General features: G+C 65.5%; 104 protein-coding genes, 1 tRNA gene and 3 pseudogenes (1 of these 108 only partly in view). 35 read left to right on the forward strand and 73 right to left on the reverse strand.

The features are described from left to right. Nucleotides 1-330: 330 nt before the first annotated feature. From AC6IW9_RS18720 to AC6IW9_RS18735, 4 genes are all read right to left on the reverse strand, one after another. Nucleotides 331-1,278 (reverse strand): type I-G CRISPR-associated protein, Cas3-extension family, encoded by a 948-nt coding sequence (locus AC6IW9_RS18720; protein ID WP_497766034.1) that lies wholly within the window; start codon nt 1,276-1,278, stop codon nt 331-333. Continuing rightward, complete coding sequence (locus tag AC6IW9_RS18725; protein WP_497772556.1) at nt 1,275-2,003, reverse strand: CRISPR-associated endonuclease Cas3''; 729 nt, start codon at nt 2,001-2,003, stop codon at nt 1,275-1,277. Before AC6IW9_RS18725 ends, AC6IW9_RS18720 begins: the two co-directional genes overlap by 4 nt. 33 nt (nt 2,004-2,036) lie before the next feature. Next, a complete protein-coding gene (locus AC6IW9_RS18730; RefSeq protein ID WP_497766037.1) occupies nt 2,037-2,537 on the reverse strand; it encodes a hypothetical protein in 501 nt (166 codons plus the stop codon). Between the two features lie 77 nt (nt 2,538-2,614). Beyond that, nucleotides 2,615-4,150 carry a hypothetical protein gene (locus tag AC6IW9_RS18735; RefSeq protein ID WP_497766040.1) on the reverse strand — a complete coding sequence of 512 codons (1,536 nt, stop codon included), beginning with the start codon at nt 4,148-4,150 and terminating at the stop codon, nt 2,615-2,617. Here AC6IW9_RS18735 and AC6IW9_RS18740 point away from each other — a divergent pair. From AC6IW9_RS18740 to AC6IW9_RS18755, 4 genes and pseudogenes are all read left to right on the forward strand, one after another. Continuing rightward, nucleotides 4,037-4,510, forward strand: a pseudogene (locus tag AC6IW9_RS18740) (IS21 family transposase); the annotation flags it as partial. The gene AC6IW9_RS18735 and the pseudogene AC6IW9_RS18740 overlap by 114 nt on opposite strands. A 2-nt stretch (nt 4,511-4,512) precedes the next feature. Beyond that, nucleotides 4,513-5,240 (forward strand): annotated as a pseudogene (istB, locus tag AC6IW9_RS18745) (IS21-like element helper ATPase IstB). Nucleotides 5,241-5,631: 391 nt separating this feature from the next. Next, nucleotides 5,632-6,216 carry a CRISPR-associated protein Cas4 gene (locus AC6IW9_RS18750; RefSeq protein WP_497766043.1) on the forward strand — a complete coding sequence of 195 codons (585 nt, stop codon included), beginning with the start codon at nt 5,632-5,634 and terminating at the stop codon, nt 6,214-6,216. After that, nucleotides 6,213-6,371 carry a CRISPR-associated endonuclease Cas1 gene (locus AC6IW9_RS18755; protein WP_497766046.1) on the forward strand — a complete coding sequence of 53 codons (159 nt, stop codon included), beginning with the start codon at nt 6,213-6,215 and terminating at the stop codon, nt 6,369-6,371. Before AC6IW9_RS18750 ends, AC6IW9_RS18755 begins: the two co-directional genes overlap by 4 nt. 180 nt (nt 6,372-6,551) lie before the next feature. Here AC6IW9_RS18755 and AC6IW9_RS18760 read toward each other — a convergent pair whose 3' ends face one another. Next, a complete protein-coding gene (locus AC6IW9_RS18760) occupies nt 6,552-8,297 on the reverse strand; it encodes a SulP family inorganic anion transporter (RefSeq protein WP_497766048.1) in 1,746 nt (581 codons plus the stop codon). Between the two features lie 65 nt (nt 8,298-8,362). Beyond that, entirely contained in the window at nt 8,363-8,638 is a 276-nt protein-coding gene (locus AC6IW9_RS18765) for a helix-turn-helix domain-containing protein (RefSeq protein WP_497766050.1), read from the reverse strand. A gap of 149 nt (nt 8,639-8,787) precedes the next feature. On the opposite strand from AC6IW9_RS18765, the gene ung reads away from it, so the two are divergent. Further along, the gene (gene ung / locus AC6IW9_RS18770) at nt 8,788-9,456 is read left to right on the forward strand and encodes a uracil-DNA glycosylase (protein WP_497766052.1); all 669 of its coding nucleotides are present in this window, start codon (nt 8,788-8,790) and stop codon (nt 9,454-9,456) included. A 92-nt stretch (nt 9,457-9,548) separates the two neighbouring features. Here ung and AC6IW9_RS18775 read toward each other — a convergent pair whose 3' ends face one another. The 13 genes from AC6IW9_RS18775 to AC6IW9_RS18835 all read right to left on the reverse strand — a co-directional run bounded on the left by AC6IW9_RS18775 (nt 9,549) and on the right by AC6IW9_RS18835 (nt 24,238). Continuing rightward, nucleotides 9,549-10,346, reverse strand: a complete 798-nt coding sequence (locus AC6IW9_RS18775; RefSeq protein ID WP_497766054.1) for an SGNH/GDSL hydrolase family protein — start codon at nt 10,344-10,346, stop codon at nt 9,549-9,551. Then, the gene (locus AC6IW9_RS18780) at nt 10,298-11,401 is read right to left on the reverse strand and encodes an OpgC family protein (RefSeq protein ID WP_497766057.1); all 1,104 of its coding nucleotides are present in this window, start codon (nt 11,399-11,401) and stop codon (nt 10,298-10,300) included. The genes AC6IW9_RS18775 and AC6IW9_RS18780 overlap by 49 nt, the downstream gene beginning before the upstream one ends. A gap of 161 nt (nt 11,402-11,562) precedes the next feature. Then, nucleotides 11,563-12,720 carry a lipid-A-disaccharide synthase gene (gene lpxB / locus AC6IW9_RS18785; RefSeq protein ID WP_497766060.1) on the reverse strand — a complete coding sequence of 386 codons (1,158 nt, stop codon included), beginning with the start codon at nt 12,718-12,720 and terminating at the stop codon, nt 11,563-11,565. Nucleotides 12,721-12,724: 4 nt separating this feature from the next. Further along, nucleotides 12,725-13,531: an acyl-ACP--UDP-N-acetylglucosamine O-acyltransferase gene (lpxA, locus tag AC6IW9_RS18790; protein WP_497766063.1), complete on the reverse strand. Its 807-nt coding sequence runs from the start codon at nt 13,529-13,531 to the stop codon at nt 12,725-12,727. A 19-nt stretch (nt 13,532-13,550) separates the two neighbouring features. After that, nucleotides 13,551-14,009 carry a 3-hydroxyacyl-ACP dehydratase FabZ gene (fabZ, locus tag AC6IW9_RS18795; protein ID WP_497766065.1) on the reverse strand — a complete coding sequence of 153 codons (459 nt, stop codon included), beginning with the start codon at nt 14,007-14,009 and terminating at the stop codon, nt 13,551-13,553. Between the two features lie 69 nt (nt 14,010-14,078). Continuing rightward, nucleotides 14,079-15,137 (reverse strand): UDP-3-O-(3-hydroxymyristoyl)glucosamine N-acyltransferase, encoded by a 1,059-nt coding sequence (gene lpxD, locus AC6IW9_RS18800; protein WP_497766068.1) that lies wholly within the window; start codon nt 15,135-15,137, stop codon nt 14,079-14,081. 168 nt (nt 15,138-15,305) lie between these two features. After that, nucleotides 15,306-17,792 carry an outer membrane protein assembly factor BamA gene (gene bamA, locus AC6IW9_RS18805; protein ID WP_497772557.1) on the reverse strand — a complete coding sequence of 829 codons (2,487 nt, stop codon included), beginning with the start codon at nt 17,790-17,792 and terminating at the stop codon, nt 15,306-15,308. A 367-nt stretch (nt 17,793-18,159) separates the two neighbouring features. Beyond that, complete coding sequence (gene rseP, locus AC6IW9_RS18810) at nt 18,160-19,302, reverse strand: RIP metalloprotease RseP (RefSeq protein ID WP_497772558.1); 1,143 nt, start codon at nt 19,300-19,302, stop codon at nt 18,160-18,162. An 80-nt stretch (nt 19,303-19,382) separates the two neighbouring features. Continuing rightward, on the reverse strand, nt 19,383-20,627 hold the full coding sequence (gene dxr / locus AC6IW9_RS18815) for a 1-deoxy-D-xylulose-5-phosphate reductoisomerase (protein ID WP_497766071.1): 1,245 nt from the start codon (nt 20,625-20,627) through the stop codon (nt 19,383-19,385). 7 nt (nt 20,628-20,634) lie between these two features. Continuing rightward, nucleotides 20,635-21,501, reverse strand: a complete 867-nt coding sequence (locus AC6IW9_RS18820; protein WP_497766073.1) for a phosphatidate cytidylyltransferase — start codon at nt 21,499-21,501, stop codon at nt 20,635-20,637. Next, entirely contained in the window at nt 21,498-22,277 is a 780-nt protein-coding gene (locus tag AC6IW9_RS18825) for an isoprenyl transferase (protein ID WP_497772559.1), read from the reverse strand. Before AC6IW9_RS18825 ends, AC6IW9_RS18820 begins: the two co-directional genes overlap by 4 nt. Before the next feature lie 100 nt (nt 22,278-22,377). After that, the gene (gene frr / locus AC6IW9_RS18830) at nt 22,378-22,938 is read right to left on the reverse strand and encodes a ribosome recycling factor (RefSeq protein ID WP_497766075.1); all 561 of its coding nucleotides are present in this window, start codon (nt 22,936-22,938) and stop codon (nt 22,378-22,380) included. Between the two features lie 433 nt (nt 22,939-23,371). Further along, nucleotides 23,372-24,238, reverse strand: a complete 867-nt coding sequence (locus AC6IW9_RS18835; RefSeq protein WP_497772560.1) for a hypothetical protein — start codon at nt 24,236-24,238, stop codon at nt 23,372-23,374. Nucleotides 24,239-24,783: 545 nt separating this feature from the next. Here AC6IW9_RS18835 and gspG point away from each other — a divergent pair. Together gspG and AC6IW9_RS18845 are read left to right on the forward strand one after the other, a co-directional pair. After that, a complete protein-coding gene (gene gspG, locus AC6IW9_RS18840; RefSeq protein WP_497766077.1) occupies nt 24,784-25,281 on the forward strand; it encodes a type II secretion system major pseudopilin GspG in 498 nt (165 codons plus the stop codon). 15 nt (nt 25,282-25,296) lie between these two features. Continuing rightward, the gene (locus tag AC6IW9_RS18845) at nt 25,297-26,244 is read left to right on the forward strand and encodes a type II secretion system minor pseudopilin (protein ID WP_497766080.1); all 948 of its coding nucleotides are present in this window, start codon (nt 25,297-25,299) and stop codon (nt 26,242-26,244) included. A gap of 19 nt (nt 26,245-26,263) precedes the next feature. Here the strand turns inward: AC6IW9_RS18845 and gspD are convergent, their stop codons facing one another. The 5 genes from gspD to AC6IW9_RS18870 all read right to left on the reverse strand — a co-directional run bounded on the left by gspD (nt 26,264) and on the right by AC6IW9_RS18870 (nt 31,959). Beyond that, on the reverse strand, nt 26,264-28,648 hold the full coding sequence (gspD, locus tag AC6IW9_RS18850; protein ID WP_497766082.1) for a type II secretion system secretin GspD: 2,385 nt from the start codon (nt 28,646-28,648) through the stop codon (nt 26,264-26,266). A 105-nt stretch (nt 28,649-28,753) separates the two neighbouring features. Continuing rightward, nucleotides 28,754-29,434 carry a hypothetical protein gene (locus AC6IW9_RS18855; RefSeq protein WP_497766083.1) on the reverse strand — a complete coding sequence of 227 codons (681 nt, stop codon included), beginning with the start codon at nt 29,432-29,434 and terminating at the stop codon, nt 28,754-28,756. Continuing rightward, complete coding sequence (gspM, locus tag AC6IW9_RS18860; protein WP_497766086.1) at nt 29,431-30,033, reverse strand: type II secretion system protein GspM; 603 nt, start codon at nt 30,031-30,033, stop codon at nt 29,431-29,433. Before gspM ends, AC6IW9_RS18855 begins: the two co-directional genes overlap by 4 nt. A 13-nt stretch (nt 30,034-30,046) precedes the next feature. Next, nucleotides 30,047-31,315 carry a PilN domain-containing protein gene (locus AC6IW9_RS18865; RefSeq protein WP_497766089.1) on the reverse strand — a complete coding sequence of 423 codons (1,269 nt, stop codon included), beginning with the start codon at nt 31,313-31,315 and terminating at the stop codon, nt 30,047-30,049. Between the two features lie 77 nt (nt 31,316-31,392). Next, nucleotides 31,393-31,959, reverse strand: coding sequence for a hypothetical protein (locus AC6IW9_RS18870; RefSeq protein WP_497766091.1), 567 nt, complete (start codon nt 31,957-31,959; stop codon nt 31,393-31,395). A gap of 242 nt (nt 31,960-32,201) precedes the next feature. On the opposite strand from AC6IW9_RS18870, the gene AC6IW9_RS18875 reads away from it, so the two are divergent. From AC6IW9_RS18875 to AC6IW9_RS18895, 5 genes are read left to right on the forward strand one after another with little or no spacing between them, the layout of a single operon-like run. Then, the gene (locus AC6IW9_RS18875; RefSeq protein ID WP_497766093.1) at nt 32,202-33,944 is read left to right on the forward strand and encodes a GspE/PulE family protein; all 1,743 of its coding nucleotides are present in this window, start codon (nt 32,202-32,204) and stop codon (nt 33,942-33,944) included. A gap of 2 nt (nt 33,945-33,946) precedes the next feature. Next, on the forward strand, nt 33,947-35,164 hold the full coding sequence (locus tag AC6IW9_RS18880) for a type II secretion system F family protein (protein WP_497766096.1): 1,218 nt from the start codon (nt 33,947-33,949) through the stop codon (nt 35,162-35,164). Next, nucleotides 35,161-35,625, forward strand: a complete 465-nt coding sequence (locus AC6IW9_RS18885) for a GspH/FimT family pseudopilin (protein ID WP_497766099.1) — start codon at nt 35,161-35,163, stop codon at nt 35,623-35,625. The genes AC6IW9_RS18880 and AC6IW9_RS18885 overlap by 4 nt, the downstream gene beginning before the upstream one ends. Next, complete coding sequence (locus AC6IW9_RS18890; RefSeq protein ID WP_497766102.1) at nt 35,610-36,035, forward strand: type IV pilus modification PilV family protein; 426 nt, start codon at nt 35,610-35,612, stop codon at nt 36,033-36,035. The genes AC6IW9_RS18885 and AC6IW9_RS18890 overlap by 16 nt, the downstream gene beginning before the upstream one ends. A gap of 13 nt (nt 36,036-36,048) precedes the next feature. Next, nucleotides 36,049-36,654 carry a PulJ/GspJ family protein gene (locus tag AC6IW9_RS18895; protein WP_497766104.1) on the forward strand — a complete coding sequence of 202 codons (606 nt, stop codon included), beginning with the start codon at nt 36,049-36,051 and terminating at the stop codon, nt 36,652-36,654. A 26-nt stretch (nt 36,655-36,680) separates the two neighbouring features. Here the strand turns inward: AC6IW9_RS18895 and AC6IW9_RS18900 are convergent, their stop codons facing one another. The 3 genes from AC6IW9_RS18900 to AC6IW9_RS18910 form a co-directional block, all read right to left on the reverse strand. After that, nucleotides 36,681-37,292: a prepilin peptidase gene (locus AC6IW9_RS18900; protein WP_497772561.1), complete on the reverse strand. Its 612-nt coding sequence runs from the start codon at nt 37,290-37,292 to the stop codon at nt 36,681-36,683. A gap of 15 nt (nt 37,293-37,307) precedes the next feature. Beyond that, the gene (locus AC6IW9_RS18905) at nt 37,308-37,682 is read right to left on the reverse strand and encodes a hypothetical protein (RefSeq protein WP_497766107.1); all 375 of its coding nucleotides are present in this window, start codon (nt 37,680-37,682) and stop codon (nt 37,308-37,310) included. 201 nt (nt 37,683-37,883) lie between these two features. Beyond that, nucleotides 37,884-38,264, reverse strand: coding sequence for a PRC-barrel domain-containing protein (locus tag AC6IW9_RS18910; protein ID WP_497766110.1), 381 nt, complete (start codon nt 38,262-38,264; stop codon nt 37,884-37,886). Between the two features lie 282 nt (nt 38,265-38,546). On the opposite strand from AC6IW9_RS18910, the gene AC6IW9_RS18915 reads away from it, so the two are divergent. Further along, entirely contained in the window at nt 38,547-38,834 is a 288-nt protein-coding gene (locus AC6IW9_RS18915; protein ID WP_497766112.1) for a hypothetical protein, read from the forward strand. Here AC6IW9_RS18915 and AC6IW9_RS18920 read toward each other — a convergent pair. The 3 genes and pseudogenes from AC6IW9_RS18920 to AC6IW9_RS18930 all read right to left on the reverse strand — a co-directional run. Then, nucleotides 38,810-40,426, reverse strand: a complete 1,617-nt coding sequence (locus tag AC6IW9_RS18920) for a flavin monoamine oxidase family protein (RefSeq protein ID WP_497766115.1) — start codon at nt 40,424-40,426, stop codon at nt 38,810-38,812. The genes AC6IW9_RS18915 and AC6IW9_RS18920 overlap by 25 nt on opposite strands. A 97-nt stretch (nt 40,427-40,523) precedes the next feature. Then, on the reverse strand, nt 40,524-41,444 hold the full coding sequence (locus tag AC6IW9_RS18925) for an efflux RND transporter periplasmic adaptor subunit (protein ID WP_497772562.1): 921 nt from the start codon (nt 41,442-41,444) through the stop codon (nt 40,524-40,526). Then, nucleotides 41,418-44,033, reverse strand: a pseudogene (locus AC6IW9_RS18930) (cation-translocating P-type ATPase); the annotation flags it as partial. The pseudogene AC6IW9_RS18930 and the gene AC6IW9_RS18925, both read right to left, overlap by 27 nt. A gap of 483 nt (nt 44,034-44,516) precedes the next feature. Between AC6IW9_RS18930 and AC6IW9_RS18935 the strand changes: the two are divergent. After that, on the forward strand, nt 44,517-44,918 hold the full coding sequence (locus AC6IW9_RS18935; RefSeq protein ID WP_497766117.1) for a hypothetical protein: 402 nt from the start codon (nt 44,517-44,519) through the stop codon (nt 44,916-44,918). A gap of 70 nt (nt 44,919-44,988) precedes the next feature. On the opposite strand, the gene AC6IW9_RS18940 is transcribed toward AC6IW9_RS18935, so the two are convergent. After that, nucleotides 44,989-45,834 (reverse strand): DUF3108 domain-containing protein, encoded by an 846-nt coding sequence (locus AC6IW9_RS18940; RefSeq protein ID WP_497766119.1) that lies wholly within the window; start codon nt 45,832-45,834, stop codon nt 44,989-44,991. An 89-nt stretch (nt 45,835-45,923) separates the two neighbouring features. Continuing rightward, nucleotides 45,924-46,340, reverse strand: a complete 417-nt coding sequence (locus AC6IW9_RS18945) for a hypothetical protein (protein WP_497766121.1) — start codon at nt 46,338-46,340, stop codon at nt 45,924-45,926. Between the two features lie 128 nt (nt 46,341-46,468). On the opposite strand from AC6IW9_RS18945, the gene sseA reads away from it, so the two are divergent. From sseA to AC6IW9_RS18965, 4 genes are all read left to right on the forward strand, one after another. Next, a complete protein-coding gene (gene sseA, locus AC6IW9_RS18950; RefSeq protein ID WP_497766123.1) occupies nt 46,469-47,323 on the forward strand; it encodes a 3-mercaptopyruvate sulfurtransferase in 855 nt (284 codons plus the stop codon). A 174-nt stretch (nt 47,324-47,497) separates the two neighbouring features. Continuing rightward, the gene (locus AC6IW9_RS18955) at nt 47,498-47,836 is read left to right on the forward strand and encodes a P-II family nitrogen regulator (protein WP_497766125.1); all 339 of its coding nucleotides are present in this window, start codon (nt 47,498-47,500) and stop codon (nt 47,834-47,836) included. Between the two features lie 100 nt (nt 47,837-47,936). Then, entirely contained in the window at nt 47,937-49,346 is a 1,410-nt protein-coding gene (glnA, locus tag AC6IW9_RS18960) for a type I glutamate--ammonia ligase (protein WP_497766127.1), read from the forward strand. Between the two features lie 116 nt (nt 49,347-49,462). After that, nucleotides 49,463-50,341 carry a hypothetical protein gene (locus tag AC6IW9_RS18965; RefSeq protein ID WP_497766130.1) on the forward strand — a complete coding sequence of 293 codons (879 nt, stop codon included), beginning with the start codon at nt 49,463-49,465 and terminating at the stop codon, nt 50,339-50,341. A gap of 568 nt (nt 50,342-50,909) precedes the next feature. On the opposite strand, the gene AC6IW9_RS18970 is transcribed toward AC6IW9_RS18965, so the two are convergent. Further along, nucleotides 50,910-52,148: a TadE/TadG family type IV pilus assembly protein gene (locus tag AC6IW9_RS18970; RefSeq protein WP_497766132.1), complete on the reverse strand. Its 1,239-nt coding sequence runs from the start codon at nt 52,146-52,148 to the stop codon at nt 50,910-50,912. 331 nt (nt 52,149-52,479) lie between these two features. Between AC6IW9_RS18970 and gltX the strand changes: the two genes are divergently transcribed. The 4 genes from gltX to AC6IW9_RS18990 all read left to right on the forward strand — a co-directional run bounded on the left by gltX (nt 52,480) and on the right by AC6IW9_RS18990 (nt 57,817). Further along, nucleotides 52,480-53,925 carry a glutamate--tRNA ligase gene (gltX, locus tag AC6IW9_RS18975; protein ID WP_497766135.1) on the forward strand — a complete coding sequence of 482 codons (1,446 nt, stop codon included), beginning with the start codon at nt 52,480-52,482 and terminating at the stop codon, nt 53,923-53,925. Between the two features lie 321 nt (nt 53,926-54,246). Next, nucleotides 54,247-55,533 (forward strand): citrate synthase, encoded by a 1,287-nt coding sequence (locus AC6IW9_RS18980; protein WP_497766138.1) that lies wholly within the window; start codon nt 54,247-54,249, stop codon nt 55,531-55,533. A gap of 82 nt (nt 55,534-55,615) precedes the next feature. Beyond that, nucleotides 55,616-56,266 carry a hypothetical protein gene (locus tag AC6IW9_RS18985; protein WP_497766140.1) on the forward strand — a complete coding sequence of 217 codons (651 nt, stop codon included), beginning with the start codon at nt 55,616-55,618 and terminating at the stop codon, nt 56,264-56,266. Between the two features lie 273 nt (nt 56,267-56,539). Beyond that, nucleotides 56,540-57,817 carry a PAN domain-containing protein gene (locus AC6IW9_RS18990; protein WP_497766143.1) on the forward strand — a complete coding sequence of 426 codons (1,278 nt, stop codon included), beginning with the start codon at nt 56,540-56,542 and terminating at the stop codon, nt 57,815-57,817. On the opposite strand, the gene AC6IW9_RS18995 is transcribed toward AC6IW9_RS18990, so the two are convergent. The 3 genes from AC6IW9_RS18995 to glmM all read right to left on the reverse strand — a co-directional run bounded on the left by AC6IW9_RS18995 (nt 57,814) and on the right by glmM (nt 61,478). Next, on the reverse strand, nt 57,814-58,086 hold the full coding sequence (locus AC6IW9_RS18995; RefSeq protein WP_497766146.1) for a hypothetical protein: 273 nt from the start codon (nt 58,084-58,086) through the stop codon (nt 57,814-57,816). The genes AC6IW9_RS18990 and AC6IW9_RS18995 overlap by 4 nt on opposite strands. 138 nt (nt 58,087-58,224) lie before the next feature. Next, on the reverse strand, nt 58,225-60,051 hold the full coding sequence (locus tag AC6IW9_RS19000) for a B12-binding domain-containing radical SAM protein (RefSeq protein WP_497766149.1): 1,827 nt from the start codon (nt 60,049-60,051) through the stop codon (nt 58,225-58,227). A 77-nt stretch (nt 60,052-60,128) separates the two neighbouring features. Continuing rightward, nucleotides 60,129-61,478: a phosphoglucosamine mutase gene (gene glmM / locus AC6IW9_RS19005; protein ID WP_497766151.1), complete on the reverse strand. Its 1,350-nt coding sequence runs from the start codon at nt 61,476-61,478 to the stop codon at nt 60,129-60,131. A gap of 241 nt (nt 61,479-61,719) precedes the next feature. Between glmM and arsC the strand changes: the two genes are divergently transcribed. The 5 genes from arsC to AC6IW9_RS19030 all read left to right on the forward strand — a co-directional run bounded on the left by arsC (nt 61,720) and on the right by AC6IW9_RS19030 (nt 65,206). Continuing rightward, nucleotides 61,720-62,070 (forward strand): arsenate reductase (glutaredoxin), encoded by a 351-nt coding sequence (gene arsC, locus AC6IW9_RS19010; protein WP_497766153.1) that lies wholly within the window; start codon nt 61,720-61,722, stop codon nt 62,068-62,070. A gap of 122 nt (nt 62,071-62,192) precedes the next feature. Next, nucleotides 62,193-63,086 (forward strand): NAD(P)-dependent oxidoreductase, encoded by an 894-nt coding sequence (locus AC6IW9_RS19015; RefSeq protein ID WP_497766155.1) that lies wholly within the window; start codon nt 62,193-62,195, stop codon nt 63,084-63,086. Nucleotides 63,087-63,202: 116 nt separating this feature from the next. Then, nucleotides 63,203-63,355, forward strand: coding sequence for a hypothetical protein (locus tag AC6IW9_RS19020; RefSeq protein ID WP_497766158.1), 153 nt, complete (start codon nt 63,203-63,205; stop codon nt 63,353-63,355). A 205-nt stretch (nt 63,356-63,560) separates the two neighbouring features. Further along, nucleotides 63,561-64,409, forward strand: coding sequence for an MNIO family bufferin maturase (gene bufB / locus AC6IW9_RS19025; protein WP_497766161.1), 849 nt, complete (start codon nt 63,561-63,563; stop codon nt 64,407-64,409). Then, nucleotides 64,406-65,206, forward strand: a complete 801-nt coding sequence (locus tag AC6IW9_RS19030; RefSeq protein WP_497766164.1) for an HvfC/BufC family peptide modification chaperone — start codon at nt 64,406-64,408, stop codon at nt 65,204-65,206. Before bufB ends, AC6IW9_RS19030 begins: the two co-directional genes overlap by 4 nt. A gap of 137 nt (nt 65,207-65,343) precedes the next feature. Here AC6IW9_RS19030 and AC6IW9_RS19035 read toward each other — a convergent pair whose 3' ends face one another. From AC6IW9_RS19035 to AC6IW9_RS19045, 3 genes are read right to left on the reverse strand one after another with little or no spacing between them, the layout of a single operon-like run. Then, on the reverse strand, nt 65,344-65,442 hold the full coding sequence (locus tag AC6IW9_RS19035) for a hypothetical protein (RefSeq protein WP_497766167.1): 99 nt from the start codon (nt 65,440-65,442) through the stop codon (nt 65,344-65,346). Continuing rightward, nucleotides 65,430-65,624, reverse strand: coding sequence for a dCTP deaminase domain-containing protein (locus AC6IW9_RS19040; protein WP_497766169.1), 195 nt, complete (start codon nt 65,622-65,624; stop codon nt 65,430-65,432). Before AC6IW9_RS19040 ends, AC6IW9_RS19035 begins: the two co-directional genes overlap by 13 nt. Then, nucleotides 65,596-65,865 (reverse strand): dCTP deaminase domain-containing protein, encoded by a 270-nt coding sequence (locus AC6IW9_RS19045; protein WP_497766172.1) that lies wholly within the window; start codon nt 65,863-65,865, stop codon nt 65,596-65,598. The genes AC6IW9_RS19040 and AC6IW9_RS19045 overlap by 29 nt, the downstream gene beginning before the upstream one ends. A 677-nt stretch (nt 65,866-66,542) precedes the next feature. Here AC6IW9_RS19045 and ffh point away from each other — a divergent pair. The 4 genes from ffh (at nt 66,543) to AC6IW9_RS19065 (ending at nt 70,209) form a co-directional block, all read left to right on the forward strand. Then, the gene (gene ffh / locus AC6IW9_RS19050) at nt 66,543-68,093 is read left to right on the forward strand and encodes a signal recognition particle protein (RefSeq protein WP_497766174.1); all 1,551 of its coding nucleotides are present in this window, start codon (nt 66,543-66,545) and stop codon (nt 68,091-68,093) included. Between the two features lie 69 nt (nt 68,094-68,162). After that, nucleotides 68,163-68,516, forward strand: a complete 354-nt coding sequence (rpsP, locus tag AC6IW9_RS19055; RefSeq protein ID WP_497766176.1) for a 30S ribosomal protein S16 — start codon at nt 68,163-68,165, stop codon at nt 68,514-68,516. A 100-nt stretch (nt 68,517-68,616) separates the two neighbouring features. Then, on the forward strand, nt 68,617-69,138 hold the full coding sequence (gene rimM, locus AC6IW9_RS19060) for a ribosome maturation factor RimM (RefSeq protein ID WP_497766178.1): 522 nt from the start codon (nt 68,617-68,619) through the stop codon (nt 69,136-69,138). Between the two features lie 117 nt (nt 69,139-69,255). After that, a complete protein-coding gene (locus tag AC6IW9_RS19065; protein ID WP_497766181.1) occupies nt 69,256-70,209 on the forward strand; it encodes an alpha/beta fold hydrolase in 954 nt (317 codons plus the stop codon). A 69-nt stretch (nt 70,210-70,278) separates the two neighbouring features. Here AC6IW9_RS19065 and AC6IW9_RS19070 read toward each other — a convergent pair whose 3' ends face one another. The 16 genes from AC6IW9_RS19070 to AC6IW9_RS19145 form a co-directional block, all read right to left on the reverse strand. Then, nucleotides 70,279-71,169 carry an IS1 family transposase gene (locus tag AC6IW9_RS19070; RefSeq protein ID WP_497766184.1) on the reverse strand — a complete coding sequence of 297 codons (891 nt, stop codon included), beginning with the start codon at nt 71,167-71,169 and terminating at the stop codon, nt 70,279-70,281. A gap of 44 nt (nt 71,170-71,213) precedes the next feature. Then, the gene (locus tag AC6IW9_RS19075; RefSeq protein ID WP_497766187.1) at nt 71,214-72,302 is read right to left on the reverse strand and encodes a helix-turn-helix domain-containing protein; all 1,089 of its coding nucleotides are present in this window, start codon (nt 72,300-72,302) and stop codon (nt 71,214-71,216) included. Between the two features lie 5 nt (nt 72,303-72,307). Continuing rightward, a complete protein-coding gene (locus tag AC6IW9_RS19080; RefSeq protein WP_497766190.1) occupies nt 72,308-72,919 on the reverse strand; it encodes a hypothetical protein in 612 nt (203 codons plus the stop codon). 70 nt (nt 72,920-72,989) lie between these two features. Beyond that, a complete protein-coding gene (locus tag AC6IW9_RS19085) occupies nt 72,990-73,172 on the reverse strand; it encodes an RNA-binding protein (protein ID WP_497766193.1) in 183 nt (60 codons plus the stop codon). 330 nt (nt 73,173-73,502) lie between these two features. Then, nucleotides 73,503-74,024 (reverse strand): hydrogenase maturation protease, encoded by a 522-nt coding sequence (locus AC6IW9_RS19090; RefSeq protein ID WP_497766196.1) that lies wholly within the window; start codon nt 74,022-74,024, stop codon nt 73,503-73,505. A gap of 217 nt (nt 74,025-74,241) precedes the next feature. Then, nucleotides 74,242-75,534 carry a Ni/Fe hydrogenase subunit alpha gene (locus AC6IW9_RS19095; RefSeq protein ID WP_497766199.1) on the reverse strand — a complete coding sequence of 431 codons (1,293 nt, stop codon included), beginning with the start codon at nt 75,532-75,534 and terminating at the stop codon, nt 74,242-74,244. Next, a complete protein-coding gene (locus AC6IW9_RS19100) occupies nt 75,524-76,306 on the reverse strand; it encodes an NADH-quinone oxidoreductase subunit B family protein (RefSeq protein WP_497766202.1) in 783 nt (260 codons plus the stop codon). The genes AC6IW9_RS19095 and AC6IW9_RS19100 overlap by 11 nt, the downstream gene beginning before the upstream one ends. Nucleotide 76,307: 1 nt before the next feature. Then, complete coding sequence (locus AC6IW9_RS19105; protein WP_497766205.1) at nt 76,308-77,159, reverse strand: FAD/NAD(P)-binding protein; 852 nt, start codon at nt 77,157-77,159, stop codon at nt 76,308-76,310. Then, nucleotides 77,143-77,607, reverse strand: coding sequence for a cyclic nucleotide-binding domain-containing protein (locus AC6IW9_RS19110; protein WP_497766208.1), 465 nt, complete (start codon nt 77,605-77,607; stop codon nt 77,143-77,145). Before AC6IW9_RS19110 ends, AC6IW9_RS19105 begins: the two co-directional genes overlap by 17 nt. Further along, nucleotides 77,604-78,731, reverse strand: coding sequence for a 4Fe-4S dicluster domain-containing protein (locus AC6IW9_RS19115; RefSeq protein WP_497766212.1), 1,128 nt, complete (start codon nt 78,729-78,731; stop codon nt 77,604-77,606). Before AC6IW9_RS19115 ends, AC6IW9_RS19110 begins: the two co-directional genes overlap by 4 nt. Nucleotides 78,732-78,893: 162 nt before the next feature. Further along, a complete protein-coding gene (locus tag AC6IW9_RS19120) occupies nt 78,894-79,328 on the reverse strand; it encodes an integron (RefSeq protein ID WP_497766215.1) in 435 nt (144 codons plus the stop codon). Between the two features lie 17 nt (nt 79,329-79,345). After that, nucleotides 79,346-80,077: an NlpC/P60 family protein gene (locus AC6IW9_RS19125; protein ID WP_497766218.1), complete on the reverse strand. Its 732-nt coding sequence runs from the start codon at nt 80,075-80,077 to the stop codon at nt 79,346-79,348. 213 nt (nt 80,078-80,290) lie between these two features. Further along, nucleotides 80,291-81,415, reverse strand: a complete 1,125-nt coding sequence (locus AC6IW9_RS19130) for a 2'-deoxycytidine 5'-triphosphate deaminase (protein ID WP_497766221.1) — start codon at nt 81,413-81,415, stop codon at nt 80,291-80,293. 273 nt (nt 81,416-81,688) lie between these two features. After that, a complete protein-coding gene (locus AC6IW9_RS19135) occupies nt 81,689-81,967 on the reverse strand; it encodes a hypothetical protein (protein WP_497766224.1) in 279 nt (92 codons plus the stop codon). Between the two features lie 63 nt (nt 81,968-82,030). Beyond that, nucleotides 82,031-82,107 (reverse strand) — tRNA-Pro (locus AC6IW9_RS19140). Between the two features lie 43 nt (nt 82,108-82,150). After that, nucleotides 82,151-82,702, reverse strand: a complete 552-nt coding sequence (locus tag AC6IW9_RS19145; protein WP_497766226.1) for a dihydrofolate reductase — start codon at nt 82,700-82,702, stop codon at nt 82,151-82,153. Between the two features lie 118 nt (nt 82,703-82,820). Between AC6IW9_RS19145 and AC6IW9_RS19150 the strand changes: the two genes are divergently transcribed. After that, a complete protein-coding gene (locus AC6IW9_RS19150) occupies nt 82,821-83,792 on the forward strand; it encodes a TIM44-like domain-containing protein (RefSeq protein ID WP_497766229.1) in 972 nt (323 codons plus the stop codon). 92 nt (nt 83,793-83,884) lie between these two features. Here the strand turns inward: AC6IW9_RS19150 and AC6IW9_RS19155 are convergent, their stop codons facing one another. Then, nucleotides 83,885-84,262: a YraN family protein gene (locus AC6IW9_RS19155; protein ID WP_497766231.1), complete on the reverse strand. Its 378-nt coding sequence runs from the start codon at nt 84,260-84,262 to the stop codon at nt 83,885-83,887. After that, entirely contained in the window at nt 84,259-85,176 is a 918-nt protein-coding gene (gene rsmI / locus AC6IW9_RS19160; RefSeq protein WP_497766234.1) for a 16S rRNA (cytidine(1402)-2'-O)-methyltransferase, read from the reverse strand. The genes AC6IW9_RS19155 and rsmI overlap by 4 nt, the downstream gene beginning before the upstream one ends. A gap of 198 nt (nt 85,177-85,374) precedes the next feature. Here rsmI and AC6IW9_RS19165 point away from each other — a divergent pair, with 198 nt between their 5' ends. Then, on the forward strand, nt 85,375-86,610 hold the full coding sequence (locus AC6IW9_RS19165) for a penicillin-binding protein activator (protein ID WP_497772563.1): 1,236 nt from the start codon (nt 85,375-85,377) through the stop codon (nt 86,608-86,610). Nucleotides 86,611-86,747: 137 nt separating this feature from the next. On the opposite strand, the gene AC6IW9_RS19170 is transcribed toward AC6IW9_RS19165, so the two are convergent. The 16 genes from AC6IW9_RS19170 to AC6IW9_RS19245 all read right to left on the reverse strand — a co-directional run bounded on the left by AC6IW9_RS19170 (nt 86,748) and on the right by AC6IW9_RS19245 (nt 106,721). Beyond that, a complete protein-coding gene (locus AC6IW9_RS19170; protein ID WP_497766237.1) occupies nt 86,748-87,569 on the reverse strand; it encodes a hypothetical protein in 822 nt (273 codons plus the stop codon). Between the two features lie 72 nt (nt 87,570-87,641). Next, complete coding sequence (locus AC6IW9_RS19175) at nt 87,642-87,752, reverse strand: RHS repeat domain-containing protein (protein ID WP_497766239.1); 111 nt, start codon at nt 87,750-87,752, stop codon at nt 87,642-87,644. A 622-nt stretch (nt 87,753-88,374) separates the two neighbouring features. Next, nucleotides 88,375-89,988: an RHS repeat-associated core domain-containing protein gene (locus tag AC6IW9_RS19180; RefSeq protein ID WP_497766242.1), complete on the reverse strand. Its 1,614-nt coding sequence runs from the start codon at nt 89,986-89,988 to the stop codon at nt 88,375-88,377. A 74-nt stretch (nt 89,989-90,062) separates the two neighbouring features. After that, a complete protein-coding gene (locus tag AC6IW9_RS19185) occupies nt 90,063-90,302 on the reverse strand; it encodes a hypothetical protein (RefSeq protein WP_497766245.1) in 240 nt (79 codons plus the stop codon). After that, nucleotides 90,286-92,088 carry an RHS repeat domain-containing protein gene (locus tag AC6IW9_RS19190; RefSeq protein WP_497766248.1) on the reverse strand — a complete coding sequence of 601 codons (1,803 nt, stop codon included), beginning with the start codon at nt 92,086-92,088 and terminating at the stop codon, nt 90,286-90,288. Before AC6IW9_RS19190 ends, AC6IW9_RS19185 begins: the two co-directional genes overlap by 17 nt. 3 nt (nt 92,089-92,091) lie before the next feature. Continuing rightward, nucleotides 92,092-92,313, reverse strand: a complete 222-nt coding sequence (locus AC6IW9_RS19195; protein ID WP_497766251.1) for a hypothetical protein — start codon at nt 92,311-92,313, stop codon at nt 92,092-92,094. A gap of 10 nt (nt 92,314-92,323) precedes the next feature. Further along, entirely contained in the window at nt 92,324-94,165 is a 1,842-nt protein-coding gene (locus AC6IW9_RS19200) for an RHS repeat-associated core domain-containing protein (protein WP_497766254.1), read from the reverse strand. Then, the gene (locus AC6IW9_RS19205; RefSeq protein WP_497766256.1) at nt 94,159-94,323 is read right to left on the reverse strand and encodes a hypothetical protein; all 165 of its coding nucleotides are present in this window, start codon (nt 94,321-94,323) and stop codon (nt 94,159-94,161) included. The genes AC6IW9_RS19200 and AC6IW9_RS19205 overlap by 7 nt, the downstream gene beginning before the upstream one ends. Before the next feature lie 314 nt (nt 94,324-94,637). Then, the gene (locus AC6IW9_RS19210; protein WP_497766259.1) at nt 94,638-96,527 is read right to left on the reverse strand and encodes an RHS repeat-associated core domain-containing protein; all 1,890 of its coding nucleotides are present in this window, start codon (nt 96,525-96,527) and stop codon (nt 94,638-94,640) included. Between the two features lie 72 nt (nt 96,528-96,599). Next, nucleotides 96,600-96,710, reverse strand: coding sequence for an RHS repeat domain-containing protein (locus AC6IW9_RS19215; RefSeq protein WP_497766261.1), 111 nt, complete (start codon nt 96,708-96,710; stop codon nt 96,600-96,602). A 778-nt stretch (nt 96,711-97,488) separates the two neighbouring features. After that, nucleotides 97,489-97,971, reverse strand: coding sequence for a hypothetical protein (locus AC6IW9_RS19220; protein ID WP_497766263.1), 483 nt, complete (start codon nt 97,969-97,971; stop codon nt 97,489-97,491). Further along, nucleotides 97,940-100,045 (reverse strand): RHS repeat-associated core domain-containing protein, encoded by a 2,106-nt coding sequence (locus AC6IW9_RS19225; protein ID WP_497766265.1) that lies wholly within the window; start codon nt 100,043-100,045, stop codon nt 97,940-97,942. Before AC6IW9_RS19225 ends, AC6IW9_RS19220 begins: the two co-directional genes overlap by 32 nt. Continuing rightward, complete coding sequence (locus tag AC6IW9_RS19230; protein ID WP_497766267.1) at nt 99,997-100,305, reverse strand: MafI2 family immunity protein; 309 nt, start codon at nt 100,303-100,305, stop codon at nt 99,997-99,999. The genes AC6IW9_RS19225 and AC6IW9_RS19230 overlap by 49 nt, the downstream gene beginning before the upstream one ends. Further along, a complete protein-coding gene (locus AC6IW9_RS19235) occupies nt 100,302-101,975 on the reverse strand; it encodes an RHS repeat-associated core domain-containing protein (protein WP_497766270.1) in 1,674 nt (557 codons plus the stop codon). Before AC6IW9_RS19235 ends, AC6IW9_RS19230 begins: the two co-directional genes overlap by 4 nt. A gap of 167 nt (nt 101,976-102,142) precedes the next feature. Further along, nucleotides 102,143-102,433: a DUF6881 domain-containing protein gene (locus tag AC6IW9_RS19240; RefSeq protein ID WP_497766272.1), complete on the reverse strand. Its 291-nt coding sequence runs from the start codon at nt 102,431-102,433 to the stop codon at nt 102,143-102,145. A 1-nt stretch (nt 102,434) separates the two neighbouring features. Next, the gene (locus AC6IW9_RS19245; protein ID WP_497766275.1) at nt 102,435-106,721 is read right to left on the reverse strand and encodes an RHS repeat-associated core domain-containing protein; all 4,287 of its coding nucleotides are present in this window, start codon (nt 106,719-106,721) and stop codon (nt 102,435-102,437) included. A 332-nt stretch (nt 106,722-107,053) separates the two neighbouring features. Between AC6IW9_RS19245 and AC6IW9_RS19250 the strand changes: the two genes are divergently transcribed. Both AC6IW9_RS19250 and AC6IW9_RS19255 read left to right on the forward strand, forming a co-directional pair. Further along, nucleotides 107,054-109,114, forward strand: a complete 2,061-nt coding sequence (locus AC6IW9_RS19250; protein WP_497766277.1) for a M3 family metallopeptidase — start codon at nt 107,054-107,056, stop codon at nt 109,112-109,114. Between the two features lie 421 nt (nt 109,115-109,535). Further along, nucleotides 109,536-113,848, forward strand: the 5' end (the start) of a protein-coding gene (locus tag AC6IW9_RS19255) for a hypothetical protein (protein WP_497766279.1). It continues 5,086 nt past the right edge of the window; the window shows 4,313 of its 9,399 coding nt (coding positions 1-4,313); it begins with the start codon at nt 109,536-109,538; the stop codon falls past the right edge of the window.

Genomic DNA, 113,848 nt, shown 5'->3' on the forward strand with positions numbered 1-113,848 from the left:
CAAGATGCCGGCTAGCCGGTTCGGGCCGAACAGCCGCTTGGCGAGATGGGGCGTGACCAGCCCGTCGAGCCGGTCCATCGGGATCAAGCGCCCCGCGCTTCTCGCTTTTATAATAATAGCTTTTATAATAATAGTATGTGGAGACAGTGGTGCCTATCACTATCGATATAAGCATGATGATTACAACAACCATTGTTGTTGGTGATTTCAGTTCGCTTTTTATCTCATCAATTCGACGCTATCCGGCACAAAACTACGAACAACATTGGGCGGCGCTCGGTCGGCGCCGATAGTCATCTGTCCAGGCTCTGACCTGGCCAGGAGACGAAATCATGCCGCCGAGGTTATATTGAAATATTTCCCCACGGAAATTCGTCGCGCGCGGCGCACAGACGCTACTCCAAGCCGCGAGAGAACGCTCACATTCGGCTCTTTTGCGCCGAGTTCGGAATGCGCGAGGAGCGCGTGCAGGCCGGCGAGTCGCGCCGAGAGCGTCCAGATCGGCCAAGAAATATAGATTCCGCCGCTTTCACTGTAAGCGGCGCCGCGGACCAGAAAACGTGTCTCGTTCCGCCGTCGGATCGCCGCCCCCGACAGGACCGGGAGACCGACCGCGGCCAAGCGGTTGGCCCCGTGCCGCGTTCCTCCCGGATCGCTCGAAGGGTCGAACGCTCGCAACGCGTAGCGGCGATCCTCCGCCGGATCCCAGCGGAAGGAATCAGTCGAGTCGCGGCGCGCCCAGGGCGTGAACAGCGCTTCCGCGATGTAGGACGGCGCATTCAAATCCGGCGGATTGCGCAGTTTAGCGAGAGGCTTCGGCAGTTTTCCTCTCGGCACGTCGGCGAGGCGCTCGAGGAAATGCTGATGACCTTGTCCGAACAGGAAGCACAAAGGAGTAGGCCAGACGCGCCCGTCCTCGCGCGTGGCGCCGTCGGACATCAACGCGCCGAACAATTCTCCTTTTCGAGCGTCGGAGCGCATGTCATCGAACATCTCCCGCGCCTCGCCGATGTCATACGACAAGTCCTTGCGGTCGAAGTCATGAACGGCGGCGAGCGTCGCCGCCCCCTCCGCGGCCGCCTCGGCGATCGCCTCTCGGGTCTGCGGGGCAGCCAGTTCCAGCACGGGGCGAATCGGCGGCTTCGCGCGCCAGAAAGCACGGGCGCGCCATTGTGGACGCGCCTCGTCGAGCGCGCGCAGCAGACCGAGCAGCGCGAGGAAAGCAAGAAAATTGTCGGGCTCCAGCCCTTCGAGCGGCTGCCGAGTCGTCTCGCTCACGCGCCTCCGCCTTTCTCCATTTCTTCCGACGCGCGATGATCGCCGAGCCGCAACGTCGCCTCGGCATGAGCGAGGCCCCAAGCGCCATAGCGCGCATTCAACCGCTCGAACAGTTCCGCCCAGTCGCTCCCCCTCCCATTGAAATCGAGCCGCTCCGGCCCTGCGCCCGCCGGCAGCAGCGCGCCGAGCAAGCTGCGATCATCGCACGAATCCCAAGGGTCGTCGTGCCGAAAGAACGGCCGGCCCTGGCCGTGATGCGCGCCAATCAGGAACAGCGCCAGCTCCGCATCGATGTCGTCTGGATCCTCGTCGAGCTTTCGCGCGGCGAGGCGCACCGAGAGGGCTTCGTGGCGCCAGCAGGCCGGCAAGCCGCTCGCGGCCCGGACACGCTGGTCCGCTGTTCCGCGCGGCCTCGAAGCGCCGCTCTTGGCGAGAAGCGACGCGTCGGGCGCAGGCGCGGCGCCGCCGGCAAGATATTTCTGGAATCGAGGATCGGCCTTGCCGGCGTCGTGCCATGCCGCGGCGAAGGCGATGGTCTCCACGATGGTGCGCGGCAGTCCGATGCGCTCCGCGAACGCGCGCGCCTTGTTCGCGACTTGTCGCAGATGCAGATCGAGCTGCAGGGCTGAGCGGCGAAACGAACCAGCGTCGCCGTCCTCGGTGATCGACTCGGCGGCTTCGTCGGCTCCACTCGCGTGCGGAAGGCCGAAGGGCGCAACGACGATGACTCCTCGGGACGGATCGTCCTCGTCGTACCACTAGCGAGCGAGCTTGGCGGCTGCGAGGAATTCTTCGAGCCGCCGACCCAGCGCCGTGACTGCAGCGTCTGCCTCTTCCTCGAGCGCCGTCAATAGGCCTTCGAGTATCGGCTTGGCGGTCTCGTCTCGCCGCTCGGCGAGAACCCCGGCGATCAACGCCCAGTTCTCCATTCCGGGCAGCCTCGGATGCAGCCGCAACGTTGCCCGGCGACCATCGAAAGGCTTCGCCACAGCGTCCGCGATATCCCCGACCTCCGTTTCGCTCAGGGGCGCCCAGCCGAAAACATCGCAACCGCCATAGGCGGATGGAACGACGATCAGGTCTCCCGGACGAAGGAGATGAGGCGCGACGAGCTTCGTCTCCTCATCGTCTGCTCCACGCCAGAGCAACGCCCTCCGCGGCCTCGATTCTTCGGCCTCCGTTCCGGGCGCCGCGACGCCCTCCACGTCGCCGACATCGGCCGCGGCCTTTCTGGAAAGCCAGATCTGCGCCTCCCACAAGGGGATCTGCAGCGCCTCCGTGGCGCGCGGCGGCAGGCAGGCGACGATCTGCTTCGCATCCTCCGCATTCGCCTCGTTCAGCCCATCGGGAAGATCGGCGCGCCAGACGATCGAGACGTCGGCGTCGGCGCGCGTCTCGCCGTGCAGGAAAAGCGGAGATAGGGGTCGGGCGACGGACGCGGATTGATCATGACGAAAAAGCCGACGTCGGCCGTACGCAGAACGAGCGCGTTCTTCTGCTCTGCGTTCGCGTCACGAAGAGCCTCGGGGTTTTCTTTTGTCAGCCTGTCGAAGGCGTCGGGACCGAAATCCACATGCGGCGCCCCGCCGGCCGTCGTCGTCTCCGCGACAGAGATCAGCCCGTCCCAGGCATTTTTTTTCGAACGGTCTCCGTAGATCGCGTCGGGCTTGGCGCTCTTGCCGACCTCAGCCGTCGCCGCGATGATCGCGCCTTCCGTCTCGCCGCGTTCGCCCGCCCGGTCGAGGCGGCCGAAGCGCTGGCGCAGGGCGTCGAGCGGCGCGATCTGCACGACCATCGCGTCGAAATCATAATCGGCGCCGACCTCGAGACATTGCGTCGCGACGACGAACAGAGACGGTTCGCCCATCAGAGCCGCTTTCTGACGGTCCTCGTCCTTGCCCTCGAGTCGCACGCGATGCTTGTACGTCAATTCGTCGCGCGCGAACGGACGCGTGCGGCCCGTCAGCAGAACGACAGCGTCGTTCCCTTGCCGCACCGCCAGTTCATCGCGAATGGCGCGCGCGAGTGAAACGCGATTGACGATGATCGCAATCGTCGCGCCGCCCCCTTGGTCGGCAAGAGCGATGGCGCGCTCGACGAACAGCGCGACATGTTCCTTCGATCCCGGCGCGACCTTCTCCTCGGCGAGCTCGACACGTTTTTTCGCACGCAATCGGCGCGCGATCGTCTCTTCCTCGCGTTCGGAGTCGCGCAGCGAGAAGACGTTTTCCGCGTTGCGCGGAGTCGCCGTGAGGGAACAGAAGGACCAGGGCAGGCCGAGTCCGCCTTCTTCTTCGCTCCGCGCCTGCAAGCGGCGCACGCCCGCGAGCGTCTGGCGGAAGGGTTCGGAGAGATGCGCCTCGTCGAGCAGCAGCAGCGCGTCCTGTCCGAGCAGCCCGGCGTGAACCGGCGCCATGCTCGGCGAAACGCCATAGCCACGAAACAGCAGCCGCGAGCCGAGCTGGTCGATCGTCGTGCAGAGGATCGTCGGCCGGTCGGGCGCCTGAGCCCAATCGTCCTCGCACGGAATTCCGCCGCGCAATTGCGCGACGTGCGGCGCCCCGCCGAGCGCGTCCGCGACGCGACCGAGAACACCATCTTTCGCTTGCGCCAATGGACGGCGCAGCCTTTCGGCGCGCGAGAACGCCTGATCGACGATGACGCGGCGATCGACGACGAGGACGATGCGCATCGGCGCGCGACGCGGCTCCGCTCCGCCGGCGCGCCGCCGATCCAATTCGAGCGCGAGATGAAACAGCGCGATGTCGATGACCGCCGTCTTGCCGGCGCCGTCATTCGACAGGACGGGGTTGTCGTCGGCGAACATTGCCGTCGCTTCGGACGCGAAGAAACAGCCTATAATCCTTGGCATTACGTGCCTGTCCTTGCGAAGAAGCCCGGCGCTCTGCGCAATGGCGCGCCGTTCAAGGACTGGGTCCTTCCCGCCGCTATGGAAAAAATCCGGCGCAAGCTCGCCGGCTCGGCCAATGGCGATCGGCAGATGGTGAAAATCTTCGCCGCCGTTCTCGACGACGGGCTGCCGGCGGTCGAGGCCGCCTGCGCCGAAGCGCTGGATCAGAGCGTTCACTCCGCCGACGTCATTCTGAACATACTCGCACGGCGCCGCGATCCCGGTCCGCCAGTGACCATCCTCACGCCGGACGCGCTGCGACTGAGGCGCGCGCCGCGCGCCGACTGCTCGAGATACGACCAACTGAGGAGGTCCGGATGATGATGGAGCGCACGCAAATCTTCGATATGATGGGAGAGCTGAAGCTCTTCGGCATGAGGAGCGCTTACGATGAGACGCCGGGGGTCGGCTCGAGCGGCAACACGAGCCGCCGCAGATCGTCGGGAGCCTGCTGAAGGCGGAAATCGCCGAAAAGCAAGCGCGCTCGATCAAATATCAGATGACGATCGCCAAGCTTCCTCTGGCCAAGGACATCGACGACTTCGACTTCGAAGCCGCCGACGTCAATGAGATGCTGGTTCGCGATCTCGCCGGCGGCGTCTTCGTCGCTCATCAGCGCAACATCGTGCTCGTCGGCGGAACCGGCACCGGCAAGACTCATCTCGCCATAGCCATCGCGCGATGCTGCATCCGCGTCGGCTTGCGTGGCCACTTCTTCAACACCGTCGACCTCGTCAATCGGCTGGAGGCGGAAACACGTGCCGGACGTCAAGGTCGCATGGCCGACTATCTCACGAGAATGGACTTCGTCATTCTCGACGAGCTCGGCTATCTGCCCTTCGCGCAAGCGGGCGGACAATTGCTGTTCCATCTCGTCAGCCGGCTCTACGAGCGCAGCTCGGTGATCGTCACGACCAATCTCGCTTTCGGCGAATGGCCGAGCGTCTTCGGCCACGCCAAGATGACGACGGCGCTGCTCGACCGCCTCACCCATCACTGTGACATCGTCGAGACCGGCAACGAAAGCTGGCGTTTCAAGAACCGGGCCTGAGGCGGTCATCCGGTCGAGCCGCCGCGGTTGTCGGCGTAACTGCGGTCGGGCTACGCCCGCCCTCCGTCACGCCGACAACCGCGGAAAGCGCACACTCGAAAGGGGTCCCTTTTGGATGCAAATATGGGATCCCGTTTCAATGCCGTTTGACACCGGCGCCGGAAGGCGAAATCTCTTGGCTCGCCTTTCGCATTTTCGGATGAGAAAGGCTTTCACATGTCCCATTTCGATCCGCCCTTTATCAACCCCGTTCAAGGCGAGTTGCCGCTGCACGCGCCGCCGGCCTCGAGCGACGAGACGCTCGTTCCGGCCCGCATGATCAACGAATGGGTCTATTGCCCGCGTCTCGCCTTTCTCGAATGGGCGCATGGCGAATGGGCGGGCAGCGCCGATGTCGCCGCCGGCAGGCGCGCCCATCGCGACCGAGACCGGCCGCGCGCCGGCCTTGCCTGCGCCAGACGCGCTCGACGATCGTAAGCCCTTCACGACGCGCCGCCTGTCGCTCGCCTCTGAGCGGCTCGGCCTCGCCGCCGAGATCGACGTGCTCGTGGCCGACGACGGTCGCGTCGTTCCGGTCGATGTCAAGGTCGGCAAGCGCCCGCATGTGGCGGAGGGCGCCTATCTGCCCGAGCGCGTGCAAATCTGCGTGCAGGGGCTGCTGCTGCGCGACGCCGGCTATGTCTGTGACGAGGGCGCGCTCTGGTTCGCCGAGAGCCGCGAGCGCGTGCGCGTCGCTTTGGACGAGGAGTTGATCGCGGCGACCCTGCACGCCGCCTCGGAGCTGCGGCTCGCCGCCGCCTCCGGCCGCATGCCGGCGCCGCTCGATCATTCCCCCAATGTCCGCGCTGCTCGCTGCTGCCGATCTGTCTGCCGGACGAAGTGTACTGGTTTCGCAAGGGCGCGCTGCCGCGCACGCCGCCCCCGCCGGTCAGCCCCGCCTTGCCGATGTACGTCCAGACGCCGGGCGCGCGCATGACGAAAAAAGACGCGACCCTGGTCGTGGAGGTCGAGGGCGAGAAGAGCCGGCGCGTTCCGCTCGACGAGATTTCCGAATTGGCGCTCGCCGGCCCCGTCGCCCTCACGACGCCCGCGATGCACGAGCTGCTGCGGCGCGACATTCCCGTGGCCTGAATGTCGTCGGGTTTCTGGTTCCTCGGCTCGACCGGCGCGCAGGGGCCGCGCAGCGCCGCCGTGCGCACGGCGCAATACGCCTGCGCCCGATCCTGCGCGACGCCTCGCTTTCGCGCGTGATCTCGTCAACGCCAAGATCCGCAATCAGCGAACGATGCTGCGCCGCAAATGGCGCGGCGCTCACGTCTTTTCCGCCACGGCGGTCGCCGGCGCCAGCGGCGCGGCGTCCGCCGTCTGCGGCGAAGCCGCGCGGCGGCGGGCGTCGGCGACGGTCGCGGCATAGAGCGTCTCGGGCTCGTGCAGGCCGACGCCGAGCAGCGCGCGGCGCACATTGGGCCGCGCCCCGGCGACGCAGACCGTCACGCCCGAGCGCCGCAGACGCGCGACGAAGGCTTCGAGCGCCCGCGCCGCCGTGCTGTCGATGAGCGGCGTCTCGCTGAAATCGAAGATGAAGACGCGCGGATAGCGGCCGATCTCGTCCAGCGCCGCGCTCACCGTCCCCGAGGCGCCGAAGAAGATCGCCCCGCTGATCTTATAGACCATGACCTCGGGGTCGGAGGCCGCCGTGGCGTCATAGGCGACGCGCGTTCCGCCATAATCGTCGGCCTGGTCCTCGTCCAGGAAGGCTTCGCCGGTCTGCACCTCGACGGTCTCGGCGAGACGATGCAGGAACAGAAAGGCGCCGAGTGTCACGCCGACGCCGATGCCGATGGCGAGATCTTCGAAAATGGTGAGCAGGAAGGTCGCGAGCAGCACCAGCGCGTCGCCGCGCGAGGACCGGAGCAGCGCGACGAACTCCTTCTTCTCCGCCATGTTCCAGGAGACGACCGCCAGCACGGCGCCGAGCGAGGCGAGCGGAATGTAAGAGGCGAGCGGCGCCGCGACGAGCATGAAGCCGAGCAGGAAGACGGCGTGCAGCATGCCCGCGACCGGCCCGCGCGCGCCGCTGCGCACATTGGTCGCGGTGCGGGCGATGGTTCCCGTCACCGGCATGCCGCCGAAGACGGTGGCGGCGATGTTGGCGACGCCCTGGGCCGCCAGTTCGCAATTGGAGCGATGGCGCCGTCCGCTCATGCCGTCGGCGACGACCGCCGAGAGCAGCGATTCGATCGCGCCGAGCATGGCGATGGTGAGCGCATCCGGCAGCAGCGCGCGCATGGTCGAGAGATCGAGCGTGGGAAACGCCGGAGCGGGAAGCGTCTGCGGCACGCCGCCGAAGCGCGTTCCGATCGTCTCCACGGGAAGATGCAGCAGCGCCGTCGCCGCGGCGCAGAGTCCGACGGCGATCAGCATGCCGGGCCAGGCCGGCCGAAACCGCCTCAGGGCGAGAATGACGAAGACCGCCAGCGCCGAGAGCGCCGCGGTCGCCGGCTTCGCCGCGCCGATCGCGCCCGAGATCGCCACGAGCTTGGGCGCGAGCGCCGCCGGCTCGTTCTGGAGATCCAGGCCGAGCAGATCCTTTATCTGGCTCGCGAAAATGATGACGGCGATGCCGGCGGTGAAGCCGACGGTCACCGGAAAGGGAATGTATTTGACATAGGCGCCGAGCCGCAGAAGCCCGGCGGCGAGCAGGACGACGCCGGCCATCAGCGTCGCAGTCGCGAGACCGGAATAGCCATGACGCTCGACGATAGAATAGATGAGGACGATGAAGGCGCCGGCCGGACCGCCGATCTGGAAGCGGCTGCCGCCGAACGCCGAGACCAGAAAGCCGCCGACGATCGCCGTATAGAGGCCGCGGTCGGGCCCGAGGCCCGAGGCGATGGCGAAAGCCATGGATAGCGGCAGAGCGACGATGGCGACGGTCAATCCGGAGATCGCGTCGGCGCGCAGATCGGCGAGACGATAGCCCTCGCGCAGAATAGTCACGAGCTTCGGAGTGAACAGCTCCACGAAAGTCGGCTGCCGAAAACGTCTATCTCTCATCGAGACTCCTCGGGCGCAAGGAGCGGCGGGATCGTCGGCGCGAGGTCGGCGGTCGTCGTCGCGGACTATTCGGTCGCAGGCGCGTTGCGCGATCCGGCGCGGCGCAGCCGCACGCCGCGGCCCGCCCCTTCGCTCCGGGCGTTCTCGCCGATCAGCTCGACGCCCGCCTCGTTCAGCGCCTCGACCACTTTGGTGAGCGTGTCGACCATGCCGCGCACATTGCCCTCGCTCGCCTCCATGCGCTGGATCGTCGGCAGGGAGACGCTAGAGAGCTCGGCCAGCTTCTTCTGATCGATGCCGAGCAGAGCTCTCGCAGCGCGCATTTGGGCGGCGGTGATCATTTCACAGGCTCACGTGTACCCTATTAGCAGAGATGTGTCAGATCCACAATATGATGCTCTAAACATCATACTTTCACATTCGCACATGCGAAATGCGCGGCGCGGCGCCGTCCTCGCTCATTCGGCGCGCCCATGATAGCCTCGAACTCATGAACAAACCGGTTCGAATGGACGAAAGCTGGAAGCTCCGCCTCGCCTCCGAGTTCGACCAGCCCTATTTCGAGGAGCTGCGCCGCTTCGTACGCGCGGAATATGAGAAGGGCCCGGTCTATCCGCCGGCCAAGCAGATTTTTCGCGCCTTCGACGAATGCCCGTTCGACGCGGTCGAGGTGGTCATTCTCGGCCAGGATCCCTACCACGGTCCCGGCCAGGCGAACGGGCTCTGCTTCGCGGTCGAGCGCGCAGTCGCGCCGCCGCCCTCGCTGCAGAACATCTTCAAGGAGATCGAGGACGATCTCGGCCGAAGCGTTTCGCGCGACCCCGACCTCTCGCGCTGGGCGCGCCAGGGCGTGCTGCTGCTCAATGCGACTTTGACGGTGCGCGAGGGCGCCGCCGGCTCGCATCAGGGCAAGGGCTGGGAGCGCTTCACCGACGCCGCGGTCGCGGCGCTCTCGCGCGAGCGCAAGGGGCTCGTCTTCCTGCTGTGGGGCGCCTATGCGCGGCAGAAGGGAGCGGGCGTCGACCGCCGGCGGCACCTCGTCCTCGAATGCGCCCACCCCTCCCCGCTCTCGGCGCGCAACGGTTTCTTCGGCTGCCGGCATTTTTCCAAGGCCAACGCCTATCTCGAGGCGCGCGGAGCGCCGCCGATCGAGTGGTGAGGCGCATCCCGTCATTCGAGAAGCGTAGCGACGAAGCAATTCAAGAGCCGCCCCACGGCTGAAGGATTGTTTCGCTTCGCTCGCGATGACGGTCAATTCGCCGGCGGGCGCCGTTTGGCGAACAGGCCGACGATCACGGCGCGCGCGACATGCTCGGCCATGCATTGGTAGCCGAGATCGTTGAGATGGAAATTGTCGCGCGCCATCAGCTGCAGATTGGCGCGGTTCTGGGCGATGAAGCGCATCGCGTCGTAGCGGCGCACATAGGCGACGTTCTCGGCCGCGGCGACACGCTGCAGCGCGTCGCGAATGGCGAAATACTCGCTGTCGCGCGAGAACCGCGAGCTGTATTGCAGCCCGACGAGCACAGTGTCGACCTCGTTGTCCTTCAGCCAGCGGATGGTCGAGCGCACGGTCGCCTCGAACTCCTCGGGCGCGATGCGGACGAGCGCGTCATTGGTGCCGAGCTGCCAGAGCAGGAGATCCGGCTTTTCGAGAGCCACCTCGCTCTTGATCCGCTCGGCGGCGACCGCCGCGACCTCGCCGGAAACGCCGCGATTGGCGATGACGACATCGACATCGGCGAGCGCGCCCTCGAGAATCGTCTCGAGCTGCGCCGGATAGGACTTCGCCTCCGAGGACGCGCCCACGCCCGAGGTGGAGGAGGAGCCGATCGCCACGATGCGCAAGCGTCCCCGCCGCAGGGCCGCGACCACGTGCGGAAGCTGGGCGGGCGCGGCGATGTCGCCCGCCGGCGCCTCGCAGGCCGGCGACAGCGGAGGCGGCGCGACCGGCGCGGCGGCCTCCTGCGCGCAGCCAGCTGCTGCCCACGCGCCCAGAACTAGGCCGCAGAGGCTTTCAATGATTTTGCGCGCAACCTGTCTCGCCATTCCGAGGCCCATGCCGCCGCTCCCATGGAGCAGACGCCGAAGATAACGATGGCGGCGTCGGTGACAATACCGCCGCCCGTCACGAAGCGGATGATCTGCCCCGCGAGACTGAGCAGCGAGGCGGCGCAGAACACATTGAGCGAATTGCGCCCGAGCAGCGAGAGGAAATCGCAGCAACGCGGCGCCCATCGGGCGAAGGTCGGATAGAGGCCGGCGAACAATGCGACGAGAGCGAGGCTGTGCAGGAGCCGCGCCGGCGACAGATAGGTCTTGTCGAACATGAAGAACAGCTTGGGCTCGGGCAGATTGATCGGGTCGGGCGAATAGTCGAGCCGCGCCGCGGCCGCGCCGAGAACGAGAATGGGAATGGCGACGAAGCGTAGCACGCGCAAGCGCCGGCGCGCGAAGCCGCCGACGCCGTCCTCGCCCGCGAGCAGAAAGCCGAGGACATAGATGAACTGCCAGGACAGAGGATCGAAGAACCAGACGCCTTGGCTCGGCCATGTCGAGAAATTGAAGCCGGACGCGAGCGCGGTCACATAGATCGCGAGCGCGACGAGCGGCAGGGCCGGCGGCGCATGGCGATGCGCGAGCGCGATCAGCGGCGAGACCAGCAGCAACACGACATAGAGCGGCAGAATGTTGAAATAGCCGAGCTGATGGGACAGCGTGACGAGCCCGACATGCGCTCGCACGGGATCGTAGAAAATGCTGGACGCATTGTGCCAGTCGAGCAGGAAGGGCGCGTCGAGCAGGATCGAGGCGGCCGCGAGAAGCGCAATAGCGGCCTCGGTAAGGATGAGCTGCGCGACATAGACGGTGAAGGCGCGGCCCTCGAGCCGAAAGAACAGCCAACGCGCCGACAGGCTCGCGGCCGGGCCGTCGACCAGCTTGCGCAGCGCCCAGCCGGCGAGGAAGACGAACAGCTCGGCGGAATCGGAGAGCGACAGATTGCGGAAGGTGAAGCGCTCGAAGAACACGCCGGGAATATGATTGACGAAAATGGTGACGAGCGCGAAGCCGCGCCAGAAATCGATCTCGTTCGGCTCCCGCATGCGCGTTTCGGCGCTCCGTCTCTTCTTCTCGCCTGTCGTGCGCGAGAAGCGCCCGCCCCGGCCTCCAGATCGGCCCCGTGCGCGCCGCCCCGAATCGGACTGCCGAGCGACGGCGACCCTGTGTGCGCCGATTGTCGTTTTTTTGGCAATGACACTCCAGCTCAAGGAGAGCCGCGCGCACGCAAATGGGCGAGCACGCGCGCGGCCGCCGCTTCGCTCGGGCTCGCGCCGCCGGAGAGGATCAGCGCGCGCGCGCGAGACAGACCACGGCGCTGGGCTTCGCGCTCCGGTCCGCCGTCGAGAAGCGGAGAGAGAGCCGCGGCCAGCGCCTGCGGCGTCGCCGCCTCTTGCAGGAATTCCGGCGCGATCCGCTCGCCGAGCACGAGATTGGGCAGAGCGAAACTGTCGACTTGCACCAGGAATTTCAACCGCGCCTCGATGGGCGCGACCTTGTAGGCGACGACCATGGGCGTTCCGGCCAGCGCCAGCTCCAGAGTGACGACGCCGGAGGCCGCGAGCGCGGCGCGGGCGCCGCGGAAGGCCCCGTATTTTTCGGCCTGCGTCAGAAGGCGCGGTCGGATCGGCCAGGACGCCAGCCCGGCTCGGATCTCGGCCTCGACATTCGGTACGACCGGCAGAACGGCGTCGAAGGGGCCGCGGCGCGCCAAAATCGCGAGCGTCTCGCCGAACGCCGACATGAGGCGCGCGACCTCGGCGCGGCGCGAGCCGGGCAATACGACAAGCAGCGGCGGCGAGGCCTCCCGCCGAACCTCGTCCTCGGGCGCGGGCGTCAGCTCGGCGAGGCGATCGATCAGCGGATGGCCGACATAGGCGCAGGGCGGGCCGCCGAGCCGCCGGAACGACGCCGGCTCGAAGGGCAGAACCGCGAGCGCCTCGTCGACATAGGCGCGCATCGCGCGCGCGCGCCAGGGGCGCCAGGCCCAGACCGTCGGCGCGACATAATCGACGATTCGGATTTCCGGCCGCGCCCGCCGCACGCGCCGCGCCACCCGATGGGTGAAATCGGGCGCGTCGATCAGCACGAGAACGTCGGGCTCGGCCGCCAGGACGGCGCGGGCGGTTTCGTTCATGCGCGCGATGAGAAGCGGCAGCCGGCGGAGCACCGGCGCCAGCCCCATCACCGCGATGTCGCTCATGGGAAACAGGCTCGCGAGCCCCTCCCCCGCCATCGCCTCGCCGCCGACGCCCGAGAAGCGGACATCCGGCCGCGCAGCGCGCAACGCGCGCATCAGCAACGCGCCGAGCAGATCGCCGGACGGCTCGCCTGCGACGAGGAAGAGGCGTGGAGCCGCCGCCACGCCGCTAGCCCCTCCGGCGCGGCGCGCAGAGCGGACGCTCGCGCTCCGCGTGCAAGAAGCCGATCAGCGCCTCGACATCGGCGTCGCCGGAAAAATCGCGCGCGGCGCTCTCGATCCGCTCGGCGAGGACCCCCTGCCCGGCCTCGTCGGAAAACAGCAGCCGAAAGGCCGCGCGCAGCGTCGCGAGGCGAGCGTCGGAGAAGCCGCGCCGCTGCAGGCCGACCAGATTGAGGCCGAAGAGATGGGCGCGATTGCCGCCGGCGAGGCCGAAGGGAACGAGATCGCCCTCGAGGCCCGAAAGACCGCCGACATAGGCGTGCGCGCCGATCCGCACATTCTGATGCACGACGCTCGCGCCGCCGACCGCCGCATGATCGCCGATCTGCACATGGCCGCCGAGCAGGACCTGATTGGCGAGCACGACGCCTGCGCCCAAGCGGCAGTCGTGCCCGACATGCGAATGAGCGAGAAAGGCGCAGCCGTCGCCGATCCGCGTCTCGCCGCCGCCGGCGCGCGTGCCGGCGTTGAGAGTGACGCCCTCGCGGATGACGCAATCGGCGCCGACCACGAGCGCGCCGGCCGCTCCCTTGGCTTTCAGATCCTGCGCCGGCGCGCCGATCGAAGCGAAGGGATGGAGGATGGTCCGCGCGCCGATCCGCGTGCGTCCCGCGACGACGACATGGGAGAGGAGCGTGACGCCATCGGCGAGCTCGACGCCCGCGCAGACGTGGCAGAAGGGACCGACGGCCACGCCCTCGCCGAGCCGGGCCCCGCTCTCGACGATTGCACTGGGGTGAATGCGCGGGCTCATCTTCCGCCTGGAACGCGCTTCAGCCGGCGACCTTGGCGCTGACCTCGGCCTCGCACGCCAGAGCGCCGTCGACCAGGGCGCGGCCCGAATACCAGACGAGGTCCCGCCTCTGCGCCGTCTTCGTCATATGAAACTCGATGCGGTCGCCGGGCTGCACCGGACGGCGGAACTTGGCCTTGTCGATCGTGACGAAGAAGACGCTGCCCGGACGCTCCAGCGAGGGCCGCGCGTTCAGCGCGATCGCGCCCGCCGTCTGCGCCATGGCCTCGATCAGCAGGACGCCCGGAAAGATCGGCCGCTCGGGAAAATGCCCCTGAAATTGCGGCTCGTTGACCGTCACATTCTTGACGCCGATCCCGAAGCGGTCGCCGTCGACGTCGACGATTCGGTCGATCAGCAGAAAAGGATAACGATGCGGCAGCAGCTGCATGATCCGCGCAATGTCGATCGTCGCGCGCGTCGTCGCGGTGTCGTTCATTTTCTTGGTCCTCCCCTCCGGCGCCGGCGTCTTGCGGCCGACTTTCCGTACGATTGCTCCGGGCGCGCCTCAGCGCTCCGGCCGCCCGCCGTCACGCCGGGCGAGCCGGTCGAGCAGCAGTTCGCCGCGCAGATGGCGGCGCGCCGGCCGCGCCGGAGCGCCGCTCAGACGCGCGAACGGCGGCGCGTCGCGCGTCACGCCCGATTTGGCGGCGATCTGCGCGCCCTCGCCGATGGTCAGATGGCCGCCGATCGCCGATTGGCCCCCGAGCGCGACGAAATCGCCCAGCTCGCAGGAGCCGGCGAGGCCCGATTGCGCGACGATGACGCAGCCGCGCCCGATCACGACGTTGTGGCCGATCTGCACCAGATTGTCGATCTTCGTTCCCTCGCCGATGATCGTGTCGCGCGTCGCGCCCCGGTCGATGGTGGTGTTGGCGCCGATCTCCACATCGTCCTGGACGATGACGCGGCCGATCTGCGGCGCCTTTACGTGACCGTCGCGCGAGAGAACGAAGCCGAACCCGTCCTGCCCCAGCCGCGCGCCGGGATGGATGATGACGCGGTCGCCGATCAGAGCGCAGAGGATGCTGACCCCCGCGCCGATCGAGCAACCGCGGCCGATGCGCACGTCCGGGCCGATCACCGCCTGCGGACCGATGACGCTGCCCGAGCCGATCTCGGCGCGCGGGCCGACCACGGCGCCGGGGTCGACAATGACGCCCGGCTCGAGCCGCGCCGAGGGGTGCACGACCGCGCCGGGGGAGACGCCGCTCGAGGCGAACAGCGACTGCGGCCGCAGAGCGTCGGGGAACAGCGCCGCCACGACCTTGGCCATCGCCTCATGCGGCTGCGCCACGACAAGGCCTGCGACGCCCGGCGGGAGGGCGGGAAGGTCGCGCGCGCGCAGCAGGCAGGCCGTGGCGCGGCAGAGCCGCAGCGCTTCGGCATAGCGGGACCTGCCGTCGTAGAAAGAGAGATCGCCGGCGTGAGCGTGGTCGAGCGCCGCGACGCCCACGATGACCGCGCCCTCCCCCGCATCGGGTCGCGCGAGGCGCGCGCCGGCGATCCCGGCGGCCTCCGCCAGACTCGAGGGTCGGTCGAGACGGAAGAATCCGCCCGCGCTCATCGCTCGTCCTCCCGATCGAAACAATCGCAGCCTTATTCGCGGAGAGCCTCGCCGCGCCCGTTCCGCCGCCGCGTCCCACGAAGAGAAATCCCCGGGCCGTCCCTCTCGGGCCGCCCGGGGATTTGAGAAAATCTATCCGGCGCGCGACGCGCGCGAAAGACGAGGACTTCAGAAATTGGCGCCGCCGGAGAAGCGGAACCGCTGTGTCACATCGCCAAAGGCCTTGGACAGCACCACCGCATAATCGAAGCGGATCGGACCGAGCGGCGACTGCCAGAGCGCCGAGGCGCCGACGGAGGAGCGGATCTGCGCCTGGTCGCCGGAGACGATGATGCAGGTGCCCTGGCTGTAGCTGGGCGGCGTGTAGGGATAGACGCAGGGCAGGTTCGCGACGCCGAACAGCGACTGGCTGAAATTGGTCTGTCCATCATAGCCCCACAACGTGCCGGCGTCGGCGAACAGAGCGCCGCGCAACCCGATATCCTTGGGCAGGCCCCAGATCGGGAACTGCACCTCGAGCGAGGCTCCGAGATAATTCGTGCCGCCGAGCGCGTTGCCGTAATAGCTCGTCCAGTTCGAGATATCGCGCGGACCGAGGCCGCCCGGCGCGAAGCCGCGAACCAGCGTCGGGCCGAGATTGAAATTATCGACGACGCGGAACTTGTAGTCGCCCAGGCCGAACATGTTGCCGCCCTGCACGCGCGCGATGCCGACGACATCGTCGAGGAACGGCAGCTCGTGGAAATAGCGGATGTCGCCGGTCGTGCGCACATAGCGGCTGACGCCGCCGAGGCCGGCGATGTCCTGCGACAGCGTGGCGTGCACGCCGTTCTTCGGATTGCGCAGATTGTCGAGCGAATTGTACGACAGCGTGTAGCCGACCAGCGACGTGAGCCGCGAGCCCTGCGATTCCTTGATCGCCAGCGACGCCTCGCCATTAGTCTGACAATTGTAATAGAGGCCGACGTCGGCGGGCGTCGGCGCGAAGACATAGCCATAGCCGGGCGTGTAGCCCCATACCGGATACTGACAATCGTTGAAGGGACGACGGCTGTTGTTGGGGATCGAGATATCGGTGTTGTAGATCGAATAGCGCGGCGAGAAGCTGATCTCCTCGGTGATCGGCACGCCGAAGCGCAGCGTGCCGCCGATCGAGGTCGTGCTGTAGTAGGAGTAGTAATAGGCGTCCGACTTCTTGGCGAAGATGTCGAAGCCCGCCGAGAGGCGCTGATCGAGGAAATAGGGCTCGGTGAAGCTGAAGCTGATGCCGCGCGCGCGCTGACCCGCCTGCAGCGACACGCGCGTCGCCTGGCCGCGGCCCATGAAATTGCTCTCGGACACCGACACTTCGCCGATGAACCCTTCGATCGTCGAATAACCGCCCGAGATGCCGAAATTGCCGGTCGCCTGATCCTCGACGTCGACATTGATGACGACGCGGTCGGGCGAGGAGCCCGGCTCGTTGGTGACGCGCACTTTCTTGAAGAAGCCGAGGCCGTTGAGCCGGCGCTCCGCGCGGTCGACCAGCACGCGGTTGTAGGCGTCGCCCTCGCCGATCTCGAATTCGCGGCGAATCACATAGTCGCGCGTGCGCGTATTGCCGCGAATGTTGATGCGCTCGATGTAGACGCGCGGACCCTCGTCGACGACGAAGCGGATCGCCACCGTCTGCGCCGCCGGATTGCGCTCGCCGCGCGGACGCGCCTGCGAGAAGGCGTAGCCCTTCTTGGCGATCTCGCGCGTCAGCGCCTCGACCGTCTTCTCCACCGCGTCGCCATTGTAGATGTCGCCGGCCTCGATGCGCAGGTCGTCCCGCAGCGACTGCGGATCGATGTCGGGCAGATGCGATTCGATGTCGACGGTGGAGACGCGATATTGCGGCCCCTCCTCCACGACGATGGTGACGATATAGCCGCCCTGCGCGGGATCGAACACGGCGTCGGAGCTGACGACATGGAAATCGGCGTAGCCGTTCTTCAGATAGAATCGCCGGACCAGTTCGAGGTCGGAGGCGATGCGGTCCGGATCATAGACGTCGCTCGTCTTCAGGAACGACAGGAAGTTCATCTCCGTCGTCTCCATCAGATCGACGAGACGACCGGTGGAGAAGACATTGTTGCCGACGAATTTGACTTCCTTGACGCCGGTCTTCTCGCCTTCCTCGACGGTGAAGACGACGTCGATGCGGCCGTTCGGCAATTCGACGGTGCGATAGGTGATCTTCGCGCCGGCGCGACCCGAGCGCTTGTAGATCTCGAGAAGGCGCGCGATATCCTGCTCGATGACGGTCTTGTTGAAGGAGCCGTGCGCGCGCGTGCGCACTTCCGAGGTCAGAGTCTCGGTCTTGACCTTGCTGTTGCCCTCGAAGACGACGCGATTGATGAGATTGGTCTCGGACACGCGAACGACGACGCGTCCACTCTCGCGCGACGCCGACACGCTGGAGAAGCGGCCGCTATTGCGCAGCGCCTGCAGTCCCTGCTCGATCTCCTGCGGGCTCGTGCCGGCGAAATAGGAGCGGATCATGTCCGCGTCGCCGCGCGTGTTGCCGACGACGACGATCTCCTCCGCATAGGCGGGGCGGACCAGGACGAGGACGACCGCCATCGCGGCCAAGACACAGGAACGTTTCCAGAAAGCCTCGATGGACTGCATCATAAATCCTAGGTCCTCGTCGCCGCGTCTGCCGCCCGAGAAGCGGCGCGGCTCACGTGCCGGGACAACGCACGCACGCCGACCGCACGCCATCCGATCCGATCCTCAACCTTCTACAAGGTTTACCGACTACTGCAAATGCCGTTCATGTCGTGGTCCTTCAATTTGTAGAGCCCGTGGCGAACATGCCACGAATTATGGTCATCGCGGCGTTAACGCCGAGCCGGCGCCCTCACGCGAAGGACCCCGGCGGACGAGGCGCCGCCGGGGTCCTTCGATCGTCGTCAGAAAGATGGCGAAAAGCTGTCGAATCGTCCGGCCTCGGCAAAAACTCGGGACTTTTCCCGATGTGGCGATTCCGCTCTCGTCAGTCCTCGCCCGAGCCGGTCAGCTTGCGCAGGAGGCGCGCGACGTCGTTGTAGGTCGAGAAGACCATCAGCGTCGTCACCATCGCGAGGCCGAGTCGGAATGCGTATTCCTGCGTACGTTCGGCGAGCGCGCGTCCCCGCGCCGCCTCGATCGCGTAGAACATCAGATGGCCGCCGTCGAGCAGCGGCACGGGCATCAGGTTGAGCAACCCGATCGAGATCGACAGAATCGCGATGAGATTGAACAGCGGCGTCAAGCCGACCTTGTCGATCGCCTTCGCCATCTGGCCGGACACCTGGGCGATGCCGATCGGACCGGACAATTGGTCCGCGCCCTCGCGCCCGGCGACGAGGCCGCCGAGATAGGCGCCCGTGCGCTCGATGATCATCCAGGTCTCGCCGGCGGCGAGCAGGACGGAACGGCCGAGACCGAAGCGCTCCTCGCGCAGATCGGAAGGATCATTGCTCGCCTGCAGGCCGAGCATGCCGATCCTGGTCTTGCCGAGCGCGGTGTCGATCTCGCGCAATTGCGGCGTCGCCGTCAGCGTCTCCTCCTGATCGGCGCGGCGCACGACGATCGTCAGCGGCCTGCCGGTGGACGAGGCGACGATCTCCTGCATGCGGGCGAAGCTGTCGATCGGCTGACCGTCGATCGACAGCACGAGATCGCCCGGCCGGAAGCCCGCCTGCTCCGCGGCGCTCGCCGGAGCGACCGAGGCGACGCGCGGCGTCAGCACATTGCGGCCGAGGGTCGCGAACAGGACGGTGAAGATGACGATCGCCAGGACGAAATTGGCGAGGGGGCCGGCGAGCACGATGGCCATGCGCTTCCACACCGGCTGGGCGGCGAAGGCGACCTTGCGCTCCTCGTCGGGCATGGCGGCGATGCGCTCGGGGTCGGGAACGCTCGCGCCATTGGCGTCGCCGTGGAATTTGACATAGCCGCCGAGCGGGATCGCCGCGATGCGCCAGCGCGTGCCGCGGCGGTCGTCGCGGCCCCAGAGCTCCGGACCGAAGCCGATCGAGAAAGCGTCGATCTTGACCCCGCACCAGCGTCCGACCAGGAAATGGCCGAGCTCGTGGAAGAAGACCACGACGGTCAGCACGAAGACGAAGGGGACGATGTAGGTGAGGATCGACATGATGATGTCCAGCAAAGCGATACTCCCGGCGAACGCAAGACTCGACCAAGAGTTGCGCTCTTGCGGAGCGGCCGTCTTGGTTACGGAAGCGTTAACATGCCCGAAGCCGCGGTGATCGCCAAGGCGGCGCGCGACCTTTCTCTGACAATATGGTCAATGTCGAGCGCGTCTTCCACGCTTCCCGGCTCGCGGGCCGTGCCGTCCTTGAGCGCGGCCTCGCAGGCGGAGGCGACATGGCGGTGGATGCCGTCGAAGCCGATTCGCCGCGAGAGGAAGCCCTCGACGGCGATCTCGTTGGCGGCGTTGAGCACGGTCGGCAGGCCGCCGCCCTCCGCGAGCGCGTCGAGGGCGAGCCGCAGCGCCGGAAAACGCTCGAAATCCGGCCGCTCGAAGGTGAGCTGGCCGATCGCCGCCAGATCGAGCCGCCGCGACGGCGTCGTCAGCCGGTCGGGAAAAGCGAGACAATGGGCGATCGGCACGCGCATGTCGGGAACCGCGAGCCCGGCCGTCACCGAGCCGTCGGAGAAAGAAACGAGACCGTGGACGATCGACTGCGGATGCACCACCACGTCGAGCCGAGCCGCGGGCACGCCGAACAGATGATGGGCCTCGATCAGTTCGAGGCCCTTGTTCATCATGCCGGCGCAGTCGATGGTGATCTTCGGGCCCATCGCCCAATTGGGATGGGCGAGCGCCTGTTCCGGCGTCGCCTCGGCGATCGCCTTGCGCGTCCAGGTGCGGAACGGGCCGCCCGAGGCGGTCAGCGTCATGCGCTCGATCGTCGCCGGATCGGCCCCGCCGAGCGCCTGGAAGATGGCGTTGTGCTCGCTGTCCATCGGCAGCAGCCGCGCCCCGGCCTTCTCCGCCTCGCGCATGAAGGGCACGCCGGCGCAGACGAGGCATTCCTTATTGGCGAGGGCGACGTCGCGGCCGAGACGCAGCGCGGCATGGGTCGGGGCGACGCCGGCCGCGCCGACGATGGCGCTGACGACGAGGTCGGCCTCGCGCTCGGCGGCCTCGACCACGGCCGCGGGTCCCGCGGCGGCCTCGATGCCGCTTCCGGCCAGCGCCAGTTTCAAGGCGCCGAGCGCGCCGGGATCGGCAATGGCGGCGAATTTGGCCCGAACGGCGCGGGCGACCCGGGCCAGAGCCTCGGCGTCGCGGCCGCCGGCGACGGACGCGACCTCGAAGCCCTCCGGATCGCGCTCCAGCAGGTCGACGGTCGAGCGTCCGATCGAGCCCGTCGCGCCGAGCAGGACGATGCGCCGCGGACGCCCGGACTTGGCCGCAATGGGGAAATCGTCGCTTCGGGTGCCTGTCGCCATGACGCGCCTACCAGATGAAAAGTCCGGCGGCCAAGGATTCCTGGCCGCGCAGACCGCCGAGCAGCGCCGCGAAGGCGCCGGCGAAGATGAAGCCGTCGACGCGATCCATCACGCCGCCGTGGCCGGGAATGAGCCGGCTCGAATCCTTGACGCCGAACCGGCGCTTGATCCAGGACTCGAACAGATCGCCGAGCTGCGCGAGCGCCGCCGCGACGAGCCCCACCCCCAAGAGCTCGCGCGAGGCCGCCTGCGGCCAAGGGCCGAGGACGGCCACCGCGAAGCCGCAGAAGGCGCCGCTGACGACGCCGACGATCGCGCCCGACCAGGTCTTGCCGGGCGAGACTCGCGGCCAGAGCTTCGGGCCGCCGATCAGCCGCCCGCCGAAATAGGCCATTACATCGGCGCCCCAGACGACGGCGAACAGCCAGGCGATCGAGAGCGCGCCGAAATCGGGCGAGCGGCGCATCACATTGGCGGACACCACCAGCGAGCCGGCATAGACGAGCCCGAGCGGCGCCCAGAAGCGGCGGCCCGGCCCGGCCAGCACGGCGAACAGAACGGCGAAGGCGCCGAGCGAGGCGAGCGCCAGCGGCCCGGCGCCATGCGCCGCAAAGGCCGTCGCCGCGGCGAGCGAGGCGCCGCCGAGGGCGATGCGCGCGAGGCCGAGCGAGCCGCCGATCATCCCCTGCCACTCCCAGGAGACGGCGAAGGCGGCGAGCAACCAGAACAGGGCGAAGACGTCGCCGCCGAGATAGAGGGCGAGCAGCGCCGTCGCGATCAACGCCGCCGCGGAGAGCAGGCGCGGACCGAGGTCCCCGAATTTTCCGTCCTTCTCGCCGGCGAGGGCGGGACCCGACCGCAGGGGTTCGCTCATGAAGCTGTCTTCGCGCGCCGTCCGACCGGCGCGAGTCCGCCGAAACGCCGGTCGCGATTCGCGTAATCTTCGATCGCCGCCTCGAAGTCCGCCCGATCGAAATCGGGCCAATGCACCGGAACGAACAATAGCTCGGCGTACGCGGCCTGCCAGAGCATGAAGTTCGACAGGCGCTGCTCGCCGGAAGTGCGGATGATGAGGTCCGGATCCGGAATGTCGGCCGTGTCCAGCCGCGCCGAGATCGCGCGGGCGTCGATATCGCCGGGCCGCAGCCGGCCGGCGGCGACTTCCTCGGCGAGCGCGCGCGCGGCCGCCGCGATCTCCTGCCTCGCGCCGTAATTGAAGGCGACGACCAATGTCAGGCCCGTGTTGGCGGCGGTCTTTTCCTCCGCTTCGCGCAGCAGGCCGGCGATATCCTCGGAGAGATCGATACGGTCGCCGATCACCTTCACCCGCACATTGTTGGACCGCAGCTCGGCGAGATCGTTGCGGATGAACCGGCGCAGCAGCGCGAGCAGGCTCTGCACCTCCTGGTGCGGGCGCGACCAGTTCTCGACCGAGAAGGAATAGACCGTGAGATAATCGACGCCGAGCTCGATTGCGGCCCGGACCGTCTTGCGCAGCGCCTCGACGCCGCGCCTGTGGCCCTCGAAGCGGGGCAGACCGCGCGCGGCCGCCCAACGGCCGTTGCCGTCCATGATCAGCGCGACATGACGAGGCGCGGATCTCGGCGCGAGCGCCGCCGCGCCGAATTCGAGAACTCCGCCGTCTCCCATCGTTTCGACCCACACCATGGCTGTCGTGGAAAAATCTCGACACTATACGCGGCGCGCGCCTGTCTCGGCCCCGGTCGGGCCCGACAGCGCGACGAAAAACTCAAACTTGCAGAATCTCTTTTTCTTTTTGCGTGAGCGCGGCGTCGATGTCGCGCACGACATCGTCGGTCGCCTTCTGCACCTCGGCCTCGTGGCGCTTGGCGTCGTCCTCGGGCAGAGCATGATCTTTCAGCAGCTTTTTCAGAATGTCGAGCCCGTCGCGACGCACGTGGCGGACCGCGACCCGCGCGTCCTCGGCATATTTGTGCGCGACCTTGACCAACTCCTTGCGGCGCTGCTCGTTGAGCTCGGGCGTACGGATGCGCAGCACCTGCCCTTCGACGGTCGGCGTGAGACCGAGATTGGAGTCGCGGATCGCCTTGTCGACCGCAGAGACGAGCCCCTTGTCCCACACCTGCACCGAGAGCAGGCGCGGCTCCGGGACGCTGATCGTCGCGACCTGATTGAGCGGCGTAGACTGGCCATAGGCTTCGACATGAATGGGCTCGAGCAGGCCGGCCGAGGCGCGCCCCGTCCGCAGCCCGCCGAGCTCGTGCTTGAGCGTCGCGAGCGCGCCCTGCATGCGGCGTTTCAATTCGGGCAGATCGAAAGTCTGGCTCATGAGTAGGAATCGCCTGTCTGCTCTGTCGATCGTCGCGGGAGGCGCCGCGCCATCGGACAGCACCGCCTCCCATAGACCAAAACCAGCCGCAGGGGAAATCCTGGACCTTGCGGGTCGGGGCGATTTTCGTCGCCGGCGGGGCGCTTCGTCGAATGGATGGGCCTGCGCCCGCTCGCTCCGTTCGAAGCGCCGGCTCGAAGGTCGCGCATCGACCGGGATTTCCTCTACAAATGATGCGGCCGGCGTAACGGTCATCCGTTGCTCGCCGTGCAGAACGGAAGGCAAATCGAATTTGTCGGGCGTGGACGCCCATGGGCGTGAAGAGGAACCGTCTCGCCGTCGAATCGACTTCGTCCGATCTCGTCGACAATGCGCCGGGCGCTGAGCCGCCGGGGCCGGGCCGCGAGGCTCGACCCCGGCGGCGCGGCGCAGATCAGTTCTGGACGACGGGAAGCGCCTTGGCGGCCGCGGTCGCGCCGGCGTTGCCGGCGCCGCCGCAAGCGGGATGTCCCCATCCGCTCGCGCTCACGCCCGCGCCGCCGGCGGGATTGGCCGTGATGTCGAAGACGATATTGTCGGGACGCGTGGCGTCGCCCGACACGCCGCCGATCGCGCCGAGATGATCGAGGCCGAGATTCTTGCGCACGCGCCAGGCGACCAGATGGTCCGTGCAGGAGGTGTCGCCGCTGACGCCGACGCCGCCCAGCTTCGCGCCGCCGGTCCCATACAGTCCGAGTCCGCCGCCGAAGACATTGACGCCGCCGATCACGAGGCCGATCATCGGATCGTTATCCGTGCCATAGGTCGCCGTGTCGGCAGGCCCGATCGGGACGCCGCCGCTGGTCCTGTCGCCATAAGCCTCGGGCGCGGCGACGGGATTGCTGTGCTGCAGGCCGAACAGGCTGCCGCCGGGCTGGACCGCCGAAAAGAGATTCGCCGTCGAGAGAGCGAGCTTGCCGGTGGCGAGGCCGGTCTTCGAGCCGGAATTCGGCGTCGGTCCGAGGCTCAGCGTCGCCGCGGTGAACGCCTTCTGCGCGGAGATCACGCGGCTCGCCAGCCACTGCCCCTGAATGGGATCGCTGCTCGAATTGGCGACGACGCACACTCTTCCGTCCGCCGCGACGATCGTCGCCCACATATTGAGACCGAGGCCGAGCTTGCCTCTCGTGTCGGCGACAGCCTTCTTCAGGGCGAGCCGGAGATCGGCGCGAGACACGGCGGGACACGCGGCGTTCGCCGCCCAGGCCCCGGTCGAGAACGAACAGGCGGCGACCGCCGCGATCAGCATCTTTCGAAACATCAAGTGCCCCTCCCCTGCGAATGGCGAATATCGATTTCATTCGGCCATTCCGACAAGCGATGTCGCTGTTGAAAAAATGCAACGAATTGTCGCGCCGGAACTCAATCATAACTCGTTCCCCCGCGCAACTCGACGCGCCGCGCCGGCTGTTCGGCGATGCGACCTCTTGTTGAATCCTGCGAAACGAAAAAATACATGCCCGCGGCAAGGACAGGCGACGGTCGAGAGATCGTTCGCTGGAGGAGCCGTGGCGCTTTATACGTCGAGCGCTTCGACGGCCATATCGTCCGGGCCCGCATGAATGATTTGACGTCTCGAACGCCGAGGCAGCCCTTCGCCGCCTCCGCGTGGCGAAGGGCGGACCGGCGCGAGAATCGATCTCGATGACGAGCGTGTGACGCAGCGGAAGACTTCTCGCGGAGCGGGCGCCGCCCGCGGCCTTCCGAAATATTGATGTCGCGGCGCGACTGGTCCAAAATGCGCGCGCGCCTCGTATCGACTCCGATCGAGGCGATTGGTCTCCACGCCACATTCGAGAGCATGACATGACGCGCAGCAGCCGGGCCCCGTCGACCTCCTTCGCCGCGCGCGCGCCGCGCCTTCGCCGCGCGACGCGAAGAGCCGTGAGTCGGCGCGCCGGCTTCACGCTCGTCGAAATGCTCGTCGTGCTGGCGATCATCGGATCGATCGTCGGCCTCGTCGGACCGCGCGTCCTCAACTATCTCTCAGAATCCAAAGTGAAGACCGCACAGATTCAAATGGAGAACATCTCCAGCGCGCTCGATCTGTTCTATCTCGACACCGGCCGCTATCCATCGACGGAAGAAGGGCTCGGCGCTCTGGCGCGCCGTCCGTCGGGAACGGCGGTGTGGAACGGCCCCTATCTGAAATCCGTCAATGTCCCGAAAGATCCGTGGGGGCATGAATATCTCTACCGCGCGCCGGGCCAGAACGGCCCCTTCGATCTCGGCTCGCTCGGTCCCGACGGTCGTCCGGGCGGCGCGGCGACGGTGACGCGCAACCGCGACGCCGCCGCGCGCTGATCGCGTCCCGCTCGCGTGGCGTCGGCGCGTCCGCCTCGCTCCGCGCGGCGGGGCTTTGCTCTTCTCGTCGTCATCTGGGGCGTCGGCGTCATCACGCTGCTGATCGTCTCCTTCATGACGACGGCCCGCTCACGCCTGCAGGCGGCGTTCAACGGCGCCGGCGCGACGCAGGCGCAGCTGCTCGCCGAAGCGGCGAGCAATCTCGCGATCATGACGCTTCTGTCGGAGCAGACGACATCGGCGGCGGTCGAGCGTCCGACGCATGACGGCGCCCCCTCTTATTGCTCCCTCGCCGGCGCCGCCGTGTCCGTCGCCATCGAGGACGAGGAGGGCAAGGTCGATCTGAACACCGCCTCGGAACAGATGCTGAAGGCGACGATGATCGGCTTCGGCGTCGAATCGCGCGACGCCGACGCGATCACGCGCGCCATCGTCGAATTCCGCGAGCAGCCGGGCAACGAGATCGAAGCGGGGGCCTCGACCTCGCCCCATCCGGATCGCCCGTTCGGCCCCAAGCGCGCTCCGTTTCAGACGGCGCTGGAGCTCGATCAGGTCGACGGCGTCGAGCCCGCCCTCGCGCGACGCCTGCTTCCGTTCGTCACCGTGCACTCTCGCAACGCGAGCGTCGACCCGAAAGTCGCGCCGTCCGCTCTGTTCGCCGCTCTCGCCGGTTATCGCTCCGACGTCGTGCGGGAACTCGCCGCGCATCCCGACCCACGCGCGGTCGACCGCCGCGACCCGCGCTTTCCGTCCGAATTCGCGCAGGAAGGCGCGCACGCCGGCGCCTATCTCGTCCATGTCGAGGTCGCGCAGCCGAGCGGTCACGCCGGCGCCCTGGACACCATCGTTCGCATCGGCGCCGCCGGCGGCGAACCTTTCACCATCCTCGAGCTGCGCCGCGGAGAATCGCGCGAGCGAGCGCGGCTGCGCGCCCTGGCGGGGCGCAACCTGCCGCCCTGCTGACCAGGGAGCCGGCCTCGCCTCACTGACCGTCGAGCAGGATCCGCCGCGCGGAGTTCTCCATGCTGTGCGGCCGCACGATCGCCTTGGTGGAGATGTGCAGCATCTTGCGCTTGAACTCGTCGGTGATGTCGCGCGCCTCGGCGAGCGTGCGCACGACATGCGGCGTGATCATGATCAGCAGCTCGGTCTTGCCGGCGGAGTCGGTCTTGCTCTTGAAGGCGTTGCCGAGTATCGGCACGTCGCCGATGACCGGAATCTGGCTCGTTCCGCGGCTGCGGGAATCCTGGATGAGGCCGCCGAGCATCAGCGACTCGCTGTCGTTGACGACCACCTGCGTCTTGACGCGCCGCTGCTGTATGGTCGGCGTCGTCGAAGCCGCGCTGGTGCCCGGCGCGACATTGGACACCTCCTGCTCGAGCTCGAGCATCACGCGGCCGCTCTCGTTGATGTGCGGCGTGATCGCGAGAATGACGCCGGTGTCGCGATAATTGACCGAGTTGAAGGAGGAGACCCCGCTCGTCAGATTGGCGCCGGAGAAAGTGGTGACGGGCACCTGATCGCCGACCTGCAGCACCGCCTGACGATTGTCGAGCACGGTGAGCGAGGGCGTCGAGATGATATTGACGTTGGTGATCTTGTTGAGCGCGGTGAGCGTGACTTGCGCATTGGTGGCGCGCAACGCGTAGGAGAAGCCCGGAAAGGCCGCGCCCACCGCAGCGCCGAGAAGATTATTGCCCAATGTGTCATTGGCCGCGGGCGTGCCGCCGTCGTCCGAGAAGGCGCCCATCGACGCCCTCTTCTGCAGGAACCAGCGCACGCCGAAATTGAGGTCGTCGTTGAGCGACACTTCGGCGATGGTCGCCTCGATGAACACTTGATTGGGCAGAACGTCGAGCGTCTGCACCACCTTCAGCAGCCGCTTGTAGTCTTCCGGCGTCGCCATCACCACGATGGCGTTCTTCGCTTCGTCGACGGCGAATTTGAAGCGGCCGTCGTCGCCGAGCGCAGTGTCGTGGCCCGAACCCGACTGAGAGCCGTTCTGGTCGCTAGAGGAAGAGTCGGAGCCGATCTTCGACGACGAGCCGAAGGAGCTCCCGGAGCCGCCCGAGCCGCCGAGACCGCCCGAGCCCGAACCGAGACCGCCCGTACCGAGGCCGCCCGAGCCGAGACCGCCGCCGGACCCCGCGCCCAGCGAGCCGAGAGGGCTCGACGATCCGCCCGAGCCGGATCCGGAGCCCGAGCCGAACCCGCCCTGGGACAGAGCGCCGCCCGAGGACATGGACGATTGGCCGAAACGCGGCGACGCGTCATTGCCCGAGGCGCCGGATTCACGCCCGAACATCGCGGCGAGCACGCGCACGAGCTCCTTGGCGGGACGATTCTGCACGCGATAGCTGAAGAACTGTTTCTCCGTGCTCTCGGCGCGCGCGTCGAGACGCTCGATCCAGGCGCGGGCGCGGGCGAGATAGGCGCGCTGCGGCGAGATCACCAACATCGCGGAGAGGTGCTTGTTGCCGACGAACTGGATCATCCCGTTCATCGGCCCCTCTTTCTCGGAGCCGAACACCTTGCGCAGATCCTCGGCGAGCGTGTCCGGATCCGCGCTGCGCACGGGAACCATCGCGAAGGACATGCCTCGCATGGCGTCCACGTCGAAGATCGCGATCGCCTCCTCGAGCGCGGCGATCTCCTGAGCGGTTCCGCTCAGCGTGAGCATTCTGCGGCTCTCGTCCGCCTGGACGATGCCGCCGCGCTGGGAAATGGGCTCCAGCACGCGCTTCATCTCGGAGGCCGACACATAGCGCAGCTGGACGACGCGCACGCCATTGCCGATCTGCTCCGACCCGCGTCCTCCCGACGCCGCGCCGACGGAGAGCGGCGCGCCGGAGGTCGCCGCCTGATCGGCCGGAACGATCTTGTAGGCGCCGTCGCTGTCGACGATCGCCGCGCCGGCGACGCGCAGCGAGGATTGGAACAGATCGATGGCGACCGATTTCTTCACGGGCTTGGAAGTGTGAACCGTCACCTTGCCCTCGAGCCGAGGATCGACGACATAGTCGGCGCCGACGATGTCGCCGAGCACGACTTTGGCGGCGTCGGCGATCGGCAGATTGACGAGATTGAGCGTGACGCCCTCTTCTTCCGAGGCGTCGGCCGCCTTTCGGCGCCCGCGCGGCGAGCCGACGAAGCGCCCGCTTCCGAGGACCGTCTCGGTCCGCCCCGCGCCGCCTCCGCCGAGCCGTAACCCGTTCTGGCCGGAGCCGCGGCCGCTCTTGGCGTCGCTGCGAACATCATCGGGACGGAGAGGGGCGCGGCTCCATTCGGAGACCGGCGGATCGCCGGTGCTCTCGCACCCGGCGACGGCGACGGCGACACACGTCAGCAGAACTCGACGGATAAACACGACCACTCCGACTCAACTCGAGCAACGCCTCAAGCTACGCTGTCACTGAGGCACTATCATGATCGGCGGCGCTGCGCCACTTCGCGCGCGCCGACCGCGGCGCTTTCACTCTCCTGGCTCTTTTCCAGAAGGTTCGTTTTCGGGCGGTTCTTTCTCGGGTGGTTGATCGGATGGTTCTTTTTCGGATGGTTCCGTCTCGGGAGGCTCGTTCTCGGGAGTCTTGGCCGGCGCGCCTTCCGGCGTCTCCGAGTAGAGCCGCAGCCGCGACGCCTGCGCGCCGTCGGTCACGGTGACCTCGAAATCGGCGATCTCTTCGACCGTCCAGCCTTCGACGGTCTCGCCCTTCTCCACCCATTGTCCCTCGGACCCGCCCGACGCCATTACGAAGGCGCGCGCCCTCCCGCCGATCTTGACGATGCCGCCGAGCGTGAGGCCGCTCGCCGAGCTCGCGGCCTGCGCGGCCGCATCGGTCTTGCGGGCGGAACGCGACGGCGGCGGCGCCCGGCGCGAGCGCCAGAAGATCGGCCTCGACAGGGTCGCGAGCTCGTCGCCGAGGAGGCCGGAACGCTCCTCGGGGGGCGCGAGCAGCTGAGGAGGACGCCATTCGGTCTTGGGAGGCACTCGGTCTTCCCCGATGCCGACGATCGCGCCGATGGCGAAGACGAGCGCCGCGAGGTCCAGAGCCGCGAGCAGCGCGAGGCGCAACGCCGAAAGAGGCGACAGCCCGAAGGCGTTGGCGGCGGCGCGCAAACGCGTCGCGGCGAGCTCCGTGATCCTGCCTCTCATGAATGATCCTTCGAGGCGCCGCCGAAGACGTCGAACTGACCTTCGAGCGTATTATCGCCGCCGGCGCCGCTCTCCGGCTCCTCGGTCCATGCGCCCGACTGCTTGCGCAACGAGGCGGCGAGCACCAGAAGCAGAGGCGGGTCGCTCTCGAGCGAGCGCGCGAGCCGGCTCAACGCCTCGAGCGGTCCTGTCACGTCGAGCCGTGCGCCGATCAGCGACTGGCCGCTCACCACCTTGGCCGGCAAGGCCTGGAGGGAGACGACCGTTGCGCCGGACTGCTCGGCGAGAGCCTTCAGGCGCGCCTGCAGATTGGCGTTGACGACGCCCTCGCTCTCCCCGGTCAGCAGCTCGCCGCGCGAATTGCTCTCCTCCACCTGCCGCGCATAGTCCTTCACCACATTCTCTTGCGCGGCGATGGACTCGTAGCCGGCGAGCGTCGCGCGGCGCTCGGCGATCGCCTCGGAGCGCTCGGCCAGAAAGCCGAACAGCGGCTCCACCGCCGCCAGATAAACGACGAGGAGCGCCGCCAGATTGGCGCCGAGGAAGAGCGCCCGCCGTTTCGTCTGCGGATCCGAGATCGCCGCGGCGTTCAAAGGCATGGAGCCGTTCCCGTCATTTCGAGCTGCGAATATTGGCCTGCAACGAGAAGCTCTCGCGCTTCTCGACCGGGTCGGGCGTGATGGGCGCCGTGAGCTTGGCCTCGAAGAACAGCGTCGAGCGATCGAACAGAGCCGGAAGGCTCGCCGCGGACTCCGCGAAGCCGGTGAGTTCGATCGAGCGCCCTCCCTCGCGCCGCTCGGTGAGACGCAGCTCGGCCGCATAGGCGCCGCCCGGAAGGATGCGCGAGACCTCCTCCCACAGCTCCGCGAAGGTCGGATTTTTCGCGCGCTCCTCGCGCAGCGTGGCGAGCAGGCGGCTGTCGGTCGCGGCGCGTTCGGCGATCTGCCGCGCGCCCGCCGCCCGCGTCGACGCCGCGGCGATCGCTTCCTCGAGGGCCGCAGAGTCTTCCTCCTGGCGCCAGACGGCGACGCCGATCCCGGCGACGAACAGCGTCACGGCGAGCGCGGCGGCCGCGAGCGCGATCCGGCCTTCGCGATCGGGTCCTTCCGCCGCAGCGACGCGCACCGCCATCGTCGGCGGCGGCGTCGGCGCGTCCTGCGGCCACCGCGGCTGCACGAGGTCCACGTCTTCGACCTGGAGGCTCGAGCCCGCGACGGCGCGCGCGAGCAGATCGCGGCGCAAGATCCATTGCTCGACCGCGATCTTCTCGGCGCCGCCCTGGGCCGCGCCGGCGCGCGGCGCGACGACATGTCCGTGCAGCACGTCGGCCGGCTTGAACGGCGTCTTGCGCTCGAGCTCCATGATCAGCAGGCGCGGCAGATCGGCGAGCGCGGCGGCGGGCGCCTCGAAGCGGCGAACGAAGAAGGCTTCGCGCGGCAGCTCCACCACGATCTTGGTCGCCGCGCGCGTCACCCCGCGTGCGGCGAGAACCGCGTCGAGCGAGGAGGCGGCGATTTCATCGGGCGTGATCGGCGGCGCCGGCTCGTCGCCCTCGGTGGCGAGGAGATGCAGAGCGATCGGCGTCTCGCCGACGCGCAGAGCGAGGCGGCGCTCGCCCCGATCGAGTAGAAAGGCGAGGGTCGCGGGCGAGAACAGCGCGAAAAATTCCGTGCGCCACCACGCCCATAGCCGGACCGCCGCCTCTGCGGTCGAGCCTTCGAACAGTTCCTTGCGCCAAATCGACGACGACATCGACACCTTCACGCGCCGGTCGCGCGGCCGGCTAGTACATGCGCCCCGGCGCCCTATGCGCGACGCGCCCGAAGCCGTTTGCTCCGAATGCGCACGGGCGCCGCGGCCGTGCGTTTCCTCTTGCGACAAATCGATGACGGCGTCGTTCCCGAGCGCGCTCAGATTAACATGTTAACATGCCCCAGCCCCCGTCTCCAAATCGCGGCTCATTCGATGAACGGCGCCGAGCGCAGGCGCTCGCGTCGCGCGCTCTCCGACTCGCGCGTCGCCCGCATCGCCGGTTGCGGCGCATCCGCCTCGCCGTCGAACGCATCGCCAGGCTCCGCGCTCGCCGTCTCTCTCACCGGCCCGCCGATGCGGAACCGGCCGCTCGCCAGGATCGGAGCCCAGGATTCGGTGATCGGCTGGATGAGCCTGGAGATGGGACGATTGGCGAACAACCGCGACGTATCGACGCCGAGAACCGGCGTGGCCGACCAATGACCGCTCTCGCCGCCGACGATCTCTATGCCGAGCAACGCCGCGCGCCAGACCCCCTCCTCGCCCTCGGCCTTCTCGCACAGGCGATAGCGCGCCTCGCAGCGGCCGCGCGAGGCGAACCCCTCGGTCCGCGCCCGCACATCGGTCTGCGCATTGGTGAAGGCGATCCCGCATTCGCGCCGTCGGAAGATTCCCGAGGATGCGCAGGCGTGCGGGGTCGCGTAGAGAAAAGTCCCGGCGGCTGCGGCGGGCGCCGGCGCCGCGAGGGCCGCGCCGATCGCCGCGAGAACCAACGCAGCCGCGCGCGGCGCGGCGGTTCTCCAACGGGCTCGCCCAATGGCCTTTTCCTCGAGAGGAAAAGGCGATATGCGTCGCCTCGCACGCACTCTTCCACCCTACCCGATACGATCTTGCGCGATTGCGCTCGAGCTTGCTCACGGTTACCATCCGGCGACCGGAAGCGCCAGCGGAAACCTGCGCTGAAAGCGACCCCGCCGGCCGCCCGCCGGCACGACTCGAACAGGCGTTCGTCTCAATGACACATGTCGATCCGTCGTCGCGGCAGGCTTCCGATCCGGATCGCGCCGATGCGCGCAGCGGCGCCTTTCTGCAAGAGTTCGGCGCCTATCTCGTGCAGGAAAAAGCGATCGACGAGCTCGCTCTGCAACGCTCGCAGCGCGCGGCGCGCCAGAGCGGGGAGCGCTTCGACCGCGTGCTCACCAAGCTCGGCCTCCTCTCCGAGAACGATCTCTGCGCCCATCTCGGCAAATTCCTGCGCATCCCCGTGATCGCGCCGGCCGATCTGCCGGAGGAAGCCCCGCTCGCCGAGCAGATTCCGCAGAAGTTCCTGCGCGCCAACGGCATTCTGCCGCTCGCGGCCAGCGACGGCGCGCTCACCCTCGCCGTCACCGATCCGCTCGATCCCGGGCCCGTCGAGGCGCTCGCCTATTCGACCGGCCTTCCGGTCGATCTGCGCATCGTCACCCCCGCTCTGTTCGAGAAGGCGTGGTCGAGCCTCTATGGCCAAAAGGCCGAGGGCGTCGCGCTCGTCGACGACGACCGCGCGCAGGATGCGAGCGATTACGATCTGCAGCGGCTGCGCGACATCGCCAATGAGGCGCCGGTCATCCGCCGCGTGAATCAGATCGTCGGCGACGCGATCGAGGCGCACGCCTCCGACATCCACATCGAGCCCGGCCTCGACGCCGTGCTGGTGCGCTATCGCATCGACGGCGTGCTGCGCACCTCCGACACGCTGCCGCCGGGCCTCAAGGCCGCCATCACCTCGCGCATAAAAATCATGGCGCGGCTCGACATCGCCGAGCGCCGCCTGCCGCAGGACGGGCGCGTGAAGCTCGCCGTGCGCGGCGTCGACATCGACTTCCGCGTCTCCACCATTCCGACGGCGCATGGCGAGAGCATCGTGCTGCGCATCCTGGACCGCAGCCAGGTCTCGCTCGATTTCGAGGCGCTCGGCTTCGAGCCCGAGACGATCGTCACGCTGCGCAACCTGATGCACAATCCCAACGGCATCGTGCTGGTGACGGGACCGACGGGCAGCGGCAAGACGACGACGCTCTACACGGCGCTGAAGGAGCTCTCCAATCCGGAGGTGAAGGTCTTCACCGTCGAGGACCCGATCGAATATCAGCTCACCGGCGTCAATCAGGTGCAGGTGCAGCCGGCGATCGGCATGGATTTTCCGGCGAGCCTGCGCGCCATGCTGCGCCAGGACCCGGACATCATCATGATCGGCGAGATTCGCGACGCCGAGACGGCGAAGATCGCCATTCAATCCTCGCTCACCGGCCATCTCGTCTTCTCGACGCTGCACACCAACAGCGCGGTCGGCTCGATCACCCGCCTCATCGACATGGGCGTCGAGCCCTATCTCATCGCCTCGACGGTCAAGGGCGTGCTCGCGCAGCGCCTCGTGCGGCGGCTCTGCCCGCATTGCTCGAAGCCGATGGACGCGCGCCGGCAATGGCGCGAGCGCCTCGCCGGCGAAGCTTTCGCGCGCGAGCCGGAGCGCCTCGGCGCGCCGGTCGGCTGCGGCCATTGCCGGAACTCCGGCTATTCCGGCCGCTCGACGATCGCCGAGCTCTTGATCCTCGACGAGCCCATGCGGCGCCTCGTCTGCGAATCGGCGCCCGACGGGGTGATGACGACGGCGGCGAAGGACGCGGGCATGACGACGATGTATCAATGCGGCATGGCCAAGGCTTGGCGCGGCGAGACCACCGTCGACGAAGTGTTGCGCGTGACGCGTATGGATTGATCATGTCGATGTTCCGCTATCGCGCCTATTCGGCGCAGGGCGATCTCGTCGAAGGCGAAATCGAGGCGCGCTCCCGCGAGGAGGCCGAGGAGCAGCTCTGGGGCCGCGGCGTCACGCCCTTCGCCGTGCAGGAGAAGCGCGCCGAGACGAATTTCTCGCTCGCCGGCCTCTTCTCGAAATCCGGCCCTTCGGCGGCCGAGATCGCCTCTTTCACGCGCGAATTCGCGACGCTGGAAGAAGCCGACCTGCCGCTCGACAACAGCCTGCGCATATTGGCGCAACAGAGCGCCTCGCCTGCCGTGCGCGCGCTGGCGGAAGAGATTCTGCGCCGCGTCGTCGACGGCGCTTCTCTCTCGGACGCGCTGAGCGCACGCGCGGAATTGTTCGGCGCCGATTACATCAACATCATTCGCGCCGGCGAGACGATGGGCAATGTCGCGCAGGCGCTCATCGACATCGCCGACATGCTGGAGCGCCGCCTCGAGATGCGCGCGAAGATTCAGAGCGGCCTCGTCTATCCTGCGCTGCTGATCGTGCTCGCCATCATCTCCACCGGAGTCGTGCTCGGCACTCTGGTGCCGAGCATCGCGCCGATCTTCGCCGACAATGGGCGGCCCATGCCCAAGGGCCTGCAATTCATCATCGATCTCGAGGGCGCCTGGCCGATGATCGCAACGGGCTTCGTCGCGCTCGGCGCCGGGCTCTATGGGCTCAAACGCTACGCCGCGGGCAATCCGCCGCTGCAGATCAAGCTCGACCGCGCATTGCTCGATCTGCCCTACGCCGGCGACATCATCGCGAAATTCCAGGCGGCGCGCTTCGCGCGAACGCTCGGCGCCATGTCGCGCGCCGGCGTGCCGCTGCTGCAGGGGCTCGAGAGCGCGCGCGCGGTCGTCTCCAACGCTCACTTTCGCTCCGAGCTCGCCGGCGCCATCGAATCGGTGCGCGGCGGCGGCGCGCTCAGCGCCGCGCTCGAGCGCATCGAGGCGTTTCCTGTCGCGGCGGCGCAGATGACGCGCATCGGCGAGGAGGTGGCCAAGCTCGACGAGCTGCTGCTGCGCCTCGCCACAATGTTCGAGCGTCAAACCCAGCGCGGCATCGAGCGCGCGGTCGGTCTCGTCACCCCGATACTCACCATCCTCATCGCCGCTGTCGTCGGCGGGCTCGTGATGACGGTGATGGACGCCGTGCTGGGGATCAACGAGCTCGCCGGCCAATGAGCAGCAGGACGCCGAGGCGCGCGAACGCGCGGGCAGGATTTTCGCTGATCGAGATGCTCGCCGCGCTCGCCATTCTCGCGCTCGTCGCCGGCCTCGCGACGCAGCTCGGCCGCCGTCCCTCGCCGCGGCTGCGCGTCGAGAGCGCGACGCGCTCCCTCTGCGCCGCGCTGCGCCAGACGCGCATGCGCGCGATCGCCGCCAATGAGGACATGGCGCTGACGATCGATTTGCGCCGCAAGTCCTTCGTCTCTCCGGTCGTGGCGGAGACCCCGCTGCCCGATGACGCGCAAATCGATCTCGCCGTCTCCGCCGTCGAGCGGCGCAGCCGAGACAGGGCCGATTTCGCCTTCTATCCGAGCGGCGGCTCGTCGGGCGGCGAATTGTCGATCGCGCTCGCCGGCGTGCGCGCGCAGATCGCGGTGAACTGGCTGACCGGAGCGACGCGATGCGCCGTGTACTAGCGCGGGCGCGCCATGCGCGGGGCGGCTTCACGCTGATCGAATCGCTCGTCGCCTTCGTGATCCTCACCCTGGCCATCGGCGCGCTGATGCAGGGCCTCGGCGGCGGCGCGCGCAACGAGGCGCGCGGGGATTTTCTGCTGCGCGCGGCGCGGCAGGGCCGCTCGCAGCTCGAGGCGCTCGGCGCCGCGACGCCGCTTTCGGCCGGAGAATCATCGGGCCGCTACGCCGACGGGCTCGTCTGGCGCCTGATCGTCTCGCCCTATCGGTCGGTCGTCGCCGCCGACGGGAGCGGACGAACCACCGCTTTTCTCGCGCGCCTCGCCGTGCGGCGACCGGGCGGCGGGCCTTCCGCACAAGACTCTCTGACCTTGACGACGATCAAGGTCGCAATCGCCAAGCCCCGTCAGTGAGGAGCGCCCCACCATGAGGATCGCGCGCCGGCGGGCCGGCTTCTCCCTGCTCGAGGTCCTGCTCGCGGTTACCCTGCTCGCGATGATCACGTCCGCGATCCTCGGCGGCCTGCATCTCGGCAAGCGCGCCTGGGAGACCGGGCGCGATTATGAGAGCGTCGGCGAGGTCGAGGAGGCGGCGGGCGCCATCGCCTCGATGCTGTCGCGCGCCTATCCGGCCGCCATCGCCCAGGGCGAGGAGCAGACCGTCGCATTCCGCGGACGCGGCGACGATCTGCGTCTGGTGACGACCTATGACGGCGGCGCGAGCTGGGCGGGACTGATGCTGACCGAGATCGGCCTTTCCGGCGGCGATCTCTCGATCTGGACCAATGTGTTCCGCGCCGACGGCTGGCGGAGGTCCGAGCGCGGACGCCCGGTGAAGGCCCTGACGAACGTCGAGAAATTCGAGCTCTCCTATTTCGGCTCGCCCACGCCCGAAGCGCCGCCGCGATGGACGAACTCCTGGATCGATCAGCACATGGCGCCGCAGCTCGTCGCCGTGAAGCTCGTCGCCCTGCGCAACCGCAAGCGCATCGACGCATCCTTCACCGTCGCGCTTCGCCAGCGGCCGGATTGACGGGGCGTGAGGCCTCGAGGCTCGCCTCAACCGATCTCGAACGATCCGAGGCACCACGACAGCCAAAATCCCAGAGCGAGATGCGGCCCGAAGGGAATGGGCTGGCGCATGCTCTCGATCCCACGCGCCTCGATCAGCGCGGAGACCAGCGCCGAGGCGCAGGCGACGACGAGGCATCCCGGCAGCGCCGCGAGTCCGAGCCATAGTCCCGCGAGCGCGAACAGCCTGGCGTCGGCCGGGCCGAGCCCCGCTCCGCCGCGCAGCCGCGCATAGACGAGATCGGCGCCGCGCAGCGCCGCATAGCCCGCGGCGGCGGCGGCGAGACGGTCGAGAACGGCGCTCGCCTCGAGAAAGGCCAGCAGCACGGCCCCGCAGACCAGCAGAACGAGCAGCGGTCCGTCGGGGATCAGCAGATAGCGCGCGTCGAACAGCGCGACGAGCAGGAGAGACGCGAACAGCGCCAGCGTCGGCACACCCCACCAGCCGAGCGATCCGGCGTCGGCGAGCAGCAGCGCCCCGCCGGCGAGGGCGATCCAGGCGACATGGGCGAGCGGCCGCCCGTCCCCTTGCGCGAGAAGAATCGAGCGCGCGGGCGCGCCGAGCCGCGCGCAGCGGCGGAAGCGCCCCCTCATCGTCATCGCCACGGCGGCGCCCTAGAGATCCTCGTGAATATCGCATCCATAATCGGAGACGGGACGAAAGGCCTCGTCGGCGATCCTGTTCCAGCAGCGCCCGATTCCGCCGGCGATGCGCCGATACAGGAACACGCCGTTATATTCCTCGACCCGCTGGTCGGCGACGCCGCGGCGGCCGAGATAGTTGAAATAGGAAATGGCCACGTCGCCATGGCAGCGATAGACGACATAGCGGTCCATCTTGAAGGCCGCATGATTGTCCTTCGCTTCGCCGACGCAGTAGGAATAATGCTGGAGAGCATGCGGATCCATGCTCACATCGGCTCGCGCCGGACGTCCGGGGCCCGATGCGAGGACGAGCAGCCCGAGCCCGAACAACGTCCCAACGCGCATGCGACCCACTCCGCTCCCGACGACGGCGGCAACTTAGCCGACCCGGCATTTGCAAGCAACGCTCATGCGTTGCGGCGATCGGGCGACGGTCCGCGTGCTTCGAGACGGCTCCTTCGGAAGCCTCCTCGGCATGAGGAAACCTTCAACCGATCGGCCTCGTTGCGACGCCCAGGTCGCCGGTCCGGAGCGATGTCGCGACCATCAGCTCCCGCGTCCGCCCTGCTGCTCGTCCCAATAGGGCCGCGCGTGATAATGCTCGTGCACGCGCCGCTCCCATTCCCGGTCGGACCAGCTTTCGTCGGAAAATTCCGGCGCGTCATGGAGCTGCTGCTCGGTGACGTCGGCGATGAAGACGCCCCGTTCGCGATCGTAGGTCAGGGAGCTCCACGGCAGCGGATAATGGCTGTGGCCGAGGCCGAGAAAGCCGCCGAAGGCCATCACCGCATAGCGCACGCCGCCGGAGCCGCAATCGATCATCAGATGATCGATTTCGCCGATCTCGTCGCCCTTCGGATCGAAGACGGTCACGCCCTCCAGCTCCTCGCTGGAGATCAGATTGAAACCGAAATCGGCAGAGGCCATGGCCCCCTCCTGTCGCAGGTCTTCACGGCGCGGGAACGCGCCCGCGCCGGGAAAGGTTCCCGCGGGCGACCGCCGGCTCCGGCGAGGCGAGCGTCGCCCTCGGGCCGCCGCCGGCCGCGACGACCATCAGGTCACGTCCGCGCAAACGGCGGCGATGGCCTCCAGATCGGGCGTTTCGGCGCATGAGGAAAGCCTCGGATCGACAGGCTCCGCCGCCGCCGGCAATATGACGCCTCGATTCTGGAAACCAAATCATTTTTCGCGAGACAGGGAGACGCGTCGATGAGAGCGTTTCGCACGGCCGGACTCGCCGCGGCGGTCGCAGCGGCCGCTACGCCCGCCGCGGCGCAATGGGACGGCTTTCTCGTCCCGGACTGGACGAAGCGGGCGGAGACGCGGACCTCGCATCTCCTGCTCGGCGCTCCGACGGCGGCGCCCTACTCCTATTATTACCGCTATCCGGACCCCTACCCTTACGCCTACGCCCCGCGTGGATGTCTGGTGGATGCGGCGATGTTCGACGATTGGGGAATCTTCCGCGGCTATCAGAGGCTGCGCGTCGCCTGCTGATCGGAGACGCGCTTGTCGAGCAAGATCTGATTGGCGTCGAGCGAGAACTCGCGCCAGGCGGCGGCGATGTCGCGCAGCGTCGCGCTGAGATAATCCTTGGACGGCTTGTGCTCCTCGGGGAAATTGGAGAGGGCGCAGGACGTGCGGTTATAGTCGATGACGCCGTCGAGCAGCTCGTGGATGAAGCCGTCGAAAGCGGCCTGCGCCAGCGGCGTCAGATCGGAGCGGCCCTTCTCGACGGCCACGCCCGAATGATCGAAGGGAAGGCTCTCCAGCACAGCGAGCGCCTCCTTCAACACCGCCTCCATCGCGCCGAGCATGGCGCGCTGCGTGACCTGCTCGCGCTGGCCGTTGGAGAGGCCGAAATTCAGCCGCTGGCGATAGCTGGCGAAGACCGGCCCGCGCTTCGACTGGACCCATTCGCGAAAGCGTGCGAGGCTCGCCTCGTTGAGCGCCTCCGGCGACGTCGCCTCGATCGTTCCGGAACTCATGATCGGCGCCTCCTTCTTGTCGAGAATCCGCAAGGCGATGCGCTTCGCCGCATTGAGCGCGCCTTCCACATAGCCGCCGCCGTCGCGCGCCGTCTCCGTTCCGCCGAGGAACAGCTTGCCCTCCCAGAACGACTGCCGCAGCAGCGGATCGCCATATTCGGGGTGCTCGGAAGGCGGCGTCTTGTCGAGGCTCGCGCAGGTGAAGGGCTCGCGCGCCCAGTCCTGCACATGCTGCTCGCCGGCGCCCTCGAGCGGCTTGCCGAACAATTGGACGAGCTGACTGTCGAGCAGCATCGGCATGCCGCCCGCGAAGGCTTCGCGCCATTCGATCGAGAGCGCGAAGAAGCCGCCGATCGCCGCGCGCTCGCCCGCGGCGTCGCAGGCGTCGAAGATCTCGCCGAGCACGGCCTGCTCATGAGTGACGAAAGCGTTGCCGGAATGGCCGTCGGCGCGCCACGCGGGCTTGCCCTCATAGCCGACCACGGCCTTGGCGTGGGCGGCCATCCAGGTCGGAGCGTTGCGCATCGCGTTGCGGGTCAGCGCGTCGAGCGGCGGATCGAAGGCTATTGTCTCCTCGACGAGCCGCGGCGGCAGCGCCAGCACGGCGCGGCGCGCCTCGACGACGACCGGCTCGCCGGCGATGTCGAAGCGCAGTTCGACATGGTCGCCGCGCTCGGCCGCGTCGCGCAGCACGGCGTTCAGATGAATCGATTCGGCCGGGATGTTCTCGGCCAGCGCCTCGATCAGCGAGGCCATGCCGCCCTCGATCCGGCGCGCGCCGGAGTGGAGGTTCGGCGTCATGCGCGTCTCGGGCTTCTTGTCCCCCTCGGCGAGCAGCAGCGCCGTGCCCGGATCATATTGCGGGAAGTCGGCGAGCCCGAGCTCGGCGACGAGCGCGGTGATCGTCGGCTGCGTGTCGGGCCAGAACCAGGTGGGGCCGAGATCGACGCGCAGTCCCGACTTCCGATCCTCGGCCGACAGCACCCGGCCGCCGAGACGCGAGCGGGCCTCATAAATCGCGAAGCTCACGCCCGCCTCGGCCAGATCGCGCGCGAGCCCCAGGCCGCACGCTCCGCATCCGACAATCACGACATCCAGCATGGTTCCGCTCCACGGCCGAAAGAATATTGGGCGGAAAGGAACGCAAAGGACGTGCCGCGCATTTTGTCGCTTTTGCGCCCCGCGGCCTGCGCTTTTCTCACGGAGCGATCGGAAACCTCACGGCGGCTTCGGCGCCCGGCGGCGTAGCCGCGTGGGGCTTTTCCGCCGCGACGACGATGCGCAGACGCCCGTCCGCGAGCGCCTCGGCCTCGACCACGGTTCCGGCCAGTTCCTGTCCACTGATCGAGACGAACGCCGGATCGCCCACCCGCACCCGCGGCGCGCTCCCCGCATCGAGCGTCAGGGCGACGCGCAGGGGCTGCTTCGGCTCGATGAGGAACAGCGGCTTCGGGTCCGAGGGGCCGACCTCCCGGCTCGGCTCCGCATGGCGCTCGGCCACGGCTCCCGTGATGGGCGCGACGATCTCCGTGACGGGGCGATCCGCCTGCGCCTTCGCGAGCTCCGTCTTTCGACGCTCGACCTGCGCCTCGTATCGAACGAGCAGCTTCTCGGCGCCGGCCAGCGCGGCGCGCGCCCGCGCCAAGACCCGGCTCGACCTCTTACGGGCCTCGACGCGCGCCAGCTCGGCTTTCGCCTGCTCGACCGCCGCCTTGCCGCTCTGCGCGCGCCGCGCCGCCGCCTCCAGCGCCGCTCTCGCCTGCGCGACCGCGGAGGATTCGATGCGGGCGCAGACCTGGCCGGCCGCGACCGTCTCGCCGACAGCGCATTCGACCGAGCCGAGAACGCCGGCGATCTTCGCCGCGACAGGCTGCGGAGGCGCGAGAGAGACGGGGCCGCGCGCCTCGACCGCGCGCGCGGCCGGCGCCTCGGGCGCCTCCTCCCGCCCGACGATCGGCTCGCGCCGCGTCGCGAGATAGAGCGAGCCTGCGATCGCGGCGATGGCGATGCTGCCGACGATGGTCGCCCGGCGCCAGTCGGCGGCGGCGCGTATCGGGGCACCTCGCGCCGCCGCCGGCGCAACGCGCGCGCGCCGGCGCCGCGCCAGCCGCTTGTCGATCTCCATCACGACGAGAAGCGACGCGCCGGCGAACATGAGATAGCCCCATTCCCGGAAGGTCACCGGAGATATCCGCAAGATTTCCGCGAGCGGCGACCAATGCATGGCCGCGAGATGGATGAGCTGCGCGCCGACGACGCTCGCGAGCAGGAACGGGCTCGCGAACAGGCTGCGATGAAAAATCGAATGACGCTCGGAGCGCGCGTTCAGCGCTTGGAAATTCTCGAAGATCACGAACAGCAGCAGCAGAAGATTGCGCGCATGGGCTTCGTCATAGCCATGGTCGAGCAGCCAGTCGAACACGCCGAAGCCGACGCAGGCCATGACGATCGCCGAATAGACGCTGCGCTCGATCATCACGCGGTCGAAGACCGGCTCCTCGGGCCGGCGCGGCGGATAGGTCAGCTCGTCGCCCTCGGGCTTCTCGGCGGCGAGCGCCACATGCTGCACGCCATTGGTGACGAGGTTGAGCCAGAGCAATTGCACCGGCAGCAGAGGCATGGGCATGCCGAGCGGTATCGCCAGCAGAAAGAGCAAGAGCTCCGCCGCGCCGGTAGACACCAGCAGAAAGATCACCTTGCGGATATTGGCGTAGGCGACGCGGCCCTCGCGCACGCCGCGCACGATCGAGGCGAAATTATCGTCGGCGACGATGATGTCGGCGCTCTCCTTGGCGACATCCGTGCCGAATTTACCCATGGCGACGCCGACATGCGCATGCTTGAGCGCCGGCGCGTCATTGACGCCGTCGCCGGTGACCGCGACGAAATGGCCGTTGCGCGCGAGCGACAGGACGATCGCGAGCTTCTGGATCGGCTCGACCCGCGCATAGACGCGCGCGCGGCGCGTGAGCTCGTCGAGCGTCGCCTCGCCCTGCTCTTCGGCGCGCCGCACCTCGGCGCCCGTCACGACCTGATCCGGCGTGAACGCCATGCCCGCCTGCGCCGCGATCGCGGCGGCCGTGCCGGGCGAATCGCCCGTCACCATCGCGACCTCTATGCCGGCCTGATAGCAGGCGCGAATGGCGCGCGCGGCCTCCGGACGCAACGGGTCCTTCATGCCGGCGAGGCCGAGGAAGACCAGATTCTCGAGATGGCCGGGGCCGTAATCGCCTTCGGGCTCGGCCGCGATCTCGCCCTCGACGAAAGCGAGCACGCGCAGCCCTTGCGCCGACAGCGCGTCCTTCTGCGCGATCAGGGCGTCGCGGTCGATCGGCGCCGCCTCGCCGCCGACGTCCATCCGGCTCGCCATGGCGATCAGAACCTCGGGCGCGCCCTTGGCGAAGACGCGGACCGTCGCGCCCTTCTCGTGCCGATGGAAGGAGGCCGCATAGCGCAGGTCCGGCTCATAGGGAATGCGCTTGATGAGCGGATAGCGCTCGCGCAGCTCGTCCTGCGGAACGCCGCCCCGATGCGCGGCGACGAGCAGCGCGACGTCGACCGTGTCGCCGACGGTCCGCATCCCTTCCCGCTCTTTCCAGATCTCGGCCTCGTTTGGCAGGGCCGCGGCGCGCAGCAGGGCCGCGACGAGCAGATCGGCCCGCTCGCCCGCATCGTCGCCTGTAGGAGATTCGCGCGACAGGGTTTCTCCGTCCGGCTCACAGGTCAGAACCGTGCCGTCGGGCAGAGCGATGGTGGTGACCGTCAGCTGGTTGAGCGTGAGCGTGCCGGTCTTGTCCGAGGCGATCATCGTGCAGGAGCCGAGCGCTTCGACCGCCGGCATTCGCCGCACGACGACATTGGCGTTGGCCATCCGGCGCATGCCGATCGCGAGGGCGACCGAAATGGCGACAGGCAGTCCTTCGGGAATGGCCGCGACGGCGAGCCCGACCGCCATCATGAAAATCTGGACGAGCGGCATCTGCCGCGCGAAGCCGATGACGGCCAGGACCGCGATGGCGACGCCTATGAGCGCGGCGATCATGCGCGAGAAGCGCTCCATGCGGATCATCAGCGGCGGCTGGGCGATCGAGGGCTGGACCAGCGCTTCGGCGATGCGGCCGACCTCCGTCGCGAGCCCCGTCGCCTCCACGATGCCCGCCCCGCGCCCGCGCGTCACCATGGAGCCGGCGAAGGCCATGCCCGCGCGCTCCGCCTCGCGGCCGGCGTGCCCCGTCTGCGGCGCCTTGCGCACGGGCAGGGATTCGCCGGTCAGCAACGACTCGTCGCAGCGCAGATCATCGGCTTCGAAAAGCTTTATGTCGGCCGGCGCGCGCCGGCCGGCCTCGAGCAGCACGCAGTCGCCGGGAACGAGATCGCGGGCGTCGATCTCCATCCGGACGTCGTCGCGGACGACGAGCGCATGCGGCTGATCCTGCTCCTTCAGCGCCGCCGCCGCCTGGCCCGCCGAATATTCCTGGACGGCGCCGATCACGCCGTTGAGCAGCAGCACGACGCCGATGAACAGCGCGTCCTTGGCGTCGCCGATGACCAGCGCGACGACCGCCGCCCCGACGAGGATATAGATGAGCGGGCTCAGGAACTGCCGCAGGAAGATGACGAGGAAGGACGGCGGCCGCGGCTCCGGAAGCGTATTCGCGCCAAATCTCTGCAAACGCGCGCGCGCTTCGGCGCTGGTCAATCCCTGCATCTCACCGCCTCTAGAAAGCCCCGGCGGCGAGCGAAAGCTCCCCGCGCCGCATCGAACGAGATATCAGATAGCGCGCGCCCGGCTCGGGCGACGCGATCCGCGACCCTCCGCCTTCGCCTCGCCGGGCCGGCGGAAGAAACTGTAGCATATACCGCTGTTTACTTTACGTCGCTTCGAGCGACCCTGGGCGCCGCTCGTCGACAGAGAGATTCGGAAAAAAACGAATATCAGATTTCTCGTCCCCCTGTCCCGTACGACGCCGCCGATCGCCTCGGCGAGCGGGACCGTCGTCGCGGCCGGTCCCTACGAGCAATCGAGGCGCTTTCCCGACCGCCGAGCGCGAACTCCGGCTACATCGACCGCTTCCTCGACCTCGGCCTGTGACGGGGGCGCGACAGCGAAGCGGCGGCGCTCTTGCCGCGCCCTGCTCCCGCCGGATAGAGAGGGCTCGCGGCAAACCCGTCTCGCCAGGAGCCCGAAGCAATGGCCCGCCCCTCTTTCCTGTTCGTCGCCGCCGCGACGCTCGTCGTCGTCGGCGGCGCGACATGGTATTTCGTCCTTCGACGCACGCCGGCCTGCGTCTCCGGCGGAACGCTGATGGCGACCGCCCAGCAATGCCGCAGCCTGGGCTTCGACGCCGCCGTCTGCGCCTCCGCGGTCGAGACGTCGCGCGCCCTCGCGTTGCGCGCCGCGCCGAAACAGGACACGTCCTTCGCTTGCGAGGTGCTCTATTCGGAATGTTTCGCGGGACCGGACGGCCGCTTCACGCCTTCGCCGTCCTTCTGCCTCGCGCCGGGCGCGACCGCGCCGACGGAAATCCGCTATCTCGAATACGGCTCGGACCGGATGAAACGCAAGAAGCTGCAGGAAGTGCGGCTCGACTGAGGCCGCCCGCGGAAACCTGCGCTCCCTTCTCCCACAAATGTGGAAGAAGGGAGCGCACGACGGCTCCGCCTCATTGATCCGAGGCCTGCCGCCTGCCGCCGAGCCGGAATTCGGCCGGCGCGACGACCAGCATTCCTGCGGATGTGCGCAGCGCGAGCCGATAGGGCACGACCATATGGGCGTTGGGCAGCGGCGCGAGCCACACCGTAATATCGTTGTTCTCCGCCATGAAGCGGGTCGAGACGCTGTCCGGCCGATGTCCGGAGATCGGCGTATAGCGCGCCATGCACACCGACACCGGGCCCTCATAGCCGCGCGTCTGCACCATGCGGGTCTCGACATATTGGAGCGTCACGTCGAAGCGCGTCACGCCGTCGAACACCGGAATGGTGCGGTTACAGGCCGAGGGGCCGGTGAGCGGCTCGTTCTCCGGCACGCTCATCAGCAGAGCGCTCACCGGATCGGTGATATGGGTCTTGTTGCTGTCGGTCACCGGAATGCGGACCGGCAGGTCCCAGGGGACCGGCTCCACCTGCACGGCGCGCACCGCATTGCCGGCGAGCGCCATTCTCACGGTGCGCGTCTCATAAGAATTGGAAGTCGTGTTGGCGTAGCGCGACGGCTGCGGCCCGCCGCGCGACAGGGCGCCGGCGGCGGTGGCTGCGCCGCGCGTGTCGTTGACGAGGGAGGCGAGCCCCGATGTGTGCATCGCAATGTCGATGCGATACGTCCGCCCGTCGAACACGCCCTGCGCCGACGCATGGCCGATGGAGAAGCCGATGAGGCTCAGCGAATATTGCGCCTTCAAGGTCTCGGCCGAGGTCTCGCCGCCCGCCGCCGGCTCCGCCGCGGCCATTGCGAGAAGCGACGCGGCGACGCCGCCGGTTCTTGCGAGAACGAATGACACTTGCGTCATGCCGGGGTCCGCGATCGATCCAATCATCCGCCACAAACAGCGCCGCGACACGTCGCCCCGGCGCTTCGCTCGTCCGGCGGACGGGCCGCTCAGACCCATTCGCGCCAGCTTCCATCGGCGAAGACGCGCCAGGCGCGCAATCCCGCTTTGGCGACCACGATGCGGCCGGCTTTCGCCTCGCTCACGAGGTGCTTGAATACGAGCTGATTGCGCCAGGAAAACGGCTTTTCCGGGTCGCAGACCGCATGATATTCGTCGCTGTCGGGATCGTCCATCAGCAGTGTCCCCACCCTGTCCGGCCTCAGTTGCGGCCCGAGGTCGCGCTCCTCCTTCCAGCGGCAGTGATAGTCCCGGCACACTCGAGGGCGCGTCGCATAGACGCCGCAGCCGCTCGTGCGCGTGCAGTGCCCGCACCAGACGCCGGCCCTCTTGTCGAATTCGTCGATCTCGAGAACCTTGCAGCAGAAGGCGCAGGGGCCGCAGTCCTTGCCGGGAATGTCGAGCATGAGGGTTTCGCGTCGGCGCCGATTGGGAGGAGCGAATCGTTCTGCTACACTGGTTACAACGATCGCGCCGCCCGCGCCATCGCCTTCGCCGCCGAGCCGAGATGAACGAACGGGCAAGGAGCACGAGCATGACGAGACCCGATCCGCAGAATCTGTTCGTCTCCACGCAATGGCTCGCCGATCATCTCCACGCGCCCGACCTTCTCGTCTTCGACGCCTCTTGGCACATGCCGGCCGCGGGCCGCGACGCCCACGCCGAATATCTCGAGGGCCATATTCCCGGCGCCGTCTTCTTCGACATCGACGCGATCGCCGATCGGTCGACCTCGCTGCCGCATATGCTGCCGGACGCGGTCGCCTTCTCCTCTGCGGTGCGCAAGCTCGGCTTCGGCGACGGCATGCGCGCGGTCGTCTACGACAGCCTCGGCCTGTTCTCGGCGCCCCGCCTGTGGTGGACGCTGCAAGTATTCGGCGCGAGCGAAGTGTCGATCCTCGACGGCGGCCTCCCCGCCTGGATCGCCGAGGGACGTCCGCTCGAGCAAGGGCCGCCGACCCGCCGGCCGCGTCATTTCACGGCCCGCGTCGACCACGGTCTCGTCGCCGACGCCGAGGATGTGAAAAAGGCGCTCGCCGACGGCTCGGCGCAGGTCGTCGACGTGCGCTCCGCCGAGCGCTTCCGCGGCCTCGTCGCGGAGCCGCGTCCGGGCCTGCGCTCGGGCCACATGCCGGGCGCCCTCAACCTGCCCTTCGGCGCGCTCGTCGCGGAAGGCCGGCTGAAGGACAGGGCCGGGCTCGAGAGCGCCTTCGCCGAGGCGGGCGTCGATCCGGACCGCCCGATCATCGCGAGCTGCGGATCGGGGCTCACCGCCTCGATTTTGAGCCTCGCGCTCGCCGCCGCGGGTCGCCGGCCGGCGACCGTCTATGACGGATCGTGGTCGGAATGGGGCGCGCGCGCCGATCTGCCCGTCGCCTTCGAGGTTTGATTGATTACTAGGCGCCGCCGCCCGTCTAATGGGCAGCTTTGCGCATTTTCGACTTTGCGCATTTTTCGACATGGCGTGAGATTGTGACAAATGCTATGAGCGCGGCGGTTCCTCGCCTCCTCGCAACGCTCGGGCGAGGCGGGAAACCACGGGTCGGGATGCGGGGAAAGGTGAATGAAGAAAATCGAGGCGATCATCAAACCCTTCAAGCTCGATGAAGTAAAAGAGGCGCTGCAAGTCGCCGGCCTGCAAGGCATTACTGTCACCGAGGCGAAGGGTTTCGGTCGCCAGAAAGGGCACACCGAGCTCTATCGCGGCGCGGAATATGTGGTCGATTTCCTTCCCAAGGTGAAAATCGAGATCGTGCTCGCGGACGACGCCGTGGACCGCGCGATCGAAGCCATCCGCAAGGCCGCGCAGACGGGCCGCATCGGCGACGGAAAGATCTTCGTCTCGAATGTCGAAGGCGCGATCCGCATCCGCACCGGCGAGACCGGCGCGGACGCGATCTGAGCCGGCGCCGATTTCGCTAAACTCGACGCGCCCCGCGGCTTCATCTTTCGCCCGCGCATCGCACTCCGGTCGCTCCACAACGAACCAAAGGCTCCACGACATGACGACGGCCAAGGACGTTCTCAAGCAGATCGCCGACAATGACGTGAAATATGTGGATTTCCGCTTTACGGATCCGCGCGGCAAGTGGCAGCACGTCACCTTCGACGTGTCGATCGTCGACGAGGACGCGCTGAACGAAGGCATCATGTTCGACGGCTCCTCCATCGCCGGCTGGAAGGCGATCAACGAGTCCGACATGACGCTGCTGCCGGACCTCTCCACGGTCGCGACCGATCCGTTCTTCGCCGCCTCCACCCTGTCGATCGTCTGCGACATCGTCGAGCCGACCACCGGCCAGCCCTACAACCGCGATCCGCGCGGCATCGCCAAGAAGGCCCAGGCCTATCTGCAGTCGACCGGCGTCGGTGACACCTCCTTCTTCGGTCCGGAAGCCGAATTCTTCGTCTTCGACGACGTGCGCTTCTCCGCCGATCCCTACAACACCGGCTTCACCGTCGATTCGACCGAGCTGCCGTCGAACTCCGACACAGCCTATGAGGGCGGCAACCTCGGCCATCGCGTGCGCACCAAGGGCGGCTATTTCCCGGTTCCGCCGATCGACTCCGCCCAGGACATGCGCGGCGAGATGCTCGCGGCCATGGCGTCCATGGGCGTGAAGGTCGAGAAGCATCATCACGAAGTCGCGTCCGCCCAGCACGAGCTCGGCCTGAAGTTCGCGACGCTGGTCGAAGTCGCCGACCATCTGCAGATCTACAAATATGCGATCCATCAGGTCGCGCATTCCTACGGCAAGACGGCGACCTTCATGCCGAAGCCGGTCTATGGCGACAATGGCTCGGGCATGCACGTCCACCAATCGATCTGGAAGGAAGGCAAGCCGGTCTTCGCCGGCGACAAATACGCCGGCCTCAGCCAGGAGTGTCTGTGGTATATCGGCGGCATCATCAAGCACGCCAAGGCGCTCAACGCCTTCACCAATCCGTCGACGAACTCCTATAAGCGCCTGGTCCCGGGCTTCGAGGCGCCGGTGCTGCTCGCCTATTCGTCGCGCAACCGCTCGGCCTCCTGCCGCATCCCCTTCGCGACCAGCCCGAAGGCGAAGCGCGTCGAGGTCCGCTTCCCCGATCCGACGGCGAACCCCTATCTCGCCTTCTCGGCCATGCTTCTGGCGGGCCTCGACGGCATCGCCAACAAGATCGATCCGGGCGCGCCTGCGGACAAGGATCTCTACGATCTGCCGCCGGAGGAGCTGAAGGCGATCCCGACGGTCTGCGGCTCGCTGCGCGAGGCGCTCGACAGCTTGAAGGCCGACCACGCATTCCTGACGGTCGGCGGCGTCTTCAACGAGGACTTCATCGCCTCCTACATCGACCTCAAGTATCAGGACGTCTATCGCTTCGAGATGACGCCCCATCCGGTCGAATACGACATGTATTATAGTTACTAAAATCTAGGGGTCCTGATTTCCTTTAAGTTAAAGGAAATCAGGACCTTCCTGGTGGGCTCGCTGGTGGGTCTACTGGTGGGTGGAGGCCCTTTTCGACCCCCAGGATCGGCGTTAGCATGGGCGGCATGAAGCCGCCCTCCTACGTCGTCAAATTCGATCATTCGGCAAATTGGCAATACCGTCGCGACGTGCCGCCGGACATCCGCCCGTTCGTCAACGGAGTCACACGCTGGTGTCACTCGCTCGGATCGGCAGTCCTACGCGAGGCAGCGATCGAAGCGGCCCGCCATACGCATCGCTATAACGAGCTGATCCGCGCCATCCGCGCCAAGGGCAAGCTGACTCCCGAGGAAGCGGCGAAGATTGAAGAAACCGGCGGAGAGAGCGCCTTCGTCGATCAGGTGGACGCCCACCTAGAGGCCGCAGAGAAGGCCGAGAGAGACGCCGCCTATATCCCCTCAATCGCCGAGCTGGACGGTCCTGTCAGGGGCTCTGATCCGTTCTCAGTTGTCGCCCGCGACCTTCTGAACTCGACCCGCGTCGCCTTCCCCTCCCCCGCCGAGTCCCGCGCCAAGATCAAAGCCTTAAAGGCCGAGGCCGAGAGCCTACGAGACGAAGTTAACCAGGGTGCCGAGCTGGTCACGAAGCTGCGCCCTACGTCCCGCCTCGCGACCAAGCTCGCCGATCGCCCGCTTTCACCCGACACCGCGACCCTCGGCTCGCTTCTCAGCGCATGGGAGAAGGCCAGGAAGCCGACGAACACAAATCAGTATGTTGTCCCTGTCCGATCGTTCGAAGCGCTCCACGGCCGGCTACAACTCGCCAAGATCACCAAGGCGCACGTCCGAGAGTTCCGCGACAATCTCGCCGAGGGAGGACTCAAGCACCCGCCACACCTTCAAGGACGGCTTCCGCGCCAACGCTCAGCCGCCTGTCGACGCCAAGGACAAGTCTTTGGAGGTTCGCAAGGCCAAGTCCGCACAGCGCGCCAGTGACCTCGCCCCGATCCTCGCCGATCTCCGCTCCGCTGGCGTCACGTCGCTCGCCGCCATCGCCAAGGCCCTGACAGAGAAGGGAATCCCGACCGCGAAGGGCGGGACGGAATGGCAGGCGGTCCAAGTCAAGCGAGTGATGGATCGGCTCGGGTAGCAAGGCGCGAGCACAGGTCGGGGGCAGAGTCAACCTCTGTTGACTCCAACGCCGTTGATTTTCCTCAGAAAACATCCAGTAACGTTAACGGAGGGACCCAAGGCCGTCCCTACCCCTGGGGTAGGGGAGAGGGCGCATCCACTGGCGTCCAGCTACAACTATAATCGACTTTAGCCTGTAGGTTGGCGCGGACAGAACAAAAACACAAACCCACGCCCAGGGGTGGCATGCTGGTGGGTCTACTGGTGGGTGAGCAAAAAATAGGCATAACTAACTATTTGTTTTTATATATACTATTTCGATTTTGCGGGATACGACATGTATTACTCCTACTGACGACGGACAGAGGGCCCGGTCTCCGTCACGGGAGACCTAGCCCTTTTTTCGTCTGTCTGTTCGCCCGGGACGAAGCGCTCAATCGAGCAGCCGCGACGGCCCCGGCTGCGCGCCGGTCGTCGGAATGACCAATGCGGAGCTCTTCAGATTCCAGTCGAGCGTGTTCAGGATCACGGTGTTGACGACGATGGTCAGGGCTTCGGATGTGACGTTGGACATGCTGTTGAAGGTGATGTTGCGGCTCGGAAGATAGATCAGCCCCTGAAAGCTGTGGCCGGCTTGGCCGTTGATCGTGAAGGACGAGGTCGAAAGGCCCGTCGGCTCGTACATCAGAATGTTCGCATAGGTTCCGCTCGTCGGAGCGGTCAGATTGGCGACGACGCCGCTGTTGATCTGAATATAAGACGTGTCGGCGAAATAGAAGGTCACGCCGGCGCCGTTCATCGTCCAGCCGGAATTCATGTTCCAGCCGGCGCCCTTGATGACGTAGAGCCCCGGCAGAAAGGTCACCTTGCCCGTGCCGTTGAAATTGAAATTGCCGCAATAGACGCCGGGCGAAAGAGTGACATTGCCGCTGTAGTTCTGATTGCTCACCGTGCAGGCGCCGACGGTCACGGCCGGCAGCTTCCCGGCGAAAGGATCGGGGGCGACCGTGCAGCCGGTCTTCAGCACCGGCATCGAACCATTGTTGTTCAATATCTGCGTCCCGGCCACGCACAGCTTGGCGACGTTGAACGTATTGCCGCTGTTGAAGGTCGCCGCCGGATTGCCGGAACTCGACGCCACATCGATCTCGCAGCTCGTCGCATTGATCCGGACATTGGAGTTGGCGAGGAGGCCGGGGCTCGCGGTCTTGCTCATCGCGAGCAGGCAGACGCTCGTCGTGCTCGTCGATGCGCCGTTGACGGCGGTCGCCTGCGCTCGGATCGGGACCGACGTCACACTCGCGAGCTTCATGAAAGCCGTGAGCACGGACGCCGAGGCCGAGACCCGATAGGAGTTCGCGGACGGCTCGGTCTCGGAAACCACCAGATTGATGCGGGACGCCAATGTTCCGAGATTGGACAGGATCAGATCCCTGGCCAGCTCCTGGCGGCCCGCCTGCGTCAGATCCGTCCGCCGCGAGATCGCCAGCGCCGCAATGTCGGTCGCCTGCTGCAGACGCGTCTTCGCCGAGACCGCGCGCGAATAATCGACCGCGGCGCCGACCGACAGCACGAGTGGAAGAAAGGCCAGACCGAAGATGATCGACACATTGCCGGCCCGAGCCTTCGCGACGCGCGCGAAAAAGACGTCGACGGCCGACAAAGCTGACATCGCTACTCGCACGCGGCCTCCTCGACGCTCGTCGCCTCCCTTTGTCGGGCTCACTCTGACAGGCCTCGCGTTAAGGAATCCTCTCGGTCACGATTATCATCACATATTTTCGCGCAGATTCTCGAGCGGAGATCGAGAGGGCGACCGCAGAGCGGCCGGATGAGGCGCTATGGCTCCAGGACTTTCTCGTCCAGAGCGGGCCTTTCCCTCATCCGACCCCGTTCTCTACCGGCGCAGCGCTCTCGGCGACCTCCCCTCCCCCGCAGTTCCCCTACGCCCTACACCGTGCTAGACGGGCGTCCTCTCGGATGCTTCGGACCCGACCGCGCTCATGCCCCAAGTCGTCACGCGCTTCGCCCCCTCGCCCACCGGCTTCCTACATATCGGCGGGGCGCGCACCGCTCTGTTCAACTGGCTCTACGCCAAGCGCCATGGCGGGCGATTCCTGCTGCGCATCGAGGACACGGATCGCGAACGATCCACCCAGGCGGCCATCGACGCCATTCTCGACGGAATGCGCTGGCTCGGGCTCGATTGGGACGGCGACGTCACTTATCAATTTTCCCGAGCCCCGCGCCATCGCGATATCGCCGAAGAGCTGCTCGCCGCGGGCAAAGCCTATCGCTGCTACGCCAGCGCGCAGGAGCTCGAGGAAATGCGCGAGGCCGCGCGTCGCGAGGGACGCCCGCCCCGCTATGACGGACGCTGGCGCGACCGCTCGCCGGACGAGGCGCCGCCGGGCGTCGCGCCGGTGATCAGGCTGAAGACCCCGCAGGAGGGCGAGACCGTCATCGAGGATGCGGTGCAGGGCCGCGTCGTCTTCCCCAACAAGGACATCGACGATTTCGTGCTGCTGCGTTCGGACGGCGCGCCGACCTATATGCTCGCCGTCGTCGTGGACGATCACGACATGGGCGTTACGCAGATCATCCGCGGCGACGATCATCTCACCAACGCCGCGCGGCAGAAGCACATCTATGACGCGCTCGGATGGACGGCGCCGGCGCTCGCCCATATTCCGCTGATCCACGGGCCCGACGGCGCCAAGCTGTCGAAGCGCCATGGCGCGCTCGGCGTCGACGCCTATCGCGCGATGGGCTATCTGCCCGCGGCGCTGCGCAATTATCTGCTGCGCCTCGGCTGGAGCCAGGGCGACCGCGAGTTCTTCTCGACACGAGAGATGATCGAGGCATTCGATCTCGAGAGCATTCATCGCTCGCCCGCGCGCTTCGATTTCGTCAAGCTCGAGAACATGAACGGGCATTATCTTCGCGACACGGATGATTCGGAACTATTGGAGACGCTGCTTTCCTCCCTCCCCTATCTGGAGGGCGGAAAGGCGATCGCGGCAAAGCTCGACGAGACGCGCAAGGCTCAGCTCGCCGCGGCCATGTCGGGATTGAAGGCGCGCGCCAAGACGCTCGAGGAGCTTCTCGAAGGCGCGAGCTTCCTGTTCGCCGAGCGTCCGCTGCCGCTCGACGCCAAGGCGGCGGCGCTGCTCTCGCAAAAGGCGCGCGAGGGGCTCGCGGCGCTGACGCCGCGGCTCGCCGCGCTCGAGGAGTGGAGCGCGGCGACGACCGAGGCCGTGGTGCGCGAGACGGCGGCGGCGCAGGGGGTCAAGCTCGGCGATCTGGCGCAGCCGCTGCGCGCCGCGCTCACCGGCCGCACCACGTCGCCGGGCATTTTCGACGTGCTGGCGATCCTCGGCCGCGACGAGAGCCTCGCGCGCCTCGCCGATCAAGCGCATCCGCAGTCGCCGAATGCGCATGTCGCTTGAAGGATGAGCGGGGAATGCTATAGTTTGTGCAATGCACAACCATGAGGTTGCGGCGCAAGCGCCGCACCCCCCGCGCGCCCGAGCCGTCTGGACGAGACGCCGAACCGGCCCCGGGCGCGCTGCCCAAGTGACTGAGTCGACGGCAATTCAACGCTTGCTCGCCGAGGTCGGCCGCCCTGCGCTTCCGCTCCATGCGCGATCGAGCCCCGTCCACGAGACCGGCGCCCGGTCGCGGCCTCGGCTTCGTCTGGCGCAGAATATGCTGCAATCACAGATCGTGAGCTCGACTAGAGCGGCGCGCGAAACCAAGGTGGTGGGGCCATGACGACCAAAGACGCTTCCTTTCATGCCGGCGACAAAACCGTGACCCTGCCGATCATCGAGGGAACGATCGGGCCCGCTGTCGCGGACATTCGCAAGCTCTACGGCGAAACCGGAATGTTCACCTATGATCCGGGCTTCACCTCCACGGCGAGCTGCGAGTCCAAGATCACCTATATCGACGGCGACGCCGGAATCCTGCTCTATCGCGGCTATCCGATCGACCAGCTCGCCGAGCACGGCGACTTCCTCGAAACATGCTATCTGCTGCTCTACGGCGAGCTGCCGACCGCGACGCAGAAGGCGGATTTCGACTATCGCATCACGCGCCACACCATGGTGCACGAGCAGATGGCGCGCTTCTTCCAGGGCTTCCGCCGCGACGCGCATCCGATGGCGGTGATGGTGGCCTCGGTCGGCGCGCTCTCGGCCTTCTATCACGACTCGACCAATATCGCCGACCCGGTCGAGCGCATGGTCGCCTCGACGCGCATGATCGCCAAGCTGCCGACGCTCGCGGCGATAGCCTATAAGTATTCGATCGGCCAGCCTTTCGTCTATCCGAAGAACGATCTCGACTATACTTCGAACTTCCTGCGCATGTGCTTCGCCGTGCCGTGCGAGGAATATAAGGTTAATCCGGTGATGTCGCGGGCGCTCGACCGCTTCTTCATCCTGCACGCCGATCACGAGCAGAACGCGTCGACCTCGACCGTGCGGCTCGCCGGCTCCTCGGGCGCCAATCCCTTCGCCTGCGTCGCCGCCGGCATAGCCTCGCTGTGGGGGCCGGCGCATGGCGGCGCCAATGAGGCGGTGCTGAAGATGCTCGGCGAGATCGGCACGCCGGACCGCATTCCGATCTATATCGCCAAGGCCAAGGACAAGAACGATCCGTTCCGCCTGATGGGCTTCGGCCATCGCGTCTATAAGAACTACGACCCGCGCGCGAAGATCATGCAGCGGACGACGCGCGAGGTGCTGGCCGAGCTCGGCGTGAAGGACGCTCTGCTCGACGTCGCCGTCGAGCTCGAGCGCATCGCGCTGCACGACGACTATTTCATCGAGAAGAAGCTCTATCCCAACATCGACTTCTATTCCGGCATCACGCTGAAGGCGATGGGCCTGCCGACGACCATGTTCACCGTGCTGTTCGCCGTGGCGCGCACGGTCGGCTGGATCGCGCAGTGGAAGGAGATGATCGAGGATCCGGGCTCCAAGATCGGCCGCCCGCGCCAGCTCTACACCGGCCAGACGCAGCGCGACTATCTGCCCATGACCAAACGCTGAGCTTCCATCTGTCTGTGCGCCGGCGCACAGCGCTCCCTTCCGTCGCGGGCGAGACTGCCTGCGACGCAGCGGGGAGACGGACATGGACACGGCCGAGAATTGCGAGCTCATCGGCTTCGACGAGGCGCGGGACCAACTGCGATTCGACAGATGGATCGGCCTCGGCTCGATCGACTTGTCCTCCTTCCGCATCGCCTATTGTCCGGGCGACCTCCGTCATGAGGGCCGTCTCGAGCTCCATGAATGGATGTGGCGCGACAAGACCGCCGGCCTGGTCGTCGACGGCGATCTGACGATCGACGGCAATCTCGAGGACAATTCCTTCGACGGCGCCGCCGCCTTCATCCTGGCGCGCGGCGATCTCGAGGCGAGAACGATCACGCTGGGCGGCGCCGACGTCGTCGTGCTCGGCGACGTGCGCGTGCGCGGCCCCGTGTTCAACAGCCGCGGCGGCGGACGTGTCGAGATCGGCGGCTCGCTGCAGGCGAGCCATCTCGTCACCGACGATCACGCGACGATGGTCGAGGGCGCGCTGCCGGCGCGCGCCTATGCGCTCGGCTTCGTCGAGGCCGCGATGCGCGACAGACTGCGGCGCATCGAGTCCTATCACGAAATTCTGACGCCCATGGCGATCGCGGAACTGGCCGACCGCGGCGGCCGGCTCGAAGGACCCAATGTCGCGCTCCGTCTCGTCGAGGCGGTCCGCGCCGGCCGCGCGGCGCTGCGCGATTGAGTGGGCCGCGCCTGGCACGCTGGATGCCACGACTGTTGCTCGCGCGCTCTCGAAAACGCGCGCGTTCTGCGGCAACATGCGCGCGTTCGTCCGATTCGTTCGCCCATTTTCCGACTGCGATTTCCATGCGGCCCGCCCGGCGCCGCCGTTCAGATTGCGCTCATGTGTCCTTTTCCCCGCCGAGATCGCGCGCGATTCCCGGCCACGAGCACACGAGGCAGGCCAAGGCCGGTTCCCCGCGACGAGCCGGGGCGTCGGCCCGAGGGAGAGACGATGGTTGCTGTGAACGGATCGGCGCGGCGGCCGATGCAGGAAGCGGCGAACGCGCGCCCCTGGAGCGAGCTCGAGACGCAATATCGCGAGGAATGCGCCGCTCTGCTGCGCGACGCACGCCGCCATCTCGAGCAGCGCGTCGCGGGAGAGCAGGCCAAGATCGAGAATGCGCTCGCAGCATTCGCCCAGGATTTCGACGCTTGGCTCGAGCGTGAACGGCGCGGCGACGCCTCGCCCAAACCGAGTCTTTCCACGCTGTTCGAAATCTGGCTCGAGCGCGGCGCGCCGCGATCGCCCGACACTTCCGCCGAGCGGGCGAAACGCCGCGCCGCCGAGCGGGAGGCCGCGGCGCTGCGCGAGCGGCTCGAAGCCGAAACGGCGCGCGCCGACACGCTGGAGCGCCGCTTGTGTGACGCCGAGGCGCAGGCGGCGTCCGACGCGCCTGCGCCTCGGCGCGGGCTGCGTGCAATGGTCGCCGCCGTCGCCCTGGCGGCCCTCGGCGCGCTCGCCGGGGCGACGGCCTCGGCGCCGCCGCTCGCGCAATGGCGCGCGAATGTCGAAGCGAAGGCGCGTCATGCGCTCGCCGAGATCGCCGCGCGTCGGGCGGGCGCGGAGACGCTGACCGCCCTGCTCGCCGCCGACAAGGAGGGGACCCTCGCTCGCGTGATCGCCGCCGATCCGCCGGCGGCCCGCGCCCGGCTGCAAGAGATCACGCCGAAGATCGCCACGGCGCCGGAGCCGGTCGAAGCGTCGTCCCTCCCCGCCGCCGAGCCGCCCGCGCCGCGGCGGCCCGAAGCCCTCGCGCCGCAGATTGCGGCCTTCCGCCAGGGCTTCGACAATCTCGACATCGCCGGGACGCAGATCGCCGTCCTGCGCAATCTGGACTTGCCCTCCTGCCTCTCCGCCTGCCGCGGCCGCCCGGACTGCCGCGCCTATGTCTTCGACAAATGGAACAAGGCCTGCCGCCTGAAATCCGCCGTCGCGGGGTTCCGGCTGAACCCGCGCGCGACGAGCGGGCTGCGCGAGGACGTCGCCATTCCGCCTCCGCCCGCCGGCCCCGTCGCCATGGAGCGCTATCCATCCAAGGCCTTTCCGGGCGAGGGCTATCGGTCGGAATCGAGCGAGGGACCCGCGGCTTGCGAGGCGCTCTGCCGGGACGACGGCGTCTGCGTCGCCTTCACCTTCCGCCTTGCCGACGGCCTCTGCCATTTGTTCTCGACGACGGGGGAATATTTTGCCAATTCGCTCGCCGACAGCGGCGGCAAGCGGCAGGATTAGATCTCCCGGTTCGCCTCGGCGAGGAGGACCACGCCGACGGCCTTGTCGACATTCATGTCGCTCGCATCCTTGTGCGGGCCGAGCTGCGGCTTGTCGTCGGGATAGCGGTTGAGCATGACGAGCGCCATCATCGGCGCGCCGCAATCATGGAGACTGTCCTCGGCCCCCGGAACCATCACCCGCGCGGAGGCCGGAAATTTCTGCAGCGCTTCGATGAGCTCGCCCACCGTCTTCGGACGCTCGCGCGTGAATGACCGCTCCTCCGCCACGATGTTCTCCTCTCTTCGACCGCGGCCGGCCGCCGCGCTCGTCCGGAGCTGCGCGGGCCGTTCGCCCCGTCCGCGTCCCGCATGCAAGATTCGGCGCGCGGCGGCCGGACCGAAGATCGGGATCGTGGCCAGCGTCCGTCACGCCGCCGCATGCGCCTCCGGGCGCGGCGGGGCGAAGGCGAGCTGGGGCTCCCAGTAATTGCCCTTGTCGAACATGTGCCGCGCCTGCGCATATTGGAACATGATGCGCGCGACGATCGTCACCGTCTCGGGCTTGCGCAGAGCCGCGCCCCACACCTTGTTCCACATGCGGCCTTCCTTGTCGCCGAGCTTGCGCACGTCGGCGGCGATCTGCATCGCCTCCTGCTCGATCTCGCGGAACGAGGAGGCGTCGGGAATCTTCGCGTCGATCGGCGCGCGCGCACGGCCGAAGCCGTCGATGAAGCACAGCACGCGATCGCCGAAGGCGGCCGGCGAATAGAGCGCGTTGCACAGATTGTGCAGGCCCGCGTTCAGCTCCTCCATGCTCATGGTTACGGGACGAATGTTGGAGCCCCAGGGCACCGCCTGCGTCTCCACCGTGCCCTGCAGCAGGCGGCCCTCGCGGGTGATGCGGTCGAACAGCGGAGTCGCCTCGGAAGCCATCAGCGCGCCGAGGCTGAAGATCGGGATCGCCGTCGACATGGCGAACTCATATTGCTGTGAGAACACGCTCGGCCCGTCGTGATCGAAGCCGACGATCATGCCGCCCATCACCGATATGCGGCGGTCGATCAGCTTCTGCACCTCGCCGGCGATGTCGATCTTCAGATTCTGCCTCTTGCCGGTCTCTCGCAGGCTCTCGATATTCGGCGTCTCGATGCCGACGAACACCTGATGCACGCCGGCCTCGGCCAGCATGTCCATCAGCTCCCCGTCGCGCGTCGCGTCGATCGAGATCTGCGTGACGAAGTCCATCGGATGGCCGTTCTTCCGCCAATGCGCCATCGCCTCCAGCAGCTCCTTGCAATGGGAGCGATAGGCGGTGAAATTGTCGTCGGCGAGGAAAGTCGCGCGAAAGCCGTGATTCCACAGATTGTCGAGCTCGGCGATCACCTTGGCGATCGGCTTGTGACGCTGCTTGCGGCCGAGATATTGGATGACGTCGCAGAACTCGCATTCGAACGGACAGCCACGCGAAGTCTGCACGGCGCCGAGCATGGCGCGCCGCGTCGGATAGAGCTCCCAGCGCGGCAGCGGGCTCTTGTCCAGCGAGGGCTTCTCGCCGAAATAGGCGTCGCGCGAGCGGCCGGAGCGCAGATCGGCGAAAATCTCCTCGGCGATCTCCTCCGCCTCGCCGCAGACGAGCACGTCGCAATGGGCGCGCAGATGGTCGGGGCTGAGGCTCGCATAGGGCCCGCCGATGATGACCTTCTTGCCGCGGCGACGGAACTCGTCGGCGAGCGCGATCATACGGCGGCGCTGGCTCACCTTGCCGGTGATGGCGATCCATTCGGCGGGATGGTCGAGATTCACGGGCGCGACGCCTTCGTCGCAAATCTCGATCTCGAGATCGGCCGGGGCGAGCGCGGCGACCGTCGTCGACGACAGATCGGCCATCATCACGCCGGGACGCCGGCCGGAAGCGGCGAGGATCTCTGCGCCGAAATAGGTCGGGAAATCGGCTGCGGGATTGACGATGTAAAGAGACATTTCAGCAGGCCCCCTGCTCGGCAATCGTCGATTAAGGGCATTTTTTTCGAGCCCGGGCAAGGCGGGAAAGCCGGGAAGCAGCGGACCGGCGCGCTTCTCGAAGGATGCGAACGGTTTATGAAAATAGAGCTGCGCAATCACTTCAGAAAAGAGCGCGCCCTTCTCCCACTCGTGAGAGAAGGTGGCTCGACGAAGTCGGGTCGGATGAGGGCTCGCCTCGCCGCAAAGACCTCTAGAAAATTCCAACGCATCACGAACCGCGGCCGCCCTCATCCGACCCTCGCTGACGCGAGGGCCGCCTTCTCCCGCTCTGCGGGAGAAGGAGCGCGCGTCCGGATTCGACTGATCCGTCAGGCCGCCTCGGCCCGCGTCAGCGCGTCGCAAATGTCGTCGACGACGCTGGTCACGAGATCGGGATTCTCGCCCTCGCCCATCACGCGGATGACCGGCTCCGTGCCCGAGGGACGGATCACCAGACGCCCGGCGCCGTCGAGCCGGCGCTTGCCCGCCTCGATCGCCGCGACGACGACCTCCTCCTCGAGCGCGTGGGACCCGCGCACGCGCACATTCTTCAAGACTTGCGGCAGCGGATCGAAGCAGCGGCAGACCTCGCTGACGCGCCGCCCGAGCTTCTTGACCGCGGCGAGCGCCTGCATGGCGGTGACGAGGCCGTCGCCGGTCGTCGAATAATCCGAGAGGATCACATGGCCGGACTGCTCGCCGCCGACGTTATAGCCGCGCTCGCGCATGCGCTCGATCACATAGCGGTCGCCGACGGCGGTGCGCTCGAGCGTCAGGCCGAGCGAGGCGAGATAGCGCTCGAGGCCGAGATTGGACATGATCGTCGCCACGACGCCGGGCTTGGCCAGCCATCCCTCGTCGCGCCAGCTGCGCGCGACGACCGCCATCAGCTGGTCGCCGTCGACGATGTGGCCGAGCTCGTCGACCATGATGACGCGATCGGCGTCGCCGTCGAGCGCGATGCCGACATCGGCACGCATCTCGCGCACCTTCTCCTTGAGCTTCTGCGGCGCGGTGGAGCCGACGTCGCGGTTGATGTTGAAGCCGTCGGGCGCGTCGCCGATGGTGATGACCTCGGCGCCGAGCTCCCACAGAGCCTCCGGCGCGACCTTGTAGGCGGCGCCGTTGGCGCAATCGAGCACCACGCGCAGCCCCTCGAAGCTCATGTTCCGCGGCAGCGTGCGCTTGGCGTATTCGATATAGCGGGCGCGCACGTCCTCGACGCGCTTGGCGCGGCCGAAGCCCTGCGGACCGGCGAGCCTCGCCGTCAGATCGCGCTCGATCAGCTTCTCGATCTCGGCCTCGGTCTCGTCGGAGAGCTTGTAGGCGTCCGGGCCGAACAGCTTGATGCCGTTGTCCTCGTAGAGATTGTGCGAGGCGGAGATCATCACGCCGAGATCGGCGCGCATCGAGCGGGTGAGCATGGCGACGGCCGGCGTCGGCATGGGGCCGAGCAGCAGAACGTCCATGCCGACCGAAGTAAAGCCGGCGACCAGCGCATATTCGATCATATAGCCGGAGAGGCGCGTGTCCTTGCCGATGACGACGCGATGGCGGCGCTCGCCGTCGCGATTGAAGATGAGGCCGGCGGCCTGCCCGACCTTCATCGCCAGCTCGGGCGTGATCTTCTGATTGGCCCTGCCGCGAATGCCGTCCGTGCCGAAATAGCTGCGCGTCATGTGCCTCTTTTCTCCCGAGAAAATGTTCCGGCCGCGCTCGGCCGGGATGAAATGAGCGTCCGATTGTGGGCATTTTCGGACGGTCCCGACTCCGTTCTCGACGGCCATGAGAATCGCCCTTAAAAAATATCGCTACAATCACGATGAGCGCGTCGCCTTTCGCGCCGATGGTTAACGGCGCGGGCGAGGCGTCGTCGCTTGTAGCATGGCGGGCGCGTCCCGTCGAAGGGGGCAGGATAGGATGCGCGTCGTCATCTATCATAATCCGGCCTGTGGAACGTCCCGCAAGGTGCTCGCCCGGCTCAAAGAAGCGGGCCTCGAGCCCGAGGTGGTCAATTATCTGAAGACGCCCCCTGACCGTAAGGCATTGAAATCACTACTGAAGTCAATGGGGAAAGGGGTCCGCGACATTCTGCGCGAGCGGGGAACGCCCTATGCCGAGCTCGGGCTCGACGACGCCTCTCTCGGCGACGAGAAGATTTTCGACGCGATCGAGGCGCATCCGATACTGATCGAGCGGCCGATTGTCGTCGTCGACGGCAAGGCGGCGCTGTGCCGCCCCCCGGAGGTGGTGGAGACGCTGCTGAAGTGAGCAGGGCCGCGACGCGCGTCCCTTCTCCCACTCTGCGGGAGAAGGGAGCGCCCTTTTTCGTCGATGGACGGGATACTCGGTTTGCCTTATCGGCGGCGCCACGCCAAGGAGACTTCAAACTCGTGACCGCTTCGAAAACTGTCGCCTTTCTCGGCCTCGGCGTCATGGGCTATCCCATGGCCGGCCACCTGCACGCGCGCGGCCATCGCGTCGCCGTCTATAACCGCACCGCCGAGAAGGCGGCCCGCTTCGCCGCACAATTCCCCGGAGCGGCCACCGCGCCGACGCCGCGCGCCGCCGCCGAGGGCGCCGAGGTCGTCTTCGCCTGCGTCGGCAATGACGACGATCTGCGGCAGGTGACGATCGGCCCCGAGGGCGCCTTTCATGGCATGAAGCGCGGAGCGGTCTTCGTCGACCACACCACCGCCTCGGCCGAGATCGCGCGCGAATTGAACGCGCGCGCGAAGGCGATGGGCCTCGGCTTCGTCGACGCGCCGATCTCCGGCGGCCAGGCGGGCGCGGAAAAAGGCGCGCTCACAGTGATGTGCGGCGGCGCGCCGGAGGATTTCGAAAAAGTCGAGCCGGTCGTCGCCGCTTACGCCCGCGCCTGCCGGCTGATGGGGCCCCCCGGCGCCGGCCAGCTCACCAAAATGGTCAATCAGATCTGCATCGCCGGGCTGGTGCAGAGCCTCGCCGAGGCGCTGGACTTCGCGACGCGCGCCGGGCTCGACGGCGAGGCCGTGGTCGATCTCATCAAGAATGGCGCGGCGCAGTCGTGGCAGATGGAGAATCGCCACGCGACCATGCTCGCCGGCGAGTTCGACTTCGGCTTCGCGGTCGAATGGATGCGCAAAGACATCGCCATCTGCCTGGCGGAGGCCCGCCGCAACGGCGCGAGCCTGCCGGTCGCCGCGCTGGTCGATCAGTTCTACGCCGAGGTCGAGCGCATGGGCGGGAGGCGCTGGGACACCTCCAGCCTCATCGCGCGGCTGCGCGCTCAGCGCAGCAGCACATAGCCGCGCCTCGGGGAGAACATTCTTTCAAATACGGGCGCCAATGCTATGGTCACGATGGGTCCGCAGGCCCGGCTCGCGCTTCCGCGGAGGAGGAAGGCGGAATTGGGAGAACGACAATGAAGTCCAAGATCGTTTCGGGCTCGACCCTCGCGGCTGCGGCCATCGCGCCGGCGCTCGCCGGCGGCGTTTCGACGCATGCCGCCGCCAAGCATTCCAAGCATCATGCACTATGGAAAAAGGTCAGTGCGGGGGTAAAACGAAGCGCATGACCAAGAAGGGCGCCTGCAAGCGCCACGAGGCGGGCTGCGGCTCCAAAGCCTGCTAGGGCCAACTGAACCGCAGTCGATCGATCGCGCCGGTGCGGTCGGTCTCGTAGCGGGGAGCCGCGCGAGGAGCGCGCCAGCTTTTCGTTTGGAGCGAATTCTAATCGCTCGAACGACCGTTCGAGCGGAAAGCGCTCTAGGAGGAACGACCATGACGCGACCCGCGCCGCTCGGATTCGGCCTCGGCCTAAGACCCCTCTATTACGAGGAGATCCTCTCCACCCATCCCGATATCGATTGGTTCGAGATCATCTCCGAAAACTACATGACCGGCGGCGGCCGGCCGACCGCCATGCTCGAGCGCGTGCGCGCCGATTATCCGATCGTGATGCACGGCGTCGCCATGTCGCTCGCCTCGACCGACCCGCTCGATTTCGACTATCTGCGCGAATTGAAGGCGCTCGCCGAGCGCGTCGAGCCGGCCTGGGTCTCCGATCATCTCGCCTGGACCGGCGTGCACGGGATCAGCCTGCATGATCTCCTGCCGATTCCCTATACGCGCGAGGCGCTCGATCACGTCGCCGAGCGCATCCTGCGCGTGCAGGATTTCCTCGGCCGCCGGCTCGTCGTCGAGAACGCCTCGACCTATGTGACCTTTCGCGAATCCGAGATGAGCGAATGGGACTTCATCGCCGAGCTCGCCCGCCGCGCCGATTGCCTGCTGCTGCTCGATGTCAACAATGTCTTCGTCTCGGGCTTCAATCATGGCTTCGATCCGAACGCCTTCATCGACGCCATTCCGGTCGAGCGCGTCGTGCAGTTCCATATGGCCGGACATACCGACAATGGCACGCATCGCATCGACACGCACGATCAGCCGGTCTGCAAGGACGTGTTCGCGCTCTTCGAGCGCGCGCGGCGGCGCTTCGGCGAGATCTCGACCATGATCGAGCGCGACGATAATTTCCCGCCTTTCGGCGATCTGCTCGCCGAGCTCGGGCGCCTGCGCGAGATCGCGGCGCGCATCGACGCGGAGGGAGAGAGGAGCGTCGCCGCATGACTCTCGCCGAGCTGCAGGCGCGCTTCCAGGCCGGCGTGCTCGCCGGACACGAGGACGGCGCGACCATTCTCGATTGCGTCAAGAATTCTCGGCGCGCCGACCGCACGACCCTGTTCGGCGTCTATGTGAACGCCTATCATCTGCGCCTCGTCGAATTTCTCATCGCCGATTATCCGGCGTTGCGCGCGCTCCTCGGCGAGGAGGCGTTTCAGGCGCTCGCCGACGCCTATATCGACGCCGAGCCGTCTCGCAAATGTAATGCGCGCTGGTATACGAGCCGGCTTCCCGATTTCATGCGGGGGAGCGACGACGGGCCCGCGCATGCGCGGGCGATCGATCTCGCCTCGTTCGAACGGGCGCTGACCGACGCTTTCGACGCGGCGGACGCGGACTCCCTGCGCCTCGACGCGCTCGCCGGCTTCGCGCCGGACGATTGGCCGCGCCTCGTCTTCGGCTTTCATCCGAGCCTCATTCTGCTCGAGCTCGCGGCCGGCACGACGGCGACGCATGCAGCGGCCACGGAGGGCGCCGAGCTTCCCGAGGCGGGCGCGGGGACGGAACACGTCGCCGTCTGGCGCGCCGATCTCGACTCCGTCTATCGCCGGCTCGAGCCCGACGAGTTCCTGGCGCTCTCGCTCGCGCTCGAGGGCCACGCCTTCGGCGACATCTGCCAGATGGCGGCCTTCCGCGACGAGAGCGAAGCCTCGCCCGAGCGCATCGCACAATTGCTCACCGGCTGGTTCGAGGAGGGGCTGGTGGTGTCGGCGGGGGTGCGGGAGGGGTCGGAGAGCGAATAGCTCGGCGTCAGGCCGCCGGCGTCACGAAAAGCTTATAGGAAATGAGAGATAGTGTTGAAGTGCTCGAGAAGTGAGAGCGGGCGTCGTCAAGAACCGATCAATCCGACTTCTGCCCAGAAAATTGCCCATTGTAACCCTTAATCTGGCGTGCCTAATGTTTGTTCAAATATCAACTGGCATATCGCCATACCAGATCGTAGCTTAATCGGGAGTGGCCCATGGTTTACGATCTCCAAGCGAACACACCCGTCAAAACCAGCATGTATAGCGGCGCGGTTATGTGCACTGAAAGGCCTAAACGCGCTAAAGAGCTCTTCCCTTCGACGCGTGCTGCATATTTTGTGTCAAGCCTCAGGTCGACAGACTCTCTTGTAAAAGCTAATATAAGATTATCCCTCTTTAAGTATATAGCCATCATCTGGCATCGTAACTTTCGTTGTAACCTCTTTTAGCGCCTCCTCGGCGCCAACCTTACGTTTCATAGGATCAAAAACAGTGTCTATGCCGATGTCGGCTTTTTGCTCGTTGAATATAGTAAGAACTGGATCTAAAGTAAGGTCCACACTCGTAGAGCTGTAAGCTTCTTCGGAAAGGATCGGATCGATAATGATCGCCCCTTCCCGAATCGCTGTACGAATTTCTCTATCTGTAAGAAGCACGCGACGACTTTCCCCGAAGTGGTCTCTAATTGCCCTCTATCGACCCAGACGCGCCATTTCCCAGAAGATGTCTCTCTCGGGAGTTCCACCAAAAAAGCATTCCCTTCACTCCGTATCGGGTAGCCGACTTGGATATATCCATCCGCCACAGAGCGCTTTCCGAGCACGAGGCCCTCATCGCCGGAATTGGTATGGATGCTAACGACGACCTCGCTATGATGCAATCCTTCCCCGAGTTCTTTCACTTTGAGTCTCATCATAGCCGCCTCCTGGTCCCGTTCGAATCTGAGAGCTTCTTTATTCCTTGACGCGTAGCACACCCTCTCAGCGCGCCCACTTACAGATCGTTTTTCAAAACTAGAACTTACAGGGAACAACGCAACGCTTTTCTGACATGGCCTTCCATATGCCGCCACAATCAAACTGGCCCACAACCCCACATTGACTCCCCGCCCCGCCCCGCCTAAAAGGCGGGCAATCTCGTCAGAGATGACGGTCTCATGAGAGATCTCGGACCCGCCCATTCGCCCGCGAGGCGAAGGGTCAACGCCCGGCAGCGCGATGCGCCCCCGGGCGCGATTTGCTTTGGAGAAGCGAATGGCGAGTAGCGAATAGATCGAGCTTCGGCTCTACTCGCCATTCGCTACTCGCGCTACTCGCTCCCGCAGGAGACACGCATGTTCGAGGGCCTTTCCGACAAGCTCTCCGGCATATTCGACAAGCTCACGCGACGCGGCGCGCTGACCGAGGCCGATGTCGCCGAGGCCATGCGCGAGGTGCGCCGCGCCCTGCTCGAGGCGGATGTCGCGCTCGACGTCGTGCGCTCCTTCACCGACAAGGTGCAGGAAAAGGCCGTCGGCGCCAATGTCGTGAAGTCGGTCTCGCCCGGCCAGATGGTCGTCAAGATCGTCAATGACGTCATGGTCGAGACCCTGGGCTCGACCGCGCAGCCGATCGATCTCGACGCCGCCCCGCCCGTCCCCATCATGCTCGTCGGCCTGCAGGGCGCCGGCAAGACGACGACGACCGCCAAGATCGCCAAGCGCCTGACCGAGCGTCACGGCAAGCGCGTGCTGATGGCCTCGCTCGACGTGAAGCGCCCGGCCGCGCAGGAGCAGCTCGCCATTCTCGGCCGGCAGGTGAATGTCGACACTCTGCCGATCGTGCCGGGCCAGGATCCGGTCAAGATCGCCAGGCGCGCCGAGGAGACGGCGCGGCGCGAAGGCTATGACGTGCTGCTGCTCGACACCGCCGGCCGCACCCATATCGACGAGCCGCTGATGGAGGAGATGGCGCAGATCAAGGCCGTCTCCAAACCGCACGAAATTCTGCTCGTCGTCGACGCGCTCACGGGCCAGGACGCGGTCAATCTCGCCAGGAATTTCGACGATCGCGTGGGCCTCACCGGCATCGTGCTGACGCGCGTCGACGGCGACGGCCGCGGCGGCGCGGCGCTCTCCATGCGCGCCGTCACCGGCAAGCCGATCAAGCTCATCGCCACCGGCGAGAAGATGGACGCGCTCGACGAATTCTCGCCGGCGCGCATCGCCAACCGCATTCTCGGCATGGGCGACATCGTAGCCCTCGTCGAGAAGGCCGCCGCCGCGGTCGACGCCGAGCAGGCGCAGCGCGCCGCCGAGCGCATGGCCAAAGGCAAGTTCGACCTGCAGGACTTGGCCGATCAGCTCGCGCTGATGGAAAAGGTCGGCGGCTTCGGCGGCATCATGGGCCTGCTTCCCGGCGTCGCCAAGATGAAGGAGCAGATCGCCTCCGCCAATCTCGACGACAAGATGTTCAAGCGCCAGCGCGCCATCATCCAGTCGATGACGCCCAAGGAGCGGCGCAATCCCGACATCCTCAAAGCCTCGCGCAAGCGCCGCATCGCGGCGGGCTCCGGCGTGAAGGTGGAGGAGATCAACAAGCTCCTGAAGCAGCACCGCCAGATGGCCGACATGATGAAGGCGATGGGCGGCATGAAACGCGGCGGCGTGATGTCCAAGGCGGCGCAGATGATGGGCCTCGGCGGCATGCCCGCGCCCAGCCAGGAGCAGATCGCCGAATTGCAGAAGAAGATGGGCGGCGGGGCGCCGCCGCCCTCCCCGGGCCCCGGCGCCGGCATTCCCGCCGCGCCGCCGGCTTCCGCATTCACGCCCAAGCCGACCCTGCCCGGGCTCGGCGGCGGCGGAGGTTTTCTGAGCGGGCTCAATCCGTTCGGGAAGAAGAAATGAAAAAACGAGTGGTGAGTAGAGACCAGCGCCACTCACCACTCACCACTCACTCGACAAAGGAAAACTGGAATGTCCCTGAAGATCAGACTCTCCCGCGGCGGCGCCAAGAAGCGGCCCTTCTATCGCGTCGTCGTCGCCGATTCGCGCTCGCCGCGCGACGGCCGCTTCATCGAGAAGCTCGGCACCTTCGATCCTTTGAAGCCGAAGGACGCCGCCGACCGCCTCGTGCTCGACGCCGAGAAGGCGAAGGAATGGATCGCCAAAGGGGCGCAGGCGACCGACCGCGTCGAGCGCCTGCTCGAGAGCATCGGCGTGGGCAAGCGCGAGCCGCACAATAATCCAAAGAAGGCCCAGCCGAAAAAGAAAGCGCAGGAGCGCGCCGCCGCCGCAGCTGCGGCCGCCGAGGCCGCGGCCTCCGCGTGACGAACCCGTCATTGCGAGCGAAGCGAAGCAATCCAGAGTCGCGGGGCGACTCCTGGATCGCTTCGTCGCTGTCGCTCCTCGCAGTGACGCTCGCCGCCGCATGAAAGGCGCCGTTCTGCTCGGGCGGCTCGGCGCCGCGCATGGCGTGCGCGGCGAGATCCGCCTGCAGAGCTTCACCGCCGATCCGGCGGCGATCTCCACCTATGGCCCGCTCTTCGACGCGAGCGGCGCGCGCCGCTTCGTCATCTCCTCGCTGCGGCCTCTGGCCAAGGACATGTTCGTCGCGCGACTCGCGGGCGTCGCCGACCGCGCCGCCGCCGAGGCGCTGACCGGCGTCGAGCTCTTTCTCCCGCGCGAGGCGCTTCCGGCGCCCGACGAAGACGAATTCTATCTCGCCGATCTCGAAGGGCTGCGCGCCGAGACGCGCGCGGGCGAGACGCTCGGCGCCGTGATCGCCGTGCGCAATTTCGGCGCGGGCGACATTCTGGAGATCGCGCCGCCGGACGGCGGCGAGACTTTGCTGCTGCCCTTCACCAAGGCCGTGGTTCCGCTCGTCGATGTGGCGGGCGGCCGCATCGTCGTGGACTTGCCCCAAAGCGACCAGGCCGACGCGTCTTCATGATGCGCGCGCTTCATGATGCGCGCGCTTTTGCCGCTCGCTCCGCCATGCGATAAAGCCTCGTCAGAGAGAATCGCGCGGCCGCCGAGAGCGGCGGACGGCGGATCGCAGGAGAAGCTCGTGGAGCTCGTCGCAACGCCGAATAATCCGGTCCCGCCGCGCGGCTCGGTCTTCGCCGTGAGCACCTCCGACGAGCGGCGGCTGCGCGTCGCGACCTTCTCGCCCGAGGGCGAGCCGCGCGGCACGATCGCGCTGTTTCCGGGACGGGCGGAGTTCATCGAGAAATATTTCGAGACGACAGGCGAATTGCTCTCGCGCGGCTATCACGTCGCGACGATGGACTGGCGCGGACAAGGCGGCTCGGAGCGCGACCTCGCCGATCCGCGCAAGGGCCATATCGACGATTTCGCGCTCTATCAGCGCGATCTCGACGCCTTCATCGGCGAGACGCTGACGCTCTCCTGCCCGCGGCCCTGGCACGCGCTCGCGCATTCCATGGGCGCGGCGATCCTGCTCGACCGCGCCCATTCGAACCGCTCGCCCTTCGAGCGGCTGATCCTGCTCGCGCCGATGATCGACATCGAAGGCCTGCGCTTCCCCAAAGGCGCGCGCGCGCTCGCCGATACGCTCGACATGTTCGGGCTCGGCGCCATGTATGTGCCGGGCGGCTCGGGCAAGTCGCTGTTCGAGGAGCCCTTCGAAGGCAATCGTCTGACCTCCGACCCTGCGCGCTTCCTGCGCAACGCCGAGGCGCTCGCCGCGGCGCCGCATCTCGCGATAGGCGATCCGACGGTCGGCTGGATCAACGCCGCCTTCCGCCTGATGAAACAATTCGCCGCGCCGGAATATGCGCACGCCATTCGCGCGCCGGCGCTGCTCTTCTCCTGCGGCCGCGACCGCATCGTCTCCTCGCGCGCGATCGAACGTTTCGCGCGGCGCCTGCCGATCGGCAATCTGGTCGCGATACCCGGCGCGCGCCACGAGCTGTTGATGGAGCGCGACGAATTGCGCGAGCAATTCTGGGCGGCCTTCGACGCTTTCGTTCCTGGCGAGGCGACGCCGGCGGAGAGCTGACGCGGCTGCCCGGCCGTCATTGCGAGGAGCGCAGCGACGAAGCAATTCAGGGGCCGCCCCGGTAGTGTCTCAGTTTGAAATTTCCTCGACCGACTTTTTGTAGGGACCGCGCTTTCCCGGCTTCGGCGCGTCCGCGTCCATCGCCTCGACGATTTGCTCCCACGTCATGACCCTATCAGACAGGCTGGCGGCCATAGCCGGCGTCACGCGAAGCGTTTTATGGATGCGAAGGAAATTGTACCAAACAGCATAGATCGCGACCATATGGGCATGGTTCTCGAATTTTTTCGAGAACGCATTCGTGAGGCGCGTAAATCTGCGGTTCGCCATGCGCATCGTGAGATTGGAGCGCTCGACGTAGGAGGTCGAGACGTGCGCCATATCGGGCTTGCCTTCGATCTTCGTCTTTTTGATCCCCGTGCAATCCGCCGGGCTGTAGCGGCCCTTGGCACTTTCGGGCGTCGCGCCATAGAGCTTGATGAGCATGGCGTAATCGACGTCAGCGCCGAACGCGCCTTCAACCGCTTCAAGGTAGGCCTTATGGCCATCGCTCGTAAGCTGAATGCGCGTAACGACGCGCTCCGCAACGTCGTTCATGAACCACGCCGCGCACTCGCCATCACGACCGCCGCAGAAGTGGGAAATCAGAAGCTTCGTATCGGCTTCGATCGCCGTCCACGTCCAGACGTCGCCGGCGCCATCGGGCGCGGCCTTCGCATCGGCGACGTTCTTTTCCTTCGCGTAGCAAAACGCCCAAGCTTCATCGACCTGAACCCGCTTCGCCTTCACGCCGCGAACCTTGGCGTCATGAAAGCCGGCGCAGAAGCGCCCCGCGTCCACCAGAAGCTTCGACACGGTATTGATGCTGGTATCCGTCAAGCGGGAGACGGAACGCATCGAAGCGCCTTCGCAGAGCATGGCGAGGATTTGCGCGCGGGTCTTGGTGTCGAGCTTGTTCATAGCCCGAACATATGAACTTTTATGCTTAGCATCAAGCTAGTTTTTCATTTCACAACCCGCAATACCGGTCGCCCTTTTGACTCGGGCTCAATGCGGTATAGCTCATGCACGTCGTCCTCGCTAATGCACAGCATTCTGGCAAAATCACTACAAGAATAATTTAAATCATTCTTGTGAAGGTCAATGATGCGCTCGAACAACTTTGCACTCTCGCGTGGAAATTGTGTTTCATCCGGTTCTGTCTTTCTCCAGCCGCGAGCGCTTAATTGACGCCACAAATATGAAGATTGATTTTCCGAAATAACTCGTGCGGACCCAGCGCGATATAACAAAGATGCCACGGAAACGCGCCAATATTTCTTGAGCTGAACAAGCCGCTCAAGGGTGACTTTTCCGCCGATTAAATCAGAACGTAGTTTGCTGGCTGGCACCAGGAGCTCGCCAGCGAAAGCGTCCGCCTGTTCCTCCATATCTTCATGGGGAACGGAATGCATGATCATATGCCCAAGCTCGTGAGCCAAAGAATGCCTCATTCTATCGGCGGGAGCGCGACCATTCAAAAATATCATGGGTGGCAAATTACGGCCACGCATCGTCAACCCATCGACGTGTTCTATAAAATTTGCGACAATAACAATTATACCGGCGCGCTCGCAAATAGCAGTAAGACTTTTTATTGGGCCATCCGGTATCATCCAAGCGCGCCTAATCAATTTGGCGACAGCCTCAGCTCCGCCTGCTTCGTCAACGTCTATGCGAGGCAACGGCAACTCAGATTCTATGTCAATTGAAGTCAAAAATCTACGAATATGCATGGTTCTGATATTTAGTTCAGCGTGAAGTCTCTTCAAATCACTAGCGTTTACACACGACTTTTTTCTCCATGACACATCATGGACACTGATTGGAAGCCCAGAAAGCTCGTCAGATTGAGTAAAAAACTCAATTGGAAAGTTTAATGCTTTGATTATCGCATCAATAGTAGCCTCAGAAGGCGAAGCGTTCAACAACCCTCGCTCAATACGAGAGTAATGCCCCTGGTCGAGACCAGAAGCCTCTGCGACATCTGCTTGGCTTGCGCCTCTAAACTGTCTCGCAAGGAGGAGCAGTTCGGTATTAAGTTCCTTTGCCATAGCTTTCAGCCGCTTCCCTTTTCTTTCTTGTCCTTTTCATCGGCGGAACGCCTCAGCTTGGCGAGAGATGTAGCGTCGTGCTCTTCTTCCGCTTCCAAAGGTAGAGTGGGAATTTCGGGCGCTACCCCCTTATCTGAAAGCTCTATTTTCCAAAGATGACGTCCGTTGCTACGAGCAGAAACTCCAACCCAGACAATGTCAGTTTCAAACTCATTCAACACGTAACATATCTCAACACGCTGAAGGCCGGTGTACCCATATAGGTCTACATCATGATTATCAAAATCACGCGCTTCCTGTGTCGGATAGTTTGACGTTGTCAAAGCTATGTCTGCATGCTTTACTCGAAACAGAACAGAGTCTTCCGCTATGAATGAGGCAGTATCTCTATGCTCCAAAATCACGAAATCGCCATCTTCGCTGCTTATTATAGCGAGTTCTTTTACTGTTTCTTCCCACATTAATCCGCGAAACGTCGCCTTGCGTCGCCAGATCGCCCTCTCCGGGTATTTTTCGCTGGCAGTTTTCCACGCGCGATGCACAGCGGCGTGGACGCGCGCTCCGCGGTCGTTTTCAAGCAGCACCTCCAGCACAAAATCTCTCAGCGGCAGCGGCATGGGTGATTCTCCCTTGGCCGCGACACTATGGCATGAGTTTTACAAAAACAATATCAAAATATGTACGAAATTATGCGCCGGCCTTTTCCCACCTTTTCTGGGCGGCCTTCTTCGCGATCTCGGCGCGCCGCTCGGGCGTCATCCCCTCGGCGCGCTTCTTTCCGCCCTTGCGGCCGAGTTCGGCTGCGGCTTGGTTTTTGGCAGGCGCGTTGCCGTAATCCTCCGGCTCTTCCCCCGTGAGGATGCGCATCACCTTTACGGCGCGCGCGATGGCGTCGGCGGGGCGTTTCTCGCCTTTAGGACCAGTCGGCATAGCGCAGAGCCCTCGTTACTTCTTTCTCTCGGTTGCAGACGGAACAAGCCCCATTGGCTCGATCGAAATCCGTGGTCAGGCCAAGCGAACGAGCTATGACGTTGATTTGCTGCCTAGGCGAAATTGCCGTCTTCGTTGAGAGGCAATCATCGCAGAACCGAGCAGGGGCTCGTTCGACCAGGAAGTGGTGGACTTTTTCAGGGTTATCCATGCCGCCAAGCATAGCACGGGAGACCGGGCCTAGCGAGCCGGTGTCAAGGACCTCAAAATTCAAACTGAGACACTACCGCCGCCCCGCGACGCTGGATCGCTTCGCTCCGCTCGCGATGACGGCTCGAATTCGGCGAGCGCGAGTCGCGCCGCCTCGATCGCGCCCGCCTCCACGGCGGACGACAAAGGCGCGCCATGCGCGAAGCACTCGCCTTCGATCGCATAGACGACGCAGACCGGCGGCAGGTGGCCGAGCGCGCGGGCGAGCTCGATCGCCGCCGCGAGGCCGAAGCCATGCGTAGAAGCGCCGAATTCGTTTTGCGGCAGCGGTTCGCGCGCAACGTCGAAACGCCGCACCGCGCCCAGAGGCGCGCCGGAGACGCAAGCGTCGACGAGAACCACCTGCGCGGCGCCGTCCATCGCCTCGAGCAGCGCCGTCGCCTCGCCGTCATGCTCGATGAGCTCGACGCCGGGCGGCGCCGCATTGCGCAGCAGAGCCGCGGCGCGGCGGCCGGCGGCGTCGTCGCCGCGATGAAGATTGCCGACGCCGATGACGATGCGCCGTTTCATATCGTAGCACATGTGCTTCGAGAAACGAGCCTGAAGAGCCCGACGGAAAATGCCCCCTTCACCCTGGAGCCCACGACGCGGGCGTCTCGAAGGATCGATGAGCAACGCCTTCTGGAACATCCTTCGAGGCTTCTCGCGTTCCGCCAGAAGCGCCTCAGGATGAGGGAGCGGGATGTTCGGTCGGATTCTCGAGGCTCGCTTCTCATTTCGACTTGAATGACGCACGCCATTATGCGCGATCGATGTCGAGCCGCAGGAAATGCGTCGAGCAGGAGATGCAGGGATCGAAATTACGCACCGTCTGCTCGCAGCGATGGCGCAGCTCCTCCTCCGGCAGATCGAGGAAGCGGCCGACGAGGCTCTTCAGATCGTCCTCGATCATGCTCTGGTTTTGCGACGTCGGCGGCGTGATGACCGCGTCAGCGATCGACCCGTCCGCCTCGAGCCGATAGCGATGATGCAACATGCCGCGCGGCGCCTCGGTCGCCGCCGCGCCCTCGCCCGCGCGCGGCTCGATGGCAATGAAGGGGCGATCGGGCTCCTCGTAGCGGGCGATGATGCGCAGCGCTTCGTCCAGCGCATAGAGCGTCTCGACCGCGCGCACGATGATGCTCTGGTAAGGATTTGCGCAGACCGGTCCGAGGCCCACCTCGCGCGCGGCCTGCCGCGCGAGCGGCGAGAGAGAAGCGAAGTTCAGCGCATAGCGCGCGAGCGGGCCGACGAGGTAAGGCCCGCCGCCGTGGCGCATGCGCGCATGGAGCGCTGTCGAGCGCTGGACGTGGAATTCCTCGAAATACGCGTCGAATTCCGACGCGCCGATATCGAGGCCACGGCTCGACACGATGCGGCCGCGCGTGAACGGATATTCGCCCGGATGCCGCAGCGACACGAAAACGTAGTCGCGCTCGCAATCCGGAAAATCGAGGCCGGCGACGAAGCGCACGACATCGAGCGCCGCGTCCCTGGCGCGCTCGAGCTTGTCGACGAGCGTGGCGAGCTCGCGCTTGCGCGGCGCGCGATAGAAACCGCCGACGCGCACATTGATCGGATGAATCTCGCGGCCGCCGACCAGCGTCATGATCTCGTTGCCGACCTTCTTGATCGCAAGGCCGCGCCGCACGACGTCGCCATGATCGCGCGCCATTTCGACGCCGCCGGCATAGCCGAGGAAATCCGGCGCATGCAGCATATGCACATGCAGCATGTGGCTCTCGATCCATTCGCCGCAGTAGAGCAACCGGCGCAGATCGGCGAGCGGACCCGTCACATCGACGCCGAGCGCCACCTCCATCGCATGGACCGCGCTCATCTGATAAGCGACGGGGCAGATGCCGCAGATGCGCGCCGTGATGTCCGGCGCCTCGGAGAAGTCACGCCCGCGCAGCAGCGCCTCGAAGAAACGCGGCGGCTCGAATATATTCAGCGCGGCGCTCTTCACTTCGCCGTCGCGGATCACGATCTCGAGCCCGCCCTCGCCCTCGACGCGCGCGAGCGCGCCGACCTTTATGGTCCTACTTCCCATGGCGCTCGCTCTCTTCGCGAAACGGTCCGGCGTCGGCGTTGAAGGTGCGATAGACGCGCCGCAGATCGCGCTCGTCCATGCCGAGCCCGGCGAGCCTTCGGCTCAGCGACGGCGCATTCGGCGTCTCCATCGGGCCGAAGCAGCCGTAGCAGCCGCGATCGTAAGAGGGGCAGAGCGCGCCGCAACCGTCATGCGTGACAGGGCCGAGACAGGGCGTCCCATGCGCGACCATCACGCAGACATTGCCCTTCAGCTTGCATTGCAGGCAGACGCTGTGCGCCGGCGTCACCGGCTTGCGGCCGGCGAGAAAAGCCGAGATCACCTCGATCAGCCGGCTCTTGTCGATCGGACAGCCGCGCAATTCGAAATCGACCTTCACATGAGCGGCGATCGGCGTCGAGGTCGCGAGCGTGTGGATATAGTCCGGACGCGCATAGACGATCGAGGCGTATTCGCGCACATCGGCGAAATTGCGCAGCGCCTGCACGCCGCCCGCGGTCGCGCAGGCGCCGATGGTGACGAGGCTGCGCGAGCGGCGCCGCACGTCCTGGATGCGCTCTGCGTCATGCGGCGTGGTGACCGAGCCTTCGACGAGCGAAAGGTCGTAGGTCCCGCGGATCGGGGCGCGCGTCGCCTCGGGAAAATAGGCGATGTCGAGCGCCTGCGCGACGGCGAGCAGCTCGTCCTCGCAATCGAGCAGCGTGAGCTGGCAGCCGTCGCAGGAGGCGAATTTCCACACCGCGAGCCGCGGCCTGTGCTTTTCCGCGCTCATCTCACAATTCCTTCGTCGCGAGCAGCCCGCGCAATTGCGCGTATGTGAAGACCGGACCGTCGCGGCAGATGAAGACCGGACCGAACTGGCAATGGCCGCACCAGCCGATCGCGCATTTCATATTGCGCTCCATCGAGAGATAGACCCGCTCCTGCGACATCCCCGCGTCGCCGAGCGCGTCGGCGACGAAGCGCATCATGATCTCCGGTCCGCACAGCATGGCGAGCGCGTTTTCGGCGTCGAAAGCGGCGCGCGCAATGAGCTTCGTCACCACGCCGACATTGCCGCGCCAGTCGCCGCGCGCGTGATCGACCGTCGCCTCGACCTCGGCGTCGAACCGCCCGCGCCATTGCTCGAGCTCGTCGCGATAGAGAATATCGAGCGGGCTGCGCGCGCCATAGAGCAGAACGACGCGGCCGTATTTCCCGCGCTCGGCGAAGAGGCGATAGAGCGCGGGACGCAGCGGCGCGAGGCCGAGACCGCCGGCGACGACGACGACGTCGCGGCCCTGCGCCTCCTCCATCGGCCAGCCGCGCCCGAAGGGACCACGCAGGCCGATCGGCTCGCCCACGTGCAGCTCGGTGAGCGCGCGCGACACGGCGCCGACGGCGCGGATCGTATGGACGAGCCGCGAGGCGTCGGCCGGATCGCCGCTGACGCTGATCGCCGCCTCGCCGACGCCGAAGGCGGTGAGCATATTGAACTGGCCGGGCGCGAAAGCGAAATCGCCGGCGTCGATCTCGAGGGTGACGACATCGGCGATCTCGCGCCACTTGCGGCGCACGCGCGCGACGCGCGGAATCATCGCATCGGAGGCGGGCGCGGGAAGGACGAGCTCAGCCATGGACGCCATAGACGTCGATCATCTGCAGCCGCGCCGCCTGCAGGCGCTCGACGAGCGGCGGCGTGAAGCGCTTCATCATCTCATAGCCGAAGCGCGGATCGGCCTCGCTCTTGCGACGCAGGCACGCCGCATCGATCGCGATGGCGCGCACGCCCTCCAGCGCGCATGCGTCATAGCTCCAGCGATAGGGCGGCACGAGCCAGGAGAGGCCGCAGACCTCGCCCGCGCCCAGCGTCTGCAGCGTCACGGCGCCGCGCGCCGGATCGCGCAGCTCGAGCGCGACGCGCCCTTCGCGCAGCAGATAGAACCAATCGGCGCTCTCGCCTTGGCGGAACAAATATGTCCCCGCCTCGAAGCGCACATTCTTCGCACAGCCGGAGACGAGCGCGACGAGGGGCGCCTCCAAGCCGGCGAAGAAGGCGTGCCGCGCGACGATATGCTCGAGGCCTTCGATCATGTCTCGCCTCCCGTCGCCTCGCTCTCGCGAATGGCGCGCGCCTCCTCGGTGATGTCGATGCCGACCGGGCACCAGACGATGCAGCGCCCGCAGCCGACGCAGCCGGACGATCCGAACTGATCATGCCAGGTCGAGAGCTTGTGCGTCATCCATTGGCGATAGCGCGACTTGACGCTGCTGCGCACGCTGCCCCCGTGGATATAAGAGAAATCCAAGGTAAAGCAGGAATCCCAGCGCTGCGAGCGGGAACTCTCGAGGCCGGCGAGATCCCTCGCATCCTCGACGGAGGTGCAGAAGCAGGTCGGACAAACCATTGTGCAGTTCGTGCAGGCGAGGCAGCGCGTCGCCACTTCGTCCCACCGCGGATGCTCGAGATTGCGCGCGAGCAGAGACGCGACGTCCGGCTGCATCTCGCGCCCCATATTCGCCGCCGTATGATCGACGACGGCCTGTGCGGCGGCGATGTCGCCGCGGCTCGCGGCGCGATGCGGCGCGCCGTCGAGCAGCGCCCTCCCCGCCTCCGTGCCGATCTCGACGAGAAAGGCGTGGCCATCGTCGCCGATCAGTTCCGTCAGAGCGAGATCGAAACCGAATGTCGCCTTCGGTCCCGTGTTCATCGACACGCAGAAGCAGGCGCCGCCGGCGACGCCGCAATTCAAGGCCACGACGAAGACATTCTCGCGCCGCGCCCGGTAATGCGGATCGGCATATTCGCCGCCGATCAGCACGCGGTCCTGGATGGCGATCGCATGCAGCTCGCAGGAGCGCGCGCCGATGAAGGCGAATTTTTCATTTCGCTCGGGCTCCGCCGCGACGCGCAACGCGTCGCCCTCGCGCCGCGCGCTCCACAGGCGCAGCACGGGCGGATGCAGAAAACGCTTCCAGGATTGCGGACCCGCGGCATAGCCGAACAGAGCGTCGTCGTCCCGCCGCGTGACGCGGTAATGGCCGCCGTCCTGCTCGTCGCCGCAGCCGCGCGGCAGATCGGCGACGCCGGCGATCTCGTCATAGACGATCGCCTCGTCGCGCAGGGTCGGGCCGAGCAAGGAGAAGCCCTGCCCGCGCAGAGCGTCGAGCAACGCCTGCAGCCCGGCCTCGTCGATGATCGCCGGCGCGCAGTCCATGCAGCCATCCCTTGCGTGATACGCGACGTCCGAGCGGGCGCTCGAAGGTTCGTATATGCTATGGTGCCGGAATAATGCAATTTCTCGACGATCGCCCGAACCCGCTCGAAACTGGCGGCACGCCGACGCCTCGGCAGGAAGAACCGGACATCTGCAGAGATATCAACCGGCCTCCACTCTCACATGGCGCGAGTGGACCCATCCCGCTCGACACGGCCCCGTATAAGCCTTTTCGGACGGCCAGGGCGTCGAGACGCCGCATTGCTCCTCGGCGGCAGTCGCATAGACGATCCCATACCACGATCCGCTTTCGCTACATATCCAAACGTCTCGTCCGTTGTGGAGGCGGTCGATCGCGCGAAACCGCGAAGCCGGACCGGCGCGAACCGACAGGAACCCATCCTTCGCGGGATCCAGGCCGATCACTGCGCCTTTGCTGGAGCAGGCGTCAGAATTGCGATCGCCGCCGAGAATGATCGGCTTCTCCAGCCGGACGTAGCGGCTTGCGACGACCGAAGCTCCAAAGCCGACGCCGGTCAGAGCCAGGAGCGCGCCGACCGGCAATGCGAGAGTCGATGCGATCGAGCTTCGATCCATATTCAAGGGACCCTGACCTAGGCCTCGTTCGTGGATAGTCGGTGGGAAACCGGCTCGTCGAACACGCGCTCCACCACCTTGCTCGAGATCAAGCTCGCGGTCTTCGGCCAACGCGCGGCCAGCAGGCGATCCTTCGCGATGCGAGCCAGGTTCACGCTATTGCTCTGATTGCCTCCGAGAACGGTATAGGCCTCCTTGTCCTGGGAGTAATAGAAGCCGACATGACCCTTGGCGCCGTTCCTGGAGCCCCGCCAGAACACCAAGATAGCGCCCCGCCGTGGCGACGTCGACTCGCCGAACCTGGCCCAGCCTCTGGCCCATAAGGGATTGGGAGGCAATGGCTCGTTCGACAAGGTCGAGCCGATTGCGTGAGCGACGAACAAGCCACACCAAGGGACATCGTCATCGTCGTAATCGATATCGAGGTCCTTTGCCCATTGGATGATCTCTTTGTTCGACCCCCGCCCGACGATCTCTTTCGTTCCGACGAGATTCTTCGCCTCCTCGAACCATGGGAGTGGAACATCGGCGAAAGCCGCCTGCTCCGGCTGCGGGAACAAAGCCGCTATCGTCTGGGGGCCGACGACTCCGTCGACGGAGAGCCCCCGCGTCTTCTGAAATGCGCGCACGGCCGCCTCCGTGCGGCGTCCCCAGACGCCATCGATCTCGCCGGGGTTGAAGCCCTGCGCCTGAAGCGCGGATTGTATGGCGGCGATCTTCTCGTCCCCTCGAATTGGACTATCGTTCATTTCACAATCTCCCGACACTTGAAAACGCTAGTGGCGCGCGTCGTCTAATCGGGAACCTTCTGAGAGCGAAGCCGAAAGCTCGCGGCCCAGGGGCGCGCAGACCACCACTCGTCGAGCTTGATACGATTTCAGATCGTGGTCAATTCACTTTCGACTCTCTCGCTTTTGAAACTCTCGCGACAGCGAAAAAGCGAGCAATGATCTCGCCGCGGCTCACGGCGCCTCGAAATGCTTGGAGAGCTTCAGATCCTGTCCCTGGTAGTTGGAGACGCCGGCCTCGCCGTAGAGAATCCTCGGCTCCATCGCCATCGGCTCGTAGACGAGGCGGCCGATGACCTGCCCGTCCTCGAGGATGAAGGGCACGTCGCGGCTGCGCACTTCCAGCACGGCGCGGCTGCCCGGCCGCCCCTCGCTCGCGCAGCCGAAGCCCGGATCGAAGAAGCCGGCGTAATGCACGCGGAACTCGCCCATGGCCGGATCGATCGCCATCATCTCAGCCGAGAGATGCGCGGGAATGCGCAGCCGCTCGCGCGAGGCGAGGATATAGAACTCGTCGGGGTCGAGAATGAGCTTGCGGCTCGCGCGCACCGGCAGACGCTCCCAATACTCCTCGATCGCGTAACGAGCGACGAGATCGACGTCGATGACGTCGGCGTGTTTCTGCGCGCGATAGCCGACGACGCCGCCGGCGAGGCCGTCGAGCGCGACGCGCAAGATCACACCCTCGCGCAAGGTGAGGTCGCCGTCGACGAGCGCCGCGCGCGCGTGCTCGGCGGCGAGAGCCGCGTCGGAAACCACGAGATCGGCGCGCGGATCGCGGCGGCGGAAGCGCATCTGATCGAGGCGCGAGCCCTCGCGAACGCGTACGCTGAAACTGCGCGGCGAGACCTCCGCATAGAGGCGCCCGTGATAGCCGGCGGCGACATGATCGAAGATTTCGGAATTGTCGGCGATGAGGCGGGTGAAAATGTCGAGCCGTCCAGTCGAGCTCTTGGGATTGGCGACGGCCGAGACGTCCGACGGCAGAGCGAGGCTCTCCTGCAGCGGGATCACATAGACGCAACCGCGCTCGAGCACGGCGCCGCGGCCGTCGAGGGCGATCTCGTCATAGGCGAGTTCGCCGAGCAGCGTCTCGACGCTGCGGCCCTTGCCCGGGAGAAAGCTGGCGCGCACGCGATAGGCCTTGGGGCCGAGACGAAGATCGAGGCTCGCCGGCTGGCGCTGCCCGTCGTCGATCGGCCGCGCGGCGAGAATGGCGCCGGCGGCGGTCAGTTCGGCGATCTGCTCGCAGGAGAGCACGCCGAAGGGGGCGTGGGAGGAAGGCGTCGCGTCGGCCATGGGTGCTTTCGGGCTCGGTCGCTCGGAGGTCGTCCCACGACCTTTAAGGTTTTTTTGGCGACTGGTCGAATGCGGGCCACGATCGAGGCGTTACGAGTCCTTGCCCCGAGCCTCTCGGATCAGATTGTCGGCCGTATGTTCGAGCGTGACGAAGCAATTATCGACGACGCGACTTCGCGTGACTTGCGCAGAGGCGGCCGGCTCTTTCGATTCCGGCCTCTCCCGTCGGAGCGGATTTCGAGCGCTCGAACGATGCCGTCCGAGTGGAAAGCGCTAGCGGACGAACTTGACGGCGGCGAGAACGACGCCGGCGAGCGCGACCTGGGTCACGACGAGCCAACGCAGGATGTCGACTTTGAGATTGGCGGCCGAGGTTTCGATCTTGGAGTCGAGCTTCTCGATCTTGATCTCGAGCTCCCGGAGATCGCCTTTCGTAGCGAGCGCGGAGGCGTCGATCTCGCGCAAGGCGGCGACGGCGACCTGTTCCTCTGTGAAGCCGTGCTTGCGCGGCGTTTGCGAGACCGCGAGCGTGTCGATCGTCAATGCGCTCATGTCGGTATCATAGCGCGGGCGGCGCTGCGATCAATCCAGCGGCGCGGCAACGAAAAGAAGAACTGGTCGGAGTGAGAGGATTCGAACCTCCGACCCCCTCGTCCCGAACGAGGTGCGCTACCAGGCTGCGCTACACTCCGACAGGCGGCCAGTGTCGGCCGCCGCTGGTGACGGCTTATAGCTTCACGCTTCCTCCCCCGCAACAGCTCTTTGCGCCGCGTCGCCGCGCGTCCGCTCGAGCCGCACGAAGGCGAAACCCGCCTCGTCTCCGGCGCCGCGCGGCGGGACGGAGCGCTCCATCTCGCGCCAGTCGCGCGGATCGAGGGCGGGAAAGACCGCATCGCCCTCGATCGTCAGCGCCACTTCCGTCAGATGGATCACATCGGCCTGCGGCAGAAAGGCCGCATAGATTTCCGCGCCGCCGACGACCGAAGCCTCCCGCTCGCCCATCGCCCGCGCCAGCGCTGCGGCGAGGCTCAGCGCCTCCTCCGGAGACCGCGCCACATGCGCTCCCTCCGGCCGGAAGGTTGGGTCCCGCGACAGGGCGATCGTCTCGCGCCCGGGCAGAATGCGGCCGATCGAGTCGAAGGTGCGCCGGCCCATCAGCAACGGCTTGCCCCAGGTCAGCGCGCGAAAGCGCTTCAGATCGGTGGGCAGGCGCCAGGGCGTGCGCCCCCGCGCCCCGATCACGCCATTACGCGCCGCCGCGACCACGAATGCCAGAGTCGGCGTCAAGGCTGCGCTCCCTTTCGTTCGGTTTCTCGCGGCCCCTCTTTGCTCGGCCGCCCCCGCGTCCCTATATAAGCTGCGCCCGGGCGATTCTGCGTGCGGGCGACACCCTTCGAGGAAAGATATGTCGTTGCGGACATCGCACTCCAAATCCCTGTCGGCGCTCGCTCTGGCCGCGCTGCTGGCGCTCGCGCCGGCGGTCGGCGAGGCCAGGATGGGCGGCGGGCTGAGCTCGGGGAGCCGCGGCTCGCGCACTTTCTCGCCGCCGCCGGCGACCAACACCGCGCCCCGTCCCGCCGCGCCGATGCAGCGCTCGATCGAAGCGCCGCCGGCCGCGACGCAGGGTCCGGGCCGTCCGGCCTTCAGTCCGGCGCCCGCGCCGAGCATGGGCTCCTTCGGACGCGGCCTGCTCGGCGGCCTCGCCGGCGGCCTGCTCGGCGCGGGCCTCTTCGGCCTGCTGTCGGGTCATGGCCTGTTCGGCGGGCTCGGCGGATTTGCGTCGATGATCGGCCTGCTGCTGCAGCTGGCGCTGATATTCGTGCTCGCGCGGCTCGCCTTCCAATGGTTCGCGGGCCGCCGGCTCGCCGCCGCCTATGGCGGGACGGGCGGCGCCGGCCCCCGTCCGGGCTTCGCCTTCATGGGCTTTCCCGGCGGCGGCGCGGCCGCGCGCCCCTCCGGCGCCCCGATTTCCCTGGCCCAAGCGGATTTCCCCGCTTTCGAGCGGCTGCTCGCCGAGACGCAGGACTCCTATAGCCGGGAAGACGTAGCGCGGCTGCGCGAGCTGGCGACGCAGGAAATGGCCTCCTATTTCGCCGAGGATCTGAAATCCAACGCGCGCGAGGGCGTCGTCAACCGTATCTCTGGCGTGAAGCTGCTGCAGGGCGATCTCGCCGAAGCCTGGCGTGAGGGCGGCGACGAATATGCGACGGTCTCCATGCGCTTCTCGCTGATCGACCAGTTCGTCGACCGGGCGACCGGCAAAGTGGTGCGAGGCGATGCGGCGCCGACGCAGTCGACCGAGGTCTGGACATTCCGCCGGCCGGCGGGACGCGGACCCGAAGCCTGGCGCCTCTCGGCCATTCAGCAGACGGCCTGACGACCCCGCAGTCGAACACATCGAGCGCCCCTCCCCGAGGGGCGCTTTTTTTTGGCGTTCGACCGGGCCGGCTCACTGCGCCGCGCGCCGCCTCACCCCAAATCCAACTCCATCGCCGCCTCCACATGCAGCGGCAGGCGGCGCGGCGCGATGAACACGGCGTCGGCGCGCAGCACGTGGTCCGCCGCCCAGGGATTGGCGGCGAGCCAGCGCGAGGCCGCGCGAGAGAGACGGCGACGCTTCTCCTCGGTGATGGAGATCATCGCTTCCTCGAGCGTCGCGCGCGCCTTCACCTCGACGAAGGCGATCGTGCGTCCGCGCCGCGCGATGATGTCGATCTCGCCGCCGCGCAGGCGATAGCGCCGCGCGAGGATTTCATAGAGCTTGCAGCGCAGCCACAGCGCGGCGACCGTCTCGGCGCGCAGCCCGCCGAGGTGGCGCGCACGTCGCGCCGCGCTGTCCTCGCTCACGACTCTCGGCCCGCAGCGAGCTTGATCGCCCGGGCGTAGACCTCGCGGCGCGGACGGCCGGTCGAGGCCGAGACGACGCTCGCAGCGTCCTTCACCGAATGATCGGCGAGCGCCGCTTCGATCTTCGCGTCGAGCTCCGCTGCGCTCGTCTCCTCCGCCGCCGCATCCGGCGGCGCGATCAAGAGCACGATCTCGCCTTTCGGCGGCTCCTCCTCCCGCAGCGCCGCCGCGAGCGCGTCGAGCCGGCCGCGGCGCACCGATTCGTAGAGCTTGGTCAGCTCCCTGGCGATCGCCGCCTCGCGCGGCCCGAGCACGGCGGCGCAATCGTCGAGCGTCTCGGCGACGCGCCGCGGCGATTCGAAAAACACAAGAGTGCCGGGAATGCGTGCGAGCTCCGCGAGGCGCGCCCGCCGCGCGCCGCTCTTCGCCGGCAGAAACCCCTCGAAAAAGAAGCGGTCGGTGGGCAGGCCGGCGATGACCAGCGCCGCCAGAACGGCCGAAGGCCCCGGCACAGAGGTGACCTTCACGCCGCGCTCCAGCGCCTCCGCCACGAGCTTGTAGCCGGGATCGGAGATCAGCGGCGTGCCCGCGTCGGAAACGAGCGCCAGCGCCGCGCCGGCCTCGAGCCGCGCGATCAGATGCGGCCGCATCACTTGCGCATTGTGCTCGTGATAGGCGACGAGCGGCGTCGAAATCCCATAATGGGCGAGCAGCGTCTTGGTGACGCGCGTGTCCTCCGCCACCACGGCGTCGGCCGCGGCGAGCGTCGACAGCGCGCGGAACGAAATATCCTTCAGATTGCCGATCGGCGTCGCGACGAGATGCAGGCCCGGCTCGATCTTCTCCGCTTCGGCGCGCAGGCCGAAAGCGGCGTAGCCCGGCGCCCTCGGAGCGTCTTCTCTGATCGCGGCCATCGAAATCCTCCTGCGTCCGCGTCGTTCTGATAATCGACCGATTGTTCTTTTTACAGAACGACGGCGCGGCGTTCAAGGCCGCAATTTCCCCGTAAAAATCGCATCTAGTGAATTTTAGGGATTGCCGTTTGCTGCCCGCGGTCGCGTATAGGACTGGTTTCGCGTCGCGCGGTTCGAGCGGGAGGCTTGGTTCGGATCATGGGTCATGTCGGCGAATTTTCGCGGCGCGGCGCGACCGCGGGGTTTGCGCGCGCGTTGCTCGTCGTCGGGGCGGCGTCGTCGCTTTTCGCCTGCAACCCGCTCTCCGGCCCCGGCGTGCCCGGCGCGCGCGATCTGAAACTCGCGGCTCCGGTCGGCTCGGTCGAGGTCGGCCCCCTCGCCGACGGCGCGGAGCAGATCGGCAATGGCGCGACGCGCATCGCACTCATCGTGCCGCTGACGCAGGCCTCCGGGCCGAGCCAGGTCGGCGCCTCGCTGCGCAACGCCGCCAAGCTCGCCTATGCCGAGAGCGGCACCAACGACGTCACGATCCTGGTCAAGGACGATCACTCGACGCCCGCCGGCGCGGCGCAAGCGACGCAGGCGGCGCTGAGCGAGGGCGCCGAGATCGTGATCGGCCCGGTGTTCGCCGGCTCGGTGCGGGAGGCGGCGCGCGTCGCGCGCGGCGCCGGCAAGCCGGTCATCGCCTTCTCGACCGACGCATCGGTCGCGGGCCACGGCGTCTATCTCCTGTCCTTCCAAGTCGAATCCTATGTGCAGCGCATCGTCGGTTATGCGGCCGAGCGCGGCAAGAAATCGGTCGCCGTGCTGGCGCCGGAGGGCGATTATGGCAATGTGGCGCTGGCGCAATTCCAGCAGAGCGCGGCCGAACATGATCTGCGCGTGTTGACGATCGAGCGCTACAAGCCGGGCGCGCTGCAGCCCTCCGTCCAGCGCATCGCCGCCGCGAGCGAGCAGATCGACGCTCTGTTCATCCCCGAGCAGGCGGAGGCGATGGCCTCCGTCTCGCGTGAATTGCTGGCGGCGGGGATCGACTTGAAGCGAATCCAGATACTCGGCACCGGCCTGTGGAACGACGCGCGCGTCTCGAAACTGCCGGCGCTGCAGGGCGCCTGGTTCGTCGCGCCGGAGAATGCGGGCTTCAACGCGCTCGCCCAGCGCTATCGCGCCAAATTCAACTCCGATCCGGCGCGCATCGCGACACTCGCCTATGACGCCGTCTCGCTCGCCATCGCCCTGTCGCGCAGCCAAGGCTCGCAGCGCTATTCGGAGAGCGTGCTCACCAATCCCTCCGGCTTCAACGGAGCCGACGGCGTGTTCCGTTTCAGGGGGGACGGCTCCAACGAACGCGGCCTGTCGGTGCTGGAAATTTCCAATGGCGCAGCGAAAGTGCTGGCGCCGGCGCCGCGCAGCTTCACCGGCAACGGGGCGTGAGGCCGAAGTTTGGTTTCCCGCCGTCATGACACGGCTGTCAGGCTCAAGATAAGCATAGTATTGGCGAGGATCTTGATCGTTTTTTGGCGGCGGCGCGGGCATGTCGACGAGGCTCTTGCGATGCACGAGATTAGCCTTCACGAGTCTTGCGAGGTGGAGGAAGCCACGGCTGTTCTTTTCGATGTTTTGCGCGAGGCGCAGCAGCAAAAACGATAGGGGATCGGGCTCGAGCCGCGCACATAGTTCGTCAGGCGGTCGTTGCGGTCATAGGAGAAGGATTTGACCGCGAGATTGCTCTCCGAGATCGATTTGATCCGCCCGCCGTTGTCATAGGCGTAGTTCAGATTATTGTTGGTCGAGGAACTGATTTTCGTGATGCGGCCGTCGGCATTGAAGCTGAGGACATAGGAGCCGCCGCCGGAGACATTCGGGCTCCAGGACTTGACCGGCCCGAAGGGCGCGTAGGAGATCGCGCCGATCAGCGTCGACTGCGCCCCGTCCGGCCGCTGGAGGGTGATCGCGCTGACGCGCCCGGCGCCGTCGTAGGAATAGAGGAGCTTGAAACCGGACGGATAGGTGTGGCCGGTGAGACGCCCGTTCGTCGCGTGATAGAACCATTTCGTCGTGAGCGTGACGGCGCCGGCGGTCTGCGTCTTCTGCACCACATGGCCGAAACCGTCATAGGCGAAGCTGGTCACGCCGGTCGAATCGGTCACCGAAGTGAGACGGCCGATTCCGTAAGCTCCCTGGTCATAGACATAGGTCGCTTTGGAGCCGTCGGCATAGGTCGCCTTCGCGAGCCTGTTCAGATTGTCATAGTCGTAGGTCGTCGTCTGGCCGAGCGCGTCGGTCGAGGTCTTCACATTGCCGGCGGCGTCATAGGTCTTGGCGGTGACGCGCGTGTCCGGGCTCGCAATCTGCTCCGGCAGGTCGAGCAGATTGTTCGTGTAGCGCGTCACCAGCCCGCGCGGGTCGGTGACGCTGGCGAGGCGGCCGTTGGCGTCATAGGCATTGCGGGTGAGGGCGGCGCCCTACGACTCCGTCTTCTGCTTCAGGCGATCCAGCGCGTCATAGGCGAAAGTGGTCGTATTATTGTTCGGGTCCTTGGCGCTGACGACATTGCCCGTCAGCCACTCCGCCACCCTCGCAGCGGGACGCCGTGTGACGCCTCGACATTCCCCAAAAAGCCCTCGTAAAAGCTACGTGTGGAGTCCGATTTAAATAACTGAATCGTCTTTCGCGCGAAGTTTGCGGCGGTATCCGACCGTCCCAATTTCAGATAACCTAGAACTAGTAGAAATGCCTTTGCACCACCGGTTTCGAGTGTATCCTCGACTTCGTTTACCGCCCGTTCGAGATTGTGAAAGGGACGCAGCACCTGCGGCAGTAACGTGCATAAGCGCTGTATTAGCTCCTGCGCGTCCAAAGGTGTGAGTGCAGACGTAGCTGAAGGATTTCGCCCCCTCGATGGCAACTCGATATATCGGCTTACCGGAGAAAAAACGAACGGTATTAAGGAAGGAGGAATCCCGTCCAAAGGTGCTATGCCGGGCTGAGCCGGAAGAGCATCTCTCATTTCTGAGCTGAGGCCTGGAAAGACTACTCCAGCGTTTACTATGTAGAAGTAGGAATTTCCGGCAACAGACAACCAATCTGCAGGCTCTCCTTCGCCACCCTTCGTGAATATACCTTCCTTGTGCGGCTTATACCCACACGATGTTAGGCCCTGACGAACCTCTCTGTAAAAATCGAACTTCTGGTTACTTACTGACATCCATCTGCACCGGGTTCGCGCCTCAAGGAAAAATTCAACGGGCCTGCATCAACACCTACACCGGGAATAAAACCAGCCCTCAGAGCATTAAAACCCCGAGGGACAATGGTGCCTCCACTTCCTGCTATAACGCCATAAACGTCCGGCTGACCGCGCTCCAATTGACCACCTCCTGTCTTTACTTCAATGATCAGAAAAGGATCGGGAACTGGGAACGCCGGGTTGCTGATCACCAAATCGGCGACCGCAGATGCCCCTGTTTGCGGATTCGTGAAAGTGACATTGGGTGTAACGACCTTGCCAGCAGCTAGGTATTCAAGCCCTATCTTTGCGACCGCCTGTTCGTGCCGCGCTCGGTTAGCAGTGCAGGTTACTTTGCTCTTCGGGTCGAGCCCGAACGGATCGATCAGGCTGAGCGGATTGTTCCCGGCATAGGCGTAAGTGTTGATCCCGCCCGCGAGCCCGATGGGGTCGCTCTGGATATAGCGGCCGAGGGTGGGAGAATAGTCGCGAAAGCCGTTGTTGTGAAGCCGCGTCTCGGAATCGTAGATCTGCCCCGGGAAGCGCAGGTCGTGCGAAAAACCCGCCGCCGCCGTCGGCGTTCCATTGCCGAACGGGTCGTGGTCCCAGAACCACACACGCTGGTTCGCGGAATTCACGATCTCATGCGGCGCGCCGAGATGATCCGGCATGATGTAATAGGCCACGCCGCCCTGCAGCGTCGTCACCGGCAGGTCGCCGAACCAGACGATCTCCTCCACCGCCGCGCCGCTCGCGCCATAGGTCCCGATGATATGGCCGGAGAGGTCGTAGAGATATGCGACCTGTCCGCTCGCCCCGTTCTTCGTCACGCGCTGGCCGAGATCGTTGACGCCGTAGCTCGTCGTCAGCGCCCCGACCTTCGCCTGCACGAGGCGATTGCGCTTGTCATAGGTCAAGGAGAAGTCGCCGGCCTGATTCTTCAGCCCGCCGACCTGATCCCAGACGAAGGATTGGGTCGAGCCCGAGCTGTAAGTCACCTCGCTCATACGATTGCTGCTCGGCACGATCGTATAGACGGCGCCGCCGATCGAGGTGCGATTGCCCGTCGCGTCATATCCGTAGGGGATCGAGGTCGAGCCGCGCACATAGTTCGTCAGGCGGTCGTCGACGTCATAGGAGAAGCTCTTGACCGCGAGATTGCTCTCCGCGATCGACTTGATCCGCCCGCCGTTGTCATAGGCGTAGTTCAGATTATTGTTGGTCGAGGAGCTGATTTTCGTGATGCGGCCGTCGGCATCGAAGCTGAGGACATAGGAGCCGCCGCCGGAGACATTCGGGCTCCAGGACTTGACCGGCCCGAAGGGAGCGTAGGAGATCGCGCCGATCAGCGCCGACTGTGCGCCGTCCGGCCGCTGGAGGGTGATCGCGCTGACGCGCCCGGCGCCGTCGTGGGAATAGAGGAGCTTGAAACCGGACGGATAGGTGTGGCCGGTGAGACGCCCGTTCGTGGCGTGATAGAACCATTTCGTCGTGAGCGTGACGGCGCCGGCGGTCTGCGTCTTCTGCACCACATGGCCGAAGGCGTCATAGACGAAGCTGGTCACGCCGGTCGAATCGATCACGGATGCCGAACCAGACGATCTCCTCCACCACGGCTCGCATTGTAGGTGCTGAGCACATGCAAACGAAGGAACCGCTACTCTCTAATATGTCGTTGCAGAAGCTCGACAACATCTCCAACAGTGACAACCGTCGCCCATTCCGCTCTCGGCACCCGGACCTTGAGCTTCCGTTCGAGGTCCAGCGCCATTGCCGTCGCATCGTCAGAGAGTAGCTTGAGATCATCAATGATCCGGTGTGATCGCTCGATGGTGGTACCGCGCGGTGTCAATGTTCTCAGGACGGCGAAAACTTCATTTTCAAGGTCTTGTTTCATCTTTACTTCCCTCGCCCGCAGAGCCGACGCACCCAGAGGTGCAAATGCCGATTGAGATAACGTCATAAGCGGCGAATCCTGTCCCGACAATCGGCACGGCTCGACCAATGATACCGAACACGCGGGTCGTGCCGAGGACTCGATAGGGAAGTCGAGGCTCGGAGGCGCCCAATAAGAATCCGAGATAGCTAATCGGGTTGGTATTGGGACTGGCTCTTCCGACAACGGGCAAACCGAGCATAGACTTCGGGATGGGCGCTGAGCCTGCGAGGAGGCCTGCGCGTGTGGCGATACCACCGAGACCATAGTGGTCGCTGACACAAGCAGCAAAGCACTGCAGCCATGGCGGTGAGGCCGTTTTGGAGACTTTGGGCTTCGGCTGCTGCGCGGCTATGTCGATCACCGGCAAAGCTTCCGGATTGTCTTCTTCTTTGCTCTCCGGGTCGAGCCCGAGCGGGTCGATCGCACTGACCGGATTGTTCCCGGCATAGGCATAGGTGTTGATCCCGCCCGCGAGCCCGATGGGGTCGCTCTGGACATAGCGGCCGAGGGTGGGAGAATAGTCGCGAAAGCCGTTGTTGTGCAGCCGCGTCTCGGCGTCGTAGACTTGGCCCGGGAAGCGCAGGTCGTGCGAAAAACCCGCCGCCGCCGTCGGCGTTCCATTGCCGAACGGGTCGTGGTCCCAGAACCACACACGCTGGTTCGCGGAATTCACGATCTCATGCGGCGCGCCGAGATGATCCGGCATGATGTAATAGGCCACGCCGCCCTGCAGCGTCGCCACAGGCAGGTCGCCGAACCAGACGATCTCCTCCACCGCCTCCCCGCTCGCGCCATAAGTCCCGAGCAAATGGCCGGAGAGGTCGTAGACATATGCGACCTGTCCGCTCGCCCCGTTCTTCGTCACGCGCTGGCCGAGATCGTTGACGCCATAGCTCGTCGTCAGCGCGCCGACCTTCGCCTGCACGAGGCGATTGCGCTTGTCATAGGTCAAGGAGAAGTCGCCGGCCTGATTCTTCAACCCGCCGACCTGATCCCACACGAAGGATTGGGTCGAGCCCGAGCTGTAAGTCACCTCGCTCATACGATTGCTGCTCGGCACGATCGTATAGACGGCGCCGCCGACCGAGGTGCGATTGCCCGTCGCGTCATAACCATAGGGAATGAAGGTCGAGCCGCGGACATAGTTCGTCAGGCGGTCGTTGCGGTCATAGGAGAAGCTCTTGAGCGCCAGATTGCTCTCCGCGATCGACTTGATCCGCCCGCCTAAGTCGAAGGCGTAAGTCAGCCTGTTGCCGGTCGAGGAGGTGATGTCGGCGATGCGGCCGTCGGCATTGAAGGTGAGGACATAGGAGCCGCCGCCGGAGACATTCGGGCTCCAGGACTTGACCGGCCCGAAGGGCGCGTAGGAGATCGCGCCGATCAGCGCCGACTGCGCCCCGTCCGGCCGCTGGAGGGTGATCGCGCTGACGCGCCCGGCGCCGTCGTGGGAATAGAGGAGCTTGAAACCGGACGGATAGGTGTGGCCGGTGAGGCGCCCGTTCGTCGCGTGATAGAACCATTTCGTCGTGAGCGTGGTGACGGCGCCGGTCGTCTGCGTCTTCTGCACCACATGACCGAAACCGTCATAGGCGAAGCTGGTCGTTCCGGTCGAATCGGTCACCGAGCCGAGACGACCGACGCCGTAAGCTCCCTGGTTATAGGCATAGGTCGCTATGGAGCCGTCGGCATAGGTCGCCTTCGTCAGACGGCCGAGCCAATGGCACGGCGAGTGGATTGGTGCCAAACGTCAGGAGCTTCCTCCGCCAGAGATTCTGGAACGCGCCATTTCGACGAGGTATCTGTAGTCTGGACGAAATGGCTCGGTCAAAGTCTTCTCCAGCTGTCCATGCAACTGCCAGAGAACCTGGCGTTCCGCTTCATGTTCGCACGGCGCGGTATCCGACTCGTCCAGACGAGACAGCCATTCAAAGAAGACCAGCGCCTGGTCGTGGGTCAATTCCAACTTCATAAGCGCCTCATTAGAACAAGCGCCCAGTGGACAGAACGCTTTCCAGTTGCTCAGCCCCCAGCCGCCATCCACTGATGAAGTCGCCCCCTGGGGTCGCGATAATGTTCAGTCCCGACGCTGGGTCAAGGTAGTGAATAACGGGATTGCCCCGGTAAGTGCCATCTATGGCGCGAGTCGCCGGGCTATTGATGTGCTGATGGATCGCTATACGGGCGTCCGCCGCTCGAGATGGTCTCCAATTACCCCCTAAGCCGAAATCATCGCCGTGCTTCGTGAAGAATTTTTGTAGATCCCGAGGGGTAACGCCAAGATTAGTGGTTTGCCCCCTGCCAATGGCCTTTGTTGCGGCATTGTACGTCCTCACGAAGAGTTCCCAAAGCGCAGAGCCACGCCCTCCTTTTCCCGCAATTTCATAGGGTGACGGCACCTTTCCGGAGGCAGCGACATCGATCTCCGGCGATGCTTCCGGTTCTTCCTTGCTCTCCGGATCGAGCCCGAGCGGATCGATCGCATTGACCGGATTGTTGCCGGCATAGGCGTAGGTGTTGATCCCGCCGGCCAGCCCGATGGGGTCGCTCTGGACATAGCGGCCGAGGGTCGGGGAATAGTCGCGGAAGCCGTTGTTGTGCAGCCGCGTCTCGGAATCGTAGATCTGGCCCGGAAAGCGCAGGTCGTGCGAAAAGCCTGCCGTCGCCGTCGGCGCGCCATTGCCGAACGGGTCGTGGTCCCAGAACCACACCCGCTGGTTCGCCGAATTCACGATCTCGTGCGGCGCGCCGAGATGGTCCGGCATGATGTAATAGGCCACGCCGCCCTGAAGCGTCGTCACCGGCAGGTCGCCGAACCAGACGATCTCCTCCACCGCCGCCCCGCTCGCGCCATAGGTCCCGATGAGATGGCCGGAGAGGTCGTAGAGATATGCGACCTGTCCGCTCGCCCCGCTCTTCGTCACGCGCTGGCCGAGATCGTTGACGCCATAGTTCGTCGTCAGCGCGCCGACCTTGGCCTGCACGAGGCGATTGCGCTTGTCATAGGTCAAGGAGAAGTCGCCGGCCTGATTCTTCAGCCCGCCGACCTGATCCCACACGAAGGATTGGGTCGAGCCCGAGCTGTAGGTCACCTCGCTCATACGATTGCTGCTCGGCACGATCGTATAGACGGCGCCGCCGACCGAGGTCCGATTGCCCGTCACGTCATATCCGTAGGGGATCGAGGTCGAGCCGCGCACATAGTTCGTCAGGCGGTCGTCGACGTCATAGGAGAAGGATTTGACCGCGAGATTGCTCTCCGAGATCGACTTGATCCGCCCGCCGTTGTCATAGGCGTAGTTCAGATTATTGTTGGTCGAGGAGCTGATTTTCGTGATGCGGCCGTCGGCATTGAAGCTGAGGACATAGGAGCCGCCGCCGGAGACATTCGGGCTCCAGGACTTGACCGGCCCGAAGGGAGCGTAGGAGATCGCGCCGATCAGCGCCGACTGTGCGCCGTCCGGCCGCTGGAGGGTGATCGCGCTGACGCGCCCGGCGCCGTCGTAGGAATAGAGGAGCTTGAATCCGGACGGATAGGTGTGGCCGGTGAGGCGCCCGTTCGTGGCGTGATAGAACCATTTCGTCGTGAGCGTGACGGCGCCGGCGGTCTGCGTCTTCTGCACCACATGGCCGAAACCGTCATAGGCGAAGCTGGTCACGCCGGTCGAATCGGTGACGGAGCCGAGACGGCCGATTCCGTAAGCTCCCTGATCATAGACATAGGTCGCTTTGGAGCCGTCGGCATAGGTCGCCTTCACCAGCCGGCCCAGCTGGTCATAGAGGTAGGTCGTCGTCTGGCCGAGCGCGTCGGTCGAGGTCAGCACATTGCCGGCGGCGTCATAGGTCTTGGCGGTGACGCGCGTGTCCGGGCTGGCGTGCGGGCGAGCGCGCCCGCCGAATCGTACGCCTCCTCCTTGATCCGGCCCCCGGCCGCGTCCAGCGTATAGACGATGCGATTGCCGAAGCGATCGCTGATGCCCAACCAGTGTATATCGTGAAATATATGCAATTCATATTATATTACCGTAATTTCTACGTTATAAAGCGCACTCCGTCGGCTTATGGCACTACAAATTTTGATCAACTTTCTCCACTGCAACAAGTATTACTTCGTCTTCAACTGTGCGCTCCTCACATCGCACGAGGCTACCTGGAACAAACTCCCAATACTCGAATTCAGGATCATAGTTGGCTGGCTTCATGAGCTGAAAAATGTTCTGAGACACTTCGGTGCCTTCGGTAGGCCGCATTACATCGGTCCCCTCCTCTAAGAGTCTTACATACACTGTCTTGCTTTCAGTACTTGAAGCCATCGCCGCCGACATGGATCACTTCTCCCGTAATGTTATCAATTACCACAGATCGGCCTGTTTCGGGATGAACGAATCGTGTTGCTCCGTTCGCCGGATTGAGATTGTTCGGAGCAGGGAATTGAATCCCGGATCCCAGCGCTTCATCAATCTGGGTCGGCGTCCATCCGCGTCGTTCCATTTGACCGGCCCATTTAGCGGCGGACTTGCCTTCGCCAAGGGTCCAAGAGCGTTGCTTCGTTGGACTCGGGGCCTGTAGCGCCGGGGATGGTGGCTCGCCTTCCCATAATCCTCGAAGCCACTTCCCGAAAGCTTTGAAACCTTCACCCCTATGCCTGCTCTTGCCCTTACTCTTATATGCGGCAACTTCGATCACCGGCAACTCATCGTCGTCGTCGCGCTCTTTGCTCTCCGGGTCGAGCCCGAGCGGATCGATCGCGCTGACCGGATTGTTGCCAGCATAGGCGTAGGTGTTGATCCCGCCGGCAAGCCCGATGGGGTCGCTCTGGACATAGCGGCCGAGGGTGGGAGAATAGTCGCGAAAGCCGTTGTTGTGAAGCCGCGTCTCGGAATCGTAGATCTGGCCCGGGAAGCGCAGGTCGTGCGAAAAACCCGCCGCCGCCGTCGGCGTTCCATTGCCGAACGGGTCGTGGTCCCAGAACCACACACGCTGGTTCGCCGAATTGACGATCTCATGCGGCGCGCCGAGATGATCCGGCATGATGTAATAGGCCACGCCGCCCTGCAGCGTCGTCACCGGCAGATCGCCGAACCAGACGATCTCCTCCACCGCCGCGCCGCTCGCGCCATAGGTCCCAAGCAGATGGCCGGAGAGGTCGTAGAGATATGCGACCTGTCCGCTCGCCCCGTTCTTCGTCACGCGCTGGCCGAGATCGTTGACGCCGTAGCTCGTCGTCAGCGCCCCGACCTTCGCCTGCACGAGGCGATTGCGCTTGTCATAGGTCAAGGAGAAATCGCCGGCCTGATTCTTCAGCCCGCCGACCTGATCCCACACGAAGGATTGGGTCGAGCCCGAGCTGTAAGTCACCTCGCTCATACGATTGCTGCTCGGCACGATCGTATAGACGGCGCCGCCGATCGAGGTGCGATTGCCCGTCGCGTCATAACGATAGGGGATCGGGCTCGAGCCGCCGACATAGTTCGTCAGGCGGTCGTCGACGTCATAGGAGAAGGATTTGACCGCGAGATTGCTCTCCGAGATCGATTTGATCCGCCCGCCGGGGTCATAGGCGTAGTTCAGATTATTGTTGGTCGAGGAGCTGATTTTCGTGATGCGGCCGTCGGCATTGAAGCTGAGGACATAGGAGCCGCCGCCGGAGACATTCGGGCTCCAGGACTTGACCGGCCCGAAGGGCGCGTAGGAGATCGCGCCGATCAGCGTCGACTGCGCCCCGTCCGGCCGCTGGAGGGTGATCGCGCCGACGCGCCCGGCGCCGTCGTAGGAATAGAGGAGCTTGAAACCGGACGGATAGGCGTGGCCGGTGAGGCGCCCGTTCGTGGCGTGATAGAACCATTTCGTCGTGAGCGTGACGGCGCCGGTGGTCTGCGTCTTCTGCACCACATGGCCGAAGGCGTCATAGGCGAAGCTGGTCACGCCGGTCGAATCGGTGACGGAGCCGAGACGGCCGATCCCGTAAGCCCCCTGGTCATAGGCATAGGTCGCTTTGGAGCCGTCGGCATAGGTCGCCTTCACCAGCCGGCCCAGCTGGTCATAGAGGTAGGTCGTCGTCTGGCCGAGCGCGTCGGTCGAGGTCAGCACATTGCCGGCGGCGTCATAGGTCTTGGCGGTGACGCGCGTGTCCGGGCTCGCAATCTGCTCCGGCAGGTCGAGCAGATTGTTCGTGTAGCGCGTCACCAGCCCGCGCGGGTCGGTGACGCTGGCGAGGCGGCCGTTGGCGTCATAGGCATTGCGGGTGAGGGCGGCGCCCTACGGCTCCGTCTTCTGCTTCAGGCGATTCAGCGCGTCATAGGCGAAAGTGGTCGTATTATTGTTCGGGTCCTTGGCGCTGACGACATTGCCCGTCAGCCACTCCGCCACCCTCGCAGCGGGACGCCGTGTGACGCCTCGACATTCCCCAAAAAGCCCTCGTAAAAGCTACGTGTGGAGTCCGATTTAAATAACTGAATCGTCTTTCGCGCGAAGTTTGCGGCGGTATCCGACCGTCCCAATTTCAGATAACCTAGAACTAGTAGAAATGCCTTTGCACCACCGGTTTCGAGTGTATCCTCGACTTCGTTTACCGCCCGTTCGAGATTGTGAAAGGGACGCAGCACCTGCGGCAGTAACGTGCATAAGCGCTGTATTAGCTCCTGCGCGTCCAAAGGTGTGAGTGCAGACGTAGCTGAAGGATTTCGCCCCCTCGATGGCAACTCGATATATCGGCTTACCGGAGAAAAAACGAACGGTATTAAGGAAGGAGGAATCCCGTCCAAAGGTGCTATGCCGGGCTGAGCCGGAAGAGCATCTCTCATTTCTGAGCTGAGGCCTGGAAAGACTACTCCAGCGTTTACTATGTAGAAGTAGGAATTTCCGGCAACAGACAACCAATCTGCAGGCTCTCCTTCGCCACCCTTCGTGAATATACCTTCCTTGTGTGGCTTATACCCACACGATGTCAGGCCCTGACGAACCTCTCTGTAAAAATCGAACTTCTGGTTACTTACTGACATCCATCTGCACCGGGTTCGCGCCTCAAGGAAAAATTCAATGGGCCTGCATCAAACGCCTACACCAGGAATAAAGCCAGCCTTCGGAAGCATATAAGACCCCGAGCACAATGGCGCATGTGTTCCACAGGCACCGCCAATAAATTCATTTATTTGTAAATAACATCACCAATTTCATAATTAATTTTGATACCATCAACCTCTTTAAGCTGCTTCTTAATATATAAAATCATATCGATGGAGATTCGAATGTCCTCATTATCCCATTTTATGGTAGGACTGACATCTTCTCGGCCAATAGCGGGGTCAGCGTTCTTTCTCCCATATTCAAATATAACTATTTCTTTTTTGTCTAATTTTGAAATAAGCATCACAGACATTGTGTCCGATCCGGCAATGCCGTCACACCCCGTCTCAACAACCTTTACATCGTAGTTGGATGGTCCGGCAACTATCTGATCGACGTGGCTTTCACAGTATACCATGGGACGAACGAGCGTGTAGTAAACGGAACCAACTCCTCCAACGACTAGCATCAAGGAAGCGATGGTAAGAACGATCCTGCTTTTCTTCATGATACACACCAAAGTTAGGTTATGGCTACCTACGGCAAGCGCCGCTAGCGGCAGCATCCCATCCGCGTCCCCACCACGCTGCCTGAGCTGGATTGCCAGCGTTGCGCGAAAATAAGGACGCGAATGAGTTGGCGTAATCTATGGCGCCTTGCCGGCTCAGGCCGTAGCCGTTCAGACCTATACCGACCGCATAGTTTGAAGCATTCGTGTATGCAGGGATAAACGTGTTGCCGTTCCTTTGAAAATCAAATGTTCCCCAGTGACCGAAGTCTGCGTTGAGCGTGAAAGGCCCCCAAGTGGCAGCCGCCCTTTGCCCTGCCGCGTAAGCGGCCTGAAAATCAGCCGCTTCAGGAGCATAAAACTTTGTTCCATCAGGGGCCTCAACAACTACAGAATCAGGGGGAGGGCTGCTACGGTCCCAGTTTGTTATCCCTCCTGATGCAGGAGAACGATTTGCTGGCGCTTTTGCGCTTCCAGATGCGCGGGGGCAAGGATCGTTTTGTTTCTTTTCCTTGTTCTCCGGATCGAGTCCGAACGGATCGATCGCGCTGAGGGGATTGTTCCCGGCATAGGCGTAGGTGTTGATCCCGCCCGCGAGCCCGATGGGGTCGCTCTGGACATAGCGGCCGAGCGTCGGGGAATAATCGCGGAAGCCGTTGTTGTGCAGCCGCGTCTCGGAATCGTAGATCTGCCCCGGGAAGCGCAGGTCGTGCGAAAAACCCGCCGCCGCCGTCGGCGTTCCATTGCCGAACGGGTCGTGGTCCCAGAACCACACCCGCTGGTTCGCCGAATTGACGATCTCATGCGGCGCGCCGAGATGATCCGGCATGATGTAATAGGCCACGCCGCCCTGAAGCGTCGTCACCGGCAGGTCGCCGAACCAGACGATCTCCTCCACCGCCGCCCCGCTCGCGCCATAGGTCCCAAGCAGATGGCCGGAGAGGTCGTAGAGATATGCGACCTGTCCGCTCGCCCCGCTCTTCGTCACGCGCTGGCCGAGATCGTTGACGCCGTAGCTCGTCGTCAGCGCGCCGACCTTCGCCTGCACGAGGCGATTGCGCTTGTCATAGGTCAAAGAGAAGTCGCCGGCCTGGTTCCGCAGCCCGCCGACCTGATCCCAGACGAAGGATTGGGTCGAGCCCGAGCTGTAAGTCACCTCGCTCATACGATTGCTGCTCGGCACGATCGTATAGACGGCGCCGCCGATCGAGGTGCGATTGCCCGTCGCGTCATATCCGTAGGGGATCGAGGTCGAGCCGCGCACATAGTTCGTCAGGCGGTCGTCGACGTCATAGGAGAAGCTCTTGACCGCGAGATTGCTCTCCGCGATCGACTTGATCCGCCCGCCGTTGTCATAGGCGTAGTTCAGATTATTGTTGGTCGAGGAGCTGATTTTCGTGATGCGGCCGTCGGCATTGAAGCTGAGGACATAGGAGCCGCCGCCGGAGACATTCGGGCTCCAGGACTTGACCGGCCCGAAGGGAGCGTAGGAGATCGCGCCGATCAGCGCCGACTGTGCGCCGTCCGGCCGCTGGAGGGTGATCGCGCTGACGCGCCCGGCGCTGTCGTGGGAATAGAGGAGCTTGAAACCGGACGGATAGGTGTGGCCGATGAGACGGCCGTTCGTCGCGTGATAGAACCATTTCGTCGTGAGCGTGACGGCGCCCGCGGTCTGCGTCTTCTGCACCACATGGCCGAAGCCGTCATAGACGAAGCTGGTCACGCCGGTCGAATCGGTCACCGAAGTGAGACGGCCGATTCCGTAAGCTCCCTGATCATAGGCATAGGTCGCTTTGGAGCCGTCGGCATAGGTCGCCTTCACCAGCCGGCCCAGCTGGTCATAGAGGTAGGTCGTCGTCTGGCCGAGCGCGTCGGTCGAGGTCAGCACATTGCCGGAGGCGTCATAGGTCTTGGCGGTGACGCGCGTGTCCGGGCTCGCGATCTGCTCCGGCAGGTCGAGCAGATTATTCGTATAGCGCGTCGGCAGCCCGCGCGGGTCGGTGACGCTGGCGAGGCGGCCGTTGCCAATTCCTGCCTCACGGCAGCTGCTGTGCTTCCGTTCCCAGCTTTTCCTGTAAATATTTACTTCTCTCGCCGACGAAAAACCACTCTTTCTGGAGGCGTTGGCCAAGCCAACACGCTAGAATTAAGCTCTACCTCGATGCTGCAGTTAATCATCCTGTCCTGCAATGCTTCAAATTCAACAAGTATATCGTCTATTTCTGCGCGGTCTTCATCATCATATTTGTCAAGAACGATTCTTATATTCCAACATTCTTTATTGTAACTTAATGATACCATTCGAAAATTCGGTGAAATCACTCCCGACAACGCCTGAACAAGCGCTACAGTTTGGCGATTCCATTCAACTAGATCAGGGGCATGACTCATCGTGGCCTCCAATTTGGGTTTGTAGGGACGATGCTCGGATTCTCGGTACCTTTGATAATAAAGACGTTCGTGGGTTGGTTGGCAAAGCCTGCCCCGATATTCACGTTAGTACCAGTGATTCCTTCCACGCGTACGACAGGAGAACCTGTCCGCAAGGTTTTTCCTAGAATCGCGGCCTTTCCTGAGTGATAGGCATCCAGCACTGCTTGCGCATCCTCAATGCTATTTAAAAATCCGCCCCCACGGTATTCATTACGTCCGGCTATATGTCGCATTTGTTTCTGACTAATTTGAGAAGAAATTCTAGGGAGATCTTTAATAACATCCTTTGCCTCGTGCTTGACGATATCCTTCGCCTCTCTGCTGAATAGCCTGCCGAGGAGCTTAACGAAAGAATCGGCCGCTCCTGCCTCGACTACTTCGGGCAACCCGTCTTCGAGACCGCTCTCCGGGTCGAGCCCGAGCGGATCGATCGCGCTGACGGGATTGTTTCCGGCATAGGCGTAGGTGTTGATCCCGCCCGCGAGCCCGATGGGGTCGCTCTGGACATAGCGGCCGAGCGTCGGGGAATAATCGCGGAAGCCGTTGTTGTGCAGCCGCGTCTCGGAATCGTAGATCTGCCCCGGGAAGCGCAGGTCGTGCGAAAAACCCGCCGCCGCCGTCGGCGTTCCATTGCCGAACGGGTCGTGGTCCCAGAACCACACCCGCTGGTTCGCCGAATTGACGATCTCATGCGGCGCGCCGAGATGATCCGGCATGATGTAATAGGCCACGCCGCCCTGAAGCGTCGTCACCGGCAGGTCGCCGAACCAGACGATCTCCTCCACCGCCGCCCCGCTCGCGCCATAGGTCCCAAGCAGATGGCCGGAGAGGTCGTAGAGATATGCGACCTGTCCGCTCGCCCCGCTCTTCGTCACGCGCTGGCCGAGATCGTTGACGCCGTAGCTCGTCGTCAGCGCGCCGACCTTCGCCTGCACGAGGCGATTGCGCTTGTCATAGGTCAAAGAGAAGTCGCCGGCCTGGTTCCGCAGCCCGCCGACCTGATCCCAGACGAAGGATTGGGTCGAGCCCGAGCTGTAAGTCACCTCGCTCATACGATTGCTGCTCGGCACGATCGTATAGACGGCGCCGCCGATCGAGGTGCGATTGCCCGTCGCGTCATATCCGTAGGGGATCGAGGTCGAGCCGCGCACATAGTTCGTCAGGCGGTCGTCGACGTCATAGGAGAAGGATTTGACCGCGAGATTGCTCTCCGCGATCGACTTGATCCGCCCGCCGTTGTCATAGGCGTAGTTCAGATTATTGTTGGTCGAGGAACTGATTTTCGTGATGCGGCCGTCGGCATCGAAGCTGAGGACATAGGAGCCGCCGCCGGAGACATTCGGGCTCCAGGACTTGACCGGCCCGAAGGGCGCGTAGGAGATCGCGCCGATCAGCGCCGACTGCGCCCCGTCCGGCCGCTGGAGGGTGATCGCGCCGACGCGCCCGGCGCCGTCGAGGGAATAGAGGAGCTTGAAACCGGACGGATAGGTGTGGCCGATGAGGCGCCCGTTCGTCGCGTGATAGAACCATTTCGTCGTGAGCGTGACGGCGCCTGCGGTCTGCGTCTTCTGCACCACATGACCGAAACCATCATAGGCGAAGCTGGTCGTTCCGGTCGAATCGATCACAGAGGCGAGACGACCGATTCCGTAAGCTCCCTGATCATAGGCATAGGTCGCTTTGGAGCCGTCGGCATAGGTCGCCTTCGTCAGTCGGTCGAGCGCGTCAGGTTCGTAGCTCGTCTTCTGACTGAAGTGTCAATTTGTCTGGCCTCCCTTGATTTCACTCCTGTGTATCATTGAAAATCCGCATTTCGAGCTGCCGATCTCCAAATACGCTCAAACTCATCCTGCGTTATTTCAGACGGGATGAATTGCTTATCTGAGGCGATGAACTCAAGACTTGGCACTGGTTCGAGACCTAGAGCAGTTTGCTCCGTCTCTTCGCCCGGTCCGGCACGCTCACGGCGTCCATCTGCGAACACATGAACCTTTCTGATTTCCCATCGATGCTCGTCGAGTTCGCTATAAATAGTAACGGGTTCGGCAGGGTCATCGATAAGCCAGTCGCATTTCATGTATTGCATGTCAGTTTGCTCCAAATCCCCGAATCCGTCCGGATATATCTAGGGGAACTGTGTTAGGGACTACATAAACATGCGGCCTGCCGAGTTGAGCATTTAGGCCCCGGACATTAACAGCGACATAGTTCGAGAATTTCGCCCCGTGGAATGGAAGATTGACGAATATGCGGGAGAGCTGCGCATTGGAGCGAGTTCCAGGCAGGATGTCGCTAAAATATTGACCGTCGCCATAACGCGCATCGGCCGCATTCGCAGCCTTCAAGGAAGGGTTGATGCGACCAGTAGCCAGAATTCCGTTCATCCCTGCCTCATTCGTATAATGGAACAGGATCAGCTCTCTGTTGGGGTCGCACGCTCCGGCATCACATGTATCTGTTGCAGATGTTGATGACGGGTAGAGGATGCCGACAACGAAAGCCCCCGCGCCGGCAATTGCGGCGGAGCCAGTTCCAGTCGCAAATCGAGAAACAGCCGAGACTACGTCTGTAATTGCGGTAGCTGAGCGAACTTCGGCCGCGGCGCTGATCGCCGACAAAGCTGCAGGACCGTCTGACCTCTCCGGATCGAGCCCGAGCGGATCGATCGCGCTGACCGGATTGTTCCCGGCATAGGCGTATGTGTTGATCCCACCCGCGAGGCCGATCGGGTCGCTCTGGACATAGCGGCCGAGGGTCGGCGAATAGTCGCGGAAACCGTTGTTGTGCAACCGCGTCTCGGCGTCGTAGACTTGGCCCGGGAAGCGCAGGTCGTGCGAAAAACCCGCCGCCGCCGTCGGCGCGCCATTGCCGTAGGGGTCGTGGTCCCAGAACCACACCCGCTGGTTCGCCGCATTCACGATCTCGTGCGGCGCGCCGAGATGATCCGGCATGATGTAATAGGCCACACCGCCCTGCAGCGTCGTCACCGGCAGGTCGCCGAACCAGACGATCTCCTCCACCGCCGCCCCGCTCGCGCCATAGGTCCCGATGATATGGCCGGAGAGGTCGTAGACATATTCGACCTGCCCGCTCGCCCCGTTCTTCGTCACGCGCTGGCCGAGATCGTTGACGCCATAGTTCGTCGTCAGCGCGCCGACCTTCGCCTGCACGAGGCGATTGCGCTTGTCATAGGTCAAGGAGAAGTCGCCGGCCTGGTTCTTCAGCCCGCCGACCTGATCCCAGACGAAGGATTGGGTCGAGCCCGAGCTGTAGGTCACCTCGCTCATACGATTGCTGCTCGGCACGATCGTATAGACGGCGCCGCCGATCGAGGTGCGATTGCCCGTCGCGTCATAACCATAGGGAATGAAGGTCGAGCCGCGCACATAGTTCGTCAGGCGGTCGTTGCGGTCATAGGAGAAGGATTTGACCGCGAGATTGCTCTCCGAGATCGACTTGATCCGCCCGCCGGGGTCATAGGCGTAGTTCAGATTATTGTTGGTCGAGGAGCTGATTTTCGTGATGCGGCCGTCGGCATCGAAGCTGAGGACATAGGAGCCGCCGCCGGAGACATTCGGGCTCCAGGACTTGACCGGCCCGAAGGGCGCGTAGGAGATCGCGCCGATCAGCACCGACTGCGCCCCGTCCGGCCGCTGGAGGGTGATCGCGCTGACGCGCCCGGCGCCGTCGTGGGAATAGAGGAGCTTGAATCCGGACGGATAGGTGTGGCCGATAAGGCGCCCGTTCGTCGCGTGATAGAACCATTTCGTCGTGAGCGTGACGGCGCCGGCGGTCTGCGTCTTCTGCACCACATGGCCGAAACCGTCATAGGCGAAGCTGGTCACGCCGGTCGAATCGGTGACGGAGCCGAGACGGCCGATCCCATAAGCTCCCTGGTCATAGACATAGGTCGCGATGGAGCCGTCGGCATAGGTCGCCTTCCTGAGCCTGTTCAGCTTGTCATAGGCGTAGGTCGTCGTCTGGCCGAGCGCGTCGGTCGAGGTCAGCACATTGCCGGCGGCGTCATAGGTCTTGGTGGTCACGCGCGTGTCGGGGCTCGTGATCCTCTCCGGCAAGTCGAGCCAATTATTCGTGTAGCTCGTCACGAGCCCGCGCGGATCGGTCACGCTGGCGAGGCGGCCGAGGGCGTCATAGGCGTAGCGGGTGAGGGCGGCGTCCTGCGGCTCCGCCTTCTGCTTCAGGCGATCCAGCGCGTCATAGGCGAAAGTGGTCGTATTATTGTTCGGGTCCTTGGCGCTGACGACATTGTCGTTGGCGTCATAGGAGAAGGTCGAGGTCTGGCTCGCCGCGCCGATGTCCTGAGAGAGCCGCTCGAAGCCGTCATAGGCGCGCCTGTGCGTGCGCGCCAGCACGCCGCTCGGATCGAACGCCTCCTCCTTGATCCGGCCCCCCGCCGCGTCCAGCGTGTAGACGACGCGATTGCCGAAGCGATCGCTGATGCTGGTGAGCCGATGCGCGGCGTCATAGGCATAGTTCAGCACGGCGCCCGATGGCTCCTGAATCTTGGTGAGCTGGCCGGCCTTGTCATAGGTGTAGGTCGTCGTCTGCCCCACGGTTACCCGCGAGGTGACCTGGCCGCGGAAATTATAGGCGAGCGTCGTGGCGACCCCATTCGGGTCCGTGATCGTTCGCGGACGGCCGTTGACGTCGTAGTTCGAGAAGGAGGTGACATGTCCGAGCGGATTGGTCACGCTCGTGAGGTTGCCCATCGCGTCATAAGCATAGCTCGTCACATTGCCGACCGGGTCCTTCGCGGTCAGCACCTGCCCTTTGGTGTTATAGGTATAGACGCTCGTGCTCGTCGACGAGCCGGAGGCGACCTTCGAGGTGAGCAGATTGCCCTTGGCGTCATAAGTGAAGGTGGAGGTGCGGGCGCCGTCGACGATCTGTGTCGGCAAACGGAAATTCGGATGCCAGCTCGTCGTGATCGTGCGCGCGAGCGAGGTTCCGGCGGCCAATGTCTGCGACGTCGGCAGATTGCGCGCCTCGTCATAGACAGAGGCGGTGCGATTGCCTTTGAAATCCGTATGGCTCGTCACATTGCCGTGGCTGTCGTAGACATCGGAGTCGCTCTGCCCGGCGTCGCCATTGGGAGAGCAGCCGGAGCAGCCTCGCCATTCCCCGACCTGCTTCGCCAAGCCGTCGACGGAAGTGAGCGTGAATTTTTTCGTGGCGCCGAGCGGAGTGGTGACCGACACGGGATCCCAGGGAAAAAAGGGATAGCTCACAGTGAATCGGTTCGCGCCGCCGCCGAGCTGCGTGGAGGTCGCGCGCCCCGTATACCAGTCATAGGAATAGCTCGAATAGCGAGAGTTGTTCTCGTCGAGGATTCCCGTGAGCGCTCCGGAATGCAGAGCGTTCTCGTAGAGAAACTTGCGCTTCGATCCATCGGGATAGGTCACCGAGGTCAAGTGAGAGTACCAATCATATTCATAAGTGTAGATGCCGCCATCGGGCGCCTGCGCCCGGGTGATCTGGGGATAGATCGTGTCATAAAAAAACGTCAGCGTGCGGCCGAAGGAATCTCTGACCGTCATGAGGCGGCCCAGCCCTTCATAGCTCAACGTCAGCGTGAGGCCCGCGCGATTGGCGAAGGACAGAAGCTTGCCGGAGCTGTTATAAATTTCTGTTTCATCCTGATCGGTGATCAGCGTGAAGTTGCCGCCGGACACGCCCCCGGACAGTCGGTAGCTGGAATAGGCCGGCGGCGTCCAGGAGCCGGTCCACCACGACGCCAGAGTGAATTTCAGCATCTGCCCGTCGTCTCGCGTGACGATCGCGATGTCCCCAGAAACAGTGATGGAGCGGCTGTAGGACACCCGCCAGGTCCCGAGAAGGTGCGGGCCTTGGTCCTGGCTGTTGTAGTAGCGCGCGAGCACGAGCGGGAAGCTTCCGGCCGTGGTGTAGTCTGTTTCGCTGTTATAGGCGTTGCCGATGGCGTAATTGATAGGATCGCCGACATAGGTGCCGCCCGACCCGCCCTGATTCTGCGATTGGCCGCCGCCGGACTGTCCGCCCGAGCCGCCCGCACCTGCGCCTCCGCCGCCCCAACCCGTGGAGACGCCGGCGGTATAAATTCCACTCCCGCCCCAATAGCTTCCATACCCGGCTGTGCCGTGGTGACTCGCTCCGAGGTTCGGCCCGCATGGGCGCGGGAATTCCGCAACATTAGGGTCACCGTGGAATGTTGTCTCGATGCAGCCGAGGTCTTCTTGCGCCTGCGCGGAAACCGTCAGCGCGACCGGCCATCGAAAGCCGCCGGTGTTCCGCGAGCCGGAGACGCCGAACCCTGAAATCACGAGGCCGAACACTATCGTGACGAGGAGCCTGAATCGTGAAACATGCCTTCCCATATTCGGCCTCCAAATATGCCGCCAAAAATCTTCGTATCGAATGCGCCGACAGAACGCCGCCCGCATAGTCGAGCTCCAGCTATAGGAAATCATCCGCTGGTTGTTGTCAAGCCGCCTCACCACCCATTGTTTTCCATGCGGCCCAGAGGGCGGCGGCGGGATTCGACGCTGCGCACCTACAAAACCGTCGGCGATCAGCAGCGATAATCCCTCGCGCTGCCTCTTGTTCTGCGAAGGAAGCCGCGCCGATGGGTGGTGAGGAACCTCCTGCGCTTTGCTGGCGCGCCGGTTGTTTCCCCGTTATGCTGCGCGGCCGATATCGAGAAAGCCACATGACGACCGCCAACCCGCTGCTCGACGCCTCTGTCGCGCCTTTCGGCCTGCCTTCGTTCGGGGCGATCGACAGCGCACATTTCCGCCCCGCCTTCGAGACGGCGATGGCGGAGAGCCGCGCCGAGATCGAGCGCATCGCGACCGATCCCGCCGAGCCCGATTTCGACAATACGATCGCCGCGCTCGAGCGCTCCGGCCGCCGCCTGCGCGACGTCGGCGCCGTCTTCTGGAATCTCGCAGCGACCGATTCGACGCCCGAGCTGCAGGCCGTCGAGCGTGAGATGTCCGGCGCGCTCGCCCGTCACGAGACCGAAATCCTGCTGAACGCCGCGCTATTCGCGCGCGTCGACGCGCTATTCGCGCGCGTCGACGCGCTCCATGCGAAGCGCGCCGCGCTCGGCCTCGACGCCGAGCAGGAACGCGTGCTGGAGCTCGCCCATACGCGCTTCCTGCGCGCCGGCGCGCGGCTCGACGAGGCGGCGCGCGCGCGCATGACGGCGGTCTCCGAGCGCCTCGCCAATCTCGCCACCCGATTTGCGCAGAATGTGCTCGCCGACGAAGCCGCCTATGTGCTGCTGCTCGAAGAGGCCGATCTCGACGGCCTGTCCGAGGATTTCCGCGCCGCTGCGGCCGAGGCCGCGCGCGAGCGCGGCGCGCCGGGCAAATATGGGGTGACGCTCGCGCGCTCCTCCGTCGAGACCTTCCTGCAGAGCTCGTCGCGCCGCGATCTGCGCGAAGCCGCTTTCCGGGCGTGGGTCGGCCGCGGCGAATCGGGCGGGGCGACCGATAATCGCGCCGTCATCGCCGAGATTTTGCGGCTGCGCGAGGAACGCGCGAAACTGCTCGGCTTCGACAATTTCGCCGCCTACAAGCTCGACGACACGATGGCGAAGACGCCCGGCGCCGTGCGCGCGCTGCTGGACCGCGTCTGGGAGCCGGCGCTCGCGGCCGCGAAGGCCGAGCGCGGCGAGCTGCAGGCGCTCGCCCGGCGCGCGGGCCATGATATCGATCTCGCCGCCTGGGACTGGCGTTTCTACGCCGAGCGCCTGCGCGAGGAGCGCTACGCGCTCGATCAGGCGGCGCTGCGTCCCTATTTCTCCCTCGATGCGATGATCGCGGCCGCCTTCCACGTGGCGGAGCGCCTGTTCGGCCTGCGCTTCGTCGAAGTCCATGGGCTCGAGCTCTATCATCCGAGCGTGCGCGCTTTCGACGTGCGCGATGCGAGCGGCGCCCATGTCGCGCTGTTCCTCGGCGATTATTTCGCGAGGGCCTCCAAACGCGGCGGCGCCTGGATGTCCGAGTTCCGCGGCCAGGAGAGGCTCGACGACGATGTGCGGCCGATCGTCGTCAATGTGATGAATTTCGCCAAGGCGCCGGAGGGAGAGCCGACGCTGCTCGGCCTCGACGACGCGCGCACTCTGTTCCATGAGTTCGGCCATGCGCTGCACGGCATGTTGTCCGACGTGACCTATCCGTCGATCGCCGGAACGAGCGTCGCGCGCGATTTTGTCGAATTGCCCTCGCAGCTCTACGAGCATTGGCTGCTCGAGCCCGAGATCCTGCGCAATTTCGCCCGCCACGCGACGAGCGGCGAGCCGATGCCGGAAGAGATGCTCGAGCGCATCGCCCGCTCGCGCTATTTCAACCAGGGCTTCGCCAGCGTCGAATTCTGCGCCTCGGCCTATGTCGATCTCGATCTGCACGAGCGCGGCGCCGGCGAAGATTTCGACGCCGACGCATTCGAGCGCGAGAGCCTCGCGCGCATCTCCATGCCCGAGGAAATCGTGATGCGGCACCGCACGCCGCATTTCACCCATGTCTTCGCGGGGGACGGCTATTCGGCCGGCTATTACTCCTATCTCTGGGCCGAGACGCTCGACGCCGACGCCTTCGAGGCCTTCGTCGAAGCGGGCGACATTTTCGCGCCGGACGTCGCCGTCAGCCTGCGCGAGCATGTCTACGCCGCCGGCGGACGGCAGGATCCGGCGAACGCCTATCTCGCCTTCCGCGGACGCATGCCGAGCGTCGAGCCGCTGCTGCGCCAGCGCGGCTTCGGCTGAGAGAGGCGCCGACCCCGCCGGCCGCATCGACGCGCCGACGAACGTTTCTCGGAGGTTAGGCGTTCGTTAAGACGTTCATGCGACTAGTAGCGGTGCGAAGCCCCCGGAATCCGGCGGCGTCGCATTCGCGCCCAAGGGACAGATGATCTGTCCGCAGCCGGCCCCGACGGGACCGCGGAGGCTTCGAGCCCGCAGGACTCCCTTTGTCGGAGAGCCGGTCTGACGCGACGGTGTTTTCCTCACGATCGACGAAACGACGCACCACAGCCACGCGCCGAGCGACGAGCCCGCGCGCGGCCGTCGGCGGCGCGCCTTCGCCCGATGAAGACGGACCGAACGGCGAAACGCCGTCCGGTTCGGCGCAGCAGCCGCCTCGTAACTCGCTTTCATCCGTACACGCTTTTCGCCAACGGAGCGCCCGATGACCTCGATTATCTCGTCCCTCACCGCCACTCAGGTTGCCGGGCTCACCACCACCGTCATCGCAAATCTGACGACGACCGACATCGCCGCGCTGACCACGACCCAGGCCGCGGCGCTGAAAGCGACACAGCTCAATGCGCTCAACACGACCGAATTTCAGTATTTCGCCACGACTCAGATCGCAGCGCTGACGGCCAACGCCATCTCCGGCCTCTCACTCTCGCAGGTCGAAAATCTCACCGAGACGGAGACCGGCGCGCTGACGACGACGCAGATCGCAGCGCTGTCGGCCTCGCAGATCGGCGCGTTGAGCTCGACCGAGCTGCAGGGCTGGTCGACCACGCAGCTCGCCGCCCTCACCTCCAAGCAGGTCGGCGGATTGACGACGACCGCGATCAGCAATCTGTCGACGACGCAGATCGGCTCGCTCACGCAGACGCAATTGGGCGGTCTCACGAGCGCTCAGCTCAATGCGTTGAGCACCGGCGTTCTCATCGCCCTCACCGTCTCGAGCCTGTCGACCTCGCAGATCGGGAGCCTCACCAGCGCTGCGGTGACCAATCTCAGCACGACCCAGGTCGCCGCCCTTTCCTCCGCCCAGCTCGGAGCGCTCACCTCGTCCGCCTATGAGGCGCTCACCACCACCGAGGTCCAGAACCTCACCACCACTCAGCTCGCCGGCCTCACCGCCACGCAGATCGGCAAGCTCACCACAACCGCCCTCGCCGATTTCTCCACCACCCAGATCGGCCAGCTCACCGCGACACAGGTCAAAGGCCTCACAACCACCCAGCTCAACGCTCTCGATGTCGCTCTGTTCGACGCCATAGACATCACCGCGCTGTCCACCACACAGCTCGCCGGGCTCAATGCGACGGCCGTCGGCAATCTCACCACGACGCAGGTCGCCGCCCTCTCCGCCGCCCAGCTCGGAGCCCTCTCCACCGCCGGCTTCGACGCCCTGACATCCACAGACGTCCAGAGCCTCTCCACCACTCAGCTCGCCGGCCTCACCGCCACGCAGATCGGCAAGCTCACAACCGCAGCCCTCGCCGATCTCTCCACCACCCAGATCGGCCAGCTCACCGCGACACAGGTCAAGGGCCTCACAACCACACAGCTCAACGCCATCGGCGCCGCCTTCCTCGACGCCATCGACGCCGCCGCTCTGTCCACCACGCAGATCGCCGGACTCGACGCCACTGCCGTCGGCAATCTCACCACGACGCAGGTCGCCGCCCTCTCCGCCGCCCAGCTCGGAGCCCTCTCCACCGCCGGCTTCGACGCCCTGACATCCACAGACGTCCAGAGCCTCTCCACCACCCAGCTCGCTGGCCTCACCGCCACGCAGATCGGCAAGCTCACCACAACAGCCCTCGCCGATCTCTCCACCACCCAGATCGGCCAGCTCACCGCGACACAGATACGCGGCCTCACCACCGCTCAGCTCAACGCGCTCGATGTGGCTCTGTTCGGCGCCATCGACGCCGCGAGCCTCTCCACGAGCCAGGTCGCCGGCCTCAATGCGACCGCCGTCGGCAATCTCACCACGACGCAGATCGCCGCCCTCTCCGCCGCCCAGCTCGGAGCCCTCTCCACCGCCGGCTTCGACGCCCTGACATCCACAGACGTCCAGAGCCTCTCCACCACCCAGCTCGCCGGCCTCACCGCCACGCAGATCGGCAAGCTCACCACAACAGCCCTCGCCGATCTCTCCACCACCCAGATCGGCCAGCTCACCGCGACACAGATACGCGGCCTCACCACCGCTCAGCTCAACGCGCTCGATGTGGCTCTGTTCGGCGCCATCGACGCCGCGAGCCTCTCCACGAGCCAGGTCGCCGGCCTCAATGCGACCGCCGTCGGCAATCTCACCACGACGCAGATCGCCGCCCTCTCCGCCGCCCAGCTCGGAGCCCTCTCCACCGCCGGCTTCGACGCCCTGACATCCACAGACGTCCAGAGCCTCTCCACCACCCAGCTCGCCGGCCTCACCGCCACGCAGATCGGCAAGCTCACCACAACAGCCCTCGCCGATCTCTCCACCACCCAGATCGGCCAGCTCACCGCGACACAGGTCAAGGGCCTCACAACCACACAGCTCAACGCCATCGGCGCCGCCTTCCTCGACGCCATCGACGCCGCCGCTCTGTCCACCACGCAGGTCGCCGGCCTCGACGCCACCGCCGTCGGCAATCTCACCACGACGCAGATCGCCGCCCTCTCCGCCGCCCAGCTCGGAGCCCTCTCCACCGCCGGCTTCGACGCCCTGACATCCACAGACGTCCAGAGCCTCTCCACCACTCAGCTCGCCGGCCTCACCGCCACGCAGATCGGCAAGCTCACCACAACAGCCCTCGCCGATCTCTCCACCACCCAGATCGGCCAGCTCACCGCGACACAGATACGCGGCCTCACCACCGCTCAGCTCAACGCGCTCGATGTGGCTCTGTTCGGCGCCATCGACGCCGCGAGCCTCTCCACGAGCCAGGTCGCCGGCCTCAATGCGACCGCCGTCGGCAATCTCACCACGACGCAGATCGCCGCCCTCTCCGCCGCCCAGCTCGGAGCCCTCTCCACCGCCGGCTTCGACGCCCTGACATCCACAGACGTCCAGAGCCTCTCCACCACTCAGCTCGCCGGCCTCACCGCCACGCAGATCGGCAAGCTCACCACAACAGCCCTCGCCGATCTCTCCACCACCCAGATCGGCCAGCTCACCGCGACACAGGTCAAGGGCCTCACAACCACACAGCTCAACGCCATCGGCGCCGCCTTCCTCGACGCCATCGACGCCGCCGCTCTGTCCACCACGCAGGTCGCCGGCCTCGACGCCACCGCCGTCGGCAATCTCACCACGACGCAGGTCGCCGCCCTCTCCGCCGCCCAGCTCGGAGCCCTCTCCACCGCCGGCTTCGACGCCCTGACATCCACAGACGTCCAGAGCCTCTCCACCACCCAGCTCGCCGGCCTCACCGCCACGCAGATCGGCAAGCTCACCACAACAGCCCTCGCCGATCTCTCCACCACCCAGATCGGCCAGCTCACCGCGACACAGGTCAAGGGCCTCACAACCACACAGCTCAACGCCATCGGCGCCGCCTTCCTCGACGCCATCGACGCCACCGCTCTGTCCACCACGCAGGTCGCCGGCCTCGACGCCACCGCCGTCGGCAATCTCACCACGACGCAGATCGCCGCCCTCTCCGCCGCCCAGCTCGGAGCCCTCTCCACCGCCGGCTTCGACGCCCTGACATCCACAGACGTCCAGAGCCTCTCCACCACCCAGCTCGCCGGCCTCACCGCCACGCAGATCGGCAAGCTCACCACAACAGCCCTCGCCGATCTCTCCACCACCCAGATCGGCCAGCTCACCGCGACACAGATACGCGGCCTCACCACCGCTCAGCTCAACGCGCTCGATGTGGCTCTGTTCGGCGCCATCGACGCCGCGAGCCTCTCCACGAGCCAGGTCGCCGGCCTCAATGCGACCGCCGTCGGCAATCTCACCACGACGCAGATCGCCGCCCTCTCCGCCGCCCAGCTCGGAGCCCTCTCCACCGCCGGCTTCGACGCCCTGACATCCACAGACGTCCAGAGCCTCTCCACCACCCAGCTCGCCGGCCTCACCGCCACGCAGATCGGCAAGCTCACAACCACAGCCCTCGCCGATCTCTCCACCACCCAGATCGGCCAGCTCACCGCGACACAGGTCAAGGGCCTCACAACCACACAGCTCAACGCCATCGGCGCCGCCTTCCTCGACGCCATCGACGCCGCCGCTCTGTCCACCACGCAGATCGCCGGCCTCGACGCCACCGCCGTCGGCAATCTCACCACGACGCAGGTCGCCGCCCTCTCCGCCGCCCAGCTCGGAGCCCTCTCCACCGCCGGCTTCGACGCCCTGACATCCACAGACGTCCAGAGCCTCTCCACCACTCAGCTCGCCGGCCTCACCGCCACGCAGATCGGCAAGCTCACCACAACAGCCCTCGCCGATCTCTCCACCACCCAGATCGGCCAGCTCACCGCGACACAGATACGCGGCCTCACCACCGCTCAGCTCAACGCGCTCGATGTGGCTCTGTTCGGCGCCATCGACGCCGCGAGCCTCTCCACGAGCCAGGTCGCCGGCCTCAATGCGACCGCCGTCGGCAATCTCACCACGACGCAGATCGCCGCCCTCTCCGCCGCCCAGCTCGGAGCCCTCTCCACCGCCGGCTTCGACGCCCTGACATCCACAGACGTCCAGAGCCTCTCCACCACTCAGCTCGCCGGCCTCACCGCCACGCAGATCGGCAAGCTCACCAC

The sequence above is a fragment of the Methylosinus sp. shoA genome, from assembly GCF_059718125.1.

Bases quoted from the DNA above. Each gene is read 5' to 3' on its own strand.
- AC6IW9_RS18760 (WP_497766048.1), bottom strand. From the start codon at position 8,297: ATGAGAGATAGACGTTTTCGGCAGCCGACTTTCGTGGAGCTGTTCACT.
- AC6IW9_RS19230 (WP_497766267.1), bottom strand. From the start codon at position 100,305: ATGAGTCATGCCCCTGATCTAGTTGAATGGAATCGCCAAACTGTAGCG.
- AC6IW9_RS18985 (WP_497766140.1), top strand. From the start codon at position 55,616: ATGGACACGGCCGAGAATTGCGAGCTCATCGGCTTCGACGAGGCGCGG.
- AC6IW9_RS18750 (WP_497766043.1), top strand. From the start codon at position 5,632: ATGTCGCCGCCGGCAGGCGCGCCCATCGCGACCGAGACCGGCCGCGCG.
- AC6IW9_RS18895 (WP_497766104.1), top strand. From the start codon at position 36,049: ATGAGGATCGCGCGCCGGCGGGCCGGCTTCTCCCTGCTCGAGGTCCTG.
- AC6IW9_RS18885 (WP_497766099.1), top strand. From the start codon at position 35,161: ATGAGCAGCAGGACGCCGAGGCGCGCGAACGCGCGGGCAGGATTTTCG.
- ffh (WP_497766174.1), top strand. From the start codon at position 66,543: ATGTTCGAGGGCCTTTCCGACAAGCTCTCCGGCATATTCGACAAGCTC.
- AC6IW9_RS19220 (WP_497766263.1), bottom strand. From the start codon at position 97,971: ATGCTGCCGCTAGCGGCGCTTGCCGTAGGTAGCCATAACCTAACTTTG.
- AC6IW9_RS18855 (WP_497766083.1), bottom strand. From the start codon at position 29,434: ATGAGAGGCAGGATCACGGAGCTCGCCGCGACGCGTTTGCGCGCCGCC.
- rseP (WP_497772558.1), bottom strand. From the start codon at position 19,302: ATGTCGATCCTCACCTACATCGTCCCCTTCGTCTTCGTGCTGACCGTC.
- AC6IW9_RS18920 (WP_497766115.1), bottom strand. From the start codon at position 40,426: ATGCTGGATGTCGTGATTGTCGGATGCGGAGCGTGCGGCCTGGGGCTC.
- AC6IW9_RS19090 (WP_497766196.1), bottom strand. From the start codon at position 74,024: ATGTGCTACGATATGAAACGGCGCATCGTCATCGGCGTCGGCAATCTT.
- AC6IW9_RS18955 (WP_497766125.1), top strand. From the start codon at position 47,498: ATGAAGAAAATCGAGGCGATCATCAAACCCTTCAAGCTCGATGAAGTA.
- glnA (WP_497766127.1), top strand. From the start codon at position 47,937: ATGACGACGGCCAAGGACGTTCTCAAGCAGATCGCCGACAATGACGTG.
- frr (WP_497766075.1), bottom strand. From the start codon at position 22,938: ATGAGCCAGACTTTCGATCTGCCCGAATTGAAACGCCGCATGCAGGGC.
- AC6IW9_RS18900 (WP_497772561.1), bottom strand. From the start codon at position 37,292: ATGACGATGAGGGGGCGCTTCCGCCGCTGCGCGCGGCTCGGCGCGCCC.
- sseA (WP_497766123.1), top strand. From the start codon at position 46,469: ATGACGAGACCCGATCCGCAGAATCTGTTCGTCTCCACGCAATGGCTC.
- AC6IW9_RS18990 (WP_497766143.1), top strand. From the start codon at position 56,540: ATGGTTGCTGTGAACGGATCGGCGCGGCGGCCGATGCAGGAAGCGGCG.
- AC6IW9_RS19165 (WP_497772563.1), top strand. From the start codon at position 85,375: ATGGGTCATGTCGGCGAATTTTCGCGGCGCGGCGCGACCGCGGGGTTT.
- AC6IW9_RS19125 (WP_497766218.1), bottom strand. From the start codon at position 80,077: ATGAACGATAGTCCAATTCGAGGGGACGAGAAGATCGCCGCCATACAA.
- rimM (WP_497766178.1), top strand. From the start codon at position 68,617: ATGAAAGGCGCCGTTCTGCTCGGGCGGCTCGGCGCCGCGCATGGCGTG.
- AC6IW9_RS19070 (WP_497766184.1), bottom strand. From the start codon at position 71,169: ATGAACAAGCTCGACACCAAGACCCGCGCGCAAATCCTCGCCATGCTC.
- AC6IW9_RS19120 (WP_497766215.1), bottom strand. From the start codon at position 79,328: ATGGATCGAAGCTCGATCGCATCGACTCTCGCATTGCCGGTCGGCGCG.
- gspM (WP_497766086.1), bottom strand. From the start codon at position 30,033: ATGCCTTTGAACGCCGCGGCGATCTCGGATCCGCAGACGAAACGGCGG.
- AC6IW9_RS18735 (WP_497766040.1), bottom strand. From the start codon at position 4,150: ATGCCAAGGATTATAGGCTGTTTCTTCGCGTCCGAAGCGACGGCAATG.
- AC6IW9_RS18835 (WP_497772560.1), bottom strand. From the start codon at position 24,238: ATGTTTCGAAAGATGCTGATCGCGGCGGTCGCCGCCTGTTCGTTCTCG.
- AC6IW9_RS18880 (WP_497766096.1), top strand. From the start codon at position 33,947: ATGTCGATGTTCCGCTATCGCGCCTATTCGGCGCAGGGCGATCTCGTC.
- AC6IW9_RS18915 (WP_497766112.1), top strand. From the start codon at position 38,547: ATGAGAGCGTTTCGCACGGCCGGACTCGCCGCGGCGGTCGCAGCGGCC.
- AC6IW9_RS19100 (WP_497766202.1), bottom strand. From the start codon at position 76,306: ATGAGCGCGGAAAAGCACAGGCCGCGGCTCGCGGTGTGGAAATTCGCC.
- AC6IW9_RS19195 (WP_497766251.1), bottom strand. From the start codon at position 92,313: ATGAAGTTGGAATTGACCCACGACCAGGCGCTGGTCTTCTTTGAATGG.
- AC6IW9_RS19095 (WP_497766199.1), bottom strand. From the start codon at position 75,534: ATGGGAAGTAGGACCATAAAGGTCGGCGCGCTCGCGCGCGTCGAGGGC.
- AC6IW9_RS19245 (WP_497766275.1), bottom strand. From the start codon at position 106,721: ATGGGAAGGCATGTTTCACGATTCAGGCTCCTCGTCACGATAGTGTTC.
- AC6IW9_RS19030 (WP_497766164.1), top strand. From the start codon at position 64,406: ATGACTCTCGCCGAGCTGCAGGCGCGCTTCCAGGCCGGCGTGCTCGCC.
- bamA (WP_497772557.1), bottom strand. From the start codon at position 17,792: ATGCAGTCCATCGAGGCTTTCTGGAAACGTTCCTGTGTCTTGGCCGCG.
- AC6IW9_RS18905 (WP_497766107.1), bottom strand. From the start codon at position 37,682: ATGCGCGTTGGGACGTTGTTCGGGCTCGGGCTGCTCGTCCTCGCATCG.
- lpxA (WP_497766063.1), bottom strand. From the start codon at position 13,531: ATGAGCCCGCGCATTCACCCCAGTGCAATCGTCGAGAGCGGGGCCCGG.
- ung (WP_497766052.1), top strand. From the start codon at position 8,788: ATGAACAAACCGGTTCGAATGGACGAAAGCTGGAAGCTCCGCCTCGCC.
- arsC (WP_497766153.1), top strand. From the start codon at position 61,720: ATGCGCGTCGTCATCTATCATAATCCGGCCTGTGGAACGTCCCGCAAG.
- AC6IW9_RS18940 (WP_497766119.1), bottom strand. From the start codon at position 45,834: ATGACGCAAGTGTCATTCGTTCTCGCAAGAACCGGCGGCGTCGCCGCG.
- AC6IW9_RS19020 (WP_497766158.1), top strand. From the start codon at position 63,203: ATGAAGTCCAAGATCGTTTCGGGCTCGACCCTCGCGGCTGCGGCCATC.
- AC6IW9_RS18765 (WP_497766050.1), bottom strand. From the start codon at position 8,638: ATGATCACCGCCGCCCAAATGCGCGCTGCGAGAGCTCTGCTCGGCATC.
- glmM (WP_497766151.1), bottom strand. From the start codon at position 61,478: ATGACGCGCAGCTATTTCGGCACGGACGGCATTCGCGGCAGGGCCAAT.
- AC6IW9_RS18890 (WP_497766102.1), top strand. From the start codon at position 35,610: ATGCGCCGTGTACTAGCGCGGGCGCGCCATGCGCGGGGCGGCTTCACG.
- AC6IW9_RS19000 (WP_497766149.1), bottom strand. From the start codon at position 60,051: ATGAGGGCGGCCGCGGTTCGTGATGCGTTGGAATTTTCTAGAGGTCTT.
- AC6IW9_RS19130 (WP_497766221.1), bottom strand. From the start codon at position 81,415: ATGGCCGACGCGACGCCTTCCTCCCACGCCCCCTTCGGCGTGCTCTCC.
- bufB (WP_497766161.1), top strand. From the start codon at position 63,561: ATGACGCGACCCGCGCCGCTCGGATTCGGCCTCGGCCTAAGACCCCTC.
- AC6IW9_RS18825 (WP_497772559.1), bottom strand. From the start codon at position 22,277: ATGGGAGACGGCGGAGTTCTCGAATTCGGCGCGGCGGCGCTCGCGCCG.
- AC6IW9_RS19040 (WP_497766169.1), bottom strand. From the start codon at position 65,624: ATGATGGCTATATACTTAAAGAGGGATAATCTTATATTAGCTTTTACA.
- AC6IW9_RS18775 (WP_497766054.1), bottom strand. From the start codon at position 10,346: ATGGCGAGACAGGTTGCGCGCAAAATCATTGAAAGCCTCTGCGGCCTA.
- AC6IW9_RS18875 (WP_497766093.1), top strand. From the start codon at position 32,202: ATGACACATGTCGATCCGTCGTCGCGGCAGGCTTCCGATCCGGATCGC.
- AC6IW9_RS19075 (WP_497766187.1), bottom strand. From the start codon at position 72,302: ATGGCAAAGGAACTTAATACCGAACTGCTCCTCCTTGCGAGACAGTTT.
- AC6IW9_RS19115 (WP_497766212.1), bottom strand. From the start codon at position 78,731: ATGGACTGCGCGCCGGCGATCATCGACGAGGCCGGGCTGCAGGCGTTG.
- lpxD (WP_497766068.1), bottom strand. From the start codon at position 15,137: ATGAGCGCGGGCGGATTCTTCCGTCTCGACCGACCCTCGAGTCTGGCG.
- gltX (WP_497766135.1), top strand. From the start codon at position 52,480: ATGCCCCAAGTCGTCACGCGCTTCGCCCCCTCGCCCACCGGCTTCCTA.
- AC6IW9_RS19250 (WP_497766277.1), top strand. From the start codon at position 107,054: ATGACGACCGCCAACCCGCTGCTCGACGCCTCTGTCGCGCCTTTCGGC.
- AC6IW9_RS18820 (WP_497766073.1), bottom strand. From the start codon at position 21,501: ATGAGCGAACCCCTGCGGTCGGGTCCCGCCCTCGCCGGCGAGAAGGAC.
- AC6IW9_RS19110 (WP_497766208.1), bottom strand. From the start codon at position 77,607: ATGATCGAAGGCCTCGAGCATATCGTCGCGCGGCACGCCTTCTTCGCC.
- AC6IW9_RS19185 (WP_497766245.1), bottom strand. From the start codon at position 90,302: ATGAAACAAGACCTTGAAAATGAAGTTTTCGCCGTCCTGAGAACATTG.
- AC6IW9_RS19135 (WP_497766224.1), bottom strand. From the start codon at position 81,967: ATGAGCGCATTGACGATCGACACGCTCGCGGTCTCGCAAACGCCGCGC.
- fabZ (WP_497766065.1), bottom strand. From the start codon at position 14,009: ATGAACGACACCGCGACGACGCGCGCGACGATCGACATTGCGCGGATC.
- AC6IW9_RS18970 (WP_497766132.1), bottom strand. From the start codon at position 52,148: ATGTCAGCTTTGTCGGCCGTCGACGTCTTTTTCGCGCGCGTCGCGAAG.
- rpsP (WP_497766176.1), top strand. From the start codon at position 68,163: ATGTCCCTGAAGATCAGACTCTCCCGCGGCGGCGCCAAGAAGCGGCCC.
- dxr (WP_497766071.1), bottom strand. From the start codon at position 20,627: ATGGCGACAGGCACCCGAAGCGACGATTTCCCCATTGCGGCCAAGTCC.
- AC6IW9_RS18945 (WP_497766121.1), bottom strand. From the start codon at position 46,340: ATGCTCGACATTCCCGGCAAGGACTGCGGCCCCTGCGCCTTCTGCTGC.
- AC6IW9_RS18935 (WP_497766117.1), top strand. From the start codon at position 44,517: ATGGCCCGCCCCTCTTTCCTGTTCGTCGCCGCCGCGACGCTCGTCGTC.
- AC6IW9_RS19105 (WP_497766205.1), bottom strand. From the start codon at position 77,159: ATGGCGTCCATGGCTGAGCTCGTCCTTCCCGCGCCCGCCTCCGATGCG.
- AC6IW9_RS18980 (WP_497766138.1), top strand. From the start codon at position 54,247: ATGACGACCAAAGACGCTTCCTTTCATGCCGGCGACAAAACCGTGACC.
- rsmI (WP_497766234.1), bottom strand. From the start codon at position 85,176: ATGGCCGCGATCAGAGAAGACGCTCCGAGGGCGCCGGGCTACGCCGCT.
- AC6IW9_RS18910 (WP_497766110.1), bottom strand. From the start codon at position 38,264: ATGGCCTCTGCCGATTTCGGTTTCAATCTGATCTCCAGCGAGGAGCTG.
- gspG (WP_497766077.1), top strand. From the start codon at position 24,784: ATGACGCGCAGCAGCCGGGCCCCGTCGACCTCCTTCGCCGCGCGCGCG.
- AC6IW9_RS18965 (WP_497766130.1), top strand. From the start codon at position 49,463: ATGGGCGGCATGAAGCCGCCCTCCTACGTCGTCAAATTCGATCATTCG.
- AC6IW9_RS19150 (WP_497766229.1), top strand. From the start codon at position 82,821: ATGTCGTTGCGGACATCGCACTCCAAATCCCTGTCGGCGCTCGCTCTG.
- AC6IW9_RS18755 (WP_497766046.1), top strand. From the start codon at position 6,213: ATGACGAAAAAAGACGCGACCCTGGTCGTGGAGGTCGAGGGCGAGAAG.
- AC6IW9_RS19240 (WP_497766272.1), bottom strand. From the start codon at position 102,433: ATGCAATACATGAAATGCGACTGGCTTATCGATGACCCTGCCGAACCC.
- AC6IW9_RS18780 (WP_497766057.1), bottom strand. From the start codon at position 11,401: ATGCGGGAGCCGAACGAGATCGATTTCTGGCGCGGCTTCGCGCTCGTC.
- AC6IW9_RS19080 (WP_497766190.1), bottom strand. From the start codon at position 72,919: ATGCCGCTGCCGCTGAGAGATTTTGTGCTGGAGGTGCTGCTTGAAAAC.